Origin of the sequence: Paenibacillus xanthanilyticus (assembly GCF_042682185.1) — a bacterium.
GTDB classification, from domain to species: domain Bacteria; phylum Bacillota; class Bacilli; order Paenibacillales; family Paenibacillaceae; genus Paenibacillus_Z; species Paenibacillus_Z xanthanilyticus.
In genome coordinates, this window is record NZ_JBHUHA010000001.1 from 55721 (window position 1) to 171063 (window position 115343).

At 58.8% G+C, this 115343-nt stretch carries 86 protein-coding genes and 2 pseudogenes (2 of these 88 running past the window's edge); 68 read left to right on the forward strand and 20 right to left on the reverse strand.

What is annotated here, in order from left to right; all coding sequences use genetic code 11:
* From ACFSKT_RS00300 to ACFSKT_RS00335, 8 genes are all read left to right on the forward strand, one after another.
* Positions 1–1057: the 3' portion of an ABC transporter ATP-binding protein gene (locus ACFSKT_RS00300; RefSeq protein WP_377719807.1), read on the forward strand. 491 nt of this gene lie to the left of the window's left edge; 1057 of the gene's 1548 nt are visible here — the last part of the coding sequence; the start codon falls outside the window, past its left edge; it ends in the stop codon at positions 1055–1057.
* Between the two features lie 27 nt (positions 1058–1084).
* The gene (locus tag ACFSKT_RS00305; protein WP_377719808.1) at positions 1085–2119 is read left to right on the forward strand and encodes a BMP family protein; all 1035 of its coding nucleotides are present in this window, start codon (positions 1085–1087) and stop codon (positions 2117–2119) included.
* A gap of 75 nt (positions 2120–2194) precedes the next feature.
* Positions 2195–3214, forward strand: coding sequence for an aromatic ring-hydroxylating dioxygenase subunit alpha (locus ACFSKT_RS00310; protein ID WP_377719809.1), 1020 nt, complete (start codon positions 2195–2197; stop codon positions 3212–3214).
* A 213-nt stretch (positions 3215–3427) separates the two neighbouring features.
* On the forward strand, positions 3428–3739 hold the full coding sequence (locus ACFSKT_RS00315; protein ID WP_377719810.1) for a Dabb family protein: 312 nt from the start codon (positions 3428–3430) through the stop codon (positions 3737–3739).
* Positions 3740–3797: 58 nt separating this feature from the next.
* On the forward strand, positions 3798–4550 hold the full coding sequence (locus ACFSKT_RS00320; protein ID WP_377719811.1) for a M15 family metallopeptidase: 753 nt from the start codon (positions 3798–3800) through the stop codon (positions 4548–4550).
* Between the two features lie 39 nt (positions 4551–4589).
* Positions 4590–4883 carry a HesB/YadR/YfhF family protein gene (locus tag ACFSKT_RS00325; protein ID WP_377719812.1) on the forward strand — a complete coding sequence of 98 codons (294 nt, stop codon included), beginning with the start codon at positions 4590–4592 and terminating at the stop codon, positions 4881–4883.
* Positions 4884–5098: 215 nt separating this feature from the next.
* Positions 5099–6091 carry an NAD-dependent epimerase/dehydratase family protein gene (locus tag ACFSKT_RS00330; protein ID WP_377719813.1) on the forward strand — a complete coding sequence of 331 codons (993 nt, stop codon included), beginning with the start codon at positions 5099–5101 and terminating at the stop codon, positions 6089–6091.
* Between the two features lie 88 nt (positions 6092–6179).
* A complete protein-coding gene (locus ACFSKT_RS00335; protein WP_377719814.1) occupies positions 6180–6695 on the forward strand; it encodes a hypothetical protein in 516 nt (171 codons plus the stop codon).
* 62 nt (positions 6696–6757) lie between these two features.
* Here ACFSKT_RS00335 and ACFSKT_RS00340 read toward each other — a convergent pair whose 3' ends face one another.
* Both ACFSKT_RS00340 and ACFSKT_RS00345 read right to left on the reverse strand, forming a co-directional pair.
* Positions 6758–7492, reverse strand: a complete 735-nt coding sequence (locus ACFSKT_RS00340; protein WP_377719815.1) for a ZIP family metal transporter — start codon at positions 7490–7492, stop codon at positions 6758–6760.
* A 138-nt stretch (positions 7493–7630) separates the two neighbouring features.
* Positions 7631–8032: a hypothetical protein gene (locus ACFSKT_RS00345; RefSeq protein ID WP_377719816.1), complete on the reverse strand. Its 402-nt coding sequence runs from the start codon at positions 8030–8032 to the stop codon at positions 7631–7633.
* Positions 8033–8455: 423 nt separating this feature from the next.
* Here ACFSKT_RS00345 and ACFSKT_RS00350 point away from each other — a divergent pair, with 423 nt between their 5' ends.
* A complete protein-coding gene (locus tag ACFSKT_RS00350; protein ID WP_377719817.1) occupies positions 8456–9220 on the forward strand; it encodes a MerR family transcriptional regulator in 765 nt (254 codons plus the stop codon).
* A gap of 266 nt (positions 9221–9486) precedes the next feature.
* Positions 9487–10542: pseudogene (locus ACFSKT_RS00355) on the forward strand (potassium channel family protein); the annotation flags it as partial.
* A 73-nt stretch (positions 10543–10615) separates the two neighbouring features.
* Here the strand turns inward: ACFSKT_RS00355 and ACFSKT_RS00360 are convergent.
* Genes ACFSKT_RS00360 through ACFSKT_RS00380 form a run of 5 tightly spaced genes read right to left on the reverse strand, consistent with a single transcriptional unit; the run spans position 10616 to position 14150 of the window.
* Positions 10616–11917, reverse strand: coding sequence for a DUF6080 domain-containing protein (locus tag ACFSKT_RS00360; RefSeq protein WP_377719818.1), 1302 nt, complete (start codon positions 11915–11917; stop codon positions 10616–10618).
* A 34-nt stretch (positions 11918–11951) separates the two neighbouring features.
* Complete coding sequence (locus ACFSKT_RS00365; protein ID WP_377719819.1) at positions 11952–12269, reverse strand: EamA family transporter; 318 nt, start codon at positions 12267–12269, stop codon at positions 11952–11954.
* Positions 12259–12588: an EamA family transporter gene (locus ACFSKT_RS00370; protein ID WP_377719820.1), complete on the reverse strand. Its 330-nt coding sequence runs from the start codon at positions 12586–12588 to the stop codon at positions 12259–12261. The genes ACFSKT_RS00365 and ACFSKT_RS00370 overlap by 11 nt, the downstream gene beginning before the upstream one ends.
* Positions 12576–13208: an HAD family hydrolase gene (locus tag ACFSKT_RS00375; protein ID WP_377719821.1), complete on the reverse strand. Its 633-nt coding sequence runs from the start codon at positions 13206–13208 to the stop codon at positions 12576–12578. The genes ACFSKT_RS00370 and ACFSKT_RS00375 overlap by 13 nt, the downstream gene beginning before the upstream one ends.
* A gap of 27 nt (positions 13209–13235) precedes the next feature.
* A complete protein-coding gene (locus tag ACFSKT_RS00380) occupies positions 13236–14150 on the reverse strand; it encodes a decaprenyl-phosphate phosphoribosyltransferase (RefSeq protein WP_377719822.1) in 915 nt (304 codons plus the stop codon).
* 327 nt (positions 14151–14477) lie between these two features.
* Between ACFSKT_RS00380 and ACFSKT_RS00385 the strand changes: the two genes are divergently transcribed.
* From ACFSKT_RS00385 to ACFSKT_RS00440, 12 genes and pseudogenes are all read left to right on the forward strand, one after another.
* Entirely contained in the window at positions 14478–14900 is a 423-nt protein-coding gene (locus ACFSKT_RS00385; RefSeq protein ID WP_377719823.1) for a GntR family transcriptional regulator, read from the forward strand.
* The gene (locus tag ACFSKT_RS00390) at positions 14897–15586 is read left to right on the forward strand and encodes an ABC transporter ATP-binding protein (RefSeq protein WP_377719824.1); all 690 of its coding nucleotides are present in this window, start codon (positions 14897–14899) and stop codon (positions 15584–15586) included. The genes ACFSKT_RS00385 and ACFSKT_RS00390 overlap by 4 nt, the downstream gene beginning before the upstream one ends.
* A complete protein-coding gene (locus ACFSKT_RS00395; RefSeq protein WP_377719825.1) occupies positions 15583–16425 on the forward strand; it encodes a hypothetical protein in 843 nt (280 codons plus the stop codon). The genes ACFSKT_RS00390 and ACFSKT_RS00395 overlap by 4 nt, the downstream gene beginning before the upstream one ends.
* 11 nt (positions 16426–16436) lie before the next feature.
* Positions 16437–17657, forward strand: a complete 1221-nt coding sequence (locus ACFSKT_RS00400) for a hypothetical protein (RefSeq protein ID WP_377719826.1) — start codon at positions 16437–16439, stop codon at positions 17655–17657.
* A 131-nt stretch (positions 17658–17788) separates the two neighbouring features.
* Complete coding sequence (locus ACFSKT_RS00405; protein ID WP_377719827.1) at positions 17789–19144, forward strand: PDZ domain-containing protein; 1356 nt, start codon at positions 17789–17791, stop codon at positions 19142–19144.
* A gap of 125 nt (positions 19145–19269) precedes the next feature.
* Positions 19270–19677, forward strand: a complete 408-nt coding sequence (locus tag ACFSKT_RS00410) for a tellurite resistance TerB family protein (RefSeq protein WP_377719828.1) — start codon at positions 19270–19272, stop codon at positions 19675–19677.
* Between the two features lie 68 nt (positions 19678–19745).
* Positions 19746–20390: a Bax inhibitor-1/YccA family protein gene (locus tag ACFSKT_RS00415; RefSeq protein WP_377719829.1), complete on the forward strand. Its 645-nt coding sequence runs from the start codon at positions 19746–19748 to the stop codon at positions 20388–20390.
* A gap of 265 nt (positions 20391–20655) precedes the next feature.
* On the forward strand, positions 20656–21036 hold the full coding sequence (locus tag ACFSKT_RS00420) for a hypothetical protein (RefSeq protein WP_377719830.1): 381 nt from the start codon (positions 20656–20658) through the stop codon (positions 21034–21036).
* 24 nt (positions 21037–21060) lie between these two features.
* Positions 21061–21447: pseudogene (locus ACFSKT_RS00425) on the forward strand (cache domain-containing protein); the annotation flags it as partial.
* A 60-nt stretch (positions 21448–21507) separates the two neighbouring features.
* A complete protein-coding gene (locus tag ACFSKT_RS00430; RefSeq protein ID WP_377720617.1) occupies positions 21508–22650 on the forward strand; it encodes a methyl-accepting chemotaxis protein in 1143 nt (380 codons plus the stop codon).
* 172 nt (positions 22651–22822) lie between these two features.
* Positions 22823–23920, forward strand: a complete 1098-nt coding sequence (locus ACFSKT_RS00435; RefSeq protein ID WP_377719831.1) for a hypothetical protein — start codon at positions 22823–22825, stop codon at positions 23918–23920.
* A gap of 235 nt (positions 23921–24155) precedes the next feature.
* Positions 24156–25718: an N-acetylmuramoyl-L-alanine amidase gene (locus tag ACFSKT_RS00440; protein WP_377719832.1), complete on the forward strand. Its 1563-nt coding sequence runs from the start codon at positions 24156–24158 to the stop codon at positions 25716–25718.
* A gap of 53 nt (positions 25719–25771) precedes the next feature.
* Here the strand turns inward: ACFSKT_RS00440 and ACFSKT_RS00445 are convergent, their stop codons facing one another.
* Both ACFSKT_RS00445 and ACFSKT_RS00450 read right to left on the reverse strand, forming a co-directional pair.
* Positions 25772–26071 (reverse strand): hypothetical protein, encoded by a 300-nt coding sequence (locus ACFSKT_RS00445; RefSeq protein ID WP_377719833.1) that lies wholly within the window; start codon positions 26069–26071, stop codon positions 25772–25774.
* A 108-nt stretch (positions 26072–26179) separates the two neighbouring features.
* Positions 26180–27034, reverse strand: coding sequence for an AraC family transcriptional regulator (locus tag ACFSKT_RS00450; RefSeq protein WP_377719834.1), 855 nt, complete (start codon positions 27032–27034; stop codon positions 26180–26182).
* 92 nt (positions 27035–27126) lie between these two features.
* Here ACFSKT_RS00450 and ACFSKT_RS00455 point away from each other — a divergent pair, with 92 nt between their 5' ends.
* The 8 genes from ACFSKT_RS00455 to ACFSKT_RS00490 all read left to right on the forward strand — a co-directional run bounded on the left by ACFSKT_RS00455 (position 27127) and on the right by ACFSKT_RS00490 (position 34584).
* Positions 27127–28191 carry a Gfo/Idh/MocA family protein gene (locus tag ACFSKT_RS00455; RefSeq protein WP_377719835.1) on the forward strand — a complete coding sequence of 355 codons (1065 nt, stop codon included), beginning with the start codon at positions 27127–27129 and terminating at the stop codon, positions 28189–28191.
* Between the two features lie 32 nt (positions 28192–28223).
* Positions 28224–29081, forward strand: a complete 858-nt coding sequence (locus ACFSKT_RS00460; protein ID WP_377719836.1) for a sugar phosphate isomerase/epimerase family protein — start codon at positions 28224–28226, stop codon at positions 29079–29081.
* A 241-nt stretch (positions 29082–29322) separates the two neighbouring features.
* Positions 29323–29619, forward strand: a complete 297-nt coding sequence (locus ACFSKT_RS00465) for a hypothetical protein (protein ID WP_377719837.1) — start codon at positions 29323–29325, stop codon at positions 29617–29619.
* A 177-nt stretch (positions 29620–29796) separates the two neighbouring features.
* A complete protein-coding gene (locus tag ACFSKT_RS00470; RefSeq protein WP_377720618.1) occupies positions 29797–30525 on the forward strand; it encodes an amino acid ABC transporter ATP-binding protein in 729 nt (242 codons plus the stop codon).
* Positions 30526–30563: 38 nt separating this feature from the next.
* The gene (locus ACFSKT_RS00475; protein WP_377719838.1) at positions 30564–31448 is read left to right on the forward strand and encodes a transporter substrate-binding domain-containing protein; all 885 of its coding nucleotides are present in this window, start codon (positions 30564–30566) and stop codon (positions 31446–31448) included.
* 9 nt (positions 31449–31457) lie between these two features.
* On the forward strand, positions 31458–32111 hold the full coding sequence (locus ACFSKT_RS00480) for an amino acid ABC transporter permease (protein WP_377719839.1): 654 nt from the start codon (positions 31458–31460) through the stop codon (positions 32109–32111).
* Between the two features lie 12 nt (positions 32112–32123).
* Entirely contained in the window at positions 32124–32777 is a 654-nt protein-coding gene (locus ACFSKT_RS00485; RefSeq protein WP_377719840.1) for an amino acid ABC transporter permease, read from the forward strand.
* Positions 32778–33009: 232 nt separating this feature from the next.
* Positions 33010–34584, forward strand: coding sequence for a sensor domain-containing diguanylate cyclase (locus ACFSKT_RS00490; RefSeq protein ID WP_377719841.1), 1575 nt, complete (start codon positions 33010–33012; stop codon positions 34582–34584).
* Positions 34585–34677: 93 nt separating this feature from the next.
* Here the strand turns inward: ACFSKT_RS00490 and ACFSKT_RS00495 are convergent, their stop codons facing one another.
* Both ACFSKT_RS00495 and ACFSKT_RS00500 read right to left on the reverse strand, forming a co-directional pair.
* Positions 34678–35667, reverse strand: coding sequence for a hypothetical protein (locus tag ACFSKT_RS00495; protein ID WP_377720619.1), 990 nt, complete (start codon positions 35665–35667; stop codon positions 34678–34680).
* A 513-nt stretch (positions 35668–36180) separates the two neighbouring features.
* Positions 36181–37662: a methyl-accepting chemotaxis protein gene (locus ACFSKT_RS00500; protein WP_377719842.1), complete on the reverse strand. Its 1482-nt coding sequence runs from the start codon at positions 37660–37662 to the stop codon at positions 36181–36183.
* A 206-nt stretch (positions 37663–37868) separates the two neighbouring features.
* Here ACFSKT_RS00500 and ACFSKT_RS00505 point away from each other — a divergent pair, with 206 nt between their 5' ends.
* Positions 37869–38417 carry a TraR/DksA C4-type zinc finger protein gene (locus ACFSKT_RS00505; protein WP_377719843.1) on the forward strand — a complete coding sequence of 183 codons (549 nt, stop codon included), beginning with the start codon at positions 37869–37871 and terminating at the stop codon, positions 38415–38417.
* 162 nt (positions 38418–38579) lie between these two features.
* Here the strand turns inward: ACFSKT_RS00505 and ACFSKT_RS00510 are convergent, their stop codons facing one another.
* A complete protein-coding gene (locus ACFSKT_RS00510; RefSeq protein WP_377719844.1) occupies positions 38580–38936 on the reverse strand; it encodes a KGG domain-containing protein in 357 nt (118 codons plus the stop codon).
* Positions 38937–39150: 214 nt separating this feature from the next.
* On the opposite strand from ACFSKT_RS00510, the gene ACFSKT_RS00515 reads away from it, so the two are divergent.
* The 5 genes from ACFSKT_RS00515 to ACFSKT_RS00535 all read left to right on the forward strand — a co-directional run bounded on the left by ACFSKT_RS00515 (position 39151) and on the right by ACFSKT_RS00535 (position 44091).
* The gene (locus ACFSKT_RS00515) at positions 39151–39612 is read left to right on the forward strand and encodes a hypothetical protein (protein WP_377719845.1); all 462 of its coding nucleotides are present in this window, start codon (positions 39151–39153) and stop codon (positions 39610–39612) included.
* Positions 39613–39775: 163 nt separating this feature from the next.
* The gene (locus ACFSKT_RS00520; RefSeq protein ID WP_377719846.1) at positions 39776–41011 is read left to right on the forward strand and encodes a hypothetical protein; all 1236 of its coding nucleotides are present in this window, start codon (positions 39776–39778) and stop codon (positions 41009–41011) included.
* Positions 41012–41120: 109 nt separating this feature from the next.
* The gene (locus ACFSKT_RS00525; RefSeq protein ID WP_377719847.1) at positions 41121–42677 is read left to right on the forward strand and encodes an ABC-F family ATP-binding cassette domain-containing protein; all 1557 of its coding nucleotides are present in this window, start codon (positions 41121–41123) and stop codon (positions 42675–42677) included.
* A 187-nt stretch (positions 42678–42864) separates the two neighbouring features.
* Entirely contained in the window at positions 42865–43128 is a 264-nt protein-coding gene (locus ACFSKT_RS00530; protein WP_377719848.1) for a hypothetical protein, read from the forward strand.
* A 174-nt stretch (positions 43129–43302) separates the two neighbouring features.
* The gene (locus ACFSKT_RS00535) at positions 43303–44091 is read left to right on the forward strand and encodes a helix-turn-helix domain-containing protein (protein WP_377720620.1); all 789 of its coding nucleotides are present in this window, start codon (positions 43303–43305) and stop codon (positions 44089–44091) included.
* Between the two features lie 95 nt (positions 44092–44186).
* On the opposite strand, the gene ACFSKT_RS00540 is transcribed toward ACFSKT_RS00535, so the two are convergent.
* Positions 44187–45416, reverse strand: coding sequence for a chitinase (locus tag ACFSKT_RS00540; RefSeq protein ID WP_377719849.1), 1230 nt, complete (start codon positions 45414–45416; stop codon positions 44187–44189).
* Between the two features lie 352 nt (positions 45417–45768).
* On the opposite strand from ACFSKT_RS00540, the gene ACFSKT_RS00545 reads away from it, so the two are divergent.
* The 6 genes from ACFSKT_RS00545 (at position 45769) to ACFSKT_RS00570 (ending at position 54714) form a co-directional block, all read left to right on the forward strand.
* Positions 45769–47319, forward strand: a complete 1551-nt coding sequence (locus tag ACFSKT_RS00545) for a spore germination protein (RefSeq protein ID WP_377719850.1) — start codon at positions 45769–45771, stop codon at positions 47317–47319.
* An 11-nt stretch (positions 47320–47330) separates the two neighbouring features.
* Positions 47331–48428 (forward strand): GerAB/ArcD/ProY family transporter, encoded by a 1098-nt coding sequence (locus ACFSKT_RS00550; protein ID WP_377719851.1) that lies wholly within the window; start codon positions 47331–47333, stop codon positions 48426–48428.
* Positions 48425–49627 carry a Ger(x)C family spore germination protein gene (locus ACFSKT_RS00555; RefSeq protein WP_377719852.1) on the forward strand — a complete coding sequence of 401 codons (1203 nt, stop codon included), beginning with the start codon at positions 48425–48427 and terminating at the stop codon, positions 49625–49627. The genes ACFSKT_RS00550 and ACFSKT_RS00555 overlap by 4 nt, the downstream gene beginning before the upstream one ends.
* A gap of 5 nt (positions 49628–49632) precedes the next feature.
* Positions 49633–50016 carry a hypothetical protein gene (locus ACFSKT_RS00560; RefSeq protein ID WP_377719853.1) on the forward strand — a complete coding sequence of 128 codons (384 nt, stop codon included), beginning with the start codon at positions 49633–49635 and terminating at the stop codon, positions 50014–50016.
* 331 nt (positions 50017–50347) lie between these two features.
* Positions 50348–51337: an RluA family pseudouridine synthase gene (locus ACFSKT_RS00565; protein WP_377719854.1), complete on the forward strand. Its 990-nt coding sequence runs from the start codon at positions 50348–50350 to the stop codon at positions 51335–51337.
* Between the two features lie 494 nt (positions 51338–51831).
* Positions 51832–54714 carry a glycosyl hydrolase family 18 protein gene (locus ACFSKT_RS00570; protein ID WP_377719855.1) on the forward strand — a complete coding sequence of 961 codons (2883 nt, stop codon included), beginning with the start codon at positions 51832–51834 and terminating at the stop codon, positions 54712–54714.
* A gap of 180 nt (positions 54715–54894) precedes the next feature.
* Here ACFSKT_RS00570 and ACFSKT_RS00575 read toward each other — a convergent pair whose 3' ends face one another.
* A complete protein-coding gene (locus tag ACFSKT_RS00575; protein WP_377719856.1) occupies positions 54895–56580 on the reverse strand; it encodes a hypothetical protein in 1686 nt (561 codons plus the stop codon).
* Positions 56577–63284, reverse strand: coding sequence for a DUF7507 domain-containing protein (locus ACFSKT_RS00580; protein WP_377720621.1), 6708 nt, complete (start codon positions 63282–63284; stop codon positions 56577–56579). The genes ACFSKT_RS00575 and ACFSKT_RS00580 overlap by 4 nt, the downstream gene beginning before the upstream one ends.
* A gap of 271 nt (positions 63285–63555) precedes the next feature.
* Between ACFSKT_RS00580 and ACFSKT_RS00585 the strand changes: the two genes are divergently transcribed.
* The 3 genes from ACFSKT_RS00585 to ACFSKT_RS00595 all read left to right on the forward strand — a co-directional run bounded on the left by ACFSKT_RS00585 (position 63556) and on the right by ACFSKT_RS00595 (position 65480).
* The gene (locus tag ACFSKT_RS00585; protein ID WP_377719857.1) at positions 63556–64275 is read left to right on the forward strand and encodes a YebC/PmpR family DNA-binding transcriptional regulator; all 720 of its coding nucleotides are present in this window, start codon (positions 63556–63558) and stop codon (positions 64273–64275) included.
* Between the two features lie 201 nt (positions 64276–64476).
* The gene (locus ACFSKT_RS00590) at positions 64477–64908 is read left to right on the forward strand and encodes a VOC family protein (RefSeq protein ID WP_377719858.1); all 432 of its coding nucleotides are present in this window, start codon (positions 64477–64479) and stop codon (positions 64906–64908) included.
* A gap of 17 nt (positions 64909–64925) precedes the next feature.
* Positions 64926–65480 carry a methyl-accepting chemotaxis protein gene (locus ACFSKT_RS00595; protein ID WP_377719859.1) on the forward strand — a complete coding sequence of 185 codons (555 nt, stop codon included), beginning with the start codon at positions 64926–64928 and terminating at the stop codon, positions 65478–65480.
* Between the two features lie 200 nt (positions 65481–65680).
* Here ACFSKT_RS00595 and ACFSKT_RS00600 read toward each other — a convergent pair whose 3' ends face one another.
* Positions 65681–66523, reverse strand: a complete 843-nt coding sequence (locus ACFSKT_RS00600; RefSeq protein WP_377719860.1) for an aldo/keto reductase — start codon at positions 66521–66523, stop codon at positions 65681–65683.
* A 68-nt stretch (positions 66524–66591) separates the two neighbouring features.
* Positions 66592–67800: an MFS transporter gene (locus tag ACFSKT_RS00605; RefSeq protein WP_377719861.1), complete on the reverse strand. Its 1209-nt coding sequence runs from the start codon at positions 67798–67800 to the stop codon at positions 66592–66594.
* Between the two features lie 201 nt (positions 67801–68001).
* On the opposite strand from ACFSKT_RS00605, the gene ACFSKT_RS00610 reads away from it, so the two are divergent.
* The 3 genes from ACFSKT_RS00610 (at position 68002) to ACFSKT_RS00620 (ending at position 70582) form a co-directional block, all read left to right on the forward strand.
* A complete protein-coding gene (locus ACFSKT_RS00610; RefSeq protein WP_377719862.1) occupies positions 68002–68331 on the forward strand; it encodes a YnfA family protein in 330 nt (109 codons plus the stop codon).
* 228 nt (positions 68332–68559) lie between these two features.
* Positions 68560–69567, forward strand: a complete 1008-nt coding sequence (locus ACFSKT_RS00615; RefSeq protein WP_377719863.1) for a FecCD family ABC transporter permease — start codon at positions 68560–68562, stop codon at positions 69565–69567.
* Positions 69560–70582 carry a FecCD family ABC transporter permease gene (locus ACFSKT_RS00620; RefSeq protein WP_377719864.1) on the forward strand — a complete coding sequence of 341 codons (1023 nt, stop codon included), beginning with the start codon at positions 69560–69562 and terminating at the stop codon, positions 70580–70582. The genes ACFSKT_RS00615 and ACFSKT_RS00620 overlap by 8 nt, the downstream gene beginning before the upstream one ends.
* A gap of 97 nt (positions 70583–70679) precedes the next feature.
* Here ACFSKT_RS00620 and ACFSKT_RS00625 read toward each other — a convergent pair whose 3' ends face one another.
* Positions 70680–71537, reverse strand: coding sequence for an alpha/beta hydrolase (locus tag ACFSKT_RS00625; protein WP_377719865.1), 858 nt, complete (start codon positions 71535–71537; stop codon positions 70680–70682).
* A 218-nt stretch (positions 71538–71755) separates the two neighbouring features.
* Between ACFSKT_RS00625 and ACFSKT_RS00630 the strand changes: the two genes are divergently transcribed.
* Both ACFSKT_RS00630 and ACFSKT_RS00635 read left to right on the forward strand, forming a co-directional pair.
* Positions 71756–72727 carry a helix-turn-helix transcriptional regulator gene (locus ACFSKT_RS00630; protein ID WP_377776290.1) on the forward strand — a complete coding sequence of 324 codons (972 nt, stop codon included), beginning with the start codon at positions 71756–71758 and terminating at the stop codon, positions 72725–72727.
* A complete protein-coding gene (locus ACFSKT_RS00635) occupies positions 72708–73394 on the forward strand; it encodes an ABC transporter substrate-binding protein (protein ID WP_377776291.1) in 687 nt (228 codons plus the stop codon). Before ACFSKT_RS00630 ends, ACFSKT_RS00635 begins: the two co-directional genes overlap by 20 nt.
* A 77-nt stretch (positions 73395–73471) precedes the next feature.
* Here the strand turns inward: ACFSKT_RS00635 and ACFSKT_RS00640 are convergent, their stop codons facing one another.
* On the reverse strand, positions 73472–75214 hold the full coding sequence (locus ACFSKT_RS00640; RefSeq protein WP_377719867.1) for a fibronectin type III domain-containing protein: 1743 nt from the start codon (positions 75212–75214) through the stop codon (positions 73472–73474).
* A gap of 562 nt (positions 75215–75776) precedes the next feature.
* Here ACFSKT_RS00640 and ACFSKT_RS00645 point away from each other — a divergent pair.
* From ACFSKT_RS00645 to ACFSKT_RS00695, 11 genes are all read left to right on the forward strand, one after another.
* Entirely contained in the window at positions 75777–77129 is a 1353-nt protein-coding gene (locus tag ACFSKT_RS00645) for an extracellular solute-binding protein (protein ID WP_377719868.1), read from the forward strand.
* Positions 77130–77217: 88 nt separating this feature from the next.
* A complete protein-coding gene (locus tag ACFSKT_RS00650; protein WP_377776292.1) occupies positions 77218–78519 on the forward strand; it encodes a sugar ABC transporter permease in 1302 nt (433 codons plus the stop codon).
* Complete coding sequence (locus ACFSKT_RS00655; RefSeq protein ID WP_377719870.1) at positions 78519–79361, forward strand: sugar ABC transporter permease; 843 nt, start codon at positions 78519–78521, stop codon at positions 79359–79361. Before ACFSKT_RS00650 ends, ACFSKT_RS00655 begins: the two co-directional genes overlap by 1 nt.
* A gap of 174 nt (positions 79362–79535) precedes the next feature.
* Positions 79536–82433 (forward strand): carbohydrate-binding protein, encoded by a 2898-nt coding sequence (locus tag ACFSKT_RS00660; RefSeq protein WP_377719871.1) that lies wholly within the window; start codon positions 79536–79538, stop codon positions 82431–82433.
* Positions 82434–82639: 206 nt separating this feature from the next.
* Positions 82640–82951 (forward strand): hypothetical protein, encoded by a 312-nt coding sequence (locus ACFSKT_RS00665; protein WP_377719872.1) that lies wholly within the window; start codon positions 82640–82642, stop codon positions 82949–82951.
* A 269-nt stretch (positions 82952–83220) separates the two neighbouring features.
* Positions 83221–84786 (forward strand): ABC transporter substrate-binding protein, encoded by a 1566-nt coding sequence (locus ACFSKT_RS00670; protein ID WP_377719873.1) that lies wholly within the window; start codon positions 83221–83223, stop codon positions 84784–84786.
* Between the two features lie 28 nt (positions 84787–84814).
* Positions 84815–86581 carry a cache domain-containing sensor histidine kinase gene (locus ACFSKT_RS00675; protein WP_377719874.1) on the forward strand — a complete coding sequence of 589 codons (1767 nt, stop codon included), beginning with the start codon at positions 84815–84817 and terminating at the stop codon, positions 86579–86581.
* Complete coding sequence (locus tag ACFSKT_RS00680; RefSeq protein WP_377719875.1) at positions 86578–88209, forward strand: response regulator; 1632 nt, start codon at positions 86578–86580, stop codon at positions 88207–88209. Before ACFSKT_RS00675 ends, ACFSKT_RS00680 begins: the two co-directional genes overlap by 4 nt.
* A 156-nt stretch (positions 88210–88365) precedes the next feature.
* Positions 88366–89979: a stalk domain-containing protein gene (locus tag ACFSKT_RS00685; protein ID WP_377719876.1), complete on the forward strand. Its 1614-nt coding sequence runs from the start codon at positions 88366–88368 to the stop codon at positions 89977–89979.
* Between the two features lie 187 nt (positions 89980–90166).
* Positions 90167–91999, forward strand: coding sequence for a UbiD family decarboxylase (locus tag ACFSKT_RS00690; protein ID WP_377720622.1), 1833 nt, complete (start codon positions 90167–90169; stop codon positions 91997–91999).
* A gap of 205 nt (positions 92000–92204) precedes the next feature.
* Positions 92205–92825, forward strand: a complete 621-nt coding sequence (locus tag ACFSKT_RS00695; RefSeq protein ID WP_377719877.1) for a M15 family metallopeptidase — start codon at positions 92205–92207, stop codon at positions 92823–92825.
* Between the two features lie 39 nt (positions 92826–92864).
* On the opposite strand, the gene ACFSKT_RS00700 is transcribed toward ACFSKT_RS00695, so the two are convergent.
* Complete coding sequence (locus tag ACFSKT_RS00700; RefSeq protein WP_377719878.1) at positions 92865–93608, reverse strand: 4'-phosphopantetheinyl transferase family protein; 744 nt, start codon at positions 93606–93608, stop codon at positions 92865–92867.
* Positions 93609–93914: 306 nt separating this feature from the next.
* Between ACFSKT_RS00700 and ACFSKT_RS00705 the strand changes: the two genes are divergently transcribed.
* The 7 genes in view from ACFSKT_RS00705 to ACFSKT_RS00735 are tightly spaced (at most 59 nt apart) and all read left to right on the forward strand, a layout consistent with a single transcriptional unit that may run on beyond the window.
* Positions 93915–98447 (forward strand): amino acid adenylation domain-containing protein, encoded by a 4533-nt coding sequence (locus ACFSKT_RS00705; RefSeq protein WP_377719879.1) that lies wholly within the window; start codon positions 93915–93917, stop codon positions 98445–98447.
* Positions 98448–98476: 29 nt separating this feature from the next.
* Positions 98477–99718, forward strand: coding sequence for a macrolide family glycosyltransferase (locus tag ACFSKT_RS00710; RefSeq protein WP_377719880.1), 1242 nt, complete (start codon positions 98477–98479; stop codon positions 99716–99718).
* Positions 99715–102822 carry a cyclic peptide export ABC transporter gene (locus tag ACFSKT_RS00715; protein WP_377719881.1) on the forward strand — a complete coding sequence of 1036 codons (3108 nt, stop codon included), beginning with the start codon at positions 99715–99717 and terminating at the stop codon, positions 102820–102822. Before ACFSKT_RS00710 ends, ACFSKT_RS00715 begins: the two co-directional genes overlap by 4 nt.
* Before the next feature lie 59 nt (positions 102823–102881).
* Positions 102882–106661, forward strand: a complete 3780-nt coding sequence (locus tag ACFSKT_RS00720) for a non-ribosomal peptide synthetase (RefSeq protein WP_377719882.1) — start codon at positions 102882–102884, stop codon at positions 106659–106661.
* Between the two features lie 14 nt (positions 106662–106675).
* Positions 106676–107956 carry an ACP S-malonyltransferase gene (gene fabD, locus ACFSKT_RS00725; RefSeq protein WP_377719883.1) on the forward strand — a complete coding sequence of 427 codons (1281 nt, stop codon included), beginning with the start codon at positions 106676–106678 and terminating at the stop codon, positions 107954–107956.
* A gap of 28 nt (positions 107957–107984) precedes the next feature.
* Positions 107985–111941: a type I polyketide synthase gene (locus ACFSKT_RS00730; protein ID WP_377719884.1), complete on the forward strand. Its 3957-nt coding sequence runs from the start codon at positions 107985–107987 to the stop codon at positions 111939–111941.
* A protein-coding gene (locus ACFSKT_RS00735) for a beta-ketoacyl synthase N-terminal-like domain-containing protein (RefSeq protein ID WP_377719885.1) crosses the window boundary here: on the forward strand, positions 111934–115343 show its 5' portion. Its footprint extends 22 nt past the window's final position; 3410 of the gene's 3432 nt are visible here — the first part of the coding sequence; it begins with the start codon at positions 111934–111936; the stop codon falls past the right edge of the window. Before ACFSKT_RS00730 ends, ACFSKT_RS00735 begins: the two co-directional genes overlap by 8 nt.

Sequence of the window (115343 nt, forward strand, 5' to 3'; positions counted from 1 at the left end):
GGTCGAGATCATGAAGACGCTGTACCGCGGCGCGGATTTCATCATTATGGACGAACCGACGGCGGTGCTGACGCCGCCCGAGGTGCAGGATCTGTTCCGCGTGCTCCGCGCGCTCCGGGAGCAGGGGAAGACGATCGTCTTCATCAGTCACAAGCTGCAGGAAGTGAAGGCGATCTGCGACCGGGTCACGGTGCTGCGGCTGGGCAAGCATATCGCCTCCATGCCGATGGAGGGCACGAGCCCGTCGGAATTGGCGAGGCTGATGGTCGGGCGGGATATTCAACCGCCGGCTGTGCGCCAGCCGCCGGGGGACGGGGCGAAGCTGCTGGAGACTGCCAATCTGTCCGCTTGGCACGGCGGCATACAGGTCATCCGCGACGTGACGTTCGACCTGCGGGAAGGCGAGATTCTCGGGATTGCAGGGGTGGACGGCAATGGCCAGCGGGAGCTGTGCGAGGCGCTGATGGGTCTTGGCACGAAGCATGCCGGCTCGATCACCGTCCGCGGACGGTCAATCGAACAGCCGAGTCCGATCGCCATGATCGCAAGCGGGGTCGGCTATATTCCGGAAGATCGTCATCGCGAAGGCTTGATGCTGCCGATGAGCATCGGCGAGAATTTGATCGCCAAGCAATACCGGCAGTCACCGTTCAGCCGGTACCGGATGCTTAGCCGCAGGGCGATCCGCGATGCCGCGATGCGGGCGGTGCAGGCGTTCGATATCCGGACGCCGGCCGTCGATCACCCCGCCGGCAAGCTGTCGGGCGGGAACCAGCAGAAGGTCGTACTCGCCCGGGAGCTGATGCTTCGGCCGGATATTCTGCTGGCGATGCAGCCGACGCGCGGGATGGACGTCGGCGCCGCCGAATACGTGCATCGCCGTCTGTTGGAAGAACGCGAACGCGGATGCGGCATATTGCTCATCTCGACGGAGCTTGAAGAGATTCTGGCGCTGTCGGACCGGGTCGCCGTCATGTACAAGGGGCGCATGCTCGACATTATTGACCGGCGCCACGCCGATGCCGAGCAGATCGGCCTGCGGATGGCCGGACTTTAATCCAATACACTACAGGGGGAATTCAGGATGAAGAAGAAGACGAGCAAGTCGATGAGATCGGGATTGTGGCTTGCGGCGCTCATGATGCTGGCGGTCGCGCTCTCCGCCTGCGGCGGGAACGCAAAAGAAACCGCGGGCGGCGCTTCGGACAACGGCGCGGGCGAGAGCGGCTTCAAGGTCGCGCTGTTGACGCCGGGACCGGTGAACGACAGCGGCTGGAACGCCATCGCTTACAACGGTCTGATGAAGATCAAGGACGAGCTCGGCGCGAAGACGCAATATTCGGAGAAGGTGACGCAGTCGGATATGAACGAATTCATCCGCGGCTATGCGACGGATGGCTATAACGTCATCATCGGCCATGGCTTTGAATTCGCGGATCCGATGATGGCCGTCGCCAAAGATTTTCCGGATACGTGGTTTCTCGTGACGAGCGCCAGCGTCAGCCAAAGCCCGAATGTTGCGTCGATCAGCATCAACAACCGCGAGCAGGGCTACCTCATGGGGACGGTCGCTGCGCTGATGTCGGAGACGGGCACGGTGGCGGCGATCGGAGGCACGGAGATTCCCCCGATCACCAACTCGGTGAAGGGCTTCGAGGAAGGCGCGAAGGCCGCGGTGCCGGACATCGAGGTGCTCACGACGATGACCGGATCTAATGACGACATCGCCAAAGCGAAAGAAACGGCGATCTCGCTCATCGAGAAAGGCGCGGACGTCGTCATGACCAACGCCAACCAAGCCGGCTCGGGCGGTATCGAGGCGGCCAAGCAGAAGGGCATGCTGGCCATCGGCTCGAACCAGGATCAGAATCCGAACGCGCCGGACACCGTCGTCACGAGCGTCATCCAGGATTATCCGAAGGCGATGTCCGTCGTGGTGAAGAGCATCATGGATGGGGCGATGAAGCCCGAAGCGCAGACGCTCGGCGTCAAGGAGGGCGCGGTCTACCTCGCGCCGTATCACGGCTTTGACGCGAAGATGGCCCAAGAGGTGAAGGACAAGATCGCGGCGACCGTGAAGGCGCTCGAGGACGGTACGCTAACGATGAAGAACGAATAGCCGGCGAGTTCGCCCGGACGAATCAATAGAAGCGAGGATTCATTCACCCTATAACCAAATGGAGGCGACGGCAATATGAACGAGACGACGATCGGAACAAGCGCTCCAACCCATTTGCGCGATTCGGTATTGGAGAACGAATGGCATCCGGCGTGCGCGGCGCACGAGGTGACCGACAAGCCGGTATCGGTTACGATCCTGGAGGAGCGGGTCGCTATCTTCCGCAATCGCAGCGGGGTTCATGCGTTGCGCGATCTATGCATCCACCGCGGCGCGATGCTCTCGAAAGGCTGGGTGCAGAACGAGCGGCTCGTCTGTCCGTACCATGGCTGGCAATACGACGACGGGGGGCGATGCGTCTGTATTCCGGCGCAAGGGGCCGATGATCGCATTCCGCCCCGCGCCAAAGCGACGAAGTACCACTGCCAGGAGAAATACGGCATCGTCTGGGTATGCCTTGGCGAACCGCGGGCTCCGCTGCCGGATTTCGAGGAATTCGAGAATCCTGCTTACCGGCCGCTCGTATGCGGACCGTACGTGGTGGAGGCGGCGGGCACGCGCGTTATCGAGAATTTCACCGATTTCGCCCATCTCATGTACGTGCACGGCGGTTTGCTCGGGCATCCGGATTATTCGGAGCTGCCGGATTTCGAAGTATTCAAGGAAGAGGATCGCGTCTATACCGGCGACGTGCCGATCTTTCAGCCGGTCGCGCATTCCGGGTCGGAGCACCGCGAGGGTACGACGTACGTGTACGTGAAGGAAATTTTTCGTCCGCTCGCCGGACGGTTGTCCAAGCGCGATGCCGCCACGGGTCAGACGCTGTGGATCATGCTGACGGTGCTGCCGGTCTCCGAGAAGAAGTGCGTCGTCTATATGCCGGTGTCCCGCAACTACGCGCATGACGTAGACGATCGGCAGTTCATGGATTTTCAGGATACCGTCTTCGAGCAGGATAAATGGATTATCGAGACGCAGAAGCCGGAGCTTCTGCCGCTTGATCTGCAGACCGAGCTGAACCACAAGGCCGACCGTCTGTCCGTGGCGTATCGCCGCTGGATTATCGGGATGGGCATGCGGATCGGGACAACGTAACGAGCCATGACCGATACTTTTTCCAAGCCGTTCTTCTTAGGGAGAGCGGCTTTTCTTCATCAACAACAATAAATTAGCTGCGCGTATAAACGATTAGCAGGACGGCCGAATCGAGGAATGTGACAATGCGGGGACAAATCTACCGCAGACTTGTGTCGGGCTTTGGAAAAAGGTACTGTGAATAAAGAACAATCGTGGTGAGGAGGCATAACTATGATCGAGCATCTAGTCGCGTTCAAATTCAAGGCGCCGCTCGGCGAGGCGAAGGAACGGGAGCTGCTGGACGCGTTATACGCCATGAAGGGCGAGATTCCCGGCATCGTCGAGCTAACGGCGGGGGCGAACGAGACGGAGGAGACGGATAATATCCGGGGCTACACGCTTGGACTTCGCGTGACGTTCGACAGCCGCGAAGCGCTGCGTCAATATGGCCCGCATCCCGCGCATCAGCGTTTTGTCGCGATGCTGGACGGCATTATCGAAGACGTCGTCGTCATCGACTATCCGGCGCGCCATGGGGATTAACGTTGGACGAGCAGCCCGGGGACCATCGCGCGCTATCGCTGGCCTGGCGGCATTCGGATTGCTGTTCGGGGCTGCAGGTTTGACGGGCGCGCTATCGGCGTCGCCGGGCAAGTCGTCGGCAGCTTCGGACGAACGTGCGCTGACAATGGTGGCGTCCCCGACGCGCACGTACAATAACCTTGACGGCATCGAGAAGAAACGACAGCTGCCGGCCGGGTTCGTCTATGCGGACGAGGTCATCCCGAAGGCGCAGTACGACATTCGTTATTATACCGATTATAATTTCGTCGGCGCCCGGATCGACGGTTACGAAGCGCCGCTGGCGATTATGACGAAAGAGGCCGCGAGCGCGCTCAAGCTTGTGAGCGCCGATCTGGCGAAGAAGGGCTACATGCTGAAAATTTACGACGCTTATCGGCCGAGCAAGGCGGTCGCGCATTTTATCCGGTGGGCGAAAGACTCGGACGATACGAAAATGAAAGCCGTCTTCTATCCCGACGTGGACAAGGCCGATCTGTTCAACGGCTATCTGGCCAAACGCTCCGGACACTCGCGCGGCAGCACGGTCGACTTGACGCTCGTGAACACGTACGCCGGGCGCGAAGTCGATATGGGCAGCCCGTTCGATCTGCTCGGTCCCCTATCCGCGCACGGGTCCAAGCTCGTGACGGCGGCGCAGCGGGCGAACCGGGCGATGCTGAAGGCGGCGATGGAGCGGCGCGGTTTTACGGCGTACAGCAAAGAATGGTGGCATTATACGCTGTCGAAGGAGCCGTTCCCGAAACGGTATTTCGATTTTGATGTACAATAAGAGCAAACAAGCAACAGGAACGAGAGGAAGCGTGCGAGTATGAGAATCATCGTGGACCCAACGGCCGCGCGTTGGTACAAAGAAGAGCTGGCGGCAGACGACGGCGAGCAGCTGCAAATCTTCGTCTATCTTGGCGGATGCGGCAGCGTGCAGCCGGGCTTGTCGCTCGGCATCGTGAAGAAGCCGTCCGACGCGCCGCGGATGTCGGCCGTGGAGGCGGGCGTCGAGTTCTATATGCTGGAGGACCAGCTGTGGTATTTGGACAACCGGGACTTGCAGATTTTGTTCGATGCGAAGCGGGACATGAGTTATATTCACGTGGACGGAGAATAGGTTGAACGGCGAATAGACGCGCAGCGGAGGGCTGCGCGTCTATTTGCTGTTTAGAGGCTGATAATAGGGTGCCTCTACAGGAATCGACGAACCTTGCGCAGCGGATTTGATATCCTTTGGACGAGCGACTCGCGATACGCTGGCCGACTCAGGCCCCCGTATCTTCCGCACGGACTTATTCGTTATAGAGGTAACAAGCTTAGGGAGGGAATGAAATGGATGTACTGCTGCTCGGAGGGACGAAATTTCTGGGGAAGCATATCGCGGAGACGGCGCTCCGCCGCGGGCATCGGGTCACGCTGTTTCATCGCGGTCTTACGAATCCGGGGCTGTTCCCGGATGCGGAACACATCACCGGCGATCGCGATGGAGGACTTGATCATCTCAAGGGCGGACGGTGGGACGCGGTTATCGATACGAGCGGCTACGTGCCGCGCGTCGTCCGTCAATCCGCGCGGCAGCTTGCAGAGCTCGCCGACCATTACACGTTCATATCCTCCGTCTCGGTCTATGCGGATTTTTCGGTGTTGGACATCGCCGAGGATGCGCCTCTACTTGCGCTTGAAGATCCGGCGGACGAGAACGTGGCGGCTCATTACGGCGCGTTGAAGGCGCGTTGCGAAGACGAGGTGCGCGCGGCGTTCGGCGAACGAGCGCTTGTCATCCGGCCGGGCTTGATCGTGGGGCCGGACGACCCGACGGACCGGTTTACATACTGGCCGTGGCGATTGGCCCAAGGCGGCGACGTGCTCGTGCCAGGCTCGCCCGGTCGCGTCATCCAGTTCATCGACGTGCGGGATTTGGCGGAATGGACGCTGCGGATGGCGGAAGCGAAAGCCAATGGCACGTACAATGCCACGCAGCCGGCAGGCATGGCGACGATGGGCGACTTGGTTCAAGCTTGCCGCCACATCGGGGCTGCGGCGTCGAATCCGATTTGGGCGGAGGAGGCATTCCTGCATAAGCACGGCGCGGCGGAGTGGACGGAGCTGCCGCTCTGGGTGTCCGAGAAAATGAATTGGCCCGGTTTTATGGCGGTCAACGTGAAGCGCGCGGTCGAGGCGGGGTTGACCTTTCGGCCTTTGAGCGATACCACTGCGGACACGCTTGATTGGTGTCGCCGTCTTCGCCCGGAGGGAGGCTGGAAAGCGGGTCTGGATGCCGAGAAGGAGCGGCATCTGCTGCGTCAATTATACGGCGGGAAGTAATGTCGGTATTAGACGGAGAATGACCTTGATCTTCCAAATGCGCGGCGCTACAATCGGCATGAAGGAGTGATGGGATAAATTGGGCGACATGGGATTGGATCAAACGAACGGCTTGGGGAATGAGGAGTTGGTTCGGGCATGTTTTCGGCCGCTTCTTGCGGCATATAAGGAAGCGAGCGCGGCCAATAGGGATCTGACGGCATTGTTCCGGAGTTGGACCTCCGGTCAACGCGCGTTGTTCATTAGCTACTCGTATGCGGTGCATGTCCTCGAATCGCCGCAAGAGGCGTATTGGTGGAGCGCGTTCTTCATGGCGCAGGGCAGATGGACGGCCCTGCGGGCAAGCGCGGACGAACTCGACGCCAAGCTGTTCGCCGATGTGCTGTCGGACATCGAAACCGAGCTTCGCCGCCGCGGACATCCGATTGCGTTAGCCGAAGCTCATCGCATCCAGCGCGAAGACCTAGGGCGGGAGGAGACGCTGAGCAGGTTCTTCGTCGAAGTTTATGAACGGCTGACGTCCGTCGCCGCGAAAGACGTCATCGCGCGTTCAGCGGCAGCAATACGGCTAGCGCCGGAGGAATTCCGGTTGCAAGCCGAATGAAGCAGCCGCCCCGTTCCCGGGGCGGCTGTATTCTTTTCATGCCGGGTTCCGAATCACGCCGGTTAATCCAGCCAATGGGTCAATCCGATCATCGTCAGCGTGCCGAAGATGAAGGCGAATGTGGCGGGCGTCTCGTTGCCGTCGCCGTGGCTTTCGGGGATGAGCTCCTTGTACACGATATACAGCATTGCCCCCCCGGCGAAAGCAAGTCCGTACGGGATGAGGAACCGAAGCTCGCTGCCGAAATTGTAGCCGAGCAAGGAGGCGAACCATTCCGCTGCCGTCACGCCGCACACGTAGAGAACCGGCTTCAGCATACGACTTTGGGTCGAAGCGAAGACGAGGGCGATTAGGAAGCCTTCGGGTAAATTCTGCACGCCGATCGCGAACGATACGATTGCGCCGAGCTGTGGATCTTGGTCGGCGAGGCTGATGCCGGTGGACAAGCCTTCGGGCAAGTTGTGGAGCGTCATCGACATGATCAGCAGCATGCGGGAGGCGGACGACACGGCGGCTGCATCGGAGTCGTGAGCCGGATCGGTATGCGGAATATATCGCTCCAGTAACGTTAGCAACACGGTGCCCAGAACTATGCCGAATGTCAGCACATAAAGGTTGGACAGCTTGAGCGCCGACGGTATAAGTCCGTAGGTGGAAGCCGCCACCATGACGCCCGCGCTGTACGCCAGCAAAATATCTTTACCCCGGTGGGACAGATTGCGAATGAGCAGCGCGGGCAAACTTCCGGCGATCGTGCCGAGCGCCGACAGTCCCGACAGCACCAAATAATGTTCCATGCGACCTCCGTCGATCTCTGATGGAACAGTATATGTGGACAGGACTGGGAGGATGCCCGACTTTTGGCTTGCAGCCACTGAAGGAGGCGTGCAGCATGTAGCACGCTTTTGGCTTGCAGCCTACGACTTTTTTTAACGTTACTCGTCCTGCTGTAAGAACCGCTTCTCGGCCTCGCGCCGTTTGGCCAGACTGATCTGGATGAACAAGCTCGTCAGATCGTTAAGCGGATTGTCGATCAGAATATGCTGGTTGTTCAGATGAATATGCTCGATCGCCCAGCTGTGAAAATGCATTTTGCCCTCGGCGTCCAAATCCTCGAATGTCAAATCCCCCGCGTATTGAAACACGTCCTGCTCGTCCTTCAACATAATGTCCAGCCGCTGGGAGCTGATATGAAGGCTGACCATCGCGGCGTCGCCCATCTCGACCAGCAGCGTGCCGGCGCGAACGCCCGGGCCCAGCTTGCGCCATCGGCCGCTTAGCGTCTCGGCTAGCGTATATTCCGGTGTGTCCTTGTTCATCATGATCACCTGCTTCATTCGCTTATTCATCCACTTTGGAACGCAAACCAATCCGCTTTGGCTGAATACTGCATTCCCAATCGTGAATGCAAACCAATCAGCATTGGCTGAATGCTGCATTCCCAATCGTGAATGCAAACCAATCAGCCCTGAATGCTGCATTCTCAATCTCCCGATTGTGAACGCAAACCAATCAGCCCCTCGCTGAATGCTGCATTCCCAATCTCCCGATTGTGAACGCAAACCAATCAGCCCTGCTGAATGCTGCATTCCCAATCTTGGGATTGTGAACGCAAACCAATCAGCTTTATTCTACCGATTATTCGCCTGCGCTATAACCGATTGCTAAATCAGCCAAAATAAACCGAAAATCATCTGAAAAAAGGGATTGACCTTCACGCTGCGTAAACCTGTACAGTAAAGGTGTCGGGAGGCGAGAGAATGGAATACACCGTGCAGAAGCTTGGCAAACTGGCGGGAATCAGCACGAGAACGCTGCGGTATTACGACGAGATCGGCATGCTGAAGCCGGCGAGAATCAGCTCCTCGGGCTATCGGATCTATGGGCAGGACGAGGTGGACCGCCTGCAGCAGATCTTATTTTACCGGGAGCTTGGCTTCGGGCTGGAGCAGATTAAGTCGATCGTCAATTCGCCGTCCTTCGACGGGACCCAAGCGCTGCTGGCGCACCGCGAACAATTGCTGGACCGACGACAACAGCTGGACCAATTGATCTCGAACGTGGAGAAGACGATTGCCGTCCGCGAAGGGAGAACGACCATGAGCGACCAAGAGAAATTTGAAGGCTTCAAGCAGAAGTTAATCGAAGACAACGAAGCGAAATACGGACAGGAGATTCGGGAGAAATACGGCGACGACGTCGTCAACAAGAGCAACGCGAAGCTGAAAAACATGACGCAGGCCGAGCACGACGAGCTGACGCGCCTGACGGAGCAAGTGAACGAGACGCTGGCGCAAGCGTTCAAGACGGGCGATCCGGCTGGACCGCTGGCGCAGAAGGCGGCCGACCTGCACCGCCAATGGCTCAGCTACTACTGGAGCGCGTACACGAGGGAGGCGCACGCCGGCCTGGCGCAAATGTACGTGGACGACGAGCGCTTCAAGGCGTATTATGACGCGGCGCAGCCGGGAACGGCCGAGTTTCTGCGCGACGCGATCCACATTTATACGGGACAAAGTCAATAGCCGAAAGAAGACCGCGGTGGACCGTGGTCTTCTTCTTTGCCGTAAACGAGCTTGCGACGATGCCGTTGCGACCGTCCACTCGGTGCGATCAGCTAACAGCGCTCCTGCATGTAAAGCTGCGGGAGGATGCCGTCAGTCGCGGGCTGCAGGCATTCTACTCCATTCGTAAATCTATGTGCGCTTCTATAGCGAGTCTGTTAGAATAAAATGTAAACAAAGATGAATACTAGAATGTAGCGCAATCCGATACTGTTTTTTCATGCCAAGGGAGGTTCGCCGCCATTCACCTCATTCTCAAAATCTACGCGGCCGCCTCGCGGCTCAACGGCAAATCGCTGGCGGTCTCGGCGTTCGTCTTTTTCCTCTTCAGTTCGTGTATGATCCGAATACTAGAACCGGATAAGTTCCAGACGGTATTCCAAGGCTTCTGGTGGACGGTCGTGACCGCCTCGACGGTCGGGTACGGCGACTATTATCCGGAGACCGTTCCCGGCATGCTGCTCGGCGTATTCGTCATTTTCACCGGTTTATTCCTAATCGGCGCCATTGTCGGACGGATCACGGAGCAAATGTTGAAACTCAAACGAAGCAAGGGGGAAGGGAGATTGCCATACACGAAAGAGGACCATTACGTGCTCATTGGCTGGTCGGAGGAGAAAAGCCGGGCGACCGTAGAAGAACTGCTGCAGTCCGACCCTGTTCATGACGTCGTGCTGGTCGACCGGCTCGCGCAGGCACCGTTCAGCCATGAGCGTTTTCATTATGTGCAAGGCGATCCGACCCTGTTCGAGACGCTCGCGAAAGCGCGCGTGGAGCGTAGCCGCAGCGTCATCATCTTCGCGCCCGTGGGCGAGACGGACCCGTTGAAGGCAGATGGCCAGACGCTTATCATCGCGACTTCGATCGAGCATTACGGCCGAAGCGCGCAGGCGTCCGGGCGGGATATTTACACGATCGTCGAAATCGTGAAGGCTGCGCACCAACAAAATTTCGCGTATGCCAACGTCGACGAGTTTATTCTATCTCAGCAGTCGACCTCCCACATGATGGCCAAATCATCGCTGCACAAAGGGTCGTCTCAGCTGTTCATGCAGCTTCTCAGCGATTCGTACGGCGAGGATCTGCGCGAGATCGCCCCGCGTCAGCATTGGCGGACTTACGGCGAAGCCTACGAGGCACTGAAGCGAGAAGGGGCCAACCTCATCGCGGACCGCAAAGATCTGGGCATAATTCGCAAACTGGATGAGCCGATGCCGAAGGAAGCGCGCCTGTACATTATTTGCGACGACGCCACGTATGCGCGCATACGAGACGACAAATAGCCTCCGAACCGACTGACAACGGGGATTCGGAGGCTTTCTTTTTTGATGATTGCCGCACGTACTCGCGATTGTTCTAATCGTCTTGCGCCTGCAGCGTCTCGTAGCCCTGTCGGATCACATCGAGCGCTTCCGCATGCTGGACGACATTGTTCGCACAGGCCACGACGACCAGGAGCAGCATCAGTCCGGTCAAAATCGTTCGAGCGGTCCGCGGACGCAGCCCGATCAGGAAGCGGCCGCCGAGCAGGAAGAGGGCAAACAAATAATGGCCGGCATACAGATACAGATCGTACTGGAAGGTCGACAGCCCGTATCCGATCCCGATATGCAGCGCGATCGCGAACCCGATATATGCGCCCAGCATCCAAGCTTCATACGTGCGAATTAGAGCCAAAAACCCGAGTAAAGCCAGCACCAGGAGGAGCCCGCCGCCAAGCGTGACATAGAGCGGGTACGAGACGGACAGATCGGTCACGAACGCGACGATGCCCGGATCCAGCAGTCGGATAGCAGGCGTGAGAATCGGCGAGATGAAGAGCATGTAGACAGCTTTCCAGTGATGGGCAAGCGAGAAAGATGCGACATAGGTATAGCCGCCGCTGTCCAAGTTGTTCCGCCAGTCACTTGCCCAAGAGTGCCCGTCGAACAGAAGTCCCTGCGCCGCAGTGCCAACCACGATCAGCGCGAGCAGCCATCCGGCGGCCGCCGCAAGCTTCAGGATGGACGCTTGAAACGGGCGGCGCATGAGCGCGGCGAACGCGGATACGGCGAACGGCACGACGTTCGTAGACGTGACGGCGAAATGCCCAAGCGCATAAGCGGCTGTCGGCAGCGCCGCGATTCGCTTCCGAGCGCGGCTGTACTGCAAGTACAGCACGGATAGAAGCAGCAGACACTGCGCGTACGGATACGAGTCGGGTACCAACGACGAGAATAGGCTGTACGAGCTGAGGCCGAATAACAGACCGAACGCGGCGGGAACGACGTATCCCGATTCCGAGCTGCTTCGGCGCAGATACACATAAATCATGACCGCGCTGAACGCGTTCAAGCACGCTTGCAGGATGAGGAAGAACAGGTTGCCGCCCAGGTGATCGGCTAGGTAGGCGAGCGAGCCTTTGATCACGTTGAAGAGCGGGTGGATGATCGTGGCGTTGTCGAACCCGTAATAGAGCGACGGATCGAAGTTGAACAAGTTCAACGTGAACGGCGCACCGTAGAACGGGCTATGCTCCGCGAGCAGCGGCGCTTGCTCCTTCATGTAATGGAGGAATGGCAAGTTTGTAAAGATGCAAAAAAGCGCGACGAGGAGCGCGATCGCGCCGGCAATGGCCGCATCCCGCTTGTCCATAAACCAAGAAGCGAAAAACTTCATTTTCTACCACCTATCGGATTATCGTTCTGGCCTCTTACAGCACCAGCAGAAGCAGACCGCACAGAATGACGCATGTTCCCGCAATCTTGAATGTGCCGATTTTTTCGCCGAACCACCATTTCGCCAGCAGCAGCGTCCAGACGAACGTGAGCGAATTGGCCGGCAGCACCAGCGTGTAGGGAAGCTCGGTCAATAAATAAATGTTGAGCAGCGCCCCGGTCCCGTAGCACGCGCCTCCCGCGGCCAGCAGGATGAATCGCTTGCCCGCCGAGTAACGCTTGAAGAATGCCCCGCCGAACGAGCCGAATACCGTCATGGCAATGAGCATCAAGAAGTGAAGGCTAGTCGTCATACGAGGTCAACGTCACCCCCAACCCGAGCAGCGCGATCGCCGCCGATTTCTTCCATGTCAGGTCTTCGCCGAGGAATAGGTCTCCGTAAATGAGCGCGACGGCATAGCTGATGCACATCAGCGGATAAGCGACGGACAGCTTCTCCAGCGCGAACGCCTTAAGCATAAGCAGGGCGCCAATGCCATAGCAGAGAAACCCGATGGCGAGATAGAGCAGGCCGGAGGTGCCCCACTTCCAGAACAGCTGACCGGTCGCGGTCATGAACGCGGAGAGCACCATGAGCCACTTGCCCGCATGCCTGCCGGTCAGCTTCGCCATTGCAGCACCTCCACGCCGGGATGGCGTCCACGGCCGTTAATCCAATACCGATGGCGGACGAGCTCGAACATCGGCAGGTCCGAGAGCGAATCCGAATACGCGTAGGAGCGCTCCGGATCGGGCACGATGCCGGCGCGTCCCCAATATTCGCGAATGCGAAACACCTTCTCTTCCCCTTTGCAGTTTCGCCCCTCGATCCGATTCAGATAGCGGTCGCCATTACGGGCTAGCGTGGTACCGATGACGGCGTCGACTTCCGGCAGGCGTTCGAAGTACTTCATATACGCGACCGGCGAGGCCGTAACGAGCAGGATGTGGCAGCCATCCGCCTTGCGGCGCCGCATCTCCGAGATCGCTTCCTCGTAAATCAACGGCTCCAGCTCATTCGCATAGAAAGCAGCCAGATCGTCCTCGCTCATATGGCGGATTGCGTGAAAGAACGCGGCTTTCGCCCGTTCCAGGGAGACGAGCTTCATTTTGGCTAGTACCGTGAATAACCCCATGGACAGCAGACCAACGGCTGTCGACGGCTTCTTCGCCATGCCATAACGCGCGAACAGCAGCATGGAATCGCGGCGGATAATCGTGTGATCAATGTCGAATAACGCGACTGGATGCAACGTACATGTCTCCTTCTTTCGGAACTTTTACTCGAAGATCGCGAAGATCGCGATCACGCTGACGATATAGAGGATGACGGTAATCAGAACAGGTTTGTCCTCGAACAAAATCCGATCCGGCGCACCGCCTTTTTTCTCCACGTGAATCAAGTATAGATAGCGGAAGATGCCGTATAGCACGAATGGGATCGTCCACATCAGATGGACGGTTCTGCCCGAGGTGAACGTAAACAACGAGTAGCTGATGACCGTAGCCGTCGTGACGATGCTGTTCATCTGATCGAGCAGAGCGACGGAATACTTGGCCAATACTTTGCGGTGCTCGCCCTTGCCCTCCGAGAGCAGCATCAGCTCGTGGCGCCGTTTGCCGATGGCGAGGAAGAGCGAGAGCAGCATCGTGCACAGCAGGAACCACGGCGTGAACGAAACGCGGATGACGATGCCGCCCGCGATGGCCCGCAAGACGAAGCCGGCTGCGATGACCAGAATGTCGATGATCACGACGTGCTTCAGCTTGAACGAATACGAGACGTTCAGGGCGAAATAGAAAGCGAGCACCGCGGCGAACAGCGGATGCAGCGCAAACGCGCTTGCGAAGGAGAGCAGCAGCAGCAGTCCTCCGAAAGCCAAGGCGAGCTGCGGATTCAGCTGGCCGGACGCCATCGGGCGGTGTTTCTTCTGCGGGTGATTGCGATCCGCTTCGCGGTCGACATAATCGTTCAGAATATAGACGCAGCCGGAGACGAGACAGAACAGCAGGAACGCGGCCAGCGTGTCTAGGAATGCGGCGAAGGACAAACGTTCAAACGAGAAGAGCAGCGCCGCAAAGAGCAGGGCGTTCTTGCTCCATTGCTTCGGCCGAAGCTGGAGGAAGAGCAATCGCGGGACGCTGTAATCGCGCAGCGAGGCGGGATGCTCGAAATTGGTTTTGGCAGTTGGCATATAATTCGGGAACCTCCGTCATTATCAATGTCTGCAATAGCGACGGATAGCGAGCGAAACTTGCAAGCTATAAGCTCAACCTCTCGCAGCATCGCAATCTAGCAAACTAACATATCTTTACCATAGTAATGAACGCTGCAAATCAAGTCAAATAATAGGAGATGGATGAACGGAAGGAAGCAACCTGCATTCAAGACGGATGCAAACGAGAAAAGGTTCCAGTATCAACCAAATAAGGGTTGACGAACCTGTGTATGAAGGGCATAATACAGCTAAAGTGTATGAACTGATTGGTACACACACTCCGCCGAAATGCGAGGTTGAGCAATGAAATTCGACGAGACATGGACAGAGCTGCAATTCAACAACCGCGACCCGGTCTATTTGCAGGTGGTGAGGCATTTCAAGGAACGGATTGCCGCCGGCAAGCTGGAAGCGGGGCAAGCGATTCCTTCGCGGCGGGAGCTTGGTGCCCTGCTAAGAATTAATCCGAATACGGCGCAGCGAGCCTATAAAGAGATGGAGGAACAGAAGCTGATTACGACAGAAGGGAATTCACCGAGCCGCATTACGACGAATGCGGATATTTTGCAGTCGATCCGCTCGGAATTGCTGGAGAGCGCCATCGACGTCTTTCTGACTTCGGTCAAGTCCATCGAGATTTCCGCGGACGAGCTCTCGGCGCTGGTCAAACGCAAGTTCGAGCAGCAGCTTAGCATGCGCGGTCCGGACAAGGGGGGATCGGCATGATCGAGGTTATCGAGGCGAAGAAACGGTATTGGCGCCGGCCGATTTTACAAGGGGCTTCCTTTACGGTGGAGAAGGGGAGCGTCACCTGCCTGATCGGCCTCAATGGAGCCGGCAAGTCCACGCTGCTGAAAGCGATTATGGGACTGACGCCGCTGACCTCGGGCCGGATTCTCGTCGATGGCGAGCCGATCGGCCCCGCGATGTACGAGCGGGTCTCGTTCATCCCGGACCATCTGACGCTGCCACCGTCCATGAAGCTGTGGGAGGGCTTGCGGTTCATGGCGGATTTCTATGCGAATTGGAACGCGGAGAAGGCCGCCGAGCTGATGACGTTCTTCCGGCTGTCGGCCTCTGACCGGATCGGCAATCTGTCCAAGGGCACAGCCGCGAAGTTTAATTTGGTCACGGGCCTTGCGCTCGATACGGAGTATGTGCTGATGGACGAACCGTTCTCCGGCATCGATATGTTCAGCCGGGAGATGATCGCGGACGTGTTCGCCAGCGATTTGATCGAAGGGCGCGGCGTGCTCCTCACGACGCACGAAATCGGCGAGATGGAGCATCTGATCGACAAAGCGGTGCTGCTATCGGACGGCGTCGTGGTGCGGGAGTTCGACTGCGAGGCGATGCGCGTCGAGGAAGGCAAGTCCGTCGTGGACGTGATGAGGGAGGCGTATCGAGCATGAACCGGTATTTGAAACTGGTCCATATGGAGATCCATCGGTTCCGGTATATTTTGGCCGCGTTGTTGGGACTGGTTGCGGTGGTGCAGTGGGGGGCGTTGGTTTGGAGCGCGCGGAAGATGGAGGCTGCATTGGATGAGGTGGAGAAGTTTGGAAGATACACGTTTTATGTTAACGAATTGAGCGACCGCAAAATTTCCTACGCCGAGGCGATTTACAACGCCCAACAGCTCTATATCCTCTCCGTGTTGACGGTCATTGGCGTGCTGTGTGCTTACTTGCTGTTCGTTTGGTACCGCGACTGGCTTGGCCGCAGTACGTTCATCTACCGTTTGCTCATGCTGCCGTCCGCCAGGAGCTCGATTTATTTGGCCAAATTGACGGCGATATTAGTCTGCATCATGGTCTCGTTAGCATTCCAAGCGCTTTCGCTGGTGATCGGCGGCGCCATTTTCGAAGTCGTTGTGCCGAGCGATCGTCAGGCATATTCGTATTTTGTAGACATCGTCGACGCCACGCGTGTACTCGAATACCTCATGCCGATGAGGCTGGTGGACTTTGCCCTTAACTATGGCCTCGGCATCGTCGCAGTGTTGGTCATTTTCACGGGCATCTTGATCGAGCGAAGCTATCGTTGGATAGGCATCGCGTATGCCGTGGGTTACGTGTTGTTTTGCGGAGCTGCTATTGTGATTCCGATTAACGCCATGGGTATGTACCGTTCCGACTCGTATTTGTACACCGCCGAGATCGTCGGCATTGAATTCGCCATTATCCTACTTATCGCGGCGGTATCGATCTGGCTTGGCTTCCGGCTCATTCGCCGTAAAATATCCGTTTAAGGGAGAACGTCATGAAACGATACTGGTTATCAATAGTACTGGCGCTGTTCGGCGTATGCGGCATTGCGGGCTACTACACGGTGGGCGCGTCCGACGAGCTGCCGGCATTCAAGCTGACGACCGTCAGCGGCGATCCGAAAGAGGCAGACCCCCTTCAAATTACGGCACAGTACGAGAATCGGATCAAGCTTAAATACCTCTATATCACGACGAATGGCAGCCGGTATGAAGCGGATGAAGGACTGTTTGATCGGCCAAGACCGTTATGGATGGACTACCCGTTCTATCGTAAGCTGCTTGAGGATCATCGCGGTTTTATGCGCGGAAAATGGCTTCACAGCAGTCTGTATAGCGACGAAAATTGGATTGTCTATGCGGATGTGAAGAGCGAGACCGATCGAACGGATTACACCATTAACTTGGATGTATTAGACCGCGCGAGCGGGAAGACGAACCGTAAAGAACTGATAGTACCACTGCCGGATAAGAATAACTGGACAACTGTCAGCGATGTGCAGGTTAGAGGTGAAGAGGTTCACGTCCTGGTTCAAAAAGGAGTTAAGCTCTATTCCGGTAATGAAATTGGATTTGAATACCTCGATCATGTGTTCGATTTGACCGGCAATCACAAGCGAGACGCGAAGATTGACTTTGGATTGAATAGTCCGGGAATTAGAACCAATTTCGTAGATCGCAGTGGGGAGATTGGTTCCAACGGGTTTGCAGGATTTTGGTTGGATGAAGAGCAGAGCGGATCAGCTAATAAGGGTTCAAAACGGATATACCGTGCGTATGCCTACAATTATGACACCGGCGTGGTTACTCTAATTGGTGAAGCACGCAGCGAAATGCCAGATACACCGGGTTACACGTATGAAAACCACCTGGAGGACGGAAAATTTTACATCGCAAGAAGAGATAACGCCAAGCAAAACCTTGAAGTCGTTCAGTATGACCTCGAAACGAATCAGAAACAGGCGTTCAACTTCAAGTACGAAGATCATGGCGGTGGCACCTTGCAGACATTTCGCATTGCGGCTAACCGGATATATTTGATATTGTCAGATCGGCAAACAGCACAAAAGCTGCTTGTGGTATTGGATGCCTCGAACGGAGAAAGCGTATACAAAGCCCGAATATCCGCGGTAGGCGATGAGGAGCAAGCCCGAACGGCAAACGTAGATTTGCGCCCTATAAATATCAATTATATGTACGAATTGAAATTATACTAAATCGGCCAGCTCTCTTGAGCGGCCGTTTTTTATCGTCGTCCCGCATCCTCCTCCGCTGTCTTTTTACCTCCAACAGTTGTAAAATGATGGGTACGAGCAATATGCAGTCGGACGTCGGTAGGGGGCATACAGTGAAGACGGGCAAAAGGTGGATGATTACCGGATATATCGTCGCGGGAATCCTCGCGGCGGCGGGGGAGCTCGTCTGGTTGGGCGACCCGATTCGGATTGGCGCTTATTATTGGATTGACGCGATCGAGCTGTTATATGGGGTGTTAGCCGTGGTGCCGCTGCTGTGGCTGGCAGGCGCGATCTTGAACTGGAAGCGCGAGAAGAGCCTCGGTGTCATCAGTCGCGCGACTAAGCTTATTCTTATTCTCGTCAGTGGCCTTACCATAGTCGCCATCTTCTGGCCATCCCGCAATCTGACGGCGACGGGATCGCTGCTTGCGGCCGGTTGGCTGCTGACAATGATCGATTTGACCTGGACGGAGTATCGGAGCGGCCTGCGGTGGCTGCGTGCGTGCTTGATACGCGTTGCGGTCATGTCCGCCGCGGCCTGGCTGCTATTCTGGCCGACCGCGTATGAAGTGACGGTGCCGGGTTTTACGCTCGATATGAACCGTTACGCTCATGTCGAAGGCGGAACCGCCAAGGGTTCGATAACGGGCGTGCTCGTGATCGGACGACCCGCTTTCCCGATCGATTGGTTGTACGACCGGCTGCTGCCTCATATAGATAGGAACAAGCGCGATGTCAGCCAGTCGATCGGCGAGCAATTGACGGCAGCCCATTCGCAGCGTGCCAGCGCCAACGAGATTGCGGCCGCGGTCGCGCTCCACAAGCTTGGCTTGGGACAAGGCGTGACAAGCGACGGCGTGCGCGTCCTCTTGGTATCCAGCGAGAGTGCTGCCGAGGGAATGCTGCAAGCCGGCGATCTGCTGACGAAGCTGAACGGCAAGGCCGTGACCACCGTGGCCGAGCTGGCCGAAGCGATGAAGCACGTGGTCCCCGCGCATAACGTGACGGTCACGCTCGTTCGCAGCGGCCGCGTCCTGACCCTGGACGTCCCGACGCAAGCAAGCGAGGATGATCCGGCACGCGCCGTGTTCGGCATACAGGTCGAGGATCACGCGGCTGCGGATGTCACGAAGGACGTCGACTTTCGCTCCTATCTCGTCTATCAGGGCGGGCCTTCGCATGGTGCCGTGCTTGCGCTCACGCTGATGGACCAGTTGACCGAAGGCGGCGTCACGTACGGCAATCGAGTCGCCGCGACAGGCACGATCGACGGCGACGGCGCGGTCGGACTAATAGGCGGCATCGAGCAGAAGGCGTACGTGGTCGCGCGGGCGGGGGCCGACGTGTTTTTTGTGCCGTGGGAGCAAGCGGATGAAGCCAGGGCCGGTTCGTCCACGCTCAACATCGTGCCGGTTCGAACGCTGGATGATATGCTGACGTGGCTTCGCGAGCACCCCAAGCCGTAACCGGACGGATTTGCGCCGAGCATAACCTTAAGATTTTGATAACAAGGTAGGAATTTGGGATATCGTGTCGAATCTACTAGTTCACAAGTTTGCCATTTCGTTAAACCTGGGGGAGTGAAAGTAGCGTGTTTCTTCATTTTTTACAGTCCAAAGCGCATAAGGAAGCGTTCCTGGATTTGGCTCACCTTGTCGCGGAGGCCGATGGCTGCGTCAACCGCAAGGAGCAGGGCTTTATAAGCGGCATCATGGCGGAGCTGGACTGGCGAGAGCCTTACGCGGTGAAGAAGGATCGACAGCTGGCCGATATCGTCGGCTCGCTCGACAACGAACAAGTGAAGAACGTGTTCTTCGCGGAGATGCTGCTGCTCATGTTCGCGGACGGCGATTACAACGACGAAGAGAAGCAGGTCGTCAGCGAGCTGCGACGCTTGTTCGGTTACACCGACGAGGCGTACGCCACGTTCCGCGATTGGGTGATCCGGATGGATCAGCTGAAGATTGAAGGCGTCAAGCTGATTTTGGGCACGCCCTGAAACGAACTGCGCGCTCGCGCGTAACAGATGAGCATCACCACTATTTTTTTAAGGGGAGTTAACGAACCATGAATTACAACGCTTCTTCGAGCTCGTATGGCAATCCGATGGCCAAACTAATGCTGACGTTTTTCTTCGCCTTGATCGTATCGGGCGTGGGCATGTTCATCGGCACGATGCTGCCGCCGGCTGCGCGCATTCCGCTCATTATATTGGAGCTCGCGCTGCTCATCGGCATGATGTTCCTGCGCAGAAGAACGTCGATCGGCTATCCGCTCATGTACGCGTTCATGCTCGTATCGGGCGCCACGCTTCAATTTACGCTGAGCTACTATATCGCTTCGATGGGCAGCTCGATCGTTATTCAGACCGTCGGCGTCGCGGTGCTGGTCTACGCGGGTCTCGCGATTTACGCATCGCGGACGAAGGAAGACTTCCGCTTCTTGCACGGTTTCCTGTTCGCCTCGCTAATCGGTCTCATTCTGATCGGTCTGATGCAATTCATCTTCCCGTTCGACGGCGCGATGGAGACGTTCTACGCGGGCTTCGGCTTGTTGATCTTCATGGGCTACACGCTGTACGACTTCAATCGCATGGCCAAAGAAGGATTCGACGAAAGCGAAATTCCGCTCATGGTCGTCAACATTTACCTCGACCTGATCAACATTGTGCTGTTCGCGCTTCGCTTCGTGAAGTCGTTGACGGAAGACTAAGCCACATTCGCATGGAATAGCAACCTCAAGACGGCATGTCTCCTTTTGGAGATGTGCCGTTTTTTTTTGTGATTTTCGATAACGGAATCGATTGCGGCAAACGAGTAACCGGAGAGGGAGCCGAAAGGTTTCAGAAATACCTAACATAACGCTAATGTTCGCGACGTTTTATGTCGAATAAATAGATATTGTGTCGATTAGAAAAGGCGATCAAAAGAATCGTCTGAAAGAGGTCCACGACAACGAAACGAGAGGTGAAGAAATCATGCGTAGATTTACGGGTTCCTTTAAAGCGAAAGTAACGTTTTTCGCGTTGGTGCTGGCTATCGTCCCGCTGCTGGTATCGCTGCTCATCATGGGTTCCATATTCGGAGGCATGACGCGAAGCGAAGTGAACGAGAAGGAGCTGCTGTACGCGAAAGCGAACGCGCAGGCGCTTAACAGCTTCCTTGTTGCGAAGGTCGAGGCGATGGAAGGCGTTATCAAGGCGAACAAAGAGACGTTCCTAAATGAGGACAAAACGAACATATCCGCGATCATTCAAGTGCTGAAAGCGGCCAATCCGGATATTTATTTCTACGGCTATGCGAATGCAGATGGCCAGTCGGTCAACAGCGATGGCTCGTCGGATGATATTTCCGTCTAGAACAACTTCAAACGGGCCAAAACCGAGAAGACGATCGGTATTTCCGATATTAAAGTGATGGATACGACGGGTCAAAAGAGCGTCATGATCGACGTGCCCATTCTAACCGATAGCGGCGAATTTGCCGGACTCCTGCAGTGTATGGTCAGCCCCGAGAGCCTGATCGAGGACTTGGAGAACATCCAGATGGGCGAGAGTGGTTATGCGTATATCCTCTCCCAATCCGGCGTATATCAGTCGCATAAGGACACGTCGCTCGCCACGAAAACGTTGAAAGACGTCGAGAGCGCAGAGACGGTGAAGCTCTTCGAGAACGAAGTATTGGCGAAGAACGAAGGACATGTCGAATACACGTCCGCGGCAGGCGTTCACGAACTTGCAGCTTATGCGGTCATCGAACAAACCGGCTGGCGCGTCGTCGTTGCCGGGGATGAGTCGGAGCTGCTAAGTTCGGTCCGTCAAGTCCAAGTCATGACATGGATCACCATCGTGGTCGGCGCCGCGGCAGTGGCGATTCTCGCCTATTTATTCTCCACGTTGATGCTGAAGCCGATCTTCGCGATGATCGCCACCATGAAAGTCGTCGCGAAGGGCGATTTGACGCCGCGCCTTGAAGTAGCGGGCAAAGACGAGCTGCAGCAGATGAAAATGAATCTGAACGACATGCTTGACGCGTTCAGCGGCACGCTCGGCAAAATGTCCGAGTCCGTCCAGCATACGGCGGCTTCTTCGGAGCATCTGTCGGACATCGCCTCGAGCTCGTCCGACGCGGCGGAGAAAATGGCCAAGTCGGTGGATCAAATGGCGAATGGCGCTCGCGTACAATTCGAAGGCTCCGAGCAGTCGTCCACGGCAATGGAGGAAATGGCCATCGGCATCCAGCGCGTGGCAGAATCCTCGAGCAATGTCTACGAAATGGCGCAGGGCATGAACGAGCAAGTGAGAATGGGCAGCATCGCGGTGAAGAATGCCGTGACGGAAATCGTGAACGCGAACGAAGTCGTTGGCCGGTCGGTGCATTCCGTACAGACGCTCGAGAGCAAGTCGCAGGAAGTCAACCAGATCGTGCAGTTCATCTCCGAGATCGCGGCGCAGACGAATCTGCTGTCGCTGAACGCAGCGATCGAAGCAGCGCGCGCGGGCGAGCACGGCCGCGGCTTCGCGGTCGTCGCCGACGAAGTGAAGAAGTTGGCCGAGCAGACGACGAAGGCGACGGGAGCAGTCGCGGCCATATTGCTCGAAATACAACGGTCGACGGGGGAAACGTCGCAGGCGATCACGGAAGGCATCCAAGTCGTGCAGCACGGCGTGGAGCAGGTCGAGGAGCTTGGCGGCATCTTCGACCGTATCGTCGAGGCGGTCGGAGGCGTCACCGCGCAAATTCAAGAGGTGTCGGCGGCATCCGAGCAGATGTCGGCTAGCTCCGAGGAAATCGCGGCCTCCATGAACGAGATTCTCGGCATTTCCAAAGAGTCGCTAGACGAGCTGACTTCGGTAAGCGCGTCTACAGCCGAGCAGTTCCGGAGTATGCAGGAGATCGCGGCCTCGTCCGATTCGCTCAGTCAGTTGGCGAGCGAGCTTCAAGATATGGTGATGAAGTTCAAAATAAAATAAAAGGAATCCAGTTTTAATGGATCGCTTCATTTTCGAATGAGGCGGTCTTTTTTTATGCGCAAAATGGGAATATTTTCTTGTGTAACCTTTTCGCATCGGCTTGCGTCTGAGTAATCAAACAGCATCAAACAAACAAGTTTAAGTAAAAATGACAACAGAGGAGCGAATAAGAATGAACAGAAAATCTTGGATTATTGCGGTTACTGCAGCTGGTGTATTGTCGACGACGGCGGTGGCCGGCGCAGGCGGCTTCATCGAGAAGGTTCACGGCTTGCTGCGCAGCGACATTCAGGTATCGGTCAATGGCGAGAGTACAGGCCTGCATCCAGTATATATTAACGGCAAAGCCTACTTGCCGGCACGGGATACGGCCAGCGCCCTCGGTTACGAGCTGAGCTGGAACGGCAAAGAAATCAAACTGCAGGGCGAAGGCGATCAACAGGAAGAAGAAGAGGCGGACTACATTCTGATATCGGGCGTCATCGCGAAGACGACGGTGCTTGAAGACGGCAGCGTGAAGCTCGAAGTGCTCGGCCGCGGCACGAACAAGTGGATCATCCTGACGGCGGACAAAGAGACCGTCATTAAGGACGCGCAGGGCAATACGATTGCCGCGAAAGATCTCAAGGAAGGCATGCAAGTGACGGCTGAATATGGACCGATCATGGCGCTCAGCTACCCGGGCCAATCGCACGCGGCCACAATCACGGTCGGCCAGCATACGCTGGTGAAGGAAGATACGGTGCTGTCGTCGGGCAATTCGAAGGACGGCTGGCAAATTCAATTCGGCCAAGAAAAGCCGGAGCTGGTGCTGAACGCCGGTAAAGAGACGCTCGTCATTACGCCGGAAGGACAACCGGTCGAGTGGTCGCAAGTGAAGCCGGGCACGAAAGTTCGCGCCTATTACGGTCCGATCATGACGAAGAGCTTGCCGCCGATCAGCCCGCTTCACGTGCTCGTCGTGCTTGACGAGCAGCCGGAGAACGCCGCCGAATTCCGCGAGCTCGGTTGGTCCTTCGTGCCGAAGGAGCAGCAGTCCCACCTGGTAACAAAGAAGGATGAAGCCCTCGTGTCGGTCGTGCCTGCCAAAGCGGCCGGCGTCATGACGACGACCGAGAAGCAGAAACAAGCGCTGGCCGACCTCGTGGCAAAGGAAGGCAAGCTGATCACGGTCACGTACTCGACCGATCAGGATGCGCTGCTTGGACCGCTCGTCGTGGTCATCCACCCGGAGACGAAAGAATTGATCGGATTCTACGCACGCAAATAATCGTTTGTCGCTTACAGCCCCGCGCATGATGCGCGGGGCTTTTTTTGTGTGTTTGTTCCAGATGAAATTGAAATTCGACAGGCGGCGCGTGTCGCCCGCCGTCGAGGGAACGGGGGCAAAGGAAAAATTTAGAATAACCTGCAACAAAACGCCGACAGGCTCGTCTAAAAATTACGGGCTTCTTTGGGTTCGGACGCAAGCTATTCAATAAAGAAGGATGGGATGAGAGGAACTTATGAAGAAACGTGTTCAGACGCTGCTCGCGTTCGCGGCCGCGCTCCTGTTTGCCTTTGCATGCCAGGCGAACGGACAAGCCGCGGCCGCCGCTCCCGGCAAGCTGCAAATCGTGCTCAACGACCAGCAGTTGGAACTGCCTCCGGCCTTGAAACTCCAGGTGTCCAACAACAGCGTCATGGTGCCGATCCGGATTATCGTGGAGAAGCTCGGATTCCAGGTGGATTGGAACAAGGAAGAGAACAAAGTGAAGATCGCCAGGGATGACCGTCAAATCGATCTGACGATCGGCAGCGCTTCCGCGCTCGTGGACGGAGATCCGCGGCCGTTGATCGCCGCGCCGGTCGTGCAGGCGTCCACGACGCTTGTTCCGCTGCGGTTCGTCGGCGAGAATATGGGACTTACGGTTGGATGGGACGGGAAGAAGCAGCGAGTCGTGCTGACTGAGCCCGTATCGCCGGAGGCGCCTGAGGAGAATCCGGGCACGCCGGCGCAGCCGGATGTCGGCATGCCTCCGATCGAAGGAGAGGCCGGACAAGGCAGTTCGGAGGTTCAACCGCCAACCAATGGCGCGGTCGGGCGCGTTCAGGACATCCGGTTCACCGACAACCGCTTATCGGTCTCCGTGACGGGTGGCGGCGTGCCGGAAGTGTCCGCATTGACGGGACCAGACCGCATCGTGGTCGATCTGCCGCAGACCGGCTACGCGGACGGTTTCTCGCTAACGCAAGGGGAGTTCGGCAAGCAAAGCGGCGCGATCGAGCTCCCGGACGAACCGAACGTCAGCAAGGTACGGTACTCGTTGTTCAGCGAATCGCCGCCGAAGGTGCGCATCGTGTTGGACTTGAAGGCGAAGCACGACTACTCGGTATACAGCGAGGGGCAAGGCGATGCCAAAGTGTGGACGATCGATCTGAACGGAACCGGCGGCAGCCCGACGCCTACCGAGCCAACCATTCCATCCGATCCCGGTACTCCGGCGGTTCCGGTCGATCCGCTGCCGACAGGTAAACGCGTTGTCGTCCTGGATGCCGGACATGGCGGCAGTGACCCGGGGACGATCGGCTATACGAAGACGCAGGAGAAAGCGTTCACGCTCGCGCTCGCGCTGAAGATCGAGCGGCTGTTCCAGAATGATCCCGATATTCAGATCGTCATGACCCGAACCGACGATTCCTACCCGACGTTGTCGGAGCGCTCGCAGCTAGCGAATCGGCTGGGAGCCGATCTGTTTCTTTCGATTCATGCGAATTCCGTGAAGAACAAGCCGGACGTCAGCGGAACCGAATCGTTCTATTACCATGACAATAGCAAAGCTTTCGCGGAAATGATGCACCAGTATTTGCTAGGGGCGACGGGCTTTAAGGATCGGAAGGTGAAGAAACAGAGCTTCCAGGTGCTTCGGGAGACGACGATGCCGGCGGCGCTGCTGGAGGTCGGGTTCTTGTCGAACCAAGTGGAGGAGCAAATCATCTTTACGGAGGAATTTCAGGATCGCGTCGCGCAGAGCGTGGCGGATGGAATAAGGGCTTACGCAGGCCAGCTGGCAGCGGGCGGCGTCTAAGGGGGAGGGCTTGTCGGTTCCGGCAGACGAACGAACGGCAAAGGGCAGAGCGCTTAATCGCCTCCGCCTCCCCCGCAGCCGCCGCCGCAGCTGGAGCTGCCTCCTCCATCCGAGCCGGAGCCGCAGCTAGACCCGCCGTCCGCCCCGTGACGGACTGTTCCGGTATCCGAGACGCCGCCGCCCATCCAGAAAACGTCGTGATCGTCGCGGCGTTTTTTTGATTTGCGGGTGCGCGAATACCCGTAAGACTGGCGGAGCGCTTTGCGGGTGCGGTTGATTTTCAAATGCAGCGAAATGGTCAGCAGGGCGAAGAGGAGAAGAACACCGGACATTAACGCGAGAAAGATATTCATGCGATCGCCTCCTAAAGGGGTGTAATCCCAGCATAAGCGATCATCGTTAAAACGGTGTAAATAATAGTCAGAATATTGTAAAAATTAAAACAAATTATTCTGCTTGTCTTACACATGATTACGATAATGTTGGGGCGAAACGCCGACGATTTTCTTGAACAGCCGGGAGAAATAGAAGACGTCCTTGAACCCGAGGGCGAGGGCGGTTTCCTTCACCGAATGATTGGTGTTGAGCAGGATGTTTTTCGCTTCGGAAATCTTCAGGCGGTGCACGTATTCATGAAGCGAGTAGCCGGTCGCCTTATGGATCGCGCGGCGCAGCGTGGACATCGAGATATGATGACGTTCGCAGAGCGCCGCCGCATCGAACGGTTCCGCGATCCCGGCTTGGACCGCTTCAAGCAAGGCGGCCGTCGGGCTTACCGCAGGGAGCTTGCTAGGCGGTTTGCTGCTCTGCATCAGCTCGAATAAGAAGGTCTCGAGCAAGAGCGCCGCCCGATCCAGGTTGCCCGCTTCCCCGCTGTCCATGAGCGAGAAGATCCGTTCGATCTTCCCGCGCTGCGTATCGTAATTCCACGCCTGCTTCACGCGGTCCGGCTCCGCGAGCCAGGTCGCGAACCACTCCTCGACGCGCGAGCCTTCCACCGTAAAATAGAACTCGTCCCACGTCTCGTTCGGACCCGGCCCGTAATCGAATACCGCTCCCGGATAGAAAAGGAAGAAGCTGCCTTTGCCGACCGATTGACGATCGCCGCCGTTGACTTGATAGGTGCCGGAACCATCCGCGATATATACGATTGCGTGATGCTTGAAGGATGCCGCGCGCCGGAACAACGTACGGTGGGGCAAATGTCCGGCCGTGATCAAGGAGAGCGATTTGACGCTCAGCGTGCCGGGATCGATCATCCGGTCGACGATCCGAATGGGCATCTTGCTGATCGTATAGTCCATGAATGTGGTCATAACGGTTATTCTCCCTCATCTATCGGATATGTTAGCCTGATTGTATAATGCGAATTCGGTTATTCGCAACTATCAATGGGGAGGCAGCGCATATGGCGGCAGCGACAATCAAAGTAGGCATCATCGGTTTGGGATCGATATCGGATTTGCATTTGCAGGCTTACCGGAGACTGGAAGGGGTTCAACTGGTGGCTGCGTGCGACCTGAACGGGGCGCGGGCGGAAGAGAAGGCGGGCAAATACGGCATCGGCAACGTATATACCGATTACCGCGAGCTGCTGGCCGATACGGAGGTGGACGCGGTCAGCATCTGTACGTGGAACAACTCGCATGCGGAGATCAGTATTGCCGCGCTTCGCGCCGGCAAGCACGTGCTGGTCGAGAAGCCGCTGTGCCGGACGGTGGAGGAGGCCGAGCGGATCGAGGAAGCCGTGCGGGAATCCGGCAAGACGCTTCAGGTCGGTTTCGTCCGGCGATATGACGCGAACGCGCAGCTGGTCAAACAGTTCATCGATAACGGCGATGTGGGCGGCATCTATTATGCGAAAGCCTCCTTCATTCGCAGGCTCGGCAATCCCGGCGGGTGGTTCGCCGATCCTGAGCGGTCCGGCGGCGGTCCGCTGATCGACCTTGGCGTTCACATCATCGATCTCTGCTGGTATTTGATGGGACGGCCGAAGCCGGTGTCGGTCACGGGCAATACATACAAGAAGCTAGGCAATCGTTCGCATATCCAGCATCTGTCCTTCTACCAGGCGGCGGACTATGATCCGAACGTCAATGGCGTCGAAGATATGGCCAACGCGCTCATCCGGTTCGAGAACGGCGCCTCCTTATTCGTGGACGTCAGCTTCACGCTTCATGCGAAGAAGGATGAGTTCGCGGTGCGCCTTTACGGCGATCAAGGCGGCATCGAGATCGAGCCGGAGCTGGCGATCGTGACCGAGAAGCATAATACGATCCTTAATATCGCGCCGCAGACCGACAACAAGTCGATCCATATCGAAGATGCGTTCCTGAACGAGGTCCGCCATTTCGTCGATAGCGTGCGCGCGGGCAGCAAGCCGATCAGCCCGGTCGAGGACGGCGTAGCCGTCATGCGGATGCTGTGCGGCATCTACGAATCCGCGCGTACCGGCGAAGAAGTCCGCCTGTAGTTCGACTATAGGAGCGAGAAGGAGACGATGAGATGAGATTAGGCATTAGCACATATAGCTTGTATCAAGCGTTGGCGTCCGGCGAATTGGATATCCTCGGCGTTGTCGATTGGATAGCGGACCAAGGCGCCGAGCATGTCGAGATCGTGCCGGTCGGATTCGAACTCGCCGGCAACCTGGAGCTCGCGGATGCGATTCGCGAGAAAGCGACAGCGCGAGGAATCGCGGTCTCGAATTATGCCATCGGCGCGAATTTCGCGGTCGACACGGAGGAAGCGTATCGGGCGGAGATCGAGCGGGTCAAGGCGGAGGTGGACCTTGCCGCCCGATTGGGCGTCAAGCTGATGCGGCATGACGTGGCCCGGAGCGATGACACGTCGATTCGTCATTTTAACGCGGTCTTGGGCAAACTGGCGGCAGCATGCGGCGAGATCGCGGATTACGCGGCGGCATACGGCATGACGACAAGCGTCGAGAATCACGGCTATTTCGTGCAGGCCAGCGATCGCGTCCAGGCGCTTGTCCAAGCGGTGAACCGGCCGAATTTCCGGACGACGCTTGATATCGGCAATTTCGTCTGCGTCGACGAAGATCCGGTGGCGGCCGTCCGCAACAATTTGCCGTATGCCTCGATGGTGCACGTCAAGGACTTCTACCGCAGGCCGTCGTATCGCAATCCGGGGGAGGGATGGTTCCAGAGCGCTAGCGGCAGCTACCTGCGCGGCGCGATCGCCGGTCATGGCGATTTGGATCTGGCCGAGAGCCTTCGCTTGATTAAGCGGAGCGGTTATGACGGATATGTTTCGTTGGAGTTCGAAGGGCTGGAGGAGTGCAAGAAGGGAACCATCCTCGGCTTGGCCAACGTGAGAAGACTGTGGGATGAGGCATAGTCGGAAGCAAGCGGAACGTGGGAAGAAGAGGCAAGGGCGTCATTCGACGCTCTTGTCTTTTCGTTATTCGCGCTGCTCGACTTCACGTGATTTTGGCGATCGGGTGCATAGAACGCGCCTATTTGCCCATACTGATGGTTAGCAATTATTACAATGGTCGCAGTGCATAATAGGGACTCGCCACCTCTTGTCGAATCATGTAGAATGAAAGCATGTTAAGCGGAAGGGATGAAAGAGCAGCATGGCATATAAAGTCGTTCAGCAGATAGAAATCAAGGATATGAACAACGAACCGATCCACGTCGTCGACTTCACGTACGGCACCGTCGCCACCCCGTTCCAAATCGGAGGCATCGCCATCGTGCCTAAGATCGGCTTGAAGGAGTTCGACGTCGTGTACGATAAACGCACGGACGAGGTCGAGCGCTTCGAAGTCGAACGCCTGGAATATGACATGCGTACCAATCCCGTGACGGGCACCATCATATTGAAGTCCGCTACGCTGATTCTCGGCTTGCACGATGTTGGACAAGTTTAGGATGACACGAAAAAAATAAATGCGAAAGCCGCGCCCAGCGCGGCTTTTTTGCGTTCGATCGGCATGCGGAAAGGCTAACCGGCGATGTCATGCGGCCGAAAAAGGGACATGAAAGGCGACATTCGCTAATATACTTGCTCCTACAGACAGCCACTGCCAACGAAGGAGGGATGCCAGCTGATCACGTTTAAAGGGGTGAATAAGCATTTTGGCGGCCTGCACGTGCTGAAGGACATCGATCTGCACATTGATCCGGGCGAAGTCGTCGTGGTCATCGGTCCGTCCGGCTCCGGCAAGAGCACGCTGCTGCGCTGCATGAACCGGCTGGAGACGATATCCAGCGGGGAGCTGTCCGTGCTCGGTATGCCGCTCGGCGGGCGGAAAGCGGATGTCAACCGGCTTCGCCGCGACATCGGCATGGTGTTCCAGCATTTCAATCTGTATCCGCATCGAACCGTACTGGACAATATTACGCTGGCACCCGTTCAGGTATTAGGACAGTCGAAGTCGGAGGCGGAGGCGCTCGCCCGTCATTTGCTGGCCAAAGTGGGGATTCCCGAGAAAGCGGAGGTCTTCCCGTCCCAGCTGTCGGGCGGGCAGCAGCAGCGCGTGGCGATCGCCAGAGGGCTCGCGATGAAGCCGAAAATCATGCTGTTCGACGAACCGACCTCTGCGCTGGACCCGGAGATGATCGGCGAGGTGCTAGCGGTCATGAAGCAGCTGGCGAGGGAAGGCATGACGATGGTCGTTGTGACGCACGAGATGGGGTTCGCGCGCGAGGTCGCGGATCGGGTCATTTTCATGGACGAGGGACGGATTGTCGAGGAGGGGGCACCGGCGGTGTTCTTCGGCCAGCCGAAGGCGGACCGCGCGAAGCTGTTCTTAAGCCGGGTGCTCAATCATTAAGCCGGATACGTGAATCGAACGACAGGGGGGTTCCAATCATGTTGAGATGGAGAAGCATCCGAATGCTCGGCGTCATGCTCGCCGCGGTCATGTTCATCGCGTCCGCGTGCGGAACGAAGAACGATAACGCGGGCGGAAGTAACGGCGGGACCGATGGCGGCAATGCCGCAGGCGGTGCCGCGAACGCCGAAGCGCCAGCGGACGAAGGGGTGCTCAAGGAAATCAAAGAGCGGGGCAAGCTCGTCGTCGGCGTCAAGTTCGATACGAAACTCTTTGGCTTGAAAGATCCCGGCAGCGGCGCGGTCGAGGGCTTCGACGTCGACATTGCCAAGCAGGTGGCCAAGAAGGTGCTGGGAGATGAAACGAAGCTGGAGCTGAAGGAAGTCACATCGAAGACGCGCATCCCGATGTTGAACAACGGCGAGATCGACCTGATTGTCGCGACGATGACGATTACGGAGGAGCGGAGGAAGGAAGTCGACTTCTCCGACGTCTACTTCAAAGCAGGCCAATCGCTGCTCGTCAAGAAAGGCAGCGCAATCACGGGCATCGCGGACGTGACGAAGGATACGAAGGTGCTCGGCGTAAAAGGCGCGACCTCGATCAAGAACATCGAAGATAAAATTCCGGGTCTCAAGGTGCAGCAATACGAGAACTACCAGGAAGCCTTCACCGCGCTGCGGGCCGGCAAGGGAGATGCGCTTACGACGGACAACGCCATCCTGTACGGCATGACCAAGCAGGACGATAATTACGAGGTCGTGGGCGGGACGTTCACCGACGAGCCGTACGGCATCGCCATCAAGAAGGGCGAATCGGCGCTCGTCGCGCTCGTGAACGAAACGATCAAGGAGCTGCAGGCTAGCGGCGAATATGCCGCCATCTACGAGAAGTGGATCGGCGAGAAGCCGCCCGCGGAATAGAGTTCGCTTATGCCGGACCTCACGGTGTTGACCGATCACTGGGAGACGTTCCTGCTCGGACTTCGCAACACGCTGCTGGCCAGTCTGCTGGCGCTCGTCGGCAGCTTCGCGGCCGGAACGCTGATCGCCGTCATGCGGATCTCTAATTGGCGCGCGCTCCGCGTCCTCGGCACGGTGTACGTGGAGGTATTTCGTAATATCCCGCTCTTGCTCGTCGTTTACGTTTTCTTCCTCGGACTTCCCGCTTTGGGCATTGCGCTGAACGGATTCGTCTCCGGCACGCTGGGGCTCATCGTCTACACCTCCGCGTTCATCGCCGAAGCGGTCCGGGCCGGAATCTTGGCCGTTCCGAAAGGACAAATGGAGGCGGCGCGTTCGTCGGGGCTCTCGTATGCGCAGGCGATGAGACATGTCGTGCTTCCCCAAGCGGTGCGGATCGTCATCCCGCCGATGACGAACCAGTTCCTGAATCTGGTCAAAAATTCGTCCGTGCTCGGCGTCATCGCCGGCATGGACCTCATGTATTATGGCGATATCATTAACCTGGAGACGTACGACACCGTCGACACGTACATGTTCGTCGCGATGTTCTACCTGGTGCTGACGCTGCCGCTCGCCTATACTTCCCGGCTGCTCGAGCGCAGGCTGGCACGCGGCGGGTAAGGAGGGACGAAGATGGATTTCAAGCAGGCTTATTCGGCCGATAACGTCCTGTTTCTGCTCGAAGGCTTCGGGATGACGCTTCGGCTCGCTTTGCTCGCCATCGCGCTAAGCTTTCTGCTGGGGCTTGCGGTCGGTATCATTTGTTATGCACGCATTCCGATCGTTTCCAAGCTGCTGGGCCTGCTCGTAGAGATGGTGCGGAATTTGCCGCTGCTGCTCATTATTTTCTTCGCCCGCTACGGGCTGCCTGAATTCGGCATCCAGCTGAGCCTGTTCTGGGCCGCCATCTTGGCGCTCACCGTCTTCGAAGCGGCGATGATCGCCGAGATCGTGCGGAGCGGTCTCAAGTCCGTGGACCGTGGACTGGTGGAGGCGGCCCGTGCGTCGGGGCTTGGCGCCGTGCAGACGCTTCGCCACGTCGTGCTGCCGATCGGCCTGAGGCGCATGGTGCCGCCGCTCGTCAGCCAGTTCATCTCGCTGCTGAAGGACACGTCGCTCACGGTCATTATTAGCTTGGCCGAGTTGACGCATAACGCCAACATTATCATGGGGCAGAATATCAATATCGTGCTGCCGACGCTGCTGCTCGTGGCGGCGCTCTATTTCGCGGTTAACTATGCGCTGTCGCTGGCGGCTCGAAGGCTGGAAGTCCGGCGGCATGCATAACTTACGGGCGGCTGCGAACAGCACATTTACAACCCTTACAAAGCGCCGAAAGGCGCTTTTTCCTGTTTCACGCAACCTGATATGGTCCAGTTACGTTTATAGAGTAATGGTTATGTCGGATGAAGTCGAAAATTTTTTTGTAAGAGAATGGCGGAACGTGTTAGAATGAACCGACATCAAAACTAGTTCGGAATACCTAGTCAATCTATGACTGCAACGAGGGCTGCGCATTATGAATGAAATCTCGCTCGATTTTTTGACGATACTGCTTCCGTCTTATGTTTATTTCTATATGGCGATCACGCTGTACGTCCGCAACCGCAAGAGTCCGCATAACCGCGTCGCATCGCTGCTCATGCTGTCGCTGCTCTCTTATTTCATGGGGGAATATATTAAATCGACCTTGTACAGTACGTACGAGGTGCCGATCGTCCTCTACTGGAACGCGCCGATGCTCCTGCTGACGATCAGCCTGCTCATCCATCTCTGCCTGTTGATCAGCGGGACGTTAAGCAATCTGGCGAACTGGCTCATACCGGCCGTTTACGGTCTCCCGTTCACGTTATACGCGACGCTGCTCGTATCGTATGACGATCGGTCGTTGTATAACCCCGAAGTGAACGGTGGGGAAAGTCCGCTGCATCCGCTCATTCTGGTGCTGGCGATCTCGTTCGTCGGCGGTTATATTTTATCGTCCGTCCTCATCTTGACGGTCGGTTGGCGCCGTTCGCATAATCCGAGGCAGCGCAAGGTGCTTCAATTGCTGCTGCTTAGCTTGCTTACGATGTTCGGCTGGTTCGTGCTGGTGACGGTCTTGCTTCAGAACGGCATCACGACAAGTCCCGAATCGATGGCGTTGTACTTCTCTGGCTGCTTGCTGTGGGTGCTCGCGCTTCGCATCATCGTGAACAAGTACGATTTTCTTCCGGACTACCGGCAGCTGTTCCACACGTTGTTCGAATCGGGACCGAATGCGATTATACTGCTGGACAAGCTCGGGACGGTCAAACAAATGAATCCTCGCGCAGCGCTTCTATTCGGCTCCGGGGACGAAGCGGCAGATCCTGCGGGCGCCTTATGCTTCGATGATGGCACCACGCTGCGCGAGCACATGCAAGATCGCAAGTCCGGCACACGCCCGCAGGCCGACGGTGAGCTGCACGTCGGAATGCCGGGTAGCGGCCGAACCGAGTTTCTATTCCATGCGGATGTGCTGCCAGGGGTCGACGAGGAGCTGCTTGTGCTGCATTTGACGGACGTCACCCGGCTGAAGGAAGCCGAACGCCGCTTGGCCGAATCCGAGCAGCGGTACCGCCAGCTGGCCCATCATGACACGTTAACCGGATTATACAACCGGATGGCGATCAACGAGCAGGCGGATGGCCTTATGAAGCGCAGACGTCGGTTCGCGCTCGTGCTGATTGATTTGGATAATTTCAAATGGGTCAACGACACGTTCGGTCACGTGGCCGGCGATCAATTTCTCGTCCATATCTCCTCCTGCTTGCGGAGCGCATCCGGCCCGAACGACATGCTCGGGCGGCTGGGCGGAGACGAGTTTGTCATTCTCATTCCTGACCCGGTTCGGGCAGAGGAGCTGCTGGGCGATATTTCCGCTCGACTCGGGCCGCTCGGCCAGCAGCCTTTCCAGATCGGTCAGGAGCGGATTCCGGTCTCCTACAGCGCCGGTGTCAGCGAGTTTCCTTCGGATGGTCTGTCGTTAACGGAACTGCTGCGCAGCGCGGACGAGGCCATGTACCGGGTGAAACGTAACGGCAAAAACGGCATATCGGTCTATGCGTCGTAACGATCTAGACGAGGAATAGAAGAGAAGCGGCTTTGCAGGATAATCTGCGAAGCCGCTTTTTTGACATTTTGGAACGTATGGCGGGAGCCCCGGCTACGCGCTGAAAATATTGCCCGGTTGACCCATCCAAATATAGATCGCCATCAAGGCGAACAGCAGGAAACAGAAGTTGACGGCGACGAACAGGCATCGCATCGCAAGCGAACGGTGAAAGTTGAACAGCGTCTGCCAGGTGCCGCTGCCTTCGATAATGAAGAGCAGGAAGAGGGTGTGCAGGATCGTATGGCCGACGACCTCCGTCTCGCCAAAGACCGAAGCGGTGAACAGAAATATGCCGGTTACGAGTAAGGCGGTAAAGCGGTTCATGAGGCCGACGATGAATGCCCAGGCCAAGCCGAGCTCGACGAAGGCGGAGATCAAGACGAAATCTTCGACCGTAAACCCCATCGTCGGCAGCCCGTAGTCATGCATCACGGTGCAGGCAAGCTTGGCGAGTGTCAGCTTCTCCATGGCAAGCCAAGCGAGCGACAGGCCCGTGAAGACGTACATCACATGCGTGCCGGTCCGATTCCACTTGGTGTTGGCGGTGACAAGACAATAAATGATACCTACGTAGAACATATAATCCAAGCTGTGGAATAGGCCGTAGACCGTTATTGTACGGATGTACAGGAAGGCAAGCGCAGCGCCGCTGACCGTAAGGAGCTTCTTGTGGACAAGCCCGGCAATGGCGGTGATCATCAAGACGTACTGCCACCAGGCGTCCAACGGGAATTCGGGCGCCAAGTACGTGCCGGTGAGCAGCTGCAGCACGAGGCCGATGCCGAGACCAACGCGAAGAATGCCCATTTTATACGGCACGAACCGATTCAGAAAGCCGTGCAGACTCCGCACGATGGGAACGCGTTCAAGTGGACCCGCCAGCACGGAGCATAGCAGCAGCCCCGCGATCGTCAGGCCAAACCAATAGAGGAACCCGTTGGTGAGCACCTTCGACATCGGCTGGGGCGTCCAAGAGAAATCGTCGATGAACCATTTGACGTGCGCGTACATCGCGCTCCACCTCGGGAGCGTTAAAACCATCAATGAATCACCTCCTTTGCTGGCACGGAGGTTACACGTACAGGTAGTTGGATGTGAGATAAAGGGCGATACAAGCGGCATGAGGGGAGATAGGCTGGAAAAGGGGCAGGCACAAAGAACGATCGTACCAGACCATGCCGTCTTGGTGCTGTTGTCGGTCAACAAAGCTTACATCCAATGCGCGCGTGGTACGAGTAACCGGGTTGTGCAAAGTGATATAGCCGCGTAGCGAAATAATCGTATCACATCAAAATTGAAATGTAATCGACATCAGCGGAAAAAATGACAAAATAACGTCTAAGTGACATAAATAATAGAAAAGTGTAAAAATTGTTAATTGTAAATAAATTGGAAGAAGAACGAGGGGGTGATGGGGCTAAAACGCGAATGTTCCCATGGTACCACATGTCCGTATACTTGAATATGCATATGGACGGGAACGTTCATGCAACGGGCACAATAAAAACCTTCTCCCGAACGCGCTAGGGCAGTCCGGGAAAAGGTTATTTGGCTCTAACCGATATTTTGCAGCGTACGATTGACTTCATTGATGCTGCCCGTTGTTCGTTCATTGCCTTGCAGCAAATTCTCGACCGTCGCAAGCAGCTCTTGCAGCGAGGCGCTGGCCTGCTCGGCGGCAGCGGCCAGATGGCCGGTCGACGATTTGATCGTATCGACGGAATCCGTCATTTGCGTCATATGATTGCCGTAGCCGTCCGAAATCCGATTCAAGTTCGCGATGGCGCGATCGATGCTCTCAAAGGCGGATTTGGTATTGTTCGACAGGGCGTAGCTTTGCTCCATCTGAACCGATACCTGCTCCATCCGTCCGAGTGTCGCGTTGGATTGCAGGGAGAAGGCGTTCAGACGGCTGGAGATTTCGTCTGCTGCGCCGCCCGCCATGTCGGCAAGCTTACGGATCTCCGAGGCGACTACGGCGAAACCTTGCCCGTGCTCGCCCGCGCGGGCCGCTTCGATGCTGGCGTTGAGCGACAGCAGATTGGTTTGGCTGGCGATTTCCTTGATGGTTTCGCTGAATTGGCTCGTCTGCGCGAGCTGGCGAATCAGTTCGCCGAATTCCGCGGTCATGGCGTCGGTGTCGGCCTTGAAGCGGGTCAGCGCGTCGAGGAGCTGTGCCATCTGCTCCTGTCCCGACTTCGACAGCTCGCCGGTGCTCCATGCCTCTTGACGAAGCGTCGCGCTTGAATCGGCGATCGAACGCGTCATGTCGGCCAGGACGCTCACTTTGTCGTCGATTTCAACCGTGGCTTCCATCTGGACGGACGATCCGGATGCGATTTGCTGGAATGCGTGCGACATTTCCTGGAATGACGTCATATTCTGGCTGCTATTCGCCGAGATATCGCCCATATTAACCGAAAGCTTCTTCACGAATCCGATGAGCTCGTCCTTCTGCGCCTGCTGCGCCGCGAGCAGCTGCTCGGTCTCGGCACGGGAAGCCTCGATTTCCTTCATGACGTAGTTCGATACCCGCAGCAGCGAGAAGAACAGAATGTTCAGCAGCACGTAATAGACGACATAGGCGCTAGCCGCATTGCGGTCATCCGTCTGGGATATCAGGAAAATGAGCATGCCTAGCCCCCATGCACTGGTGCCAGCCGTCAGCGGCAGACGCATATAAATGAGAGACATCAGAATCGCGTAGTAGATCAGGAAGACATTATTCAGGTCCGGCGTGACGATCATTAAATACGTGGAGCTGACCAAGGTTCCCGCTATCGCATAATACCCGATAACCCGTATGCCCTTGCGCAAGTAGTGTAAAATGCCGAACACGGCCGTGTTGGCGAGCGAAATACCGATCGTGATCATGCTGGAGACCGTAATCGAATCCAGCGCGAACACGGACATAAGCGAAAGGCCGGCTACGATCAGGAGCGCGACGAGCACGACTTTGTTGCGGCGGATCAAATCCCGCTCGTGCGAAGAATAACAGGCGTCGCGGGGTTGTTGCGGTTGAGAAGCTTTTTGCATGGCAGTCTTTACCTTCTTTCTAGTTGTAGATGCAGATATTGGGCAAGGAAAAGTTGCTAGAATCGACACATGTTTAATATCGGCAGTCGGATGTTTGGATTTTAGATATGGAATCAATGATCTCATCTCCTCCGCGATATCGGCTTGCTTCATTATCCTGTTCGAACGGGTAATGAAGTCCAAGCTTAATAAGGGAGGGAAGCTGGATGCCGAATACGAAATTGACTTCTAGCCAGCTGGAGACGCTGCGGCGCCTGCTCGAAGAGGAGCGAGAGCGGCTGAACGCGCATTTTGAGGACGAGGAATCCGAGAATGGTCTGCGCGGAACGAACGAGACCGAATCGGTCGGAGAGTTGTCCGCGTATGATAATCATCCGGGCGATCTGGGCACGGAGACGTTCGAGCGAGAGCGTGATCTGGCCATTGACGATAACTTTCGCCAGAAACTTGCGGAGACCGAGGATGCGCTTGAGCGTCTGGATAGCGGAGAGTACGGCATATGTGCGATATGTCGGCAGCCGATCCCTTATGAGCGTCTCGAGGCGCTGCCCGCGACCACGCGCTGCGTCACGGATGCGTCGGTCGGTGCGGAGGTGGGAAGCGGGACGGATGCCCGCCCTTCGGTATCCCAGCTGAACGCGGATGAAGAGCGGACAAGGCAGGCGGCCCGATTCGACGACGCCGGTGCATGGGAGCGGCTGGAAGCTTACGGCAACGCGAGCGATACGGTGACAACGGGGAACAAGCGGAAGTAAATAAAGCGATCCTGGCGCCAGAATGGCGAAGGATCGCTTTTTGTCGCGAGCTGGTTCCCGAAGCGAGGGAACCGAAAAGAAGAGCGACCGTGAGGTTCGCTCTTCTTTCGGATCTATGTTGGCTTTGGCATAACAATGGTGTCATGCGCTAGCCACGATGCGTTAGTTGTTGTCGTTGCTGTTGCGCGCTCTCGCTTCTCCGCCTTTGCGTCCTGCTTCTTCGCGGCTCATTTTGCCGTCTTCACCGTCATCGTTATTGCGGCCGCGGTTGTCGTCGCTGCGGGACTCGCCGCCTTTGCGCCCGATTTCTTGATAGAATTCCTTGTCGTGATTGCGGGAGGTCGCTTCGCCGCCCTTTTCGCCGATCTCCTGATAGAACTCCTTGTCGTGCGTGCGCGAAGTCTCCTCGCCGCCTTTGCGGCCGATTTCTTGATAGAATTCCTTGTCATGATTGCGCGCGGTTGCTTCTCCACCCATACGTCCTGCTTCTTCACGGCTCATTTTGTCGTTGTTTGCCATTTCGAATCACTCCTTAGTGGGTTTTATGAACTTGCTACATGTTCTCTTTACCCTTGTCCACTCCATCAAAACGCCGTTTGTTGTATTTGGTAATGTTCTCCTAGGACCAATGGCATATACACGCGAGCGCATCTACGACCTTTAAGCCGCCGTTTTTTGCTACCACAAGCCACCGGCATCGTATATAATAGATGCATCTTCGAGGAAAAGTCAGGTGAGGGAATTGGAGAAGGCGATTGCGGAGCGCATCGTACGGCGCCTGCTCGAGGCATCCGGGAGCACGGCTACCGTCATATTGAAGGGCAGCTTTCCCGGAGGCCGCATGATCGGAGGCAAATACAGCTTAGCGACGCATACCATCACGATGTATCTGACTGAAATCGCCAGCCAATGCGTGCAGCTGTTTGGCTCGGATGAACAGCTGGCCGAATATTTCGAGGTCGTGCTTGCTCATGAACTCGGCCACGCCGAAGATCCCTGCTTGGCGGAACTCGCCGGAAGCCTGGAGCAGCACAAGACGGCCATGGAATCGGCGAGAGTCGCGCTGCTCATCGAAGAGAACGCCTGGTCATATGCCATGAAGCTGTTGCCCCATGCCGAGCCGGCTTTCGTCGACCGCATCATCGAGCACTCGCTGGCGAGTTATTTCAAGGCGATCGAGCAAGCACCCGCCTGAATCGATAGATAGCGTCTGCTGCCGGCAGACGCTTATTTGCGCAATGCGCACGCAAGCATTCGCGAGTGAACCGAATGCATGCCAGGTTTCATACGATTAGACTTATTAAGATGGGGCGCAGCAGCCGGAATGCGTGAATCCTCATCATCGAGGTGGTAGACAGATGATAGCGGAGCGCGTCGAAGCGGTTCGGGAAGCGGTGGAACGCCGCTGCGAGCTGCTCTCGATTCAATATATTGTTGCGGAACAGGCGTCTGTTCAGGATATGGAACCGTCACGGGAGCGGCTGGAGCGAGACATCGCCGAACTGCTCGCCATGCTGGATCCGCGGTGGGACGCGAATTCGCGTAAGCCTCCGGTCAAAATCAGGCATGATAATGAGTGGCGGACGGTCCTTTCGGAACGCGGGGAATATTTGCTGGCTGCGGTGGCCGAGGCGGATTTGTTCGGCGTCTCGCCCGCCGCTCCGGCAGCCAAGCGATTCGTTCGGCTCCTCGAGGCATCCGGGGATTGTGGCGAATTGCGCCGGGAAGTCATCTCGTTGCCGGAGCAGGCCGTCTTGGCGTACGGGGCGTGGTTGGCGCAGACGACGGATCGCGAACGAGGCGTTCGCGTGTGGTTGGCTTCTCCGAACGGCGAATTCGCGCAATCCGAATTGACCGGCGAACAAGCGCAAGCCGCGTGCGCGCATATATCGCAAGTGGACGAATCGAGCGAACGGTTCGAGATAGCGGGCATGCTCACGCATTGGGACACGGGCAAAAGAGCGTATCGAATCGCATCGGAAGGGACCGAATATGCCGGTCGCGCGGACCGCAAGCTGAGCGGCAAGCTGCAAGAGCTGGACGCAAGCGGAAAGCGGCCGCCGCTGCGGGCGGAAGCGGTCATCGAACGTCGAATGGCCGTTCGCCCGCTTACGGGAAACCGAATCTCGGCTGACTGGCTGATGGAAGTGGACACGGATATCGGGGTCGATCCCTCAGAGACGTTATTTGCGCTGGAGGACATCGCGGGACGGGTTCGTACGCTGCTGGAGAGCGACGACGCCGGTTTCGGCGGTTTGGGCATGACGGAAGACGAATTCGGGTATTATGCGAACCAGCTTGACGAACTCCGCGCCAGCAATCCGTTGAAAGGCGCCCTTCGTTATCTGGACCGGCAGGATGCCGCGCAAGCCGCCGAGCTTATGGGCGAAGGGCGTGCAATCGCCAGATGGATCGAGCTCTTGAACGGATCGGTTGCCGCCCTGGAGGACATGGATACCTCGCCTGCGGCACGATCCAAGATTGCCAGCCAGCTGACTAGGGCGGTCTCGGCCGCTTATCCCGATCTCGTGGCGCTGCGCTCGCGGCTGGAACGCATGTCGACCGCGCTGCGGCAAGTCTTGGATCGCCAGTGAACCTGGCATGCCGAACATGGCTGCCCAAAATCCGTTTGACGGATTGAGTTGATGCGCCTCAGCTTGTATAATAAGGCGAGAAAAAAGACTAAAAGAAAAGGTGTCATTCATGAGTATATTGAACGTAGAGCGGCTCAGCCACGGCTTCGGCGACCGCGCGATTTTTAACGACGTTTCGTTCCGACTGCTGAAGGGTGAGCATATCGGCTTGGTCGGCGCGAACGGTGAAGGCAAATCCACCTTCATGAACATTATTACGGGCAAGCTGCAGCCAGACGACGGAAAGGTCGAGTGGTCGAAGCGGATGCGCGTCGGTTATCTGGACCAGCATGCGGTGCTCAGCAAGGGCATGACGATCCGCGACGTGCTGAAAGGCGCCTTCCAATACTTGTTCGACATGGAGCAGGAAATGAACGACATGTACGGCCGAATGGGCGAGGTTAGCCCCGAAGAGCTGGAGCGGCTGCTTGAAGACGTCGGCACGATTCAAGATACGCTGACGAACCAGGATTTCTACATGATCGATTCCAAAGTCGAAGAGACGGCGCGCGGTCTGGGCTTGACCGATATCGGCCTGGACAAGGATGTTCACGACCTCAGCGGCGGCCAGCGGACCAAGGTGCTTCTGGCGAAGCTTCTTCTTGAGAAGCCGGATATCCTGCTCCTCGACGAGCCGACGAACTATCTGGACGAAGTGCATATTGAATGGCTGAAGCGCTATTTGCAGGAATACGAGAATGCCTTTATCCTTATTTCTCACGATATTCCGTTCCTGAACAGCGTCATCAACCTGATTTATCATATGGAGAATCAAGAGTTGAACCGCTACGTCGGTGATTATGACCACTTCTTGAAAGTGCACGAGATGAAGAAGCAGCAGCTCGAATCCGCCTACAAGCGGCAGCAGCAGGAAATCGCGGACCTGAAGGACTTCGTGGCGCGGAACAAGGCGAGCGTGGCGACCCGCAACATGGCGATGTCCCGCCAGAAGAAGCTCGACAAGATGGATGTGATCGAGCTGGCGAAGGAGAAGCCGAAGCCGCAGTTCAACTTCAAGGACGCCCGCACGAGCGGCAAGCTTATTTTCGAGACCAAAGAGCTCGTCATCGGCTACGACAGTCCGCTGTCGAGACCGCTCGATCTGCGCATGGAACGCGGACAGAAGATCGCGCTCGTCGGCGCGAACGGCATCGGCAAGACGACGCTGCTCCGCAGCATCCTGGGCGAAATTCCGGCGCTGTCGGGATCGGTTCAGCTGGGCGAAACGCTGCATATCGGCTACTTCCAGCAGGAGATGAAGGAAGCGAACTACAACACGTGCATCGACGAGATCTGGAACGAGTTCCCTTCGTTGAATCAGTTCGAGGTACGCGCGGCGCTCGCCAAGTGCGGTCTGACGACCAAACATATCGAGAGCAAGGTCGCCGTGCTCAGCGGCGGCGAGAAAGCCAAGGTCCGCCTGTGCAAGCTGATCAACCGCGAGACGAATTTGCTCGTGCTCGACGAGCCGACGAACCACTTGGACGTCGACGCGAAAGACGAGCTGAAGCGCGCGCTTAAAGCGTACAAGGGCAGTATTCTGCTGATCTCCCACGAACCGGAATTTTACCGCGACGTGGTTACGGATACGTGGAACTGCGAATCTTGGACGACGAAGGTGTTCTAAGACGGAGCGCGAACGAGGCAGATTTAGAACCATGGCAGCCGATGGCTGCCATGGTTCTTTTTATGCGGATTGAAAGGGCGTGATACGGAGGAATTTTTCCGTTATTACCCAGTTCGATGCAGGGAAAAGCGAATACGGCGGAGAATAAAATAAGCAGGATGTCAGAAACTCTGCGAGGAGTGATCATGTGGATCAAGAAGGAAATGTTCTCGTTATTGACCAGATGGATCTTAGAAACATCCGTTATCTCATCGCAAGCCGTAACCAGTCGCTGCTAACGGCGCTTATTACGGAAGCCGACGTGCATGCCATTAATTTAGAGGGGGTCGACGAGGTGCGAATCGTGCCGGATCGGCTGGAACGCGAGCACGAGCTGCTTCGGGACGATATCCGCATTACGCTTCACCGCTATCATCGCAACAAGCCGGAATGGACGGCGGCCGCTCATTAAGAGCGGTCTTTTTTTTGCTTAGAGAAATCATCGGACAATAGAAATTGTTTGCCAAAAGGCTTCCGTTCCTTTGAAAAATATGGTAGATTAATGAATGAGAACGTTTGTTCTGATTAAAGCGTGCCGTACGCCTTTCAAGCGCACGGTTCATGCAAAGAGGATGGTGCCTGCGTGCTGGACCGGTTTCAGGAAATTGAAGAGGTTGTCGCGTTTATCCATGACCACATCGACGAACCGCTCCCGCTTGAGAGGCTTGCCCGCGTCGCATCATACAGCCCCTATCATTTTACGCGAATATTCAAGGAGAGAGTGGGGCTTCCCCCGCTATATTACGTATCGTCGCATCGGCTTAGCCTCGCGAAGGAGCTGCTGTTGACGACGAATTTAAGCATACGCGACATCGGACTTGAGATCGGACAACAGAGCTTAGGCACTTTTACTACCCGGTTCACCGAACGGGTAGGCATGACACCTGCCCAGTTTCGGGCTTGCGGCGAAGAAGCCGACGGCAGCCTGCGTCATTTGCGAACGCTCGGCGATTGGCGAGTGCCCCATTCCGCGCCTAAAGGCCGGCAGCAAATCGAAGGTCGCGTTGCGGCCGATACGCCGTTCGAAGGGATTGTGCTGATCGGCTTGTTCGCCAAGCCGATCCCGGAAGGGCTGCCGATTTTCGGGACGCTCATTCCGGCGCTCGGCGCCTTCCGATTTACCGACGTGAAGCCGGGCGTTTATTACTTAATGGCAACCGCGGTCGCCTGGGAGATGGGCGCGAAGGAAGCGCTGCTGCCGCGCGCTACGCTTCGCTCCCGCACCAGAATTCCGATCGTCGTCGAGCCCGGCATCGAAGTGCCGTACCAGGACGTGACGTTATACGAGCCGAGGCTGGACGATCCGCCCATCCTCATCTCGCTTCCGCTGCTCATGCAGCGATTCTTAAGCAGAATGGCTCGCCACGGGGGATAACACTAGGGAAAGACAGCCGATTAATAATACAGGCGCAATCCAGCCGGTTATATAGTCAACTCCGAGTATCCGACACAGACGTGGACCGTTAGCGGTTAGAAAGGCTGCATGCCAAGCGTATCGATTTTCTCGCCAGTTACGTCTACGCCCATCCTGGCGGTGATTTCTCTGTAGTGGCCGCCGCGCCGTTTGACCGGACTACCGTCTACTTCGCCCAAGTTCGCTTCGAGGCCGTTCAGCACCATCGTCGAGACGCCGAAGCCGGGCTGCCCGAGTCCTTTTGCCTTTTGCTCCGAAGTGGGCTTCCATTTGCCAACCATCACGTCATGTCCCGAAGGTTTGGGCGTTTGCGGCGTCATCCAGAATAGTATCGCGGTCATATAACCGATCTTCCCGTCTGCCGCGACGATCTCCGGATCACGCAGGAGCACGTTTTTATCGCCATAGATGATCGCGCTGAACAAGCCGTAATTGAAATTCCAGCTGAGCATGATCGGACCGCGGCCATAATACCGTTTGCCTTCATAACCGGGATAGAGCGCGCTGCTGTTTTTATCCACGAACGGGTCCATGTTTTTGCCGGTGCGTCCGGCGATATTTTCATTCCAGAACAAGCCCCAGCGCAGTGGACCGCCGGGAGCGGCATCCCAGCCGCCGCCGGTTTCATGCGACAGATGGGCGAGGAAGGCGGCCAGCTCGCGTTTGCGGTCTTTGGCGAAGCCTTCCTTCAGGAAAGTGCCGAAGTCGACGATTTCGGTTCGTAGGATTTGTTTCTTGTTCGAGGCCGAGTTGAAGTCGTCTGCTCGCGAGACGAGTGTTTCGACCTTGGCCTCTTTGTCCAGCCGCAATATTTCCTGGGCGTTCGAGCCGATCCTCGTATGGATCTTCAATTTCAAGTTAGCCGCTTCGGTAACCGCCGCAATGAGATTGCCATAGGAGAAGTAGTCGGTCTGGTTCGTCTTGTAATACTCCTTTCCTTGCGCGGCGGAGAACCATTGCGATGATCCGAGACGGTAAGGAAACAGAGCCTCGAAGTCTTCCTCCGGCAGCAGCGTTTTGACGGTATCGACCGCTTGGGCCGCGCCGTACTCCGCATCGATGCCGTCCCATTCTCTGCGGATTTCTCGCTTGCTTAGCACCCGGTTCTCGCCGACAAGCAGCGCGCTGCCTTTGTTCGCCTGTTGCGAATGGGCGACGGTCTCGGATGCCGGAGCAGCATGGTCGGCTGCGGCGGCGAGCGGCGAAGACAACAGAGCCAAGCCAAGGGTTACGGGGACGGCGCGTTGAACGAATCTGCTTCTATAAGCGGCACTCCATTTGCTCATCACAATTCTCCTTTTATACAGAAAATTTGTTATCCACACTAATTATTGGGAAGAGATGAAGGTTTGTATATAGTCAAGGTCGCCTGCGCCCGTTAAGGCGTGAACAGGCGGAAGGAGCGGACTGTCGTCGAAAGAAAGCGTTTTTAAATTGATAAACGTCCAAAGACCCGCATGAATGCTGTAAATCAATGTGAAGGAATAGCGAACCCGTGCGGCGTATGAGTCTGGCTGTCCATGCAAGCAGTCCGCTTGAATCGTGCACGGCTTTTTAATCTATGGATTGGCACGTGTTGGAATAATGAGGGGTGTGTCTGCGAATAGTATGAGGAAGAGATAAAGGAAGGACTATGCCATGTTGAACCGGATCAAACAGGCTGGCGCCAGAAACCGGATCCAGCGCTCGGCCGGACAAGAGCCCAACAGCGAGCCGCTGCCGCTGCGGACGGAGTTGAAATCCAATGTGGATTGCATGCTGGCGATCTTGAAGTCGCCGGACGACTTGATCGTCCGTCACTTTACGATCGGTGCCAGCCATCTTCCTGTCGCGCTGATGTTCATAGACAGTCTAGTCGACAAGGACCTGGTACAAAGCCAGGTGATGAAGCCTTTATTGCAGCACTTCGAGAACGACGGGAACGATCTGTATCATCAAGCGATCCAATTAGTCGTCAGTGAAGTGCTGACATCCGTTGACGTCGAAGTTCTGGAGACTCAGGAAGAGGTCTTGAATACGATACTTGGCGGCGATACGGTGCTGTTCCTGGGCGGCAGCCGGCAGGCGGTGGCCATCGGCAGCGCCGGCTGGAAGAGCCGTAGCGTCGAAGAGCCGTTAACCGAGTCGAACATTCGCGGCTCCCGCGAAGGGTTTGTCGAAGATTTGCGTACGAACATTTCGCTCATTCGGCGGCGCATTCGCGATCCGGAGCTGCGCATACTGACGTTCAAAGTCGGAAGACGGGCCAAAAAGACGATCGTTCTCGTGTATATCGAAGGCGTCGCGAACCGGGGAATCGTGCAGGAAGCCATCCGGAGAATCGAATGCTTGGACATCGACGATGTCGAGGGATCCGGAACGGTCGAGCAGTGGATGTCCGATAGCTTCATGAGTCCGTTCCCGCTCATTGCCAGCACGGAGCGTCCGGACAAGGTGACCGGTTCCCTCATGCAGGGCCGGTTGTCCGTCATGGTGGACGGCGATCCGTTCGCGCTCGTGCTGCCGATCACGTTCTCGTCCAATTTGCAGTCGCCGGAGGATTTCTATCAAAATTGGGTTCTCGCGACGTTAACCCGGATATTACGTCTGTTGGCCGCGGCAATCGCGACTTTTCTGCCGGCCTTATATATAGCGCTGCTGGAGTTTCATCACGGATTGATCCCGTCCAGGCTGGCCTTCTCCATCGCCGGCGCGAGGGAGGGCGTACCTTTCCCGGCCGTGATCGAAGCTTTCATTATGGAGACGACGCTGGAATTGCTGCGCGAAGCGGGGATTCGGCTGCCGAAACCGATCGGCCAAACGATCGGTATCGTCGGCGGTCTCGTCATCGGCGAAGCGGCCGTCGCGGCGGGCATTGTGAGTCCGATCATGGTCATCGTCGTCGCGGTGACCGCGGTTGCATCGTTCTCATTCCCTTCGTATTCGTTCGCGATCGCGCTGCGCATTCTTCGTTTCGCGATGATGCTGGCCGCTTCGGCGTTCGGGCTGTACGGGATCATTCTCGGCTATATCATGATCAACATTCATTTTGTTAATTTGAAGAGCTTCGGCATTCCGTACTCGACGCCGTTCGCGCCGTTATATATGCAAGATTGGAAGGATGTCATCCTGAGGGCGCCCGTGAGCTACCTGAAACAAAGGCCTCGCATGCTGCAAACCCGGGACAAGAAACGATTGAATACGAAATAGTGGTGATCTGCTTGAATCACTGGGAGTATGACGACAACAAAGTCGAAACGAAAGAGCTTACCATCACGATATCCTCGATGTGCATCGGGGTGGGGGTTCTAACGCTTCCCCGTATATTGGCGGGCAGCACGTCTTCCTCCGACGGGTGGATTTCCATCGTCGTTGCAGGCGGAGTCGCGATGCTGATCGCTTATTGGCTGGCCAAATTCGCCGGCATGTATTCGAATGGCACCTTCTTCGGTTACGTAAGTTCGCTGGTCACGAAGCCGGTCGCAATCGTCGTCACCGGCAGCATCTTCGCGTACTTCACGTTGTTTCTAGCTTACGAGATTCGCGCCATTGCCAACATTTCCAAGACTTATTTATTCGATCGCACGCCGACCGAGTATATTTCGTTGGTATTCCTGCTCATCGTGACCTATGCGGTGTCCGGATCGCGCATCGGCCTTTTGCGGCTCAATACGCTCTTCTTCCCGATTGTCGTCATCGTGACGATCCTTTTGCTATTCTTTAGCAATAGCATTGTGCATTGGGTGGATCTCAAGCCGTTCTTCGTCACGGAGCCGAAGCAATTGATGGTCGGCGTGAAGGATTCGGTCTTTTCGATGCTGGGCTTTGAGGTCATCTTGTTCTATACGGCGATGATGAAACGTCCCAATGAAGCGCCGAAGGCTGCCGTTATCGGCGTTGCGATTCCCGTGCTGTTGTATGTGACTATTTATCTCATTTGCGTCGGTACCTTTACGCCTTGGGCGCTGAAGGAGATTGGTTATCCGGCGATCGAACTTGCGAAGGAAGTGAAGATTCCCGGCGAATTTCTGGAACGGACGGAATCGATTTTTTTCACGATTTGGATTATGAAGATTTTCAATACCGCCTCGATGGCAATGGACATCGTCGTTCATACCGCGTATTCCATCGTCGGGAAGGGCAATCGAATCCACTGGATTGTCGGGGTGTGTCCGCTTGTTTATTTGATCAGCATGTTCCCTAGGAACGTGATCGAATTCGCAGTTATGGGCGATATCATCAGTTACGCGGGGTTTGTCGTCATCAGTATGGTATTAGGTCTGTTCGTAATCGCCAAAGCGAAGGGGATGAGCAAATGAGACGTTGGAGAGGGGCGGGAATCGCGCTTTTGCTGCTTCTCCTTTCCATTCTGATGAGCGCGTGTTGGGACAGGGTGGAAATCGACCAGCGCGGATTCGTCGCGGGCGTCGCCATCGATAAAGCAGGCAAGAAGGAGGAGTCTTCGCAGAAGCGGGGCAATGCGCCCGAATTAATCGGCACGTATCAAATGCTGATTCCTTCGGGTCTTCGCAGCGGCAGCGGCGGGAAGGAAGCGGGAACGCCGGGAGCGGCATATTTCAATCTAAGCGTGACGGAACGTTCGCTTATGGCGCTCACGGCAAGAATGTCCGCCAAGACGAGCCGTACACCGTATTTTGAACATCTCCAGGCGATCATCATCTCGAATGAAGCCGTCAAGGATGGCCGGACCGATTTTGCCGATATCCTCGATTTTTTCCTTCGCAACAACGAGATGCGCAGGGATATCAACGTCCTGATCGCGGACGGCAACGCGAAACGGTTGTTATCGGTCAAGTCGATGAACGAATCTTATCCCGTGGGCTATATCGATTCCGCGATTAATAATTATACGAAAACGTGTTACATGCGTCCGGAATCCAGGATCGGGTACGTCCATGAACAAATCTTGAAAAACGTAAGCTTCACGATTCAAAAAATAGACAGTTACGCAGATGGCATATCGCTAACCGGAGCGGCGTTGTTCGACACCCATCATCGCTTCGTCGGCTTTCTGGGCGGCATCGAAACTTGCGGGCTGAATTTCCTTACGGGCGACGTGGAAGGCGGCGTTGTCGAAGCGGAGCTGAATGGCGATATCATCGATTACGATATCGAACGCGCGACGAGAAAGGTCAAAGCAAGGCGGGAGAACGGGCGCTATAAATTTACGATACAGATCGAAGCGGAAGGGACGATCGGGAAATCGATTCGACTGCTCGACGTGACGAAGCTCTCTTCGATCCGCAAGATGGAACAGCTGTTCGCCAAGGAAATCGTCAACTTGAGCGAGAAGACGATCAAGACGCTGCAGAAGAAATACAAGAAGGATGCCATAGGGCTTGGCATGTACCTCTACCAGAACAAGCGGATGTCTTGGAACGAAATCAGCGAGAATTGGGAGGAGGGCAAGCAGTTGTTCACCGAAGCCGACATCGAGGTGAAGGCGGAAGTGAAAATCCGTCGATTGGGGAACATCAACCAAAGCGAAAGGAAATGACCGCCGTGTGGGAGCAAGTCGTGGGCAATATGCCGTCGGGTACATCGTTTTACTGCGCGTTTCTCTCCGCGGCGATTCCCTATCTCGTCTATATCGTCAATCAACGGCTGCATCAATACGGCGATCCGCCCTGGGTACACACGAACGAACAAGGGTTGGAGCAAGACGCGAACGCCGGCGGGTCAAAGCCGGATCAAGACGCCGGCGCCGACAAGCAGCAGTCCTCCAAGGGACAGTCCTCGAAGCAGCAAGCTTCAGAGCATGACGAAGCCGGCATCGGACCGGACAGCGCGACAAGCGCGATGCCGGTTGATAGACAAGCCGAGGGCGCTGCTACGGGACAGTCCGCTAGCGACAAGGAAGATGAGGCGAAGACTGCGGGTTCCTGAAGCGGAAAGGGCGAGGCTTCCGGCAAGGAGCCGTCAAGCGGCGGCAAAAGCAGCGCGGCCGCGCCAGATGCTGCGCAGTAGGTTCTCGGCTGCTCGCTGCCTCGCTAGATTTCGGAATGCCGCGTGCGTTTTACTTCCATATGCGGCTTTTTTCGAACTATTCGCTTGTGGTATAGTGGATGAATCTGAACGAGGAAACGGAGCGAACAAGAGCATGGCGCAAGATCGAGATAGAGAACGCCGCGGACGGCAAGACGGTGGAGGGCGAGAGGACAAGCGCAAGACGCAATCTTCCGCTCGGGGAGCTCGTCCGCGGACGGAGCAGCAACCCATGCGAGGGCAGGCAGGACCGCGGAAGAACGAGCGCCGAACCGATCGGCGCGGCGAGACGGCGGCGTCCGCTAGACCGGAGAAGAAGCGGAATCCTGAACGCGTGTACCCGGTCGGCGAACCGATGGAGCTGCTTGCATTTCTGCTGGTCCATCTCAAGGACAAGGGAAGAAACGCCATCAAATCGATGTTAGCCCGCGGTCAAATTGCCGTGAACGGCGAAGTCGTTAAGCTATACAATTATCCGCTTAAGCCCGGCCATACGGTTACGGTCAGCCATGGGCTGATCGTCGAGCGCGCGCCGCTCATCGGCATGAAGATCGTGCACGAAGATGACGACATCATCGTCATTCAGAAGGATTCGGGCTTGCTGTCGATCGCGTCCGACAAAGAGAACGAACTCACGGCCTATCGGCAGCTGACGGCGCATGTACGGGCCGCCGATCCCGCGAGCCGGATATTCGTCGTTCACCGGCTGGACCGGGATACGTCCGGATTGATGATGTTTGCCAAACGCGAAGCCGTTCAGCAGCAGCTGCAGAATGACTGGCAGAATGCGGTGACAGAGCGATCGTATATCGCTCTGGTCGAAGGCTGGGTGAAGAAGCCCGAAGGCACGGTGTCCTCCTGGTTGAAGGAGAGCAAGACGCTCAAAATGTATTCGAGTCCATATCCGAACGACGGCCAACATGCCGTGACGCATTACAAGACGCTGGAGACGAACAAGACGGTCAGTCTGCTGGAAGTGCGGCTGGAGACCGGCCGGAAAAATCAGATTCGCGTTCATATGGAGGATATCGGACATCCGATTGTCGGCGACAAGAAGTATGGCGGGAGATTGAAGCTGCTGAACCGTCTCGGGCTCCATGCGCGCGTACTGGCGTTCACCCATCCGGTAACGGGCGAGCCCCTGCGGTTTGAAACGGATATTCCGAAGTCGTTCCTGCAGCCGTTCCGGACGGGAGATAGCGGTGCTCGCGAGGGCAGCTAGACGTCCATCGGATCGGGCGTTTACGATAATCGTGTACGTAACAAGAAAAACGCGGATGATGCCATCCGCGTTTTTTGGCGTTCATTAACCATTCAGAGGGCGATGTCATGCCTGCTAGAGGTCTGTATATCCATGCTATGCAAGAAGTAGGGGCTTATTGGGGAGTGAAAAATGTTGGATAATGTCGAATAAATCGCACAAATTAACAATTCTAGCAATTTGCATGATAGTATCCCTGTTACAAGAGAAATGTATCCCTTCACATGTGGATACGAATTGTATCATTATGAAGGAAGGTATACAATTCCTTAACGCATTCGATACGAAAGATGGGTCATTCGAAGGAATGTAGGCTCAGCATTTAGGCGGAAGGAGGCGCATCAAGCAACTAGGCAGAAGGAACGAATGAAAGCCATGTAACTTCATTCACTAAAAACGAAATAGCCGAGGTGACACTATTGTATACGCGCAATGTTCAAAAGTCCAAAGGCGCAATGGTTTATGCATTATGTTTTGCAATCGTTTTCAGTTTATTTGGCGCCTCCCTTGCTTCCGCCGCTGAACCAGCCGATTACCTCATCCCGCAAAATCTTCAAGCCACGGAGGTCAAGGCTGATTCCGTCGTGCTGAACTGGGACCCCGTCCCAGGCAACGATTCGAACTTAGGCTACCAAATCTATATGAAAGTCGGCGAAACGGGCGGCTGGGGCTGGAAAGCCTGGTCCGGCTTCTCGCCGAAGCTGATCGGCGGCCTCGATGCGGAGAAGACATACTCCTTCTACGTGACGCAGGTGCCGGAAATCGGCAAACAGAGCAAGCCAAGCAACATCGTGACGATTACGACGCCGAAGGCCGATCCTACCGAGCTTCCGCCGGCGCCGTTGACGCCACCGCAATACTTGCGGGTGAGCAGCGTGATCGGCAGCGACGTCCAGCTGAGCTGGACGCCAAGCCCGAGAGCCGTCGGTTACGAAATTTATCGCGGCGAATCGTGGTTCCGCTGGATCGAAGGCGGCGAGACGACGTCGACGACGATTAATTTGCAGGATCTGGGGCTCCAAGACGGCGATTCGGTCAACTTCCGCATACGCGCGCAGGACTCGAAGCGGCTGATCTCGGCGTTGAGCAACCGCGTGACGTTCACGGTGGGACAGCTCTCCGCGCCGCAAGGGCTGAAGATCGTATCTGCCAATCAAACCTCCGTCGCGCTTGGCTGGGGTCCGGTACAAGGCGCCACGTCTTATGAAATCTACCAGGACGGCACCTTGATCGGTACGAGCGCGTCCAACCGGTACGCGGCGACCGGGCTTACCGACGGGCAGGCGTATAACTTCGCCATCGTGGCGAAGAACAAATCGTGGACGTCGGAAGCGAGCGCGCCGATTCGCGCGGTGCCGGGCAGCGACTATAATTTGGTGACGTATTACACGTCGTGGGCGAGAAGCGAGACGGCTCGCAATTATGTGCCGGCCGACTTGGCTGCAGCCAACTACACGCACATCAACTATGCCTTCCTTGATTTTTGCTGGGCGGGCAAAGATACGTCGGGCGACCTATGTCAGAATGCCGACCTTCCGCTGCAAAAGGATTACGTCTTCGACGGCGGCATCGTGCTCGGCGATCCGTCCTTCGACCTGCCTAACTTCAGCGAATTCGAAGCGGTGAAGGCGGCGAATCCGCAGCTGAACATGATCGCCTCCATCGGCGGCTGGTCGTGGTCGAAGAACTTCTCGCTGATGGCGGCCACGGAAGAGACGCGCCGCAACTTCGCGAATACAGCCGTGAAGTTCCTTCGTACGTATGACTTCGACGGCTTGGACATCGACTGGGAATACCCGGTGTCGGGCGGGGCGGATGGCAACGTGCATTCCCCGGACGATCCACAGAACTTCACGCTGCTGATGAAAACGGTGCGCGAGGCGTTTGACGCCGCGGGTTCCGAAGACGGCAAATATTACTTGCTGACGATCGCGTCCTCGCAAGCGGACAGCTTCACGGTCAATGCCGATTTTGCCAACTCGACGCAATACCTCGATTTCGTTAACATCATGACGTACGATTTCAGCGGCAGCTGGGAGAAGCTGGCGCATCACAACTCGCCGATCTATTACGACGACGAGCATCCGTACCAACGTCCGCGCAGCACGGTTAGAGGCGGAGCGCTGGGCCATTTGAACGGCGGACTGCCTGCGTACAAACTCGTGCTGGGCGTTCCGTTCTACGGCAAGGGCTGGGCGGGATGTCCGCCGCAAGGCCAATATCAAACCTGCGAAGGCATGGGCGAAGGCACGTGGGAATCCGGTCTCTACGATTACTATGACATCCAGAACAATTATGTCGATAAGAACGGATACACGCGCTACTGGAACGAGAAATCGAAAGTGGCCTATGTCTACAACCCGCTGACGAAGCTGTGGATCGGGTACAACGACGAAACAACGATGATGTACACGAGCTCGCTCGTGAAAACATTGAATCTGGCGGGCGTGATGAGCTGGGACAGCAGCGGGGACATGAATAACTCGCTATCGACGCAGCTGGCGAAGGATCTGCCGTATGGCGGCAGCTTGAACCCAAGCGAGCTGCAGCCGCCGACCGCTGTAAGCATTAGCGGCGAGGCGCTGACTTGGGAGCCTGCGGCAGGGGCGGCCGGCTACGAAATTTTCCGCGACGACGTCTATGTCGGCTACACGACGGGCGCGAGCTACGCGCTGACAGACTTGACGCCAGAGCAAACGTACAAATTCCATCTGCTTGCGATTCGCAAGGAAGGCGAGGCGATCACGGAAGTATCCGCGGCCAGTTCGTCTGTCACCTACAAGGCGCCTGCGCAGCCAACGGATACGACGGCGCCGGTTACGGAGCTGCTGGCGAACGGCGCGGCTGCGGCGGCTTGGTATAATACGAATCCTATCTCCATCTCTTTGGAAGCGTCGGATAACGCCGACGGCTCAGGCGTGGCGAAGACGTTCTATCAGATCAACGGCGGCAGCGAAACCGAGTATGCGGCGCCATTCCAGCTGTCCGGAGCCGCATCCTACACGGTGACATACTATAGCCGCGACAACGCCGGCAACGTCGAGCAGGCCAAATCCGTGACGCTCAAAGTCGACGCCGTTGCACCGGTCACCAAGTTCAGCGTCACGCCGGTATGGGCGACGAAGAGCGGCGTGAAGTATATCAAAGGGTACACCTGGACCCTCAAGGCGACCGACAACGCTGCTGGATCGGGCGTCAAGGAAACCAAGTACCGCGTGAATGGCGGGGCTTGGACGACGTATACGGCTCCGTTCGTGCCGGCGGCCGCGGGCGGTTCCGTCAACGTGGAATTCTACAGCGTAGACAACGCGGGCAATCGGGAAGCCGTGAAGAAATAACAAGTATTAGGGATCGAAGCATCGCTTTCAGATCATCAAACGACGACCCGTCCTTCTATTTCGGAAGGACGGGTATTTCGTTTCTGTTCCCGTTTCCGTTCATTCGGAGAGATGACAAATAGGGCTGCTCTGCGCGATTGATTGGCGCCTGAGACAGCCCTTTGTGCGTACAATCCGTTATTATTCATTCGTTTGATCCACGACGATGACGTATTCGTTCGAGCGGCTTTCGCCGGAATTAACTTGATCCCCGAATTGGTAGGTGAATCTTGCCGTGAAGAGGCCGACGATGTCGGGCAGCGAGACATCGTAATCCGTGCCGATGTCGCCGATATAGGCGACCCGAATCGATCCGCCCGGCGGGATCGTACCCAGGTAAAGTCCTTCCGATAGCGGAAAGCCCGGCACGGGTCGGCCGGCGACGCGAACATCCCGTATATAATATTCGGACGGGTAAGCGCTCCGAATCAGCTTGACGTCGGCGCTCAGGTTGCCGGTGTTGCGGACGATCGCGCCGATGCCGACCGATTCGCCGGGCTCCACGTATTGCGGTTGGGCCGCGGCTGTGACGGCGATGATCGGCGCGTACAGATCCGTCTTCACCGCGTTGGAGACGGCGGTCATACTGACGACTCTTCCATCGGCCAGACGGAACGTGAACGAGGCGCGAGCGCCCTCGAGAATCGGCGGAAGCCCGGGAGTGACCGCGGACGATAGAATTCTGGCGCGGTAAGCAACGACTGTCTGCGAATTGGCAAGCAGCGTGCCGAGCGGAAGGCCGTTCTCGATTCGCGTCCCTCGCTGCGGCTGGCCGTCCAGGGTTAGGCTGTCCGGCACGAACGACGTGCCGGGCGGAATCAGGTCGGACAGCCGCACATCCAAGGCGAAGCTGCTGTCGTTGCGAACGATGGCGGCATACTGCAGCGTGTCGTTGACGCTAGCCTGCGTACGATCAACCTGTACCCGTATCGAGACTTGGGGCTTCACGACGGTGAAGACGAGCGGGTTAGCGAGCAGACTCGCGGCGGCTCCGCCAATCGTATAGGTGATTTGCCCTTGGATGACGACTTGCTCAGTGGCAGGGACGCCGGTCACGCGTATACCGACGCTCACCCCTACGGATTGTCCGGGCAAAAGGGTGCCGATCGGGATGCCCTTGTACGGATCGATGCCTGGCATGAGCACCCCGTTGATCACGACGCTTCCCGGCACGAATGCGAGGTCTTCCGGCAGCGGAATGAGGATGACGGCATTCTCGAGCGGTTCGCTGCCCTCGTTCGTCAACGTGAGCTCATAAGGGATGACATCGCCCACGAAGGTGACGGTCGTGCTCGAGCTGGCCGAAGCGGACAGCCGGAACGGGCTAACCCCGAAGGACGCGGTGTTCGTATGCAAGGTCCCGTTCACGGATCTGCCGTCCAGCGCGGTGAATACATAGTCGACCCGCGCTTGATTGGCGAACTGCAAGCCGGGCGGGATGCTGACGACGATCGCTTGGAAAGTGACCAGGACGGTGGCGCCGACGTCCACGTTGCCGACCGGTATGCCTCCCGCAGGGGAGACGCCCGTTAACGGGACGCCTCCGACGAGGACGCTGTTGGCGATGAACGATAAGCCGGCGGGCAAGGGATCGACGACCGTCGCCTGCGCGGCACGGTTTCCGCTGTTCGCAAGCGCGATCGTATACGTGACGATCTGGTTGATGGACGCTCTCGGCGTGCTGACGCTCTTCGAGACTTGCAGCAGCGGACCGACAAGCGGCGTGCTTACCGTGTTGGAATACGCGACGCCTTCGTACGTTCCGTTCCGGAAACGGACATGCGTCTGATTGTGCACGGTGAATTCGCGCGGTCCGTCCGGCGTCATATCGTCACGACCTGGACTTGGAAGGCAACCGTGACCGAAGCGCCGCTGGCGATTGTACCGACCACGATGCCGGTATTCGGATTAGCGGCCGGGCGCGCGGCGCCGCCGACGGTGACGCTGCCGGGCACGAATACGGTCCCGGCCGGATCGGGGTCGACAAGCACGACGTTGTTCACCGGACTGATGCCGTTGTTCGTAATGACGATTGCGTACGTGATAACATCGCCGACGACGGCATCGATCGCTTCGGTACTCTTGACGACGGAGACGTCCGGCGACGAGACCGGAATGACGAGCGTGTTGGAATTGACGCTGCCGGCGAGCACCCGGCCATCCGGCGGCGAATAGGTGAAATTGGCCGCGGCTTGGTTGACGAGCTGTTGGCCGACCGGCAGCGTCTCGACGGTTACTTCCAGCGAGACGGTCACGCTAACCGTCTCGCCCGGATTGACCACGCCGACCGGAATGCCCGCCGTCGGATTCGCCCCAGGCTGCGGCACGCCGTTCACGAGCACGCTGTTCGGCACGAACGCGCCGCCGACCGGAATTTGATCGGTCACGGCAGCCGTCGCTGGCAAGTTGCCGGTATTGGTGACGAACAGGAGATAGTTGATTGAATCGCCGACTGTCGCGTTCGACGTATTCGCGCTTTTGAGCAGGCCGATGATCGGTTGATAGACCGGCGTGACGACCAGATTCGATAGGGAGCTGCCGGAGAACGCGCCGGACGTGAACGTAACGGATGCCCGGTTGCCCAGCTCGGCCGGGGTCGGCAGATTCGTGACGGAGACGCTGAAGGCAACCGTCACGCTGCCGCCTGGCGCGATCGTGCCAAGCGCGATGCCATTGCCCGGGATCGCGCCCGGACGCGGCAAGCCGTCGACCGTCACGGAGTCCGGCTCGAACGCCGCGCCGTCCGGGATGGCGTCGGTCAGCACCGCGTCGGTCACGTTCGCGATACCGCTGTTCGTGACGGTAATCGTATAGGCGATCGTATCGCCGACGACCGCGTCGATCGCCGGGGTCGACTTGACGATGGCGATGTTCGGCGCGGATACCGGGATCGCGACCGTGTTCGACGTCAGCGACCCGCCGAGCGTCCGGCCGTCCGGCAGCGTGAACGTATAGGTAGCCGAAGCTTGGTTCGTCAGGAGCTGGTTAGGCGGCAAGCTCTCGACGAGGACGGAGAACGAGACGGTTGCGCTTGTCGTCACGATGCCGAGCGGTATGCCGGTGGACGGATCGGCTCCGGGCACGGGCTGGCCGCCGACGAGCACGCTGTTCGGCAGGAAGGAGGTGCCGAGCGGGATCGTATCCGTCAACGTGACCGTCGCACCGTAGTTGCCCGCATTCGATACGTTCATCGTGTAGGTGATCGTGTCGCCGACGGTTGCAGCGGCGGTGCCTGCGCTCTTGGCTGCGCTTAGGATCGGTTGGAAGACCGGCGTCGTCGTAACATTGGAGAACGTAACGCCCGAGAACACGCCCGACGTGAAGGTGACGGACGATTGGTTATTGAGTACGGCCGGATCGGGCAGCGCGGTTACCGTCGCGTTGAAATTGATCACGACCGTCTGTCCAGGGGTTAGGCTGCCGATGATGATGCCGGTCGACGGATTGCCGTCCGGTCTAGCCACGCCGTCGACGGTGACCGATCCGGGCACCAGCGCCGTGCCGGCCGGAAGCGGGTCGGTAAACTGAACATTACTGACCGTATCGATGCCGCTGTTCGTGACGGAGGTCGAGTACGATACGGTATCGCCCACCGCAAGGGCCGTGGACGGCGTGCTCTTCACCACCGCGACGTTCGGCGCGGATACCGATATCGTCACCGTGTTCGAGGCCGACGATTGCGAGAACGATCGGCTGTCCGGCAGCGTGTAGCTGAATGCAACCGTGCCTTGATTGACGATCTGCTGCGGGTTCGGCAGCGTCTCGATGACGACGGAGAAGGACACTTGCAGCGATGAGTCTGGCGCCACCGAGCCCGCGGCGATTCCCGTCACGGGGTCGGCTCCGGGCAGCGGCGCGCCGTTCACGAGCACGCTGTTCGCCACGAAGGACGTACCCGCCGGGATACTGTCCGTTAACGTGACGGAGGCAGGGTAATTACCGGAATTCGTCATGTTGAACGTATACGTGACCGTGTTGCCGACGGTGGCGTTCGAAGTACTGGCGCTTTTGGCGGCGGCGACGACGGGCTGATAGATGGGCGTGGTGATCGTGTTGGAGAACGACACGCCGGAGAATGCGCCGGACGTGAAGGTTGCCGAGCCGGTCGCGGCGATCTGCGCCGGGGTCGGCACGGAATCGACGAGCAGCGTATAGGTCACCGTCGTGGAAGCGCCGGGCGCGATCGTCCCGATCGGCACGCCGCTGACCGGACTTGCGCCCGGTACCGGCGCGCCGTTCACCGTAACCGTTCCGGGTACGAAGGACGTGTCGGGCGGCAGCGGCGCAGTGTACTGGACGAGCGAAACGGGATCGATGCCGCTGTTCGTGATGACGGCCGTGAACGTCACCGTGTCGCCGACGGTCAGCGCCGTGAAAGGCGTGCTTAGGACGACCCCGACATTCGGCGCCGAGACCGGGAAGGTGACGGTATTGGATTGCGCGGTGCCCGTGATGATCCTGCCGTCCGGCGGTGTATATGTGAAAGTAGACGACGCGGTGTTGGACAGCTGCTGGGGGGAAGGCAATGTCGTGACGACAACGCCGAAGGTTACGGTGACCGTCTCGCCGGGCGCAACCGAACCGACCGCGATGCCGGATACGGGCGATGCGCCGGGGAGCGGCAAGCCGCCGACGAGGACGCTGTTCTCCGTGAACGTCGTTCCGGCGGGAATCGTGTCCGTAACGGTCACGTTCGCCGGCAGGTTGCCGGTATTTGAGACGACGATCGTGTACGTAATCGAGCCGCCTAGCGTGGCGTTGCTCGTGCTGGACGATTTGACCAGCGCAATCTGGGGCTGCGTGACTGGGGTGTTGGTCACGTTGGATGCGGAAGTAGCCGAGAACGTGCCCGACGTAAAGCTTGCCGTGGATTGGTTGGTCACTTGAGACGGGATTGCCATAATAACGCTCACCTCGAATGTAACGGTTGCCGACCCGCCAGGGGCCAGCGAACCGATTGATAGGCCGTCAGCGGGCGAAGCTGCCGGTCTGGACACGCCGTTGACAGTGACAGTTCCCGGGGTGAAAGCGATATTCTCGGCAAGCAGGTCCCGGATGTTGACCCCGTTGATCGGGGAGCCTCCGTTGTTCGTCAAGACGGAGGTGAACAGCAGCGTGTCGCCGACGATAGCGTGCGTGCGGTTAACGCTCTTCAAGATCGAAACGCTCGGCAAAGCTACCGGGACGATCACGGTATTCGAGCTGGCCGTGCCGTTGACGGATCTCCCGTTCGGGAGATTGAAGGAAAAGGCGGCCTGCGCTTGGTTCACGAGCTGGCGCGAGCTCGGATAGGTCTCGATCGCGACGACATAGCTGACGACGACGGAGCCACCTGGGGGGATGCTGCCCACCGGTATGCCAGTTACGGGACTGGTGCCTGGGACTGGCGTGCTGCCGACGAGCACGCTATTGGCGATGAAGACGCACGCCTCCGGGACTTGATCCGTCAACGTAACATTGGCTGCCGTATTGCCGCTGTTCGTCAGTTCGAACGAGTAGGTGAACGTGTCGCCGACCGTCGCGTTGGTTAGACTGGCACTCTTGGCGACCGAGATGGCGGCCTTGGCGACCGGCGTTGCGACCGTATTGGAGATCGAAGCGCCGGAGAACGCGCCGGACGTGAAGGAAACGATCGCCGCATTCGCCAGTTGCCCGGATTCCGGCATGCCGGTCACGCGGATCTGGAACGAGACGCCGACGACGACTCCGGGATTGAGCGTCCCGATCGCGATGCCCGCGTCGGGGTTCGCCATGGGGAACGGCAGGCCGTCGATTGTGACGCTTCCGGCGACAAAGGCCGAGCCGGTCGGAGCCGGATCCGACAAGACGACATTGCCGACAGGAGCGCCTCCGTTATTCGCGACCGCGATGCTGTAGGTCAAGAGCTCGCCGACGGCCGCTGCTGTATCGCTGGCGGCTTTGGTGATCGCGACGTTCGGCGCGGAGACGGGGATCGTCAGCGTGTTGGAGCTGCTGTTGCCCGTGATCGTCCTGCCGCCGGGCAAGGTAAAGGAGAAGCTGGACGTCGCTTGATCGGTCAGCACGGCAGGAGACGGCAGGGTATTTACCACGGTCTGGAAGGTGACCGTCGCTCCGCCGCCCGGCGCGATCGTGCCAATGCTGAAGCCGGCGGATGGCGACAGGCCCGGACTTGGGGTGCCGTTTATCGTCACGCTGTTCGGAACGAACGACGATCCGGCGGGAATATTGTCGCTGATCGTCACGGCCGCGCTAATATTGCCGGTATTCGTAACGGCTATCGCGTACGTGATCGTATCGCCGACCGTGGCCGCGTTTGCGCTCGCCGATTTGGCGAGGTTGATGACCGGCCGGAACACGTTCGTCGTCGTCGTATTCGAGGTCGCGCCGGCGGCAAGCGTACCGGAGGAGTAGGAGATGTTCGACCGGTTCAATAGCAGTCCGCTTGCGGGTACGGACACGACGCGCGCTTGGAGCGTCACGGTAACGGAGCTGCTCGCGGCAAGCGTGCCGATCGTGATGCCGCTCGCCGGATTGGCGGCGGGCGCCGAAACCCCGCCGACCGTTACGCTGCCGCCGACGAATTGCGACCCGGCCGGAAGGACATCGCTCAAGACGACGTTCGTGACGGCTTCGGTCCCGTTATTCGCGACGACCGACGTGTATGTGATCGTATCGCCGACCGTGGCGCTGCTCAGGCTGGCGGTCTTCGCGACCGTTACGTTGGGGAGCGAGACCGGCAGGGTGATGACGTTTGACGACGCGCTTCCCGACAGCGTTCGGCCATCCGGAGGCGAATAGGTATACTGCGCCGTGCCTTGGTCGACGAACTGCGGCGGCGTCGGCACCGCATTCACCTGCACGTCGAACGTCACGGTGACCGTCGAGCCGGGTCCTACCGTCCCGATAGCGACCCCTGCCGCAGGGTTCGCGCCCGGGATGACGGTGCCGTTCACGCGGAACGTGCCCGCCATGAAGGAACTGCCGGTCGGAATGTTGTCCGATACGGTCGTCGACGCGCCGATATTGCCCGTGTTCGAAATCGCGAGCGTATAGGTCACCGTGCTGCCGACCGTCGCGCTCGCCCGGTTCGCGCTCTTGACGATGGAGACGACCGGCGCGTAGACCGGCGTCGTCACGGTGTTCGAAGGGATGACGCCGGTAATGGTCGAACCGCCGGCGACGCTCTGGAACGAAAACGCGGCGTTCGCCGTGTTCGCCACCTGAGCCGGGTTCGACGTGACGTTCGCCCTGTAGGTGATCGTCACGGCGCCGTTGATCCCGAGCGTGCCGATGGGGACACCGGCCAGAATGTCGTAATTCGGTCGCGGCACGCCGTCGACGGTCACGCTGCCCGAGACGAAGGTCAAGCCGGCCGGGAGCGGATCGGTCAGCACCACGCTCGAGGCGTTCGCTGTGCCGGTATTCCGGACCGTGGCGGTATAGGTGATCACGTCGCCGACGACGGCCCCCGTTACGTTCGCGCTCTTGGTAAGCGTAACGTTCGGCGCGTTGATATTGATCTGAATGGCATTCGCATTCAGGACGTACGCGTCGCCGGAGGTCGTCAGAATAAGCACGGCCGAAGACTGGTTGTTCACCAATCGGGCGGAGACGTCAACATTCGTAATATCCCAGCCCTGACGACCGCCGACGATATTCGTCCCCGGCGTGCCGTTCGTTTGGTTCCGGGTGCCGAACGTGCCGGTCGTGTTGAGCGTGCCGGTATCGCCGTTAATCTGCGAAGCGAAAAAATTGGTGGCGAAGTTGTTCGGTCCCGACAGCGCGGCGGCCGTCGCGGAGGTCGGACCGAACAAGGCTTGATCTCCCGTCCGGTTCGCGTCGCCTTCCTGGGCGCTGAACAACGCTCTTCCGCCCAGCGTCCCCGAGAGCGGCGTCGCGAACCCGCTCAGTGTCGTCGTGACCGGCCCTGAAGTGGACTGCACGAGTACGGCGCCCGCGCGCAGCGACATGTTGCGGAAGGGCAAATTCGGATTGTTGTATATCACGCCAAGCGTCCACCCGGCGTGATTTGCCGTCGAATCGTTGTTGATGACGATCGTGCCGACTACGCCACTCGTCGTGTATGTACCTGCGCCGGCCTGCTGCACCTGCGTCGTCACATTGGCCGAGCGCGTATAAGCGAAGGCGCCATTGCCGAGATTGACCGTGTTGCTGGTCGCCGCATCCGGTGAGATCGAGAATGTGCCCGACGGCGTCGTGAACGTGACGGGATTGTTAATGAACGCGCTTAGATCCACGTTCCCATTAATATAAGAGCCGCCCCAAATGAGCTCGGCATATAAGATCGTACTGCCGGAGGGCAGGGTGAGGATCGCCGACGCGCTGTTACTCGCGTAAGCGTTCGTGGTACCGCTTGGATAAGAGCCGAAAGCGCCCGTCGAGGTCGTCGTCGCGAAGGCGCCAATGCTGTCCTGCGTCCCGGGCACGCCCGTCGTGTCGGATCGGCTGAGACCAAGCGTGTTGCCGGTGAACGTAATTCCGCCGGTGGCGTTGAACGTTGCCCGTGTAATGATCGGAATGGGATTCACCACCTTGACAATGGGTCTGCCTGCGCGAGATGTTTCGATTACCGTCAAAACATTCTATGAAGCGTGCGCGTTCAATAGTAGTTAACGGCCGAAAAGACGAGGGCGGGTTGGGGTTCGCACAGCCAATAGAAGAGAATCTTGACGCCGCCGCGCCGGTGATCAAAATTTGAACATTTGAACGATCCGGTCGGAATTCCGGCTTGCGGGGGAGTCCATTCTGCGCGAAAATCGGTTATAATGGGAATAAATCATTGAAGAAAGTGGGAACATCATGGGTCGCAAGTGGAACAACATCAAAGAAAAGAAAGCATCTAAAGATGCGAATACAAGCCGTATTTACGCCAAATTCGGCCTTGAAATCTACGTCGCCGCGAAGAAAGGCGAACCGGATCCGGAATCGAACCGCGCCCTGCGCGTCGTGCTTGAGCGGGCGAAGACGTATAACGTGCCGAAAGCGATCATCGACCGCGCCATCGAGAAAGCCAAGGGCAGCTCGGACGAAATCTACGAAGAGCTGCGCTATGAAGGCTTCGGGCCGAACGGTTCGATGGTCATCGTCGACGCGCTCACGAATAACGTCAACCGTACCGCTTCGGCCGTGCGCGCCGCGTTCAGCAAGAATGGCGGCAACATGGGCGTGAACGGTTCCGTGGCGTACATGTTCGACGCGACGGCCGTCATCGGTGTGACGGGCAAGACGGCCGATGAAGCGATCGAGCTGCTGATCGAAGCGGACGTCGACGTGCGCGACGTCGTCGAAGAGGACGAGACGGTCATGGTCTACGCCGAGCCGGATCAATTCCATGCCGTGCAGGAAGCGTTCAAGAACGCGGGCGTGACGGAGTTTACCGTCGCGGAGCTGACGATGCTCGCGCAGAATTACGTGACCCTTCCGGAGGAGAGCGTGGGGCAATTCGAGAAAATGATCGATACGCTCGAGGATCTCGAAGACGTCCAGCAGGTGTATCATAACGTGGAATTCGAGGAGTAGACGTCGGACAAGCCCCGGATATGTATGAGGGCGAGGCGGAACGTCGAGAATCAAAGCTGGAGGCTTGCGGGAGCAGGCCTCTTTTTTTCGTTAAGGGCCAGCAGGATCGCAATCGGGAAGAAACGATCGTCCGGGTAGTTGTGCTATATTGGGTTTGCAGCCCGCGATCCGGGTAGATTCCGATGATGAGGTGGTCTAATTATGGTCTTTCGCGCACAACAACTGTTCGTCAACTTGCCGGTGAGCGATTTAAAGCGTTCGATGGCGTTTTTCGGCGAAATCGGGTTCGAATTTGATATGAACTTCACGGACGACAATGCGGCTTGCATGGTAATCGGCGAGAATATATACGCGATGCTGCTGGTCGAGGATTACTTCCGCACGTTCGTGACGAAGGAGATCGCGAACGCCGAGTCGACGGCGGAAGCGATTTTCGCATTATCGGTCGATAGCCGGGAAGAGGTTGACGCCGTCGTGAACCGGGCGCTTGCCGCGGGCGGTAAGCCGTCCAGCGACAAGGCCGATCATGGCTTTATGTACCAATGGAGCTTCCAGGACGTGGATCACCACCTGTGGGAAGTCTTCTATATGGATATGGATGCGGCACAGGACCCGAATGCCGCGCAAGCTTAATATCAACCGTCATTCAAATGCAGGCGATCGAGCAGAACTTGCATAAATCCGTCGATACGATGCACGAGCTCAGACAGCTCAGCACCCGAATCGGTGAAATGATCGCGTTGATCGGCGAGGTGGCGAACCAGACGAATCTGCTGGCGCTCAATGCTTCCATCGAAGCGGCGCGCGCGGGCGAGCATGGCAAAGGGTTCGCCGTCGTCGCGCAAGAAATCCGCAAGCTGGCGGAACGTTCGAAGACCTCCTCCGCGCAGATCGCGGATATTCTGCAAGGCATCGGCGAACGAACGGGCGAAGCCGTCGTGTCGCTCGAACAATCGATGGCGGAAGCGCAAACGGGCACGGTTGTCGCGAACAAGGCCGGGGAGACGTTCAAAGCGATCGTCCAGTCGATCCGTCAGGTGTCGGAGCAAGTCGGCGAAGTATCCGCCGCTTCCGAGCAAATGTCGGCCGGCAGCGAACACGTCGCCGTTTCCTTGAACAACGTCGAACGGATCGCTTCGAACTCGTCGATGGACTCTGCTCGCGTGGCGGCGGCATCGGAGGAGCAGCTCGCTTCGATGCAGTAAGTGGCGGGTTTCTCCGAGCAGCTCCGCAATATGGCAGGCTCGTTGAAGGAGACGATCGGCAAATTCCGCGTGTAAGCCGCCGAATCAAGCCGCATGCGATCTTAGTCACGCGCTTCATCAGCATTACGCACAAGGGCTCGCCCTCCGGCCGATGTATCGGCTGGAAGGCGAGCCCTTGTGATGTAAGAAGGCCGAATCGCTTAAAAATCGAAGTTGTCCGGATCCGGGCCGACGCGGCGGTTTTCGTTCAGCGCGTCGATGAGGCGCATGTCCTCGACGGATAGCTCGAAATCGAACACCGCGGCATTTTCGGCGATCCGATGCGCCTTCGTCGACTTCGGAATCGCGACGACGCCGTGCTGCAGGTCCCAACGAAGAATAATTTGCGCGACCGATTTGCCGTGCGCCTCCGCGATGTCGCGCAGCTCCGGATGATCGAGCAGCATCCCTTGCATAAGAGGGGACCATGCTTCGAGCTGAATTCCGTGCGACTTCGAGAACGCACGCAGCTCCGCTTGCGTCAATAATGGATGGAATTCGACTTGATTGACGGCCGGTTTTATTTCGGCGGTCTCCATCAGCGCTTCCAGATGATGAACTTGGAAGTTGCTGACGCCGATCGCTTTCACCCGTCCATCCCGGTAGAGCTTCTCCATGGCGCGCCACGTGTCGTTGATTTTTCCCGCTACCGGCCAATGGATGAGATAGAGGTCGAGATAGTCGAGGCCGAGCTTCGCCAGACTGGCATCATAAGCGGCGAGCGTCTCCTCGTAGCCCATGTCGGCGGTCCATACTTTCGAGGTAACGAACAATTGCTCCCGGGATAGGCCGCTCTCGGCTAACGCTTCCCGGATGCCTTGTCCGACGCTGGCTTCATTGCCGTAGATCGCAGCCGTATCGATGCTTCGGTACCCGTGGCGTATGGCCGAACGGATCGCTTGTACCAGCTCCTCGCCTTCCTCGACCTTGAATACGCCGAGTCCGAGCCATGGCATGGCGACGCCGTTATGAAGGGTGGTGCAATTGTGAATGGTTGCTGTCATTAGGATGTTCCTCCCGGATGAATGGTAGGTTGGTTCTGGTTCGTAAAAATGCGTCGTTCAACTGCGTGTTATCCGGCTTTCTTAAACGCCGCTCGCGTTTCTTCCCTGCGTGCCAGCAGCCGGCTCCATGCCGTCAAGGCGGCGGCGATCGCTACCATGATGGCCCCAACCCAAGCCGTATGGACGAGTCCCAAACGTTCCGCGACGATACCGCCCAAATACGCGCCGATCGCAATGCCGGCATTGAAGGCCGCGATATTGACGGCAGAGGCGACATCGACGGCTTTGGGTGCGTATTGCTCGGCGAGATTCACGACGTACACCTGGAGTCCGGGCACGTTCATGAAGGCCAGCAGACCCATGGCGAACAGCGTGACGAGCGCGGCGATTTTGAAGGGAGCGGCGAACGTCAGCACGAGCAGAACGACCGCCTGTACGACGAACATGTAGAATAACGCTGTCAACGGATTGCGGTTGGCCGCCTTGCCGCCGATGATGTTGCCGATTGCGATCGCGATGCCGTACACCAGCAGGATGAGCGCAACCGTGGACGGCTTGAAGCCGGTAATGTCATGCAGCAGCGGCGACAAATAGGTGAAGACGACGAAGGTGCCGCCATAGCCGAGCGCGGTAATTAGGAAAGCGAGCGCCAGCCGGCCGTTCGTAACGAGCCGCAGCTGTTCGCGGACCGGCGTTTTGCCGCCCTTGCGAAGCGCGGCGGGCACCAGCAGCAGATTCGCGATCAACGCAAGCGCCCCGATCGCCGCGATCGCCGCGAACGCGGCACGCCAGCCAAGTTGCTGGCCGACGAAGGTGCCAAGCGGCACACCCGTCACCGTCGCGACGGTCAAGCCCGAGAACATGGTCGCGATGGCGCTTGCCCGGCGATGTTCGGGCACCAAGTCGGCGGCAATCGTCGAGCCGATGGACATGAATATGCCATGCGATAAGGCGGAGATGATCCGTGCGGTCAGCAGCATCGTGATGCCGCCGGACATCGCCGCGAGCGAATTGCCCGCGATGAAGACGATCATAATCCAGATGAGCAGCGTCTTGCGGCCGATCCCCGATGCGAGGGAGGTCAGCACGGGAGCGCCGAAGGTCACGCCAAGCGCGTATACGGTCACGGTCAAGCCTGCAGTGGCCACCGATATGTTCAAATCCTCCGCGATTAAGGGCAGCAGCCCCACGCTAATAAATTCCGTCGTTCCGATCGCAAAGGCGCTAATCGCCAAAGCGAGCAGCGCCCACGCGGCGCGTTTGGCATCAAGCGCCATATCTCTCACTCCGATTCTTCTGTTATCACCGGCCGGTGAATGTTATTATGAACGGTACGCCCGGCGATAGATAGTACGCACTTTGAAGTACTATAGGCACTTCAAAGTGCCTGTGCGCCAGCGGTGCATCGGTCGATCGCCAACCAAACCAATCCGGAATTGGGGCGAGTCGCGTATTTGGAAAGGAAGAGAGGGGCAAAAATGGTATCGGCAATCGTCTTGTTTGTCGCCGCGGGACTGGCCGAGATTGGCGGCGGTTATCTCGTATGGTTGTGGCTTCGCGAATCGAAGCCCGCGTGGTATGGCATCGCGGGAAGCTTGGTGCTGGTGGCGTATGGCATTATACCGACTTGGCAGTCGTTCCCGAGCTTCGGCAGAGTCTATGCCGCATACGGCGGCGTATTTATCGTGCTTGCGATCCTCTGGGGATGGGGGATCGACCGGAAGACGCCGGATATGTTCGATTGGATCGGCGCGGCCGTATGCTTGGTCGGCGTCTCGATCATCCTGTTCGCGCCGCGCGGCGGCTGATGGCGCCTTGGCGCGCCGACAAGGCGAAGCTTGCCCGTACCCCGTACGGACAAGCTTCTTCGCGTTCATGTTCAAGCTGCCAGGGCGCCGACGAATGTCCATGCGGCACCCGGTTATCGTCCATGGTTGTTCGCAGCCGCGCCAACTATAATGTCTGTTGAGAATCATTATCACTGGTGACGTGATAGACTCGAAAGCTCCTCCACTTTGACCAACAGGGCGTGAACTATGCGATACCACTCCATCATGCGGACGTCCATCTTTGTACTGGCCCCGCTTGCCATCCTGGCGACAATGATCATCTCCGTCCTCTACGGAGCGAAAGACATTAGTCCGGCGACGATCCGGGCGGCGATCTTCCAGTTCGACCCCGACAATATGGACCATCAGATTATTATGACTTCCCGGCTGCCCCGTGCTGTTGGCGCGCTTATGATCGGGGCGTTCCTGGCGGTATCCGGCGCGATCATGCAGGGGATGACGCGAAACTATCTCGCTTCGCCCTCCATCATGGGCGTCTCGGACGGCTCGATCTTCGTCATTACGCTGTGCATGGCGCTGCTGCCGAACAGCTCGAGCTTCGACATGATCTTGTATTCGCTCATCGGCTCGGCCTTGGGGGCAGGACTCGTATTCGGCTTGGCATGGCTGCTGCCGAACGGGCTCTCTCCGGTGCGGATGGCGATCCTCGGCACCATTATCGGGACGTTCCTGAATGGCGTGGCCGAGGCGATCGCGTCGTACTTTCAACTGTCCCAATCCATCAGCTTCTGGTATAACGCCAGGCTGCATCAGATGGACCCGGCGATGATCAAGCTCGCCGTGCCGTTCGCGGTCGTCGGCTTAGGACTTGCGATCGCGTTGTCCAAATCCATTACCGTGCTTTCGCTCGGCGATGACATCGCAGCCAATCTCGGCCAGCGGACCCGGCTCGTTAAGGTGCTGTCGCTAATCAGCGTGACGTTGTTGTGCGGCGTCTCGGTCGCGCTGGCGGGCAAAATCGCGTTCGTCGGTCTGCTCGTGCCGCATATCGTCCGCTATCTCGTCGGCATCGATTACCGTTTCGTCATACCGGCATCGGCTATCGTGGGCGGCTTGTTCCTCGGCTGGTGCGACGTCGCCAGCCGCTTCGTCAACGCGCCGTTCGAGACGCCGATCGGCGTCTTGACCGCCTTGTTCGGCGTACCGTTCTTCCTGTATCTGATCAAGACGAAGGGGGGCGGCAAACATGCGTAGCCGTTCGCAATCGCGGCTCTGGACCGTGCTGGCGGTGACTTGGGCGCTGCTTGCCGTCGCGCTGTATATCAGTATCACGGAAGGCACGTTCGATATTTCCGTCAAGGATGTCGTGAAGACGCTGCTTCGGATCGATCCCGTCATGGAGCATGATCTCGTCCTCTTCGAATTCCGCCTGCCGCGCATCGTCATCGGCGCGCTCGTCGGCTTCGCGCTCGGCATCGCCGGCGCGGTCGTCCAAGGCATCACGCGCAATGGATTGGCCGACACCGGCATGCTCGGCATCAATGCCGGCGCGGGCACGGCAACGGTGCTGTTCATGTTCTTGTTCCAAGGCAGCGTAACCGGGCTCGGGACGTGGTCGATCATGCTGATGCCGCTGTGCGGCTTGGCTGGCGGCTTGCTGGCGGCGTCGCTCATCTTCATGCTGGCGCGCGAGGGGAAACGGCTGGATCCGCAGCGGCTCATCCTCGTCGGTATCGCGATCGGTTCGGGCTTCGGCGCGGTCACGCTGTACGTCTCGCTCAAGATGAATCCGCAAGATTTCGAGATGGCGGCCGTATGGCTGGCCGGCAGCGTATATAACGCCAATTGGACCTACGTCGTCTCCATGCTGCCTTGGCTGCTCGTGCTCGTGCCCTTCATTTGGATGAAGTCCTACGTGCTGGACGTGCTTCAGCTGGAGGAGGACAGCGCAGCTGGCGTCGGCGTGCCGGTCGAGCGGGAACGCAGGGGGCTGTTGATCGCGTGCGTCGGGCTCGTCAGCGCCTGCGTAGCCGTATCCGGCAGCATCGGCTTCGTCGGGCTGATTGCCCCTCACATCGCCAAGAGGCTGGTCGGATTGAAGCATAGCCGGATCATTCCGGTATGCGGATTCATCGGCATGACGATGGTCGTCGTCGCGGATCTCATCGGCAAGACGGTGTTCGCGCCGAACCAGCTGGCCGTGGGCATCGTGATCTCGATCATCGGGGTACCGTATTTCGTCTATCTGTTATTCCGTACGGCGAAGTAGGAATGAACGCGGCGAAGCTCCGATCCGGACCGCCCTTTGCAGCAGAAGAAGAGCCTTGGATGATCTTGCGCCATCCAAGGCTCTTCGGCGCGAACGATTACGGGATGGCCGCGAATCGCAGCGCGCGGCCGGTAAGCGGGAGCAGCACGGAGAGGTGTCCCTCGTCTTCGATCTCGTCGAAGCGCACGTCTAGTCCGTTCGACGTAAGCCGTGCCAGACGCTTGGTCATCGCGGCCGCGTTGGCGTTCATGCCGCTGTGATGGGAGCGTTCCAATTCGCCAGCGGCGATATAGAGCCGAGCGGCGACGCTGCCCAGCGCCGCCTGCTCGGCGAACAGGCGCTCTTCTTCGAGAAGCAGCCGTTCGTTCCAATGGATGGACGGGCTGCCGGCGATGTAAGTCTGGAATGCGCTCGGCCGCGTAAAGAGGGCATGCAGCACGAACAGGCCGCCGAGAGAATGGCCGAATAGCGATTGACGACGGCGATTAATCGGATACCGGCTTTCGATCACGGGCTTCAGTTCATGCTCCAGGAAATCCTGGAACGGCGCGGCGCCGCCTTGCTCCGGCCAAGCTTTCCCCGACGGATTGGCAGGCAGCTGCGCATGGTTCGATGTGAGCGTGAAATCGTAATGCCGGGCCGGCGGGTACGCTTCTTCGCCGGGATAGCCGATGCCGATGATGACCGCGGGCACGACGCCCGTCACGTCGGGCCGTGCGGCTAGCAGCCGCTGCGACTGGGCGAAGAACGGGAAGATGGCGTTGCCATCGAGAACGTAGATGACCGGGAACCCTTGCTCAGGCGGTGCGCCTCGAGGAATCGCGACTTGAATGGCATAGAGGCGCCCATTCGCGCGGGACGTAATCTCGAAGGCGGTCGTACCCGGCAGGGCTGCGGCAGCCGTGACAGGGGAAGCGGGATCAGCCGCAGCTGCCGCGCGTGTTGCTTCGCTCATGGTTCGCATTTCTCCTTTCGTCCGGCGGACGTTGCTTCGCAAATAGGGCGATATGCCAAGCATTATAGTAATCCGACCGCACGCCGTACATGGACGCAGCGCTCATTCCGAATGGACGTCGGGCCAAGAACGGTCTACCGGCTGAAAAGGATGTCTGCTATACTGTAATTAATAGTGATAATCATTATCAAATAGAACGGAAAAGGCGGGTCATGCAGATGGGAACGTTAACGACAATCGGCCCAAGTCACGAATGGAAACATCAGGTCGCGCATTCGACGGCTCGGTTAACCTCGATTGAACGGATCTCGAAGGCATCGGGCGGTCAGCTCCCGCAGCAGCTGACGGATTCCATGACGCTGTTGTTATGTAAGCAAGGCGAAGGCGTTTTAAGGCTGGACGGGCATGAACTGACGCTGCGGGGCGGACGAATCTACCTTTGTATGCCCGGACAGACCTTCGGCATCGAGCGCGTATTTGCCGCCGCGGAGTTGACGCTCATTCGCTTCGATCTTTATCAGCCGGGCGAAGGCGGAGAGGCGCTCGCTCGCGTTGCGGCTCCTCGGGTCGACGAACGCAGCAGGCAGGGCGAGATGACGCTTAGCGACGAGGTCGCACGGTTGTCCGACCGCCTCCTCGAGCACTGGACGGCCGGATCGGAATTGGAGCGTTTCCGCTGCGCGGCCGATTTCTACACGATGCTGTACCTCCTTCTCAAGCAGGAGCAAGACGCGAATAGAGATGAGCATGGACAAGATCCGCTTGCCGCGGCGAAAGCTTATATCGACGGTCACTACGAGGAGAACATCGCCGCCGACCAACTGGCGAATATCGCCGGTCTGAGCGCGAAATATTTCATGGATGCATTCAAGAAGCGATACGGCCAAACGACGGCGGATTACATAGCCGGCCTGCGCATGAGCAAAGCCAAGCGGCTGATGACCGCCTCGCCCATGCTGCTTCGGGATATCGCGCATGAGGTCGGCTATCAGGACGAGTTCTATTTCAGCCGCAAATTCAAGCGTTATTTCGGCGTATCGCCTTCGGTCTATCTGGCTAACCGGCGGCGGAAAATCGCCACGTACAGCAATGGCGCCACGGGCGTCTTGCTTGCGCTCGGCATCGTGCCTTACGCGGCTCCTTTGCATCCGAAGTGGGGGGGGCTACTACATGCAGCGTTACGGCCATGAAATTCCGCTTCATCTGAGCGCGTATCGCTATGGCGTCGATTGGGAGTCGAATGTGGCGCTGCTGAGGAACGCCCCGCCTGATCTGATCCTGTGCGAGGCGCAGACGGCCGATGAAGAGAAGGCGCAGCTGGAGTCCATCGCGCCGGTACATTATTTGCGCGGCGCATGGCGGACGCGATTACGCGACGCGGCGGCGTTATTAGGCGAGGAAGCGGCGGCCAAGCAGTGGCTGGCCGACTACGAGCGGCAGGTAGATACGGCGCGTAAGCGAATCGAGCCGATCATCTGCGGGCAGACATTCGTGGTGCTGCGATTCTCCCGAGGCAATTTCTCCTTGTTTGCACGGCCTAATATTACGGATGTCCTCTTCGGCGATCTGGGACTGACATCGGCTTATCCGCTGGAACAGCTGGACAACCCCGTCAAGGAATTGCCGCTCGCCGCGATCCAGCAGCTGAATGCGGATCACGTCCTGCTGATGGTGCGTCAGGAGGAGGAGACGCTCCGGAAGTGGCAGGCCGTGCAAGCCGACCCCGGCTGGAACGATTTGAAAGCTGTCCGCCAAAACCGGCTTCGGCTCATTCCTTCTGAGCCATGGCTGGAATATTCGCCGCTCGCGCATGAGCGCGTCGTCGACGAGATGATGACCATGTTCGCGGAACGATAGGAGGAAACACCTGTCCGAAGACAATAAAGAATGCCCGGGATCTCGGATTCCCGGGCATTCTTTGCATGCAATGTTGCTTAAGGCAGGTTCGTCAAATAGGGCTTCACGGTATTAGCGAAGGCATAGCCGCTGGAGGCATCCCAGTTGATCGACCAGGTCATCGCGCCGCGCAGATCCGGATACTTGGCAACCGGCTTGTAGCTGCCGCAGTTCGTGCCGCTTGTCAAGCAGCCGAGCGCGTTGTTGACGACGGACGGACTCACATAGCCGCCGCCGGCGGCGGACGTCGTTGCCGGCAGACCGAGGCCGAGCTGGCTAGGCGCCACCCATTGCAGCGTCAAGTCGGTCAGCGCGGTGAGGAAGTCGACCGTCCCCTGCGAATAGCATTTGCCATCGCGGCCAAGCATGCAGCCGGAGTTGTAGTACTGGACGTTGATGACCGTCGTGATGTCCTTCAAGCTCTTGTAGAGCTGCATATAAGCGGTATTCTCATTCTGCATGTCGATCGTCTGCGGCGCCATCGTCAGGATGAAGCTGGAGCCGACCTTCTGCTGGAGCTGGCGCACGGCCGTTGCGACGTTGGCCGCATTCATGCCGTTCTCGAGGTCGATGTCGATGCCGTCGAAGCCGAATTGCGTGATGAGGCCGTACATGCTGTTGACAAAGTTGCTGATGTTCGGCGATGCCGCGTTCAAGTTCACGTTGCCTTTCTCCCCGCCGATCGCGAGGATGACCTTCTTGCCTTGGGCTTTCTTGGCGGCGATGTCGGCGATTAAATTCGCGTTCGTGTATCCGCCCAGCGCATTCGAGAGCGAGGAGTCGACGTTGAACGTGACGCCGCCCGGCTTGCTAAGATCCATCTCCGCGAACGAGACGACGATGATGTCGTATTGGCTCGGCACGGCGCTAAGCTTCAGATTCGTGGCGCCGTTGACGAAGTTCTGCCAGTAGCCCGTGAGCGTGTGCTTCGGAATGGAGCCGCCAGTTCCCGTGCCTGGCGTCGTCGCGCTGACGGCATTGCTGGCCGCGGACGTATTCCCAGCCGCGTCTCTGGCTTTTACTGTGAACGTATAGGTCGTGGAAGCGCTAAGCCCGGTTACCGTAGCGGTCGTGCCCGTAACCGTCTGCACGACGGACGCGCCGTTCAATACTTGGTAGCTAGCCACGCCGACATTGTCGCTCGAAGCGCTCCATGAGAGCGAGACGCTTGAGGAAGTCGTGCCGGTCACGGCCAAATTACCCGGCGCGGTCGGCGCTTGCGTGTCGCTGCCGCCGGTTCCCGGCGTCGTGACGCTGATGGATCCGCTGGCGGCGGAGACGTTGCCCGCGGCGTCTTTCGCTTTGACAGTATACGTATAAGAGGTGCTCGCCGAAAGGCCGGTGTTCGTAAACGATAGGGTGGAGCCTGCGGTGCTGCCGACGATCGAAGCGCCGCGGTAGACGTCGTAGCCGGTTACGCCGACGTTATCCGTAGCGGCATTCCAGGCAAGGGCGACGCTGGTCGAGGTGGTTGCCGTGACGCGCAGGTTGGACGGCGCCGCCGGTGCTTGCGTATCGGTCGTACCGCCGGTCGCCGCGAGCCAGAGCGCAGGCACATTAGGCGGCTCCCAGCCGGTCAGCGAGGTGTGGGACTGTCTGCAGGTGTACGTTTTGCCGCCGTAGGTGACGGTATCGTTCACGGAATAAGCTACGTTAGGGGCCCAAGCGCCGCGGTCGGCGGCGGAGGCCAGCGCGGGAATACACATGATTAGAAGTGCGGCAACCAAGACGAGCGACAAGATTTTCCTTGCGGTGATCGGATGCGGTGAAGACGTTTTCATCAAACTACCTCCTTCGTCATCGGTAAGGATGGGATGGCTTTCGCTTATGTCCGTCTTGTGGTGACAAACGCGCGGCTTCGCACCTCCTTGGCATCATGTTCCTAGAATCAACCAGGATCGTCTAATATTGTCGGATAATTCTGATAGATTAGCTAGAGGTAAAATTATCCGAATTAGGGCGAATATTATTTGACGAATTACCAATGTAATCCAATGATTACCAAGAAAAATGGGGACAAACGGGCCAATTTCAATCCGTGACATGCAAAAAGATCTGTTCGCTGGCCTGAAGACGGCTGGAATCAGGCTAGCGGGAATATCGTGACACCGTTAGATGTCGAATCGGTCGCCATGGGCAGCAGCCAATTGATAGGGATGACGTGCAGGCCAGCCACTTCCGCAAAGTCACAATACTGGCCTTTCAGGTCACGGGATTGGTAGTGGGGGGAGGGGGCGGGATTCTACAATAAAAGCGTGATGAATCTGGAGAAACGGAGAGCTTTCTGCAAGAATGCTGTCCATTTGCTCCATTCGTAACCAACCAAACGAGAGGGGATTCACCATGATGACGAAACAAAAGGCGCTGCTGCTCGCGCTTAGCCTGACGGTTGCTTCGGCCGGGCTTGCGGCTTGCGGATCGAACAACAATAACGCGGCGAGCGGCGGCAATGCGGCTGCGAACGCGACCGCGAATGCATCCGCGGGCAATGCGGAGAACGGCGGCGGCAACGCGGCGGCCGCAGAGACGGAAGCCGAGCCGGCGGGTCCTGCTAAGCCGGGAGAGCTGACGATCTGGGCGGACGATAAAGCCCAGCTGCCGGTCATCCAAGGCTTCGCCGAGAAGTACGCCGAGAAGACGGGCATCAAAGTCAACGTCACGCCGATGGCGATGAACGACCAGCCGGACGCGCTGGCCCTCGACGGTCCGGCGGGCAAAGGCCCGGACCTGTTCTATCAGCCGGGCATCGGCAACCTCGTCGTGAAGGGACTCGTCCAGCCGATCAAGGCGGAGCAGCCGGTGCTCGATACGTTCACGCCGGAATCGCTGCAGGCGCTCAGCCAAGACGGTCAGCTGTACGGCTTGCCGGCGGTCACCGAGACGTACGCGCTCTTCTATAACAAGAAGCTGCTGCCGGAGCCGCCGAAGACGATCGCCGACCTGGAGAAAATCGCGGCGGAGAAGACGAACGCGAAGAAGCAGGAGTACGGCTTCTTGTTCGAAGGAACGAACTTCTATTTCGCCTGGGCGTTCCTCGGCGGAAGCGGCGGTTATATCTTCAAGCCAACCGACAGCGGCGGCTACGACATCCACGACAACGGCTTGAATAAAGAAGGCACCGTGAAGGGCGCCAAGCTGATCCAAAGCTGGTTCGACAAAGGCTACTTGCCGAAAGGCGTCAACAGCGACATCGTCGGCGGCCTGTTCGGACAGGGCAAAGCGGCGGCGGTCATCAGCGGACCTTGGGCCGTCATGGACTTCAAGAAACAGCTCGGCGAAGACGTCGGCGTAACGGCGCTTCCGACGCTCGAAGGCGACGCGCATCCGACGTCCTTCATCGGCGTCAAAGGCTGGATGCTCTCCAAGTTCTCGAAGCATCCGGAGTGGGCGTCCGATCTGGCGGCGTTCATCACGAGCGGAGAGAACGCCCTCGAGTATTTCAAGCAAACGGGCGAAGTGCCGCCGGTCAAATCCGTGCTGAACAACGAGCTGCTGACCGGCGATCCGATCGTCGCGGGTTTCTCGCAGCAAATCCAATACGGCATGCCGTTCCCGACGGTGCCGGAGCTCGACCATGTATGGGATCCGATGGCGAATGCGCTCAAATTGATTTCCGAGGGCGGCGACGTGCAGAAGTCGCTCGGCGACGCGGTCGTGCAAATCGAAGACAAGATGAAGATGGCCGGCGCGAAGTAATCGCATCCCGGACGAATAACGCTAGAAGGGGAAGAGGGGCTGGCGCAGTCCCTCTTTCGTATCAAGTCCGAAGAAGCAGGTGAAGCATATGCAGCTGGAAAGCAATACGTCTATGAAACAACCCGGAGCCGCACTGCCGCCGAAGACGGCCGCGCTGCTGTCCGTCATTCCCGGATTGGGGCAATTCGCGAATCGCCGCTACGTCAAAGGATTCATCTTCCTCGCGCTGGCCGCAAGCTTCGCCATCGCGCTATTGCCGTGGATCGGCGACGGCATCGTCGGGCTCGTCACGCTTGGGGATACGCCAGAGGTCGACGACTCCCGGACGCTGCTGGTGGAAGGAATATTGACGGTCATCGTCCTCGTTATTCTGGCCGGCCTTCATGCCTTGAATATGATGGATGCTTATCACGACGCGGGCAAGCGCGCTAGAGGCGCCTTCCAGCCGTCAGTGCGAACTTCCTTCCAAGATAGCTGGGAGCGCGGGTTCCCGTATTTTATCGTCATCCCGACCTTCATCATGCTAGCGATGATCGTCATATTCCCGCTCGTCTTCATGGTGTGCATGGCGTTCACGAACTACAATCTATACAACTCGCCGCCGGCGCATCTGCTCGATTGGGTCGGCTTCGCGAACTTCAAGGCGCTGTTCACCGAATCGGTCTGGACGACGAGCCTGTTGTCCGTGCTCGGCTGGACGGTCGTCTGGACGCTGGTGGCGACGACGCTGCAGATCGCGCTCGCCTTCTTCCTCGCGGTCATGGTGAACGATGCGCGGGTGAAGGGCAAGAAAGCGATCCGCACGGTATTCATCCTGCCGTGGGCGGTGCCGTCGTTCATGACCGTGCTCGTCTTCGCGGCGATGTTCAACGATACGTTCGGCACGATCAACCTGGACATCATGTCGCTCTTCGGCACGAGCATCCCGTGGCTGACCGACCCGACGTGGTCGCGCGTGGCGATTATTTTGATCCAAATTTGGCTGGGCTTCCCGTACGTGTTCACGCTGTTCACCGGCGTGCTGCAGAGCATCTCGAAGGACTGGTACGAGGCGGCGGACGTCGACGGGGGCACGAGATGGAACAAGCTTCGCCATATTACGTTCCCGCACATGATGTATGCGACCGCGCCGCTGCTCATCATGCAGTATTCGTACAACTTCAATAACTTCAACATTATCTATTTGTTCAACAAGGGCGGCCCGCCGGTGCCGGGGCAAAATTCGGGCGCGACCGATATTCTTATCTCGTGGGTGTACAGCCTGACGTTCAAGGAGAACAACTACATGATGGCTGCCGCCATCTCGATCCTTATGGGGCTCATCGTCGCGGCGTTCGCGCTGTACCAATTCCGCCGGACGCGTTCCTTCAAAGAGGAGGGGGTCTACTAATGCGGCATTCGTTCAAATCGAAGCTCGAAGTGGCCGGCATCTACATGGTCGTGCTGTTCATGGTCGTCATTATCGCATACCCGTTGCTGTGGGCGTTCAGCATCTCGCTCAATCCCGGCAGCAGCTTGTTCAGCGCGAAGCTGATCCCGGACAACTGGTCGCTGGCGAACTACGAATATCTCTTCAAGGACCCGCGCAGCGATTACGTCCTGTGGTACAAAAACACGCTCATCATTGCTTTCATCAACGCGGCCGCGTCGGTGGCGCTCGTCTCGATCGTCGCCTACGTCTTCTCGCGGTTCCAATTCGTCGGACGCAAGAACGGCATTCTGCTGTTCCTCGTCCTGCAGATTTTCCCGGTGCTGATGGGCATGGTCGCGATCTACCTGCTGCTCAATCTGGTGCATCTGTTCGACACGTTCGCCGGACTGATCCTCATCTACGTGATCGGCGGGCTGCCGATGAACGTGTTCCTCGTGAAAGGGTACATGGACACGCTGCCGCGCGATCTCGACGAATCCGCGAAGATCGACGGCGCGAGCAGCCTGACGATATTCTTCCGGATCTTGATGCCGCTCGCGTCCCCGATCATGGCGGTCGTCGGCTTGTTCACCTTCATGGCGCCGTTCATGGATTTCCTGACGCCGCGCATTATCCTGCGCACGCCGGAGAAATTCACGCTGGCGCTCGGCCTGTACAACCTCGTCAACGACAAATTCGCGAACAGCTTCACGATTTTCGCCGCCGGGACGTTCCTCATCGCGATTCCGATCGCGACCGTGTTCTTGTTCCTGCAGCGGTATTTGATCTCGGGCTTGGCGGAGGGGGGCAGCAAAGGATAGCGTAATGCGCGTTCGTTCCATGAGCCAATGGTCGGGCGCGCATGGCGCTTGCGCCTGATTGCGACCCGCGTCCGGCGACGAAAGGGGGCGATAAGGGACAGAGATCGAATGCTGTCCGTCATGAAGCACAAGGGGATAGGATGAATCGAACGACAACTTGAAGGAGGAGCCATAATGCGTAATCGCAAACTCGCTTTAACCGGCACGATCATCGGGAGCATGCTGCTAAGCCAGCTGCCTTGGAATCAGGCCGTATTCGCCGCCGCCTACGAGGCGGAATCGGCTGTATTATCCGGAGGCGCCGTCACGGCTGCCGATCACGTCGGCTATTCCGGATCGGGCTTCGTGGGCGGCTTCACCGACGCGAATAAAGGCAATGCTTCCGCGCGTTTTACTGTAAGCGCTTCATCGTCAGGCAGCCATAATGCCGTGCTTCGGTACGCGAACGGGACCGGCAGCGACAAGACCGTCAGTCTGTACGTTAACGGCGTGAAGGTGAAGCAGGTCGTGCTGCCGGCAACCGCGAACTGGGACAGCTGGGGCACCAAGACGGAGGTCGTCACGCTGCAGGCGGGCTCTAACACCATACAATACAAGTTCGATGCGACCGATTCCGGCAATGTCAATATCGACAAGGTCGATATCGATCCAGTCGTGCAGCAGCCGTCAACCGGATTGGAGGCCGAGAGCGCGACGCTTACAGGCGGCGCGGTCATCGCGGCCGACCATACGGGCTACACGGGAACCGGCTTCGTGGGCGGCTTCACCGACGGAAATAAAGGGAGCGCCGCCATCGCCTATACGGTCAATCAAACGTATGCCGGCAGCCGCGACGTTACGCTTCGTTATGCGAACGGAACAAGCTCGGCCAAGACATTAAGCATCTATGTCAACGGCGTGAAGGCGCTGCAGACGACGCTCCCTGCAACGGCGAACTGGGATACGTGGAGCACGAAGACGGAGTCGCTTTCGTTGAATGCGGGCAGCAATACGATTCGCTACCAGTTCGATTCGACCGACAGCGGCAATGTCAACGTCGACCATGTGACGCTGGGTGCCGAACCGACCGCGCCGAATCGGGACCCGAATCCTGACCCGGGCACGGGGCAGCTGTATCAGGCGGAGGATCAATTCATCTCGGGCGGCGTTACCAAGAACGCCACCGGCGTGCAGAACTTCGCGGGCACCGGCGCGCGCGTCGTGTTCACCGCGAACATGGCGGCGGCGGGCAGCTCAGCCGTAGCCCTGCGCTATTCGAATGCGACCGGCTCCGGCAAAACGCTCAATGTCTACGTCAACGGCGTCTATGCGCTGACGACGACGCTTGCCAATACCGGCAGCGCTTGGGGGACGAAGAGCGAGACGCTGCCGCTGCGCAAAGGACTCAATACAATCTCTTATCAAATGGACGGCGGCAATACGGGTGGCGTCGGCATCGATTATGCGTCCGTAACCGGCGGCCAGCCGCTCGCGGACCGCGGCGCTACGCTGCCTTATCAGGAATTGGAGGCGGAGGCCGGGACGACGAACGGTCAAGTGTTGGCCGAGAACCGGACATACCTGACGCTGCAATCGGAAGCTTCCGGCCGGCGCGCCGTGAAGCTGAGCACAACCGGGCAATATGTGCAGTGGACGGCGCCGAAGGCCGCGAATAGCCTGGTCGTCCGCTATAGTCTGCCGGATGCGTCGGCCGGCGGCGGCATCAACTCGACCTTGAGCCTGTATGTGAACGGCGCGAAAGCGCAGACGCTGAATTTATCGTCCAAGTATGCTTGGACATACGGCGATTATCCGTACAATGACAACCCGGCCGGCGGGAACGGCCATCGCTTCTTCGACGAGAGCCGGTTCCTGACCGCGAACATTCCGGCGGGCGCGACGGTGAAGCTTCAGAAGGATTCCGGCGATACGGCCGCTTCCTATACGATCGATCTGATCGACTTGGAGCAGGTCGATGCTGCATACGGCATGCCGGCCAATTTCGTCAGCATCGCGTCGTTCGGCGCCGTGGCGGGCGATGCGGGCGACGACACGCAGGCGATTCGCGACGCGATCGCAAGTGCCAAATCGACGGGCAAGGCCGGGGTGTGGATTCCGGCGGGTACGTTCCGCATGAATGACCGCGTCAATGTCGACAACGTCCATGTTCGCGGTGCGGGAATGTGGCATACGAATTTGCAGGGTACCGGCGGCAAAGGCGGATTCTACGGCACGGGCAGCAGCGTGAAGGTGACAGACCTGGCGATTACGGGCGATTCGCTCTATCGCAACGACAGCGCGGATCATGCCGCATTCGAAGGCAACTTCGGCACCGGCTCGCTTATTCAGAACGTATGGGTGGAGCATACGAAGGTCGGCTATTGGATTCAATCCGGCACCGACGGGCTGTTCGTCGCCGGCGGCCGCGTGCGCAACACATGGGCCGACGGCGTCAACCTGCATGGCGGCGTGCGCAACACGACGATTAGTCATCTGAGCGTGCGCAATACCGGCGACGACGCCTTCGCCATGTGGTCCGACGGTTCGGCGAACGAGAACTGCGCGTTCCGTTACAACACGGCGCAGGTGCCGGTGCTCGCGAACACCTTCGCTCTATACGGCGGGAAGGACAACAAAATTCTCGACAACATCGGGTCGGACACGGTGACCGCTTCTTCGGGCATCGTCGTGAGCACGAGGTTTAATGCGGTCGCCTTCAGCGGCACGACCGAGGTGAAGCGCAATACGCTCAACCGTACGGGCGGCTGGGAACCGAACTGGAACACCAGCTTCGGCGGGCTATGGATTTATGCGGAGAATCAGAGTATTACCGCGCCGGTCGTCGTGGATACGCTCGAGCTGAATGGCAGCACCTACGAAGGCATTAAGTTGAGCTACAACCAGACGATTAGCAACATCACCTTCAATAATGTGAAAATCAACAGCGCGGGCACGTACGGCCTCGTGTTCGACGGTGTGAACGGCACGGGCAATTTCAGTAACGTGACCGTGACCGGCGCGGCTTCCGGCGGTCTGCTCAACCCGAACAATCAGTATACGATCGTCCGAGGCGCAGGCAACAGCGGCTGGTAAGCCAGCGCGTCGTCTTAAGCACGTAATTTGGCCATATGACAAATGCCGCGGGTAACCGCGGCTTTGTTGCGTTTCGCTGTTCATCGGCGAGCCTTCCATGTATCAGGTTGGTTATTTTGGATATCGTAATAGGCAGGACTTTCAAACACATCGATGCCCATTCGCGACTTTACCGACACCGATCCGACTAAAGGGGAAACGATTCGATGAACAAGGAATTTATTAAGGAAACCGATACTACCGTCACGAAAGATAAATACTTCGTCACCGTGGAAGCCGTCGGCTATTACGAGGTGAAGAACGAACAGCATGAATTGTTTCTCGACAAGGGCAAGCAAGCAACGGTCGGTGATTACGTCCGGCTGATCAAGGAAGTCTTCGATGTGGATGCGGAGCTCAAGAATATCAGTCCCCACATGGAGTTCAAGGTGACCAACCCGAAGCCGAAAGGGATCCGCTCGATAAAAATGCTGCGCATCACGAAGGATTATACATACCGGCCGATCACGAAGATTTGATCCGGCGCGAGCCGCTTACTCGGCGGCTCAAGGCAGGGCCGCGGGCAACCGCGGCTTTTTTTATTTTTAATTCCCGTTTATTGATGAACTTATGCCGTATAAACCAGCGCCAGCCGTTTCGCCTTGACTCGTCAAAGCCAAGCAATGGCCGCGCGATCAAATACAAGTCACAAATTTGCTCTTCTTGCTCACAATCGTGTTAGTCAACCTGTCGAAACTGCGCTATGATAATAGAATTCATCGTAAGTGATCATTCGGAGGCCATAACGATGCAACGACAACGAACTCGCTCGCTTCGATATGTAAGCGTAATCATAGCGGCCGCCGTCCTCAGCGCGGCGGTCTGGTTGTGGGCGGGAGGGAGAGAGCACAGCCCGCCTGCCAAAACGGAGGAAGGAACAATGTCCGCCGGCGCCGTGCCCGAGCAAGCGCAGACCGACAAGCTGATCATGATGTTCCCCGCCGGCAGCACGCCGCGGGATCTTCCGCTCGTCCAGGCGGCCATCAACGAGCGCTTGAAGCCGCTCATCGACGCGACGGTCGAGCTGCGGCCCGTCGACATGGGCGGCTGGTGGGACAAGACGAACCTCATGTTCGCGAAGAACGAACAGATCGACCTGCTCTTCACCGCCGGTTGGATGCGGTTCGGGGACGAGGCGGCCAAAGGCCGTTTCCTGCCGCTCTCCGACCTGCTGCGCGGTTACGGCGAAGCCATTACGGCCACGCTCGATCCTTCGATCGTCGAAGCCGGCCAGATCAACGGTCAAATCTATGGCATCGCCGTGAACAAGGAGTTCGCCGCCAGCAAAGGCGTCGTGATGCGCAAGGATTTGGTCGAGAAATACGATATCGACTTGTCTGGCGTGCGGCAGCTGTCGGATCTGACGCCGATCCTCCTTACGATCAAGGAGAACGAGCCTGGCATGGTTCCGCTCCAGGCCGGGGCGGACCGCAGTCCGTTCACGTTCATGATGCAGTACGGGCTGTTCGATATGCTCGGCGACGGGCCGGGCGTGCTCGATCGCGAGAGCCGCGTTACGCAAGTCGTGAATATGGTCGAGACGCCTCAATTCGAGACGTACGCGAAGCTGATGCACGCGTGGAACAAGGCCGGGTTCTTCAATCTGGACGCCGCCGTGTCCAAGGACTACGAATTCGAGGCGGTCAAGGCCGGAAGCGCGTTTGCCTACGCGGAATCGTTCAAGCCTGGCTTCGACAATCAGGCGTCACGCGATACCGGCATGCCGATGGTGACGGTGACCCTGACGAAGCCGTATACGACGACGGCCGATACGACGAGCGCCATGTTTGCCATCCCGCGCACGAGCAAGCATCCGGAGAAGGCGATGCGGCTGCTCAATTTGCTATACGCCGACCGGGAGCTGCTGAACCTGCTTGATTGGGGAATCGAAGGCAAGCATTACGTCATGAAAGGCGAAGGCATTATCGATTACCCGCCCGGGGTAGATGCCAAGACGACCGGTTATAATCTGAATCAGCCGTGGATATTCGGCAACCAGATGCACTCGTACTTGTGGGCGAATGAGAACCCGCTGCTATGGGAGGAATACAAGGCGTTCAACGCGCAAGCGGAGCCGTCGCTCGCGCTTGGCTTCGTCTTTAATCCCGATCCCGTCAAGACCGAGATCGCCGCCTGCGGCAACGTGGATCAAATGTTCGCGCCGGCCATCAACTCGGGCGCGGTCGATCCGGCCATCGTGCTGCCGATGTACAAGGAGAAGCTGAAGGCGGCCGGCGCGGACGTCGTGATCCGGGAGAAGCAGCGGCAGCTGGATGCCTGGGTTCGTTCGCGAACGGACGGCGGGGCGCGCTAGCGCAGATCGATCGACTTAGGGGGAGAACATGAAGCAAGCAACTTTGCGTTCACGGCTTATTTTGGGCTTCAGCATCGTCACGGTCCCGTTAGCCCTTCTGCTGCTGTGGAACAACCAATACGCGACGAAGGTCGTCCATTCGCAGGTGGCGCAGTCGAACCAGAACTTGCTCACGATGTACATGAACGATATGGACAAGGCGCTGGAGGAAATCCAGAACTATCTCTACCGCAGCGCGGAACAGAACGAACAGCTCCTCGCGCTGGGCCAATACAAGCCGATGAGCTGGAACTATTACCTCGCTCAAACACAGACGGCCGCGGATTTGAATTTGAATACGAATTATTACGATGCGGCCGACCTGCTGTTCGCCTACAGCCAGACGAACGAAGAGCTCATCGCGGCGCAGCAGCATACCATCACCTACGAGCGCAAAGGACGGATGAAGGAACGACTGTTGGAGGCGCTTCGCAAGGAAAAGCCGGGATCAAAGCTCTACTCGGGATGGAACATCGTGGAGTCGGACGGCAGCTACGGCCTCGTTCGCGTCGTCGATACGAATTATGGCTCCTCCGTCGGCGCCTGGGTGAATCTCGACCGCCTGATGCAGCCGATGCGGGAGCTTTCGAAGGCCGGGCAGGGCGAAGCGGTGCTCGTGTCGTCCAACGGAGAAGTCATCTCCGCGCTGGCCGGCGCGAGCGCCGAGAGGCTTCGGGCGCTTCCGTTCGATGCGTATTTGCAGGAGCAGGACGACCTGTACAACATCGTCGAGCTCAGCGAGCCGCATTTGCTCGTCGCCAAGCCGTCGCGGGCGGCGGGGATGACGCTGCTGCTGCTGCTGCCGGAGCGCAAGCTGCTGGAGAATTTGCCGCTCTTTCGCTATTTGACGTATGTGGTGCCGCTCCTCGCGCTCGCGCTGCTGATCGTCTACTTGATCTTCTTGCAGCGCGCGATCGTCACGCCGATCCACCAGTTCATCAAGGGAATGCGCAAAATCCGCGCCGGCGATTTGAGCGCCCGTCTGGAGGCGGCGCGGCTCGTCGAATTCACGACGATGAAGGATACGTTCAATGGCATGGCCGAGCAGATCAAACATTTGAAAATCGACATTTACGAGGAACGCATCCGCACCCAGGAGGCGGAGCTTCGGCATTTGCAGGCGCAGATTCATCCGCACTTCTTCATGAACTCGCTCAACATCGTCTATCAGCTGGCGCAAATCCGCAGCTTCGACATTATACAGAGCATCGCGCTTCACCTCGTGAACTATTTCCGGTACACGACGCGGACGCAGGTGAGCTCGATTACGCTCAAGGAAGAGCTGGAACACAGCTTTCATTATTTGTCGATCCAGAAGCACCGGTTTCCGAATTCGTTCGATTTTGAGTTCGCGCTCGCTCCCGAGCTGGAGACGCTGGAAGTGCCCCCGCTCATCGTGCAGCCGATGGTCGAGAACGCGGTCATTCACGGCTTCAAGGTCCGCGGGGGCGAACCGTTCAAGATTACGGTGACCGTTCGCACGGACGACGAGGCCCCGGATACGCCGATCGTGATCGAAGTGTCGGACAACGGCAAAGGGCTAACCGGCGAGCAGATCGACGAGCTTACGCAGCGGGTGCAGCGCATCGAGGCGCCGGATGGGCATATCGGCTTATGGAATGTGGCCCGACGGTGCCGGCTGTATTATCAGACGGGTGTTCGGCTGTCGTTCGAACGCGGCGAACCGCATGGCGCCCTCGTGCGTCTGGGCCTGCCGCGCATCCAACCTACCATCAAAAGGAGTGAACCTGCATGATTCGGGTGCTGGTCGTCGACGACGAATGGTATGCGGTCAAAGGGCTGCGTTCCGGCGTCAATTGGAATTTGCTCGGCGAGACGGAGGTGTACGAAGCCTATCATGCCGAGATGGCGCGCGAGCTGCTGGCCGCGCACGACATCGATATCGTCATTTGCGACATCGAGATGCCGGAGGAGAACGGGCTTCAGCTGATGGAATGGATTCGCGGCAGCGGCCGGGACCCGGAGATCATCGTCCTCACCTGTCATTCGGAATTCAGCTACGCGCAGAAGGCGCTGCAGCTTGGCGGGTATGATTATTTACTCAAGCCGGTCATGTACGCGGACATGGAGCAGGTGCTCCTGAAGCTGACGGCGAAGATCGCGCAGAGACGGAAGGCGGACGAGGAAGAGGAACGATACCGACAGGTGGAGCGGATGTGGGAAAGCCAGAAGCCGCTGCTGGTGGAACGGTTCTGGCAGGACGTGCTGAGCCGGCGCATCGGTTTTCCTCATCAAGCGATGGATGCGACGCTGGCCCAATACGGCATTCCGCTGACGGAGAATTCGCCCGTCTGTCTGATTCTGATCAGCGTGGAGAACTGGGATAAGCCGCTGAATGAGCGAGACGAGGAAATTATGGAATTCGCGCTGCGCAAGGCGGCGGAGGAGACGATACTCGCCTCGATTCCCGGGTATGCGCTCGCGGATCACCGCGGGAACAGTCTGCTGATCCTGCGCGGCAACGGAGCGGTCCTGGATGAAGCGGCTATCGCGCGCTTGTGCGAAACGTACATCGAGGTCGGCAGCCGATATTTCTTCTGCAAGCTGTCTTGCTACGCCAGCGAGATCGCGCCGCTTCGCGAGATGCTGCATGCATATTACGGCTTGTTAAATGCGGAGTACCGCAACGTGAACCGCAAGCAGGAGGTTATCCGATGCGTCACGCTGGCGCCCGAGGGGCGGCAGTCTTGGAGCGGTAGCCGTGAAGGAAAAGCGTTCCGCCAGTGGATACAGGATTGGGGGGAGTGGACGGAACGGGGCGAGATCGAACCGGTGCTCTGTCAGCTGGATGCGCTGCTGCAGCAGGAGGAAGGGGAGCCGCTCACGGTCGAATCGCTTCGGGAGCTTCATCTGACGCTGCAGCAGGTCGTATATTACGCGCTTCATCGAGGCGGTTACGCCATTCACCATCTTTACGAGGAGAACAAACCGCTCGAATCCGCCGAACCGACCAAGTCGGTGGAGCACTTCCGACGCTGGGCGGAGGAGCTGCTGCGCGCGCTGCAGGCGCTGCTCGCCGGCGGACAATCCGGCGCGAGCCCGGTCGTGGAGAAGCTGAAAGCATACATCGAGACGCATATCGCGGACGAATTATCGCGGGAGGAGCTGGCGGCGCACGTGTATTTGAATCCAGCTTACTTGTCCCGCTTGTTCCGCAAGGAAACCGGTATGGTGCTGACCCACTACATCCTGCAGGCCAAAATGCGCCGGGCCGCCGAGCAGCTAGGCGCGACGGAGCGGAGCGTCAGCGAAATCGCGGACAGTCTCGGCTACAGCAACTTTTCCTATTTCGCCCGGCTGTTCCGCAAAGTGTACGGCAGCAATCCCCACGATTATCGCAAGTCGCATCGGAAGGCGCAATAAGATGGGGAACGGGCGCGGCGTTAGCGCCCGTTCTTTGCGTTTGAAGGGCGCGCAGCGGGAGCGTAACAACAAAAAAGGGAATTCGCGCGCGGCGTCGAATTGGGGGTGAAGCAGTAGTTGCAATCCGTAAAAGAAAAGTTATTGGGGGCTTCAACCATGCCAGGATTGATGCAAGAGAACAAACAATCACGCTTGACCGTTTATGCCATTATGATCGCCATGGCGCTGCTGGCGGCCGAGACCAGCTTGCCGTACGCGCCTGTCGCCGCAGCCGCCCAGCCAAGCGCGACGACCGTATCGATCACGGTCGTCAAGAGCGGGGCCAAGCTTGCGCTTCCTGCGCCGCCCTACGCGCTGCGGGGCACCATCATGGTGCCGATGAAAGCGGTGCTCGATGCAAGCGGCGCGGCAAGTGTATTGGATCGGGGAAATATTACGGTGACCCGTGGCACGCTTGTGCTGAAGGCCGCGCTGAACGACAAGCTCGTGCAGATCGGCGGCCAATCGGTTCTGCTTAAAGAGGCGCCGACGCTCGCGAAGGGGAGGCTGTTCGTGCCGAGCCAGTTCATCGCGCTGGCGCTTGACGAACCGGTTATATACGACGCGAAGAAGAAGCAGCTGCGCATCGGGTATACGCCGCAGGAGCTCGCGGCCATGCAGAAAGATATGTTCCAGGCGGCGATGCGAGGCGACGCGGCCGCGATCGAGCGGCTATTGAAGCGAGGCATCGACCCGAACGCGACGAACAAGCATTACGGCGATTCCACGCCGCTCGACAAAGCCATTGCCAGCGGAGGCTTGGCGGCCGTGAACATGCTCGTCACCCACGGCGCATCCGTCGAGCGGGTGTCCGTCCGGAGCGGCCACGACCTGATCATAAAACAAGACGCGGCGATGCTGTCCTGGCTGCTCGAGAACGGCTTCGACCCGAACTCGAAGGACCGCGAAGGCACGACGCTGCTCGAGCTAGCGTCGGGGACCATCGGCGTCTCGCGGAACGGCGGAGCGTTCAAGAACCAATACCCGCTGCCTACGATGGTCGAGGCTTTGCTCAAGCACGGGGCCGACCCGCGGAACGACGAGTCGCTCTATAAGGCCGTGCAAGCACAGAGTTATCCGATCGTGCAGCTCCTCCTGCGCGCGGGCGCTGATCCGCAGCGAACGAATCGCTTCGGAGACACGCCGGCGCGATTCGCGGAATCCAAAGGCTTGAGCAAGTGGCTTCGCATACAGGAGACGCAGCCGCTCGTGCCGTCCCTTGCTTTCCTGGGGGCCGAGGGTCAGCTCATCGAAGACGGAACGGCTTATATCCGTTCGGCGGGCGGGAACGACGAACAATATTGGCCGTTTCAATGGACAGGCACTAAGGCTTACTTTGATGTGCCGGACGGCAGTTACACGCTTATGGGCATCTCGACATATAGTTGGGCGGGGATCGTGCAACGGCCGTTCGTCGTGAAAGACGGCCGCGCCGATCTTGAACAGGTGCGCGTGCCGGCGACGAACGTCGCGGGGAGCCTGTCGTTCGCCGAGGAGGCCATCGGCAAATCCGGATTCCTGCACGCCTATGGCAGCGACGGCAAGTACCTGCTCACGGTTCCCGTTCTTGACGGTGTATTCCGGGTATTCGCGCCGGAGGGGACGTATACATTCCGTGAATATTTAGCGGACGGCCGCGCCTACAAGGCGGAGGGGCGATTCGAAGCCGCATCGAACGCGACGGCCGTCGCGACTGTAACGGTCACGAACGAGAATCCCTTCGCCCAATAGCGTACTGGACTGGAACCGATTCTGCCCGGCGGAGTCGGTTCTTCGTCATTCCGCGATGCTGGATGAACCGTCCTGCAAGCTCGGCGAAAGTCGCTTCGTCTTCGCGACTTTCGTCGGTTTTTGACGGGGACAATCCCGGATGCTACAGTAGGAGGTATACTATTTATTCATGGATTGGAGCATGCGGATGTATCGGAATATGGAAGAATGCGTGGCGGATCTGGAGCGTCACGGTCATTTGGTGCGGATCAAGGAGGAGGTCGACCCTTACCTCGAGATGGCGTCGATCCATCTGAAGGTGTATGAGGCGGGCGGGCCGGCGCTGCTGTTCGAGAACGTGAAAGGCTCGAAATACCGGGCGGTATCGAATCTGTTCGGGACGCTTGAGCGCAGCAAGTTCATGTTCCGCGACACGCTCGAAGGCGTGCGCCGGGTGATGGATTTGCGCGGCGATCCGATGCAGGCGCTGAAGCGGCCGTTCAGCCATCTCTCGACGGGCATTGCCGCCTCCAAGGCGCTTCCGGCCAAGAAGAACGGCCGAGGTCCGATGCTGTCGCAGGAGATTCGGATTTCCGATCTGCCGCTCATCCAGAGCTGGCCGATGGACGGAGGCGCCTTCGTCACGCTGCCGCAGGTGTATTCCGAGGATCCCGCCAAGCCGGGCATTATGAACGCGAATTTGGGCATGTACCGAATCCAGCTGACGGGCAACGCGTATGCCTTGAACGAAGAGGTCGGCGTCCACTACCAAATCCACCGGGGCATCGGCGTTCATCAGCAGAAGGCGAGTAAACGGGGCGAACCGCTCAAAGTAAGCATCTTCGTCGGCGGGCCGCCGGCCCACACCCTATCGGCCGTGATGCCGCTGCCCGAAGGCTTGAGCGAGATGACGTTCGCCGGACTGCTGGCCGGTCGCCGTTTCCGCTACGGATACGAGGACGGGTACTGCATCAGCCATGACGCGGATTTCGTCATTACGGGCGAGCTTCGGCCGAACGAGACGAAGCCCGAAGGGCCGTTCGGCGACCATCTGGGCTATTACAGCCTCACGCATCCGTTCCCGTATTTGCACGTCCATAAGGTGTATGCCAAGCCGAACGCCATCTGGCCGTTCACGGTCGTCGGCCGTCCGCCGCAAGAGGATACGAGCTTCGGGGCGCTCATTCACGAGCTGACCGGCGACGCGATCAAGCAGGAGATTCCCGGCGTGGAAAAGGTGCATGCGGTCGATGCCGCCGGTGTTCACCCGCTGCTGCTGGCGCTCGGCAGCGAACGTTATACGCCTTATCAGCGCGTGAAGCAGCCGACCGAGCTGCTGACGCTGGCCAGCCGCATTCTCGGCACGGGACAGCTCAGCTTGGCGAAATATTTGTTCATCACCGCCGAAGACGACGTTCCGGTCACGACGCATCGCGAGGCGGAATTCATGGGGTACATGCTGGAGCGGATGGATTTGCGGCGCGACGTCCATTTTCATACGAATACGACGATCGACACGCTCGATTATTCCGGGACGGGACTCAACAGCGGAAGCAAAGTCGTGTTCGCAGCCTACGGAGAGAAGAAGCGCGAGCTTTGCCGCGAGGTGCCGGAGGCGCTCCGCGAGCTGAGAGACTTCCCGAACGCGAAGCTGATCATGCCGGGGGCCGTAGCCCTGCAGGGGCCGGCATTCGCGAGCTACGCGGAAGCGGAGCGGGAGCTCGGTCTGCTCGGCGAGGCGATTCGCGAGCGCGGGGATCTGCCGGAATGCCCGCTTATCGTCATCTGCGACGACAGCGACTTCATGACCGCGAAATTCGACAATTTCTTATGGGCGGCCTTCACGCGAAGCAACCCATCCCATGATATACACGGCGTGAACGCCGGCTACGAGTTCAAGCATTGGGGCTGCGACAATCTGATCATCGACGCGCGCCTGAAGCCGCACCATGCGCCGCCGCTCATCCCGGATCCGGCCGTAGAGAAGCGGGTGGAGCGGCTGTTCGCCAAAGGCGGAAGCCTCGAGAAGGTTCGCTTATAGCCATTCGCCCAAAAACCGCGATATTCGCGGTTTTTTCGTTCTATAGGTCTTCCTGCCCGCGCTGCCCGCACGGGAACGGGATATTCGTATCCCCTTGCTCACATGAGCTTGCTTTTTGACGGCCCGACTCGTTGGAATAAGAAAGACGGACGGCGAAGGAGAACGGGAAACCTGCCTTGCCTGTAGATTAGGAAGTTGATCATTCATGAAAGAAAGAGTTGGAAGCATGCAGCCTATACCGCAACACGTCATCCCCCACAAGCCGAAGAAGAAGAAGAAACGCCCGATCCGCCGATTTATGCTGTGGTTCGCCTTTCTCGTACTGTTGACTGCCGTCATCATTGAATGCATGCCCGTCGAAATCGTGCGGCACCCGGAACCGATTACCGGGCTGCATCCCGAGGTGGCGGCGAAAGCCCATCAGCTCAAGGAAGCGGGCAAGAAACGCGGCATAACGATTCGGATCACGGACGATTTTCGCTCCGCGGCCGAGCAGGACGCGCTGTACCGGAAGGGGAGGGAGACGCCCGGATCAATCGTGACGAACGTGAAGGGCGGACATTCCTATCATAATTACGGCCTTGCCGTCGACTTTGCCATCGAGACGGGAGATGGCGAGATCATTTGGGATTTGGATTACGACGGCAACCGGGACGGACAATCGGATTGGATGGAGATCGTCTGGCTGGCGAAGTCGCTCGGCTTCAGCTGGGGCGGCGATTGGGAGAGCTTCCCGGACTATCCGCATCTGCAGATGGATTTCGGCTTGTCGATCCGAGAGCTCCGGCAGGGCAAAAGGCCCCCGATGCCGACGGACGAACACTAACGGGGTATCGGGGACCGTGCGGTCGATTCGTCCGTCCGTTCAGGGATAGCGTCTTGAAGACGAACTGAAGGAGGAACTCGCATCGCGAGGCGATCGGCCGCCGTCGCTTGTCCATCCAGACGGATAGACGACGTCCCACGCCTCAATCGTCATCCGGACCGGGTCGCGTTCGGTCTCGAGCAGCTCTACGGCGACCGCGAGCTGATAAGACGGCAGGAGCTGGCGAGGCTCCAGGAACAGCCAGCCGTCCCGTTCGCCCCGCTGTATGCCGAGCGCGATCCGGATCTCCTTCGGGTCCATCGCGAAGCCCGTGCCCAGCGCCTTGATCAGCGCTTCTTTCTTGGTCCAAATCTCGTAAAAGGCCTGGAGCTCCAATCCGGCGTTCGCCTGCACATAGTTTCGTTCTTCCTGCGAGCAAACATGACCGACCAGATTAAGATTGGACGCCTCCATATATTCCAAGTCGATGCCCACCCGCCGATGCAGAGTCATCGCGCAGGCGACGACGCCGTTCGCATGCGTCAGATTAAACTGCCATTCGCCCGGATAAGCCGGCTTGCCGTATGTCGTCGTGCTTAGCTTCACGGCATGAGGCGATATGCCGTATTTTCGGCCCAGCAGGCTTTTCATCATAAGGCGCCCGAGGAGGAACTCCTTGCGCTTCATGTCCGTCCGGTAAGCCCGGTATCGGTCGAGCTCCTCCCCCGTCAGCGCAGCTTCCGCGGCGCGTTCGTCCAGCAGCCATTCGTGCCCGCCGGAATGCGCGTAATAGACCTCGATCATTGCTCTGTCTGCCTCCTCACCCATGGAAAATCTCCTTTCACGCAACGTTCAACTAAATCCTGACGTTCGACCTACGCGGCCAATCCCGCAAGTATAGATATCAATGATTTATTGAAGATATCAATCGTGTTTCTATCAAAAACGAACGGAAATTATGAATGAATTCCTAAAAATAATGAAAGAAAAACGAATTAAAATGATTGCGAAAACAATCGGCGATTGACTTTTTTTGGACCCTTTTGGTATCTTTTAGCTACTATCTCAGGGTGTCATAGCCTGATTCTACCAGATATTGGGGGCGTAATCATGTACGGTTCGAAGGAGAGTCCGCTTTCCCGGGAATCCGTTTATCCGCTGACGCATCCGCAGCGGCGGATATGGGTCATCGAACAGATCTTCCCGGGCACGCCGCTGCACAACATCGGCGGTCCGGTTCGCATGAAGGGCATCATCGATATGGACCTGCTGGAGGCGTCCATTCTCGCCTTCATACGCAGGCACGACGCGCTGCGAATCCGAATCGGCGAGGCGGACGGACAACCCTATCAAACCTTCGGCAGCGCCGGACCGCTGATGATCGGCCGTCGAGACTTCACCGGATCGCCCGACCCGGAAGACGCGTTCCGCCGTTGGGTGGACGAGCAGGCGGGCAGGCCATTTTGCTTGACCGACCAGACTCCGCTGTATGAATTCGTGTTGTTTCGCATCGGGGAGGACGACAGCGGTTACTTGTTCCGCTGCCATCATATTATCGCCGACGGATGGTCCAATGCGATCATGACCAAGCAAATCGCCGATGATTACGCGCTTCTCGCGGCCGGACGGCCGATACCGGAAGGCGAGGGTACCTCCTCTTATGTCGATTACATCCGCCAAGAACAGCTCTACTTGAACTCGCCTCGCCTGATGCGCAATAGGCGGTTCTGGAACGAGAAGTTCGCCTTGCATTCCGCGCCTGCCCATACGGGCTATCGATACGCGCCTACCGACGGCCGACGCATGACCGTCGACTTCCAACCAGATCTCGCGCTCCGCATGAAAGCATTTGCCGCACAAGCCAACGCCTCACTGAACGCATACTTCATCATGTTATACGCCTTGTGTCACTACCGTACGACCGGCCAGTCGGACATTACGATCGGCACCCCCGTCGCTAATCGGTCCGGCAAGCTGGAAAAGTCGATATTCGGCATGTTCACGAGCACCATGCCGCTGCGTCTGCAGATTGACGGATCGGCGAAGCCTTCCGAGCTGCTGGCGAGCATTCAGCGTGAATTAACCGCTTGTTATTACCATCAGCGTTATCCCTACGATTTGCTGCTGCGGGATTTGGACCATACGCACAGCGGCGGAGGGCAATTGTTCGATACCTGCATCAATTACTATAACACGAAGCTGGCATCATCCATTGACCGCGCTTCGATCGAGAACGTCGAGTTTTACAGCGGTCATCAATGGTATTCCCTGCAGCTGGTCATCAAGGAATGGTCGGAAGACGGCGGATTGACGCTGGATGCCGATTACAAGCTATCGGAGCACGACGAGGATGGGATCCGGCGCATGCTGGCGTTAATCCGGACGATGAACGAGCATATTTTGACCGGCGCGGAGACCGCCGTCTCGAGTCTGGAGCTGCTGACGGAAGAAGAACGGACCCGCCAGCTTATCGCGTTCAACGATACGGCTGCCGAGTATCCGCGCGATCGAACAGTGTGCGATCTATTCGCCGAAGAAGCCGAACGCAGCCCGCGGCGCATCGCGCTTCAAGACGGCGAAGCGGCAATGACCTACCAGGAGCTGGATGAACGCAGCAGCAGGATCGCCGCCGCATTGATCGAGAAGGGGGTTCGACGAGAGTCGGTCGTCGGCTTGCTCGTGCGGCATTCGGCCGAAGCCGTCGTCGCGATTCTGGCCGTCATGAAGGCAGGCGGAGCGTATCTGCCGATCGATTCGGACTATCCGGCAGACCGGATCGGTTATATGCTCGGCGACTCGGGCGCCGCGCTGCTGCTCACGGATGACGATACGCATGAAGGTGCGGCGCGCTATGCGACGGCACGGCTTAACGTGCAAGATCCCGCTTTGTATACGGTTAACAGGGAGACTGCGCCCCTTCCGGCTGCGGCGAAGCCGGACCAGCTCGCATACGTGATCTATACGTCCGGCTCGACGGGCAAGCCGAAGGGGGCGATGATCGAGCACCGGGGACTGACGAATTACATTTGGTGGGCGAAGCAGATGTATACGCGCGGAAGCGGCGAAGTGTTCCCGCTCTATACGTCGCTCGCGTTCGATTTGACGGTGACGTCGATTTTCACGCCGCTCGTCAGCGGCGGTACCATTCGCATCTATCGCGGCGAAGACGGCGAGTTCAGTCTGTTCCGAATATTGCGGGATAACGAGGCGACGGTCATCAAGCTGACGCCCGCGCACTTATCCTTGCTGAAAGATACGGATTATCGCGATTCATCGGTCAGAACATTCATCGTGGGAGGAGAGGATCTCAAAACCAGCTTAGCGCAAACCATCACGAACCGATTTGGAGGGGACATTGACATCTATAACGAATACGGCCCGACCGAGACCGTCGTGGGCTGTATGATTCACAAATTCGATCCGGTCGAAGACGGCAGAGCCTCCGTGCCGATCGGCGTCCCGGGGCATAACGTGCAGCTGTACGTGCTGGACGATTCGATGCGGCCAGTACCGCCGGGCATGCTCGGGGAGTTGTTCGTGTCGGGAGACGGCGTGGCGAGAGGGTACTTGAACCGGGACGACTTGACGCGCGAGCGTTTCGTGGACAACCCGTACAAGCCGGGGACGCGCATGTACCGAACCGGCGATCTCGCGCGCTTCCTGCCTTCGGGCAAGCTCGAATACGGCGGCCGGATCGACCATCAGGTGAAAATCCGCGGCCACCGCGTCGAGCTTCCGGAGGTTGAGGCTTGTATCCTGAACATGGACGGAATACGCGAATGCGTCGTCATCGACCGGGAGCAAGAAGGCCAGGGACGTTACTTGTGCGCCTACTACGTCGCCGATCGGTCGTGGACGGATCGCGAGCTTGCATTGCAGCTAGGCCGGACGCTGCCGGACTATATGGTGCCGGCCTATTACATCCGCCTGGATTATATCCCGCTGAACGTCAACGGGAAGGTGGACCGCCCGCGGTTGCCCGAGCCGGAACGTCGTTCCGTCAAGGAAGTTTACATCGCCCCCGAGACGCGAGAGGAGCAGCTGCTGACGCAAACGCTCGAGTCGGTCATGAACTACTCGCCGATCGGACTGGGCGACAACTTCTATCATCTAGGCGGCGATTCGATCAAGGCGATCCAAACGGCTTCTCGGATAGCCCAGGCGGGAGGGTCGATTCAGGTTAAGGATATGTTGGCCAACCCGGTCATCGCGGACATGGCCAGAACATTGCAAATAAGGGCAGAGCGGGACGTGCGCCGAAACGAGCCGAGCACGGGCGAACTTGCGCCGACGCCGATTCTGTCCTGGTTCATGAACCAGGAGCTCGCGCAGCCGCATCATTACCATCAATCGGTCCTGCTCCGGCTGAAGCAGCCGCTCGCCAATCGGGAGATCGGACAGATCATGCGGACGCTTATCGGTCATCATGACGCGCTTCGGTTAAATTTGCGGGGCGAAACGGGTACGTGGCATTACACGGAACGAGCGGAATCGGACAACGGCTATGCGGTGAAAGTCTATGACTTGTCTTCCCTATCCGGCCAGGAGCGGCAGGATAAGCTTGCAGAGCTGGGTGAACGATTCAAATCGGAGTTCGACCTTCGCGAAGACGTGCTCTTCAAAGCGTGCCTATTCGACTTGGGCGAGGATGGCCGACATTTGCTGCTTGCGGCGCATCATGCGGTGGTGGACGGCGTCTCCTGGCGGATTCTGCTGGAGGATTTCACTTTGGCGGCGGCGGCCGTACGGCAAGGCGCCGAAGTCCGGCTCCCGCGGGCGACCGATTCCTATCAGCGGCATGCGCTGCGGCTGGTGGAGCACGCTGGCGCGGCGGAAGCCGAATACGACTATTGGCGGCAGGCGGCCGAACTTGCGACGGATTGGCCGGAGGACCGCAATTACGGCGAAGACGTCTGGGGGAGCGCGCATACCGAGACGTTCCGGCTGGCGGAGGCCGAGACGAACGCGCTGGTCGGCGAAGCCAATCTGGCATACGGCACGCAGCCGATCGAGTTAATGGCCGCCGCGCTCGCGCAAGCGCTTGGGGCTGCTTTCCCCGCGACCGAGCCGGTCGTGGAGCTGGAAGGACACGGTCGGCTCGACGCCGCCGAGGATGCGGACGTGGGCCGTACCGTCGGCTGGTTCACGGCGCTCTATCCGGTCGCGCTGCCCCGAGACGGGGATCTCGCCGCGCGCATCAAAGCGGCGAAGGACACGCTTCGGCGGGTACCGCGAGGCGGCATCGGGTTCGGCGTGCTGGCCGAACATCGGAATGCGTTCCCGGCCTATTCGCGCCGCAAGCCCGTCCGCTTCAACTATCTTGGCGACTTCGACCGGGAGCTCGATAACGAATGGTTCGCTTATTCCGGCTTGCCGACAGGCGCAGAATCCGGACCGGCCAACGCGCTTTCCTTCCGGTTGGAATGGAACGCCATGATTATCGGCGGCAGACTGCAAGTCGGGATTACGTACAGCCGCAACCGTTATGCGGACGAGACGATCAAGCGGCTCGCCGCGCTTTATGCCGATTCGCTTCGGGCTATTCTTCGGCATTGCGAGGACAAGGAAGAGTCTGAATTCACGCCGTCGGACTTCGAGACGGCGGCGTTGTCGCAGGCCGATCTGGATCATCTTCTTCAATAAAAGCACGCCGCCGACGAGAGGAGCTTCCGATGGCTAACATCATCTACTTCGGCGTCGACCTTCACGGTCACGTCAATCCGACGCTCGCCTTGATTCGCAAGCTGGTCGAGCGCGGGGATAAGGTTGTCTATTATTGCAGCGACGAATTTCGCAGCAAGATCGAGCGGACGGGCGCGACGTTCCGCAGTTACCGAGGCTTGCTGAATTTCACCATGCATGAAGGCTCGGGCATCGATACATTTCTCGTGTTCGCGGATTTCATCCTGGAGAAGGGCCGGCTGCTGGCGGACAGGCTGTACGAAGAGGTGTCAGGACTGCGGCCAGATTGCGTCATGCACGACGCGTTCGCGTATTGGGGCAAGGAACTGGCTGCGAAGCTAGACGTGCCCGGCGTGTCGGTATTCGCTAATTTCCCGTTCATACACGAGATGGCGGAATCGGATCCCGGCTTCTTCATGGAGGTCGTGCTGCGCGCGGCCGACGATCCGCTGTACAAGAAGTACAAGGGCCAAGCGGACATGTACCCCAAGCTGATCGAGAAGGTCTCGCGCATGATCGCCCGCCGGCATGGCCTGGGCGAGGTGAACGTCATCAACGACGTGTTCGGCAGCAAGCAGCCGCTGAATCTGATTTTCTCCTCGCGGGCGTTCCAGCTATATGAGGAAGCGTTCGACGAAAGTTATTTGTTCGCGGGCTATACAGCCGATCGCCGCTCGGATGCGGAACCTTTCCCGATGGAAAGGTTGGACGGGAGGCCGCTCGTCTACATCGCGTTCGGCACGATTTTGCACGAGCTGGGCGATTTGATCGAAGGCTGCATGAAGGCGCTTGGCGGAGAGGACGTGCAGGTGGTCATGTCGGTCGGCAGACAGTTCCCGATCGAGCGGCTGGCCGGCGTGCCGGACAACTTCCTGATCATGCCTTACGTCCCGCAGCTCGAGCTGCTTGAGAGGGCGTCGGCATTCATTACGCACGGCGGGGCCAACAGCATCTATGAGAGTCTGTGCGCGGGCGTGCCGATGGTCGTCGTGCCCCAGGCGTTCGACGAGTTCATGGGCGCCTTGATGGTCGAGCGGGCCGAGGCCGGCATTCGTCTGGAGAGCGAATCGTTCGCGCCGGAAGCGCTGCGAGAAGCGGTGCGGACCGTGCTGGGCGACCCGGCGTACCGGCTTGGCTGCGCGCGCATACGCGATTCCTTCCGGGAGACGGGGGGATTGGACATGGCGGTGCGGCGCATCATCCACTATATGGAGCAGAGGGTTAACGCATGAATCTATGGAGACGCGCCGGAGCGGCGCTAATCGCCGCGATCTTGGCGCTCGCGGCACCTTGGGCGGCCGGAGCCGCCGAAGAACCGCTGCTGGGACGGCAGGCGGAGATCGAGGCCTATATCGACGGCATTATTGCCAAGTCGGATACCCCGGGCATGGCGGTGGCGATCGTGCAGGGCAACGAGACCGTATGGCTGAAAGGATACGGCAAGGCCGATATCGGCGAGAAGCGCGCGGTTACGCCGGATACGCTGTTCGAGCTCGGATCGACGAGCAAGGCGTTCACCGGTCTCGGCTTTCTGCTGCTGGAGAAGCAAGGTCTGTTGAACCGGGAAGATCCCGTTACGCAATATCTCCCGTGGTTCCGCGTTACGCATGAAGGCAAGCCGGCGGAAATTACGCTCGGCCAGCTGCTTCATCATACGAGCGGGGTGCCGTTCGATTCGATCGGACGCATTCCCGCCACCGAAGCGGACGATGGACTGGAGCAAACGGTGCGAACGCTCGTCGGGCGGGAGCTCGAGCATGCGCCGGGCGACGAATATTTGTACGCGACGATCAATTACGACGTGCTCGGCCTGGTCATGCAGACGGTGACCGGACAACCCTACGAGACTTACATGCGGGAGAACGTGCTGCTGCCGCTCGGCTTAAAGCATACGTATCTGACTCGCGACGATGCGCCGGACGCTTCCAGCGCCGCGGGATACAAATTCAAGCTGCTGCGGCCGGTAGCCTACGACGCGCCGATGTACAGAGGCAACACGCCGGCCGGTTATTACATGACGAGCGCGGCCGACATGGCCAAGTGGCTGCAAATTCAGCTTGGCCGTGTTCCGGTGCCCGAGCCGTTCGGCGAATTAATCGCTTCGTCGCATGAGCCGGACCGGTCGGTCCCGCCGGCTTCGGACGGCTCCTCGTACGCGGCGGGCTGGAGCGTCTTCCAGCGCGGCGGCGGCGAAATTTCGCACGGCGGCAGCAATCCGAACTTCGCTTCGCATCTGGTGCTTCGTCCGGAAGAAGGGCTCGGCGTGGCCGTACTGGCCAACATGAACACGCCCGACGCGGGTTTGCTCGGCCAAGGAATCATGAACCTTCTGATCGGCCGAGAGCTGCCCAAGCCGGTCGACGACATGTATGAGGGGCTGGACAACACGGCTTCCGCCGCGCTCGCGCTGCTCGCGCCGGTCATGCTGCTGACACTCTGGTTCGGCGGCAAGGCGGCTGCGGAGGCGGCAGTCGGCAGAAGACGGTTCGCGGGCACGGCGGCTTCCGTCATGATGAGCGTCGGCGGTCTGATCCTCTTCCTGGCCGGGCTCGGGTACTGCCTATATCGCATTCCCGACGTCATCTACTGGGGGCTCAACTGGGCGTTCGTTCGCGTATGGGCGCCAGAGACGCTGATCTACGCGGTCGTCGCTCTGCTTGCGACCGTCTTCTTGTTCGGATTCTACTATATCGTGACGAGCTTGTTTCCGAGGCCGGACGAGAAGCCGCTGTTCATGCTGACGCTGCTCAGCATCGTGAGCGGACTAGGGAACGCGGTTATCATTTTCACGGTGAACGAGACGCTAGGCCGCGATCAGGACGTATTCCAAGACGGTCTGCTGCTGTACTTCCTCCTCGGCATGGCGCTGTATATCGTCGGCCAGCGGCTCGTGCGGCTGCGGCTCGTCCGCATCGCCAACCGGATGGTGTACCAGAAGCGGACCGAGCTGCTCGACAAACTATTGAACACCTCCTACGAGAACGTCGAGAAGCTGGAGGACGGAGTCATCGAGGCGGCGCTGAACAACGATACCGAGACGATCAGCGACGTATCCAACATCGTCATTACGGGGGCGACGAGCCTGGTGACGCTCGTTTGCTGCTTCGTCTACATGGGCATCATCAGCTTCCCGGGCATGCTGGTCGCCGCGGCGGTCATCGCGTTCGCGGCGGGCATGCATTTCCTGATGGGTGCCAAAGCGAATCAGCTGCTGGAGCAGACGCGCGATATTCAGAATAGGTTTTTCAAATTCATACACGACTTGCGAGCCGGCTTCAAGGAGTTGAGTCTTAGCCGCGCCAAACGAGGCGATTTCCAATCGGACATGCAGTCGAGCATCGGCACATACCGCGACAAGCGGATCGAGAGCGATCTGCGCTTTGCGAACGTCAACGTCGTCGGCGAGCTGCTCTTCACGTTCGTCATCGGCACGGTGGCCTTCCTGTTCCCGCTGCTGTTCAAGGACTTGCAGGTCGGCGCTTGGCGCAATTACGTGTTCGTGCTCTTGTATATGACCGGCCCCGTGCACGGCATCCTCGGCACGATTCCGAATTTGTTCCGCGTGCGCGTCAGCTGGAACCGGCTCAATCAACTGGCCAGCCAATTAGATGCCGTGCAGCTCGAAAAGGCCAGCCAGGATACCGCTTCTGCTGCAAGCGGAGGCATTCAGGTGGAGCTCCGGTCGACCGCTTACCACTATGCGAATAAGGAAGGCGAGCAGTTCGCGGTCGGACCGATCAGCTATACGTTCCGCTCCGGGGAGATCGTCTTCATCACCGGCGGCAACGGCAGCGGCAAATCGACGCTCGCCAAGATGCTGACCGGCCTGTACGCGCCCGCCGAGGGAGAGATTCTCGTCGACGGACAGCCGGTTAGTCCGCAGGAGCTCGCCCAGCGCTTCACGGCGATCTTCGGCGATTTTCATCTCTTCGGCAAATTGTACGGGATTCCGCTGGCGGGCAAGGAGAAGGAGATCGCCGCGTTTCTGGAGCTGCTTCATTTGGAAGATAAAGTCCAGGTGCAAGGCGGCGCGTTCTCGACGGTCAAATTATCGACGGGCCAGCGTAAGCGGCTCGCCTTGATGCAAAGTTATTTGGAAGATCGGCCGATCTATCTGTTCGACGAATGGGCGGCCGACCAGGATCCCGAATACCGCGCGTTCTTCTACGAGCATCTGCTGCCCGAGCTCAAAGCAAGAGGCAAATGCGTCATCGCGATTACGCACGACGACCGGTTCTTCCATCTGGCCGACCGCGTCATCAAGATGGAGATGGGGCAGATCGCGGAAGGCGGCGCTAACGATTACCGGCCGGCACTTAATGCCGCGATGCGGTAGCGGGCAAGGGGCGCGCGAGGCCGCAGGAGAGTGGGAACCAAGAGGAAAGGACGGGAAGGATGAACGGCGAATCTACGAAGCTCGACAAATCGAACGTGGAAGATATTCTCGGCCTCACGCCGCTGCAGGAAGGGCTGCTATATCATGCCATGACGGGCGACGACCGCCATTACGCCCAGCATCTGACGCTGCGGCTAACCGGCGATCTAGCGCCGGACGCGATCCGGCAAGCTTGGGCGCACGTGATTCAAGCGAACGACATGCTGCGGACGGTCTACCGCTGGGAAGGACTGGAGCGGCCGGTCCAGCTGGTGCTGAAGCAAATCGACGTGCCGATCCAGTTTCGGGATTACAGCGCCGCGACGCCGGCGGAGTGCGAGAGGTTGGCCGAAGCATTTCTCCGCGCGGAGCAAGAGCGGCCCTTCGATCTTCGGAAGCAGCCGCTGCGCATCGCGGTTTGCAAGCGAAGCGCGCATACAGGCGACATGCTGATCAGCTGGCATCATATTCTATACGATGGCTGGAGCAACGGCGTGATCGTGCGCGAATTTCTCGAAGCCTACGAGGCGCTGCTGGCGGGCCGAAAGCCAACGACGCGCGTGAAGACCGGATTCAAACCGTTCCTCAAATGGCGGCAGGCGCAGAACAAAGATAGGTGGAAGGCGTACTGGCAGGAAGCCTTATCCGGCTTGGAGGAGAGAACGACGCTGCCGGATCTCGCGCGCGATGAGCGGAAGTCGGATTCTCCGGCATCCGGGAGATGCAAGATCGCGATGGAGGAGGCGATGGCGAAGCGGCTCTATGCGTGTTGCCGCGAGCTCCAGCTGCAGCCGGCGGTGCTGTTCTATGGCGCTTGGGCCCTGCTGCTTAGCCGTTACGCCCGGTCGAACGACGTGCTCTTCGGCACGACGGTGTCGGGCCGCGTGCCGGGCATACCCGGCATGGAAGAGATGGTCGGCTTGTTCATGAACACGGTCCCGCTGCGGGCGCGAATGACGCCGGATGCGGCCGTCTCCGAATGGCTGCGCGACTTGGCGGAGCAGCTGCGAGAACGGGAAGCGTTCGAGCACGCGCCGCTGACGGACGTCACCGCCTGCAGCGGGCTGGGAGCGGGGCAGCCGCTGTTCGATTCGATCGTCGTCGTGGAAAATTATCCGCTGCAGCGCAATATGGGCAGCGGAGGCGCGATCAGCATCTCGAGCTACGACATGCAGGAGAACACGCATTACCCGCTGACAGTCGGCATTGCCATGTTCGAGGGCATCGACATCGAGCTCGCCTATGATCCGGACCGTTACGGAGACGAGGCGGTCGGTCGGTTGGCGGCGCAGTACCGGTACGTGCTTGAGCAGCTCATCCACCATCCGGATGCCCGGGTGCGCGACGTGCAGCTGGCGACGGAGCGCGAGCGCAATCGCATTTTAACCGCATTCAGTCGATTGCGCAGACCGGACGACCGCGGAGGCGACGCGGCGCCGGTATCAGGACCTGTTGCAATGCCGTTCCATATCCTGTTCGAACGACAGGCGAAGCGCGAACCGGAGGGCGTGGCGCTCGTGCACGAGGGAAGGACCTTCACGTATCGCGAATTGAACGAGCGGGCGAATCGCCTCGCGCGGCTTTTGCGGGAGAAGGGCATACAGCCGGAGGCTTTCGTCGCGATCTATATATCCCGCTCCGAGCGATTGTTGATCGCCTTGCTGGCGGTGCTGAAGTCGGGTGCCGCATACGTGCCGATCGATCACGAGTATGCGCCTTCGCGCGTCGCTTACATGCTGCAAGACAGCGGCGCGCGGATGTTGATCACGGACGATCGTCCAGTGGCGCTCGACTACGAGGGCGAGATAGTCCGCATAGACGATGACGGCTCCCACGCGCACGATGTGTCGAACCCGGATAACGTCTCGATTGCGCAGCATAGCGCGCTCGTGTTGTACACTTCCGGCTCCACGGGGAATCCGAAGGGCGTCGTGCTTACGCACGGCAACCTGATCGCGTACGTCGAGGCCTTTCAGCAGGAATTCGGGTTGACGGCCAATGACGTGTATTTGCAGCAAGCCTCATGCGCGTTCGATCAATTCGTCGAAGAGGTGTTTCCCGTCTTGGCGGCCGGCGGACGCATCGTCATGGCGCAGCGGATGGACGTGCTGGATACGGCCGGGCTCGTCCGGCTGATCGAGGACGAAGGCGTCACGATCGTCTCCGCGTCGGCGCTGCTGTTGAACGAGTTGAACAAGCAGGCGGGCATGCGGCACGTGCGCGTCTTCATCAGCGGCGGCGACGTCATGAAGCCGTCTTATATCACCCGATTGAAGCGGCATGCCAGCGTATACAACACCTACGGTCCGACCGAGGCGACCGTGTGCGCCACCTATTACCGGCATGAGGGCGACGCGGACGGTCCGATTCCGATCGGCAAGCCGATTCTGCATTACCGGGTGTACGTCTTGGATGAAGCCGGCCATCTCGCGCCGGTCGGCGTGCCGGGCGAAATCTGCATCGCCGGCGCCGGCGTGGCGCGCGGGTATTTGAACCAGCCGGCGCTTAGCGCAAGCCGATTCGTGGCGGATCCGTTCGCGGCGGGCGAGCGGATGTACCGGACGGGCGACCTCGGCTCCTGGCTGCCGGACGGGCATCTGCTGTTCCACGGCCGGAACGACACCCAGCTCAAAATTCGCGGTTACCGAATCGAGCCAGGCGAGATCGAGCATCAGCTGCAGCGCCATCCAGACGTCGAAGAAGCCGTCATTTTGCCGGTTGAGGCGGGTTCAGGGCAGAAGAGTCTGGCCGCTTACGTGAAGTCGTCCGCCAGTCTTACCGCAGGTGGACTTCGCGCACATTTGGCGGAGCTGCTGCCCGAGCCGATCATTCCGTCCGTCTATTACCGGATCGATGGCGTGCCAAGAACGGCGAACGGGAAGATCGACAGATCGGCTCTTCATCGAGTCGCGCAGCCGATGACGGCAAGCGAATCTGCTGTCCGCGCCGCCAGCGAGACCGAAGCGGCCGTCCGCGAGCTATGGGTTCAGGTGCTGGGCTCATCAGGCGACCTCGGCTTGGATGATCCGTTCATGGAGGTCGGCGGCGATTCGATTCAACTGATGCAGCTGCACGCCAAATTGGAGAAAACGTTCGGCGCCGGGATGCGCATCACCGATTTGTTCACGCATGCGACGATTGCCAAGCAGGCTGCATGGATCGATGGCCGCCGCGAGGGAATCGCGCAGACGGACCCGTTATTGCGTCAGCGCCTGCCTACGGCATATTTCGGCAGAAGCGCGCAGGCAAGCGGGGCGAGGACGATCCGCTTCCAGCTTCAGGGCGAGGTCCGAGAGGCCGTGGCGCGGCTTGCCGCGGCGAACGGCGTAGCGCGCTACGACGTTCTGATCGGGGCGCTGCTCTACCTGCTGTCCGAAGCGGGGGGCAGCGGCAGCGCGGCGCTGTACAGCATGGCGGAGGACGCAGGGAGCTTGCATCCGATTACCGCGAACCTAAGCGGCATGACGGCTTTCGAAGAGCTGTACGAGCGCGTGAGCAAGCAGCGGAACCGCGCCGGATCCTCGTCCGTGCCGATTGAACAGGCGATGAAGCGAGCAGGGCATTCTTCCGGCGATGAAGCGCTGCTACTGGTGAGCCCGCTTAGCTTGCGCGGCGGCGCATCTGAATTAGTAGGCGCGTTCGATGCGCTGCTGATTCTGGAAGACGACGAGACGGAGCCGCGAATCCGCGGCAGCTTCGCGTTCAACGATCGAAGGCTGCTGCACGATGGCGCACAGCATTTGATCAAGAGCTACTTAGCTTTAATCCAGCAATTAACCCAAGTGATAGTCAGGTCGTGAGAGGGGTAAGAGCGATGAGAAAACTTGCCTTATTGTTCCCGGGACAAGGCTCCCAATATATCGGAATGGGCCGATGGCTGTACGATAACCACGCTTCGGCAAGGGCGGTCTTCGAAGAGGCGGCCGATACGCTCGGCTACGATATGGCCGCGCTCGTGTTCGAGGGCACGGAAGAGAAGCTGGCGAGTACGGCGTACACGCAGCCGGCGCTGCTGACCGTGAGCAGCGCGGCATTCGCCGTCTATATGGAGGAAATCGGCGTGCAGCCGGCCTATTCGGCCGGTCACAGCCTCGGCGAATTCTCGGCGCTCGCCGCGGCCGGCGCCTTGTCGTTCGGCGATGCGCTGCGTCTGGTCCGAACGCGGGGGCAGCTGATGCAGGAGGCCGCCGCGGAGGGGATCGGGGCGATGTGCGCCGTAATCGGAGCCAACTTAGCGCAGACGGACGAGGCTTGCAGGTTGTCGTCCGCCGCTAGCGGTCGGCAGGTCGTCGTCTCCAATTACAACTCGGCGGACCAGCTTGTTCTGTCCGGCCATCGGGAGGCGGTCGAGCAGGCTGCCGCGATGCTGGCCGGTCAAGGAGCGCGCACGACCTTCCTGCGCGTGAGCGCGCCGTTCCACAGCCCGCTCATGCAGCCGGCGGCGGAACGATTCCGCCAGGAACTAGCCGCAGTCGCGTTCGGTCCGCTCAAGTGGCCGGTCCTCTCCAACGTGACGGGCGAGCCCTATCGGGATCCCGAGGAAGCGGTCTTGCTGCTGACGTCTCAGCTTACGGCGCCCGTCCGATGGCTGGATGCGATGCGTTACCTCGAGTCCTCTGGCGTGTCGGTGGCCGCCGAGATCGGCGCCAAGTCGGTGCTCACGCACCTCATGCCGTCTTGCGCGGGAACCATCCGCGCGTTCCCGTTCGATTCCGTGCAGCAGCTGGCGCGGCTCAGGGAGGAGCTAGCCGCCGAGATCGCCGACGAGAAGGGCAAGCGGGCGGCGCGCAATGTGGTGACCAAATGCTTGACCGCCGCCGTCAGCACACGGAATCGGAATTGGGACAACGCCGAGTATGAACGCGGCGTGCTGCAGCCTTATCGCGAGATAGCGGCGATGCAGGAGCAGCTGGACGCGCAGGGCGAAGGAGCGCGGCCGACGGAAGCGCAGATGCGGCTGGCGCTGTCGCTGCTCAAGCGCATTTTGGATACGAAGCTCGTGCCGGAGCAAGAGCAGCGGAGCCGGTTCCGCGACATCTTGGCGGATACGCGCACCGAAGCGCTGTTTCCGGAATATGTGAATCCGGGCGCTTGATCCGGGCTGGTAGAGAGGAGGGAGACGCTTGGATTTTCAGTCCTTGAAGCTGGACGGCTTCCGGTTCGAAGCTGACGACGGCATCGAGCTTGAGGAGCAGACCAATGAAGACATCGCCATCATCGGAATCGCGCTCAAGCTTCCGCTGGCGGAGACGGTCGAGCAATTTTGGGCGAATTTATGCGCCGGCCGGGATGCCGTCCGTCCGCTGCCTCCGGAGCGCAAGAAGGACGCCGACCGGTACTTCTCGTTCTTGGGCCGGCATCCGGATCTTATCCCCTACGGCGAGGCCGCGTATGTCGAGGACCTCGACAAATTCGATTATCCGTTCTTCAAGCTTTCGCCGAAGGAAGCGAGCCTGATGGACCCGAATCAGCGCGTGTTCCTGCAGACGGCCTGGCATGCGCTGGAGGATGCGGGTTACGGCGGAAACGCGCTGGAAGGCAGCCGCACGGGCGTCTATCTCGGCTATGGCTCGGATGCCGACTACAAGCAGATGATCCATGCGGTCGAGCCCGATTCGCTGTCGCTTGCCGTGGCGGGCAATGTCCGTCCGATCATCGCCAGCAGGCTCTCGTACCTGCTGAACCTGCGCGGGCCTAACATGGTCGTGGACACGACTTGCTCGTCGTCGCTCGTCGCCGTTCATTTGGCGTGCGGGGCGATTCGGGGCGGCGAATGCGAGATCGCGCTGGCCGGCGGCATCCAGCTCCATCTGCTGCCCGTCCGCGAAGCGGAGGTCGGCATCGAATCGTCGACGGCACGGGCGAGGACGTTCGACGACGCGGCGGACGGCACGGGGACCGGGGAAGGCGCGGCCGTCATCGTGCTCAAGTCGGTTGCGAAGGCGAAGGAGGATCGGGATACCGTCTATGCGGTCATTCGGTCGAGCGCGGTAAATGCCGACGGCCGCTCCGGCGGGTTGACCGCGCCGAACGCGGAAGCGCAGGAGGAGGTCATCGCGGACGCATGGGAGCGGGCGGGCATCGATCCGCGGACGATCGGCTACGTGGAAGCGCACGGCACCGGCACGAAGCTCGGCGATCCGATCGAGATCGACGGACTCGCCCGCGCATTCCGGCGCTATACGGACCGCAAGCAATTTTGCGGCGTCGGGGCGCTGAAGAGCAGCATCGGCCACCTGGACAACACGGCCGGCATCGCGGGGTTGATCAAGGCTGCGCTCTCGCTTAGTTACCGGAAGCTTCCGCCGACCTTGCACGTCGACCGTCCGAACCGGAATATTCCGTTCGCGGATTCGCCTGTCTATATCGTCGATCGGTTGACCGACTGGCACGCGGGCGAGGAGAAGCGGCGATGCGGCGTCAGCTCGTTCGGCATTAGCGGCACGAACTGCCATGTCATCTTGGAAGAAGCGGAGGAGAATGGCCGCGCGTACGCTGCCGGCGAGAATGGCGCGCAAATGACGACGAATGCCGCGGATGCCTTCGCATCCCGTCCGCGATTATTCGTGCTGTCGGCCAAATCCGAGTCTGCTCTGCGTGAACTGATCGAGCGCTACGATAATTTTGTTCGCATGCATCCAACCGTCAGCCTTGATGATCTCTGCTTCACCGCAAGCGCGGGCAGAGGTCATTACGAATATCGCGTGGCTGCGGTCGTCGGAAGCACGGCGGAATTAGCCGGCATGTTGGAGAAGGCGAGCGCGAATGCCGTATCCGATGTCATGCGCGACCATGGGCTGGCGAGCTCGGGATGGGCAGCCTCGGAAGCAGTGGCTCCTAACGGCAGCGCGCATGGGAGCATCTCGCCTGCAGCGATCGAAGACGCGCTGGATCGCTTCCTCGCGTCCGGCAAGCAGGACGAGTCCAGCCTTGCGCGTCTGGCGCAGGCTTATGCGCAGGGCGCGAACCTTGATTGGGAGAAGTTGTACCGGCGGGAGCGACGCGGCCGAATCAGGCTGCCGCTCTACCCGTTCGATCCCCATCGGTGCTGGCTGAACATCCCGTCCGCCTCCGCCGGTGCACAGGACGCACGCGACGGCATGTTCCACAAGCAGGCTTGGGAAGGGGAAGTGCTTAGCGGTGCCAGCGGGGACGATCGCCGTCCGGCGCACGCGCTGCTCTTGAAGGACGACCGCGGTCTATCGGATTCTTTGGCGGCGCTGTACCGGCAGACCGGTACTCGCGTGACGGAGGTGAAATTCGGCTCGGCGTTCGAGCATGTCGGGCCGGAACTGTATACGGTCGGGGAAAGGGTGACGGATTACGCCGCTTTGATTCAGGCGCTGGTCGGAGGAGGCATCGACACCATCGTGCATGTCGGCGCGTTCTCTGGCGGCAGTGCAGCAGCGGACGCGGCGTGCGCGGCGAGGGACAGGCTGGCAAGAGGTCTGCGAAGCGTGTTCCTGCTGATCAAGGGGCTTGCGGCGGCCGGTTGGGCGAGCCCACTCGAGCTGGTCGTCTTGACCGACCGGGCGAATGGCGTCACCGAGGAGCAGGGCGCGGTTCATCCGGAGCATGCCGCGCTGATCGGATTCTGCAAGGCGGCTATCTGGGAGTATCCGTGGCTGACGGTCCGCTGCATCGATGCGGATCCGGGTTCCGATGCGGAATTAACCGTGTGCGTGTGGCAGGAACTGCGATCGAAGGCGGAGGAATTCGCGATTGCTTACCGCGACGGCCGGCGATACGCGCAGCGGCTCGTCCCGCTGCCGCAAGTACGCGGACGGCAGATTGGCCCTCGGATCACGAAGGAAGGCGTGTACCTGATTACGGGCGGGATGGGCGGCATTGGGCTGCACGTCGCGAAACAGATTGCCTCGCTATCGGCTGGAGGAGTCAACCTCGCACTGCTGTCCAGAACCGCCCGGGATCCGCGATCGCCGGATGAGCCCGAGGCTGGCGGAAGGCTATCAAGCCGCAAAGCGCTGCAAGCCGTACTTGAACTGGAAACGCTTGGCGCGCGCGTGGACTTCGTGCAGGCGGACGTGTCGGATGAACGGCAGCTTGGAGAAGCCATTCGCATGCTTCGCGCGCGCCATGGACGCATCGCGGGCATCGTGCATGCGGCCGGCGTGTCGGAAGGGAACCGGATCGGCGACCTTGATGCCGCCATGCTGGAGCGGGTTCTCGCGCCGAAGCTGCAAGGCACGCTGCTGCTGGATCGCCTGACGGCGCAGGACGAACCGGATTTCTTCGTGCTCTTCTCGTCGGCGATTACGTTGATCGGCGGCGTGGGATCGGGGCCGTATGCGGCCGCCAACGCTTACTTGGACGGTTATGCGGCGATGCGGGCGAGGTCAGGCAAACGAACGTTGTCCATCGGCTGGCCTTCGTGGCTGGACACGGGATTATCGGAAGGGGCGGACATTGACGAGAAGAAAGAGCTGCTGGCCGTCCTAACGGCACGGCAAGGGAGGGAAGCGTTCGGCCGGGCATTGGAATTGCCCGAACGGCACATCGTGGTGGGACGCGTGAATCATCAGAGTGAGCTGTTCGCGCTCGGGAATCGCCTTCCGTTCCGGCTATCCGGTTACGACGCGCAAGCTGACGCGGTTAACCAAGGCGCTTCCGGCGCAGCGGCGGGCGAATCCAACAAGATGAAACCAGCATCAAGGGGCAGCGGACCGGCGACCTATGCCGAGATCGAAGCCGCCGTCACGGAGGCGTGGCGAAGGGTTCTCGGCTATGACGAATTGGATGTCGGCGCGAACTTCTTCGATATCGGCGGCGATTCGATCTCGATCGCGAAGGTACATGCGCATCTGGAACCTACATTCCCGGGACGGCTCGCGATATCGGATCTATTCACGTACCCGACGATCGCCAAGCTGTCCGGCTATTTGGCGGACGCCATGCAGCGGATGGCGGGAAGCGGAAACAAGACGCAATCCGTCTCGGCTGCTGCGGAATCGCAATTCGAGTACGCGATCATGGATCTATTCGAGCAGCTCGAGCAGGGCGGCCTCGCCGTGGACGATGCGGTGAGCAGATATTACGCGCTGGAGGTGGCCAATGGATAACCCGGTGCGGCTCATAATGGAACAAGTCGCAGGCGGACGCATGAAGAAGGATGACGGGCTCGCGCTGCTCAAGGCATTGAAGCGGACGGAGTCGGGGCAAAGCAAGGAGATTGCCATCATTGGCATGTCCGTCCAACTTCCCGGCGCGAATACGATCGACGAGCTGTGGGAGCGGCTTGCCGGGGGCGAAGATGCGATTCGCCCGCTGCCGCCCGCCCGTCAGCGGGACAGTCGTCCCTTCGTGCAGGCGTTCACCGCTCTGCGCACGGAAGACGCCTCGTTCAGCCATGGCGGCTATTTGGATGAAGTGGACCGGTTCGATTATGGCTTGTTTCAGCTATCGCCGAAGGAAGCCGCCTTGATGGATCCGAACCAGCGTCTCTTCCTCGAAGCGGCATGGGAGGCGATCGAAGACGCAGGCTACGGCGGGAGTCGGATCACGGGATCGCGGACGGGCGTTTACCTCGGCTATGCGGATTGGCCGGTGTACGGCCAATATATTTCGAAACATCATCCGGGCGATATCGGAACGGCGAGCATCGGCAACACGCCATCCATCATGGCCAGCCGCATCTCATACCTGCTCGATCTGCAGGGCCCGGCGGTCCTGGTCGACACGGCTTGCTCTTCGTCGCTTGTCGCCCTTCATCTGGCCTGCATGGCCATTCGGGGCGGCGAATGCGACATGGCGATCGCGGGCGGCGTGAAGCTGTGTCTCATGCCGGTGGACGGCGTGTTCGAGATCGGCATCGAATCGGCCGCCCGGGTAACCCGGACATTCGATGACCGCGCGGACGGCACCGTATGGGGCGAGGGGACGGCGGTCTATCTGCTGAAGCCGCTCGATCAGGCGCTGCGCGACGGCGATGCCGTTCACGCGGTCATCAAAGGGAGCGCGATGAACAATGACGGGGCTTCCGCGGGGATTACGGCGCCCAACGCGGCCGCGCAGGAACGGCTGTTGACGCAGGCCTGGAAGGACGCCGGCATCGATCCGGCCACGATCGCGTACGTGGAAGCGCACGGAACCGGTACCCGTCTGGGCGATCCGATCGAGGCGGACGGCTTGACGCGAGCGTTCAGGCGATATACCGACCGCAGACAATTCTGCGCGATCGGATCGGCCAAGTCGCACATCGGCCATCTCGATGCGGCCTCCGGGGCGGCTGGACTGGCGAAGGCCGTCGCCGCGCTGAAGAATAAGGCGATCCCGCCTACGCTCCATTTCTCGAGACCCAACCGCAACATCGCCTTCGAATCATCGCCGCTCTATGTGAGCGACAAGCTGGAGCCATGGGCGAGCGAGGGGCCGAGACGATGCGGCGTCAGCTCGTTCGGGTTCAGCGGCACGAACTGCCATCTGGTGCTGGAGGAAGCGCCTGCCGTCCCGGAAGGCGAGTCGACGGCGGTTATCGAGGAGGCTGAGCTGCTCGCGCTATCGGCGAGAGGGCCGATCGCGCTCCAAGCGCTGATCGGGCGTTATGTGTCCGATTTGCAAGGCAATCCCGCGACGCTCCGTCAACTGTGCTACACGACGAACACGGGACGCGGGCGGCACGGAACGCGGGCGGCGATCGTCGCATGCGACAAGGAAGAGCTCCGCGCCAAGCTGAAAAAGCTGCTGGAGCAGGGGCTGACGAGCTACCCCGAAGATGGCATCTATTACGGCGATCGTAACGGGAGAACGGGCTGGCAGCCGAACGGCGATTTGCCCGCGATGGTCGTTGAAACGGCGCATGATCCCTCGGTGTCGGCGGCTGGCAGCGGCGAAGAACTCGTTCCCGATGCGCGCACGGACCGGCAGCGGCATGATGCCTGTGATCATGCGGCCAGGCAGTTCGCGCAAGGCATAGAGCCCGATTGGAACGGACTATATGGGAGCGTGGTAATTCGCAAAGCGCGCGTGCCGCGCTATCCGTTCCAGCGCTCAAGATGCTGGCTCGCCCCCGCGTCGGAAGCGGCGGAGTCGCATCGCGCTGAACTCGCGTGGAGCGTTAGTTCGGCCCAATCGCATGACTCGCTAGCGCCGGTCTCGCTAACCGGCAGGGAGGATGGCGCTTATACCGATGCGGAGCGGCTGCTCGCCGGCCTATGGGCCGACTTGCTCGGCCACGAGACCATTCACGTGGACGACGACTTCTTCGACCTTGGGGGCAATTCGATTCTCGCCATCCGACTGGAAGTCGAGGCGGAGCGCCGCGGCAGACGCTTCCCGGCTGACGCGCTGCACGAGAACCGGACACTGCGCCTGGCGGCCGCTTATCTAACGTCCGGGGAAGCGGCAGAAGTTCGCGCTAGCAGCGCCGGACCATCTTCTTCCGAACAGAAGGGAAGTACCCTATCGGCCGACGATGCCGGTCCGAACTCTGTCGTGATCGCCGGCATCGAGCCGTTCAACGATCTCTATTATCGCAGCTGCCTGTACAATTCGATGTTTCCGGCCGTACGCGCCTTCGGCGGCAGCATCCTGCCATTCCTTCTCAACGATCTGATCCTCTATCGGATGACGGCGGACAGGGAAAGCGAGAATCGGCTGGCGATCGAATACGAGGCCGTGCAGCCAATGTCGACCGTGCTGCGCGACATGCGGCTGGCTGCGGAGCCTTATTCGGACATCGCCGGCCTCGTCGACGAGCTCCGACATCATATCGCGCTTGGCCATCCGGTCGTCGTATGGGTGGACAGCTACTATGAATCAATCCGCCAGGACGCTTATTTGAAGCAGCATATCGACCATACGCTGCTCGTTTACGGCTATGACGACGAGCGGGAGCAGTTCCGAATCATCGAGCACGACCGAAGAGAAAATTTATCCTATCGCGCGCGGACGCTGCCCTACTCCGACCTCGCTGCCGCGGCGGAAGGATTCGCGGACCGTTATTTATTCCGCAGCGAGCACCAGGTTACGCACTACGTCATGCGCCGGACGAACGATGCGGGAAGCGAGCGTGGCCAATCGGCTGCGTTGGAACCGGAATCGGCACCGTTAACCGATCTGACGCGCTCCCGCTTCGCGCAGAATCAGCTGATGCACCGAGACAAGTTGGCGGAGAGCATGGAGGCGCTGCGCCGCTACGCGGTATGTTTCCGCAGCCTCGTCACGGACGAGGAAAAGCTGAAGCCGGCGCTGGAGACGTTCGTGCAGCAATTGAACGACATCATCCTGGCCAAGCAGGTGGAGCAGTACCGGCTGGCCCATGTGTTCGGTCCCGAGGACCCGCTTCCCGCGCTAGCATCGAACATTCGGCAGCAGTGGGATACCGTGCGCAAAGGACTGGTCCGCTATCTCTACCTGCCCATCTATCAGCAGGAGGCGATGCGGCAGCTCGCGGACCGGTTCGACGCGGCAGCCGAGGCGGAGACGCGGCTGAACGACCAGCTGCTCGCCCGATTGGAGACCTA

What these genes read in the sequence shown, in the direction of transcription:
- ACFSKT_RS00305 (WP_377719808.1), top strand. Translation starts at nt 1,085, where the DNA reads ATGAAGAAGAAGACGAGCAAGTCGATGAGATCGGGATTGTGGCTTGCG.
- ACFSKT_RS00310 (WP_377719809.1), top strand. Translation starts at nt 2,195, where the DNA reads ATGAACGAGACGACGATCGGAACAAGCGCTCCAACCCATTTGCGCGAT.
- ACFSKT_RS00315 (WP_377719810.1), top strand. Translation starts at nt 3,428, where the DNA reads ATGATCGAGCATCTAGTCGCGTTCAAATTCAAGGCGCCGCTCGGCGAG.
- ACFSKT_RS00325 (WP_377719812.1), top strand. Translation starts at nt 4,590, where the DNA reads ATGAGAATCATCGTGGACCCAACGGCCGCGCGTTGGTACAAAGAAGAG.
- ACFSKT_RS00330 (WP_377719813.1), top strand. Translation starts at nt 5,099, where the DNA reads ATGGATGTACTGCTGCTCGGAGGGACGAAATTTCTGGGGAAGCATATC.
- ACFSKT_RS00335 (WP_377719814.1), top strand. Translation starts at nt 6,180, where the DNA reads ATGGGATTGGATCAAACGAACGGCTTGGGGAATGAGGAGTTGGTTCGG.
- ACFSKT_RS00340 (WP_377719815.1), bottom strand. Translation starts at nt 7,492, where the DNA reads ATGGAACATTATTTGGTGCTGTCGGGACTGTCGGCGCTCGGCACGATC.
- ACFSKT_RS00345 (WP_377719816.1), bottom strand. Translation starts at nt 8,032, where the DNA reads ATGAAGCAGGTGATCATGATGAACAAGGACACACCGGAATATACGCTA.
- ACFSKT_RS00350 (WP_377719817.1), top strand. Translation starts at nt 8,456, where the DNA reads ATGGAATACACCGTGCAGAAGCTTGGCAAACTGGCGGGAATCAGCACG.
- ACFSKT_RS00360 (WP_377719818.1), bottom strand. Translation starts at nt 11,917, where the DNA reads ATGAAGTTTTTCGCTTCTTGGTTTATGGACAAGCGGGATGCGGCCATT.
- ACFSKT_RS00365 (WP_377719819.1), bottom strand. Translation starts at nt 12,269, where the DNA reads ATGACGACTAGCCTTCACTTCTTGATGCTCATTGCCATGACGGTATTC.
- ACFSKT_RS00370 (WP_377719820.1), bottom strand. Translation starts at nt 12,588, where the DNA reads ATGGCGAAGCTGACCGGCAGGCATGCGGGCAAGTGGCTCATGGTGCTC.
- ACFSKT_RS00380 (WP_377719822.1), bottom strand. Translation starts at nt 14,150, where the DNA reads ATGCCAACTGCCAAAACCAATTTCGAGCATCCCGCCTCGCTGCGCGAT.
- ACFSKT_RS00385 (WP_377719823.1), top strand. Translation starts at nt 14,478, where the DNA reads ATGAAATTCGACGAGACATGGACAGAGCTGCAATTCAACAACCGCGAC.
- ACFSKT_RS00390 (WP_377719824.1), top strand. Translation starts at nt 14,897, where the DNA reads ATGATCGAGGTTATCGAGGCGAAGAAACGGTATTGGCGCCGGCCGATT.
- ACFSKT_RS00395 (WP_377719825.1), top strand. Translation starts at nt 15,583, where the DNA reads ATGAACCGGTATTTGAAACTGGTCCATATGGAGATCCATCGGTTCCGG.
- ACFSKT_RS00400 (WP_377719826.1), top strand. Translation starts at nt 16,437, where the DNA reads ATGAAACGATACTGGTTATCAATAGTACTGGCGCTGTTCGGCGTATGC.
- ACFSKT_RS00415 (WP_377719829.1), top strand. Translation starts at nt 19,746, where the DNA reads ATGAATTACAACGCTTCTTCGAGCTCGTATGGCAATCCGATGGCCAAA.
- ACFSKT_RS00420 (WP_377719830.1), top strand. Translation starts at nt 20,656, where the DNA reads ATGCGTAGATTTACGGGTTCCTTTAAAGCGAAAGTAACGTTTTTCGCG.
- ACFSKT_RS00430 (WP_377720617.1), top strand. Translation starts at nt 21,508, where the DNA reads ATGACATGGATCACCATCGTGGTCGGCGCCGCGGCAGTGGCGATTCTC.
- ACFSKT_RS00435 (WP_377719831.1), top strand. Translation starts at nt 22,823, where the DNA reads ATGAACAGAAAATCTTGGATTATTGCGGTTACTGCAGCTGGTGTATTG.
- ACFSKT_RS00440 (WP_377719832.1), top strand. Translation starts at nt 24,156, where the DNA reads ATGAAGAAACGTGTTCAGACGCTGCTCGCGTTCGCGGCCGCGCTCCTG.
- ACFSKT_RS00445 (WP_377719833.1), bottom strand. Translation starts at nt 26,071, where the DNA reads ATGAATATCTTTCTCGCGTTAATGTCCGGTGTTCTTCTCCTCTTCGCC.
- ACFSKT_RS00450 (WP_377719834.1), bottom strand. Translation starts at nt 27,034, where the DNA reads ATGACCACATTCATGGACTATACGATCAGCAAGATGCCCATTCGGATC.
- ACFSKT_RS00455 (WP_377719835.1), top strand. Translation starts at nt 27,127, where the DNA reads ATGGCGGCAGCGACAATCAAAGTAGGCATCATCGGTTTGGGATCGATA.
- ACFSKT_RS00460 (WP_377719836.1), top strand. Translation starts at nt 28,224, where the DNA reads ATGAGATTAGGCATTAGCACATATAGCTTGTATCAAGCGTTGGCGTCC.
- ACFSKT_RS00465 (WP_377719837.1), top strand. Translation starts at nt 29,323, where the DNA reads ATGGCATATAAAGTCGTTCAGCAGATAGAAATCAAGGATATGAACAAC.
- ACFSKT_RS00475 (WP_377719838.1), top strand. Translation starts at nt 30,564, where the DNA reads ATGTTGAGATGGAGAAGCATCCGAATGCTCGGCGTCATGCTCGCCGCG.
- ACFSKT_RS00480 (WP_377719839.1), top strand. Translation starts at nt 31,458, where the DNA reads ATGCCGGACCTCACGGTGTTGACCGATCACTGGGAGACGTTCCTGCTC.
- ACFSKT_RS00485 (WP_377719840.1), top strand. Translation starts at nt 32,124, where the DNA reads ATGGATTTCAAGCAGGCTTATTCGGCCGATAACGTCCTGTTTCTGCTC.
- ACFSKT_RS00490 (WP_377719841.1), top strand. Translation starts at nt 33,010, where the DNA reads ATGAATGAAATCTCGCTCGATTTTTTGACGATACTGCTTCCGTCTTAT.
- ACFSKT_RS00495 (WP_377720619.1), bottom strand. Translation starts at nt 35,667, where the DNA reads ATGGTTTTAACGCTCCCGAGGTGGAGCGCGATGTACGCGCACGTCAAA.
- ACFSKT_RS00500 (WP_377719842.1), bottom strand. Translation starts at nt 37,662, where the DNA reads ATGCAAAAAGCTTCTCAACCGCAACAACCCCGCGACGCCTGTTATTCT.
- ACFSKT_RS00505 (WP_377719843.1), top strand. Translation starts at nt 37,869, where the DNA reads ATGCCGAATACGAAATTGACTTCTAGCCAGCTGGAGACGCTGCGGCGC.
- ACFSKT_RS00510 (WP_377719844.1), bottom strand. Translation starts at nt 38,936, where the DNA reads ATGGCAAACAACGACAAAATGAGCCGTGAAGAAGCAGGACGTATGGGT.
- ACFSKT_RS00520 (WP_377719846.1), top strand. Translation starts at nt 39,776, where the DNA reads ATGATAGCGGAGCGCGTCGAAGCGGTTCGGGAAGCGGTGGAACGCCGC.
- ACFSKT_RS00525 (WP_377719847.1), top strand. Translation starts at nt 41,121, where the DNA reads ATGAGTATATTGAACGTAGAGCGGCTCAGCCACGGCTTCGGCGACCGC.
- ACFSKT_RS00540 (WP_377719849.1), bottom strand. Translation starts at nt 45,416, where the DNA reads ATGAGCAAATGGAGTGCCGCTTATAGAAGCAGATTCGTTCAACGCGCC.
- ACFSKT_RS00545 (WP_377719850.1), top strand. Translation starts at nt 45,769, where the DNA reads ATGTTGAACCGGATCAAACAGGCTGGCGCCAGAAACCGGATCCAGCGC.
- ACFSKT_RS00555 (WP_377719852.1), top strand. Translation starts at nt 48,425, where the DNA reads ATGAGACGTTGGAGAGGGGCGGGAATCGCGCTTTTGCTGCTTCTCCTT.
- ACFSKT_RS00565 (WP_377719854.1), top strand. Translation starts at nt 50,348, where the DNA reads ATGCGAGGGCAGGCAGGACCGCGGAAGAACGAGCGCCGAACCGATCGG.
- ACFSKT_RS00570 (WP_377719855.1), top strand. Translation starts at nt 51,832, where the DNA reads ATGGTTTATGCATTATGTTTTGCAATCGTTTTCAGTTTATTTGGCGCC.
- ACFSKT_RS00575 (WP_377719856.1), bottom strand. Translation starts at nt 56,580, where the DNA reads ATGACGCCGGACGGACCGCGCGAATTCACCGTGCACAATCAGACGCAT.
- ACFSKT_RS00585 (WP_377719857.1), top strand. Translation starts at nt 63,556, where the DNA reads ATGGGTCGCAAGTGGAACAACATCAAAGAAAAGAAAGCATCTAAAGAT.
- ACFSKT_RS00590 (WP_377719858.1), top strand. Translation starts at nt 64,477, where the DNA reads ATGGTCTTTCGCGCACAACAACTGTTCGTCAACTTGCCGGTGAGCGAT.
- ACFSKT_RS00595 (WP_377719859.1), top strand. Translation starts at nt 64,926, where the DNA reads ATGCAGGCGATCGAGCAGAACTTGCATAAATCCGTCGATACGATGCAC.
- ACFSKT_RS00600 (WP_377719860.1), bottom strand. Translation starts at nt 66,523, where the DNA reads ATGACAGCAACCATTCACAATTGCACCACCCTTCATAACGGCGTCGCC.
- ACFSKT_RS00605 (WP_377719861.1), bottom strand. Translation starts at nt 67,800, where the DNA reads ATGGCGCTTGATGCCAAACGCGCCGCGTGGGCGCTGCTCGCTTTGGCG.
- ACFSKT_RS00610 (WP_377719862.1), top strand. Translation starts at nt 68,002, where the DNA reads ATGGTATCGGCAATCGTCTTGTTTGTCGCCGCGGGACTGGCCGAGATT.
- ACFSKT_RS00615 (WP_377719863.1), top strand. Translation starts at nt 68,560, where the DNA reads ATGCGATACCACTCCATCATGCGGACGTCCATCTTTGTACTGGCCCCG.
- ACFSKT_RS00620 (WP_377719864.1), top strand. Translation starts at nt 69,560, where the DNA reads ATGCGTAGCCGTTCGCAATCGCGGCTCTGGACCGTGCTGGCGGTGACT.
- ACFSKT_RS00625 (WP_377719865.1), bottom strand. Translation starts at nt 71,537, where the DNA reads ATGAGCGAAGCAACACGCGCGGCAGCTGCGGCTGATCCCGCTTCCCCT.
- ACFSKT_RS00630 (WP_377776290.1), top strand. Translation starts at nt 71,756, where the DNA reads ATGGGAACGTTAACGACAATCGGCCCAAGTCACGAATGGAAACATCAG.
- ACFSKT_RS00635 (WP_377776291.1), top strand. Translation starts at nt 72,708, where the DNA reads ATGCAGCGTTACGGCCATGAAATTCCGCTTCATCTGAGCGCGTATCGC.
- ACFSKT_RS00640 (WP_377719867.1), bottom strand. Translation starts at nt 75,214, where the DNA reads ATGAAAACGTCTTCACCGCATCCGATCACCGCAAGGAAAATCTTGTCG.
- ACFSKT_RS00645 (WP_377719868.1), top strand. Translation starts at nt 75,777, where the DNA reads ATGATGACGAAACAAAAGGCGCTGCTGCTCGCGCTTAGCCTGACGGTT.
- ACFSKT_RS00650 (WP_377776292.1), top strand. Translation starts at nt 77,218, where the DNA reads ATGCAGCTGGAAAGCAATACGTCTATGAAACAACCCGGAGCCGCACTG.
- ACFSKT_RS00655 (WP_377719870.1), top strand. Translation starts at nt 78,519, where the DNA reads ATGCGGCATTCGTTCAAATCGAAGCTCGAAGTGGCCGGCATCTACATG.
- ACFSKT_RS00660 (WP_377719871.1), top strand. Translation starts at nt 79,536, where the DNA reads ATGCGTAATCGCAAACTCGCTTTAACCGGCACGATCATCGGGAGCATG.
- ACFSKT_RS00665 (WP_377719872.1), top strand. Translation starts at nt 82,640, where the DNA reads ATGAACAAGGAATTTATTAAGGAAACCGATACTACCGTCACGAAAGAT.
- ACFSKT_RS00670 (WP_377719873.1), top strand. Translation starts at nt 83,221, where the DNA reads ATGCAACGACAACGAACTCGCTCGCTTCGATATGTAAGCGTAATCATA.
- ACFSKT_RS00675 (WP_377719874.1), top strand. Translation starts at nt 84,815, where the DNA reads ATGAAGCAAGCAACTTTGCGTTCACGGCTTATTTTGGGCTTCAGCATC.
- ACFSKT_RS00680 (WP_377719875.1), top strand. Translation starts at nt 86,578, where the DNA reads ATGATTCGGGTGCTGGTCGTCGACGACGAATGGTATGCGGTCAAAGGG.
- ACFSKT_RS00685 (WP_377719876.1), top strand. Translation starts at nt 88,366, where the DNA reads ATGCCAGGATTGATGCAAGAGAACAAACAATCACGCTTGACCGTTTAT.
- ACFSKT_RS00690 (WP_377720622.1), top strand. Translation starts at nt 90,167, where the DNA reads ATGTATCGGAATATGGAAGAATGCGTGGCGGATCTGGAGCGTCACGGT.
- ACFSKT_RS00695 (WP_377719877.1), top strand. Translation starts at nt 92,205, where the DNA reads ATGAAAGAAAGAGTTGGAAGCATGCAGCCTATACCGCAACACGTCATC.
- ACFSKT_RS00700 (WP_377719878.1), bottom strand. Translation starts at nt 93,608, where the DNA reads ATGATCGAGGTCTATTACGCGCATTCCGGCGGGCACGAATGGCTGCTG.
- ACFSKT_RS00705 (WP_377719879.1), top strand. Translation starts at nt 93,915, where the DNA reads ATGTACGGTTCGAAGGAGAGTCCGCTTTCCCGGGAATCCGTTTATCCG.
- ACFSKT_RS00710 (WP_377719880.1), top strand. Translation starts at nt 98,477, where the DNA reads ATGGCTAACATCATCTACTTCGGCGTCGACCTTCACGGTCACGTCAAT.
- ACFSKT_RS00715 (WP_377719881.1), top strand. Translation starts at nt 99,715, where the DNA reads ATGAATCTATGGAGACGCGCCGGAGCGGCGCTAATCGCCGCGATCTTG.
- ACFSKT_RS00720 (WP_377719882.1), top strand. Translation starts at nt 102,882, where the DNA reads ATGAACGGCGAATCTACGAAGCTCGACAAATCGAACGTGGAAGATATT.
- fabD (WP_377719883.1), top strand. Translation starts at nt 106,676, where the DNA reads ATGAGAAAACTTGCCTTATTGTTCCCGGGACAAGGCTCCCAATATATC.